We start from the raw sequence: 113284 nt of genomic DNA on the forward strand, positions 1-113284 counted from the left end.
TCCCAGCGTTCGCGCGTTCCTCGCCACGCCTCGCCAGCTGTTCATCGGCGGCACCTGGCAGGAGGCCGCCAGCGGGCGCCGCTTCAGCGTCGAGAACCCGGCCGATGAGTCGCCGATCGCCGAAGTGGCCCAGGGCGCGGCGGCGGATGTGGACGCCGCCGTCGCCGCCGCCCGTGCCGCCTTCGAAGGCCCCTGGCGGCGCGAGACCCCCGCCCGGCGCGGCCTGTTGCTGTGGCGCCTGGCCGAGCTGATCGAGGCCCACCAGGAGGAGCTGGCGCAGCTGATCACCCTGGAGAACGGCAAGCCCATCGCCAATGCCCGGGGCGAGGCCGCCAGCGCGGCCAACATCATCCGCTACTTCGCCGGCTGGCCCACCAAGATCGAGGGCGGCACGCTGCCGGTGTCGCCGGCCAGCGGGCCGATGCTCAACTACACCCTGCGCGAACCGGTGGGCGTCTGCGCGCTGATCGTGCCGTGGAACTTCCCACTGACCATGTGCGTGTGGAAGCTCGGCCCGGCCCTGGCCACCGGCTGCACTGCGGTGCTCAAACCGGCCGAGCAGACCCCGCTGGTGGCGGTGCGCCTGGTGCAACTGATCGAGGCGGCGGGCTTCCCCGCCGGCGTGGTCAACCTGGTGACCGGCTTCGGCGTGGACACCGGCGCGCCGCTGGCGCAGCACCCGGACGTGGACAAGATCGCCTTCACCGGCTCGACCCAGATCGGTCGGCTGATCGCTCAGGCGGCCACCGGCAACATGAAGAAGGTGTCCCTGGAGCTGGGCGGCAAGTCGCCGAACATCATCCTGCCGGATGCCGACATCGCCCGCGCCGCCAAGGGTGCTGCCGACGGCATCTTCTACAACCAGGGCCAGGTATGCACCGCCGGCTCCCGGCTCTATGTCCACGACAGCGTGCTGGAACCGGTGCTCGACGAGCTGCGCCGGCACGCCGCCGCCCATGTGCTGGGCGCGGGCCTGGTGCCTTCCACCACCCTCGGGCCGCTGGTCTCCGGCCGCCAGTGGGGCACCGTCAGCGGCTACCTGCAGCGTGGCCTGGCCGAGGGTGCCGAGCTGGTGTGCGGCGGGGCTCGCCCCGGGCATCTGGAACGCGGCCACTTCATCGAGCCGACGGTGTTCCTCGACCGCGCCGAGCGCGCCTGCATCGCCCGGGAAGAGATCTTCGGCCCGGTGCTCACGGTGATGCGCTGGTCCGACCTGGACGACCTGGTGCTGCGCGCCAACGACTCGCCCTACGGACTGGCCGCCGGGGTCTGGACCCGCGACCTGCGCTCGGCGCACCGCATCGCCGCCGCGCTCAAGGCCGGCTCGGTGTGGATCAACTGCTGGAACGTGGTCGACCCGGCCTCGCCCTTCGGCGGCTACAAGCAATCCGGCTGGGGCCGGGAAATGAGCAAGCACGTGATCGACGCGTACACCGAGACCAAGAGCGTGTACGTCGATCTCGCCTGACGCACCCACGACAAGAGGAACGAACATGGATCTGGAACTGAACGGCCGCGTGGCCATCGTCACCGGCGGCGGCATGGGCATCGGCAAGGAGGTCGCCCGCTTCCTGTCCCAGGAGGGCTGCAAGGTGGTGGTCTGTGCGCGGCGCATGGAATACCTGAAGCAGGCCGCCGAGGAGATCAGCGCCGAAACCGGCAACGAGGTGCTGCCGCTGTTCTGCGACACCAACGACATGTCCGCCGTGGCCGACATGGTCAGCGAGACCCAGCGCCACTTCGGCCGCATCGACATCCTGGTCAATGGCGCCGCCGCGCCCTCGGGCGTGGTGCGCAACGACATCGAGCACGCCGGCGACGATGAGTTGCTGGCGGACCTGAACACCAAGGTCATCGGCTACTTCCGCTGTGCCAAGGCCGTGACCCCGCACATGAAGGCCGCCGGGTTCGGCCGCATCATCAACATCGGTGGCCTCACCGGGCGCGGCAGCAAGGTGCTGTCGGGCATGCGCAACCTGGCCATCGCCCACATGACCAAGACGCTCTCCGACCAGCTCGGCCCCTTCGGCATCACCGTCAACCTGATCCACCCCGGCGTGGTGGACACCCCGCACATCCAGGAGCTGTACGAGCGTGAAGGCCTCAAGCAGGGCAAGACGCCGCAGCAGGTGGAGCAGGGCTACATCGACGCCACGCCCATCCGCCGCACCCTGCAACCCATCGAAATGGGCTGGCTGATCGGCTTCCTGGCATCACCCAAGGCCGGCGCGGTCACGGGCGAATCCATCGGCATCGATGGCGGCCTGACCCGCGGCATCTTCATCTGAGGAGGACCTGACATGAGTAACGGAACGCTGCTCGTCGCCACCGTCGGCCAGGCCGTGATCCGCAGTGCCGACCAGGGCCGCAGCTGGCACCGCCTGGGGCTCGGCCAGCCGCTGGAGTTCGACGCCATCACCCGCTCGCTGAGCCTCAGCCCGCAGGCGCCGGAGGTGATCTACGCCGGCGCCGACGTGGGCCTGATCGTCAGCCGCGACGTGGGCAACAGCTGGACGCGGGTGGAGTCGCCGTTCAACGGCCAGACCGTGTGGAAGGTCGCCGTGGACCCGCAGGACCCGCAGCGGATCTTCGTCGGCACCGGCGCCCCATCCCGCGCGGTGCTCTGGCGCAGCCTGGATGCCGGCGCCAGCTGGTACCGGGTGCCGGTGGAGATCCCGGAGTTCTGCGGCGGGGTGAACCGCCCCCGGCTGCTGGCCTTCGCCTACGACCCGACCGACCGCCAGCAGGTCTGGTTCGGCCTGGAGGAGGGCGGCCTGTTCCACAGCCGCGACGGCGGCGACACCTTCACCCGCGTCGATGACCGCCTGCTGTGGGACTACCACTCGGACATCCACAACATCCAGGTGCTGCCCAACCACGGGCGCAAGGTGATCGTGGTCGCCTGTGTCAACGCCGTCTACCGCAGTGTCGACGAGGGCCTGACCTGGGAGGGCACCCTGGCCCGCGAAGCCTTCGGGCTCTACTACGTGCGCGCGCTGAACGCCCCGCTGGGCAGCCAGGACACGCTCTACCTGAGCATCTCCGACGGCACGCCGGGCACCACCAGCAAGATCCTGGTCTCCCGCGATTGCGCGGCGAGCTGGGAGGTCCTGCCCCTGCCGCAGCAGCCCAACTCCTGCGTCTGGGCCATCGCCTTCGACCCGTCCAACCCGCGTCGCATTGTGGCTGGGACCAAGTACGGCCACCTGTTCACCTCGGAGAACGGCGGAGATGGCTGGCAGAAGCAGTGGCGCGACTTCAGCGAGATCGCCGACGTGCTCTGGACTCCGGCGGTGGCCGACATCCGTCCGGCGCACCAGTCCATCGTCACCCCGACCATCGCCACCCAGCCCTGAGGAGACCGCCATGAAAGTCGAGGTCGTACGGACCCACCTGTCGCTCTTCGTGCGCGACCCGGCGCACTCCGCGCGCTGGTACGCGGACATCCTCGGGATGCACGAGAGCGCCCGGGGCGAGCGCTGGATCATGATGGCGTTCGGCAGCAAGCACCACGACATCGCCCTGATCGAGGCCGAGCCCGGCGCCCAGCAGGGCGGCCTGGGGTTGCAGCACTACGGGCTGGAGATCGCCGGCGACATGGACACGCTGCGGGGCCTCTACGGCATGTTGCTGGCCAAGGGCGTGGAGGTGGTGAAGATCACCGACCACGAGATCGGCCACGGGGTGTACTTCAACGACCCGGACGGCAACCGCCTCGAATTCTTCCTCGAAACCGACCACGACGACGCACGGGCCAAGGCGCGCTTCAAGGCCGCCGGCGCACCGAGCCGTCATTTCCATCTCGACCCCCTCTGAGGAGCCACTGATGAAACCGAACACCTTCGCCCACTACCACATCCGCAAGTGGTACAGCTTCGTCGAGGAAACCCTGGCCAACGAGAGCGGCCAGCTGGCCGACGGCGAGCCACTGTTCAAGTACGTGGTCGCGGCGGCGATCCACAACCCCTATGCCGGTCGCTTCAGCCAGGACCTCGCCGAGCTGGTGGAGGGCTCGCCGGAACTGGGCCGCGAGTTCGGTCGGCGCATCCGGGAGCTGGCCGGCGAGCGCGCCATCGAGAGCTACGGCAAGGCCTGCCTGGTGGGCACCCAGTGCGAGTACGAGCACGGCAACGCCTTCCTCACCAACCCGGCGGCCGACCCGGTGCGCGTGGCGCTCGGGGGCGGCAAGTCCTGGGTGCCGTCCACCGGCAAGCGGGGCGCGCCGGGGGCGACCATCGACGTGCCGCTGGCCCACAAGGACGCGCTCTACGTGCGCTCCCACTACGACACGGTTTCCGTGTCCTTCGGCGACGGCCCCGCGCCGGACGAGGTGATCATCATCTGGGCCTTCGCCACCCGTGGCCGCCTGCATGCGCGCCTGGGCGGCCTGGCAGCCAAGGACATCCAGGGCGACAACGGCCTGGTCTGAGTAGCGCCTTGGCGCCGGGGGAACGTGATGGTTGCGCACAGCCTGTTCTTCAACAACCGCAGCGGCCTGCGGCTGCACCACCTGCGCTGGGGCGAGCCCGGCGGTATTCCGGTGCTGCTGCTGCACGGCTTGCGCGCCTATGCCCAGACCTGGGAGGCGCTGGCCGGCGCCCTGGGGCCGGGCTACTGCTGCCATGCCTTGGACCAGCGCGGCCGGGGCCTGAGCGACTGGGCCGACTGGCCCAGCTACCGCACCGAGGTCTACGTGGACGACCTGGAGGATTGGGTGGCGCACCTGGGGCTCGGGCGCTTCGTGCTGGTGGGGCACTCCCTGGGCGGCGCCAACGCGCTGGAGTATGCGCGGCGCAATCCGGGGCGGCTGCGGGCGCTGGTGATCGAGGACATCGGCCCCGGCTCCTCCAGCAGCGGCCAGGGCGCCGAGCGCATCCGCCGGGAGATGCGCGAGACGCCCCTGCGCTTCGCCGACTGGGCCGAGGCGGAGGCCTTCTGGCGCAGGGCGCGCAGCGGGCTCTCGGCGCAGGGGCTGGCCGCGCGCCTGGCCCATTCGATGAAAGCCGATGGCCAGGGCGTCACCTGGCGGCATGACCAGCAGGGCATCGCCGAGGCCCGCCTGAGCATTGAGCCGACGGACCTCTGGCCGGCGGTGCGGGCGCTCGACTGCCCGGCGCTGTTCATCCGCGGCGGCCGCTCGGACTTCCTGCCACCGGCGATGCTGGCGGCCCTGCGCGAGGCCAATCCGAACATTGCGACGGCGGAAATCGCCAATGCCAGCCACTATGTGCACGACGAGCAGGGCACGGCGTTCAACCGCCTGGTGGCCCTGTACCTCGACGAGCAGCTGGCACGACAACAACAAGAAGCGGGTGAGAGAGCATGAGACGCGAACGCACGGAGGTGGTGATCGTCGGCGCGGGGCCGAACGGCATCACGGCGGCCCACTACATGGGCCTGTACGGCATCGATTGCGTGGTGCTGGAGCTGGCCGAGGAGATCCTGCCCTATCCGCGCGCGGTGGGCATGGACGACGAGGCGCTGCGGGTGCTGCAGACCGTCGGCGTGGCCGACCTGGCCCACCGCGACATGATCAGCAACGTCCCGCTGCGCTACTACAACGCCCGGGGCGTGTGCTTCGCCGAGGTAAAGCCGAGCACCGCCCAGTACGGCTGGCCGATGCGCAACATCTTCATGCAGCAGTTGCTCGAACGCACCCTGCGGGACGAACTGGCCGGGCGCGAGCACGTGGATGTCCGCCTGGGCCATGAAATGCTGGCGCTGGAGCAGGACGACGACGGCGTGACGCTCCAGGTCAAGGATCGCCAGGGCGAGGTCTACGCGCTCCAGGCCCGCTACGTGATCGCGGCGGACGGCGGTCGTTCGGCGGTGCGCAAGCAGCTGGGCATCGAGCTGGTGGGGCTGACCCACCCGCGCAAGTGGGTGGTGGTGGACGCCACCAACGATTCCCTGGATGCGCCCTACACGGCCCTGCACGCCGACCCGCAGCGGCCCTTCGTGTGCATCTACCTGCCGTACCGCCAGCGCCGCTGGGAATTCATGCTGATGGAGCATGAGGACGAGGCGAAGATGTGCGAGGAGGCCAACATCCGCCGGCTCATCCGTGGCCACATCGGCGAGGCCGTGGACCAGCTGGAGATCGTCCGCATCCGCGCCTACACCCACAACTCGCGGGTGGCCGAGCGCTTCGTGGAAGGGCGGGTGGCGCTGATCGGCGATGCCGCGCACATCTCCCCGCCCTGGGCCGGGCAGGGGCTCAACTCCGGCCTGCGCGACGTGGCCAACCTGTGCTGGAAGATCGCCGCCGTGCTCAAGGGCCGTGCGCGCCCGGCGCTGCTGCAGACCTACGACACCGAGCGCCGTGGGCACGCGCTGGACCTCATCTCGCTGGCCGACAACATGGGCGCTGTGCTGGGCCTGACCAACCCGCTGATGGCCGGGGTGCGGGACTGGATGTTCCAGGCGGTGAACACCGTCGACAGCCTGCGTTCGCACCTGCTGGAGTTCAAGTTCAAGCCCAAGGCGACCATCTCCAAGGGCTTCGTCCACCATGAGCGCCCCGACCTGCGCGAAGGCGACCTGGAGGGGCAGCTGTTCATCCAGCCCTTCGTCGAGGACGGCCAGGGCCGCCGCCAGCGCCTGGACGAGGTGCTGGGCCCCTGGTTCGCGGTGATCGGCTACCGGGTCAACCCCGCAGCGGGGCTGTCGGCACAGACCCGTGCCTTCTGGGACGGGCTGGAGACGCGCTTCATCCAGGTCAACCGTTCGCGCAGCGGCCCTGGGCGTCACCAACCCTTGTTGGCCGAGGGCGCCATCAGCGTGGAGGACGTCGATAACCAGCTGGGTGACTGGTTCGCCAGCGCCCGCGACAGCATCGTGGTGGTGCGGCCGGATCGCTTCATCGCCGCCATCACCACCCCCGAGCGCCTGGACGAGGTGCTGGGCAAGCTGGCGAGGCAGCTGGCGTGAGCCGGGGTGCCGGGCTGGCGGCCGCCCTGTTGCAGGCCCAGGCCAGCGCGACGCCTCTGGCGCCCGCCTGCGGCGAGGGGCTGACGCTGGACGACGGGTTGCAGGTGCAGCACCAGGCGCTGGCCCGGCGCCTGGCAGCAGGTGAACGCCTGACGGGGTGGAAGGTGGCCTTCGCCGGTGCTGCTGCCCAGCGCCGCTTCGGCCTGAGCGAGCCGGTGTACGGCGCGCTGACCGACGCCATGTGCGTGCCGCCGGGTGCCACGCTGGCGCTGGGCGGGCTGGTCCAGCCGAAGCTGGAGGTGGAGCTGGCGCTGATCCTCGGTGCGCCGCCGCTGCCGGGCACCTGGGACGACGCGGCACTGCTCGGTGCGGTGGCGGCGGTGGCGCCGGCGTTCGAGGTGGCGGATTGCCGCTGGTCGGGATGGCGGTTCGGCGCGGGAGCGTTCCTTGCGGACAACGCGGCGGCGGCCCTCTACTGCCTGGGCGAACCCCAGGCATTCGGCCCGGCGCATCACGCCGGGCTGGACTGGCAACTGGAAGCCGAGGGCGCCGTGCTGGGTGCGGGCAGCAGCCCGGGAGAGGGCGATGCGCCGTTGCCCAATGCCTGCTGGGCCTTGCGCCGCCTGCTGGCCGACGGCGCCTCGTTGCAGCCCGGCCAGGTGATTCTCAGCGGGGCGCTGCTGCCGCCGCTGGACATCCGGCCGGTGGAGTACCGCTTGCGGATGCTGGGCACGGAACTTGCACTGAGGTTCGTCCAGGACGATTCCTGAGCCAGGGAGGCGTGCTCAATGGCTGGCGCCGCTCGGCGCCGGAGGAGAGACCCAGATGTTGGCTGAAGTGCGTTCCTTCGATGATTCCCAGCAACACGCCGGCTCGATCCTGGGCTGGAACCAGGTCTACGACCAGCTGGGGCGGGGCCACCTGTCCAGCGAGCTGCAGCAGGTGGCCGCCGAGCGCTTCCAGATCTTCCAGGAAACCCTGGACAAGCGGGTGGTGCAGCACGGCTGCGCGCCCCGTGGGCGGCTGTGCATCGCCATGTCACTGGGGGCGGGGCGCTTCCCGGTGGTGCAGGGCTACGAGGCCGGCCCGCAGAGCGTGCCGTTGCTGCGCGACGGCGAGGAGTTCCTGCTGCACGCGCCGGAGGGCATGAGCTTCTTCGCCATCAACATCGACGCCGAGCGGTTCGCCCGCCTGGCGGAGGTCGAGCTGTCCCGCGAGCAGCTCGGTGCCCTGCGCACGCAGCCACAGATGGCCGTTTCCCGTGCGGTGCTGGAGCGGGTGCGGAGCCGGGTCCAGCCGGTGTTCAGCGCGCTGGTCAAGGGTGACATCGCCCTGGACCGGGCCTGCGAGGCGCGTCTGGAAGAGCAGTTGCTGGAGACCTTCCTCGACCTGTTCATCCATGCGCGGGACACCCCCCGGGGCCGCCGTGGCAATGTCGCCGTGTCGGCCTACCTGGTGCGCAAGTGCCAGGAGATCGCCCTGGCCAATACCGACGAGTTGCCGAGCATCCTCGCGCTCTGCGAGCAACTGCGGGTCAGCCGTCGCACCCTGCAGAGCAGCTTCCAGCTGGTGGCCGGCATGCGTCCGGTGGAATACCTGCGCACCCTGCGCCTGAATGCGGTGCGCCGCCGCCTGACCAGCACGCCCGCGAGCGTGCTGAACGTCGGTGAGGCGGCGGCGGAGCAGGGCTTCTATCACCTCAGCCATTTCTCGGCGCGCTACCGCGAGCTGTTTGGCGAATGCCCCTCGGAAACGCGGCGGCCCTGAACGGGCGCCCTCAACGGGCGGCGAAGCGCTGGGCGCCCAGGGCGGCCATCTGCTCGGGGTTGCTCGAGCGGGTGATGCTGCAGGCGTTCCAGAGGTCTTCCAGGCTGTGCCGTTGTGCGGCGTCGAGGGCGGCCTGGAGGTAGCCGGGGTAGTGCAGGGTGCCGCCGCCCAGGACGATGCGCTGGGGGTTGAGCAGGTTGACCAGGGTGGCGATGCCCAGGCCCAGGCAGTGGCCGGCCCGGTGGACGAGGGCCTGGCTGGCCGGATCGCCGGCGGCCAGCCGAGCGTTCAGGGTGGCGGCATCCACCCCGGCCCGGGCCAGGAGGCTGGCGCCGCTGGCCAACTGGTCCAGCGTGCGCGGGCCGTCGTCGGTGGCGAGGGGGATGCTGCCCAGTTCGCCCGCCCAGCCACGGCTGCCCTCCAGCACCCGGCCGCCTTGCTGGATGGCCGCGCCAATGCCGGTGCCGATCATGACGACGGCGGTGTCGACATCCGGTTCGGCGGCGGTTTCGTGGTGCAGGGCGGCCCTGACGTCATTGATCAGTCGCACCCGGCCGGCGAGGGGGGCGAGGTCGTCGGCCTTCAGGCCCTGCAAGGCCGGCAGCACGTCTGACAGCCGCAGTTCGTGGTCGCCGATCACCAGCCCCGGCAGGGCGATGCCGATGCGCTCCACCGGTTCGCCCAGGTCCTGGATGAACGCCGCGAGGGCCTGTTTCAGTTGTGCCGGGGTGAAGTCCGGGCCGGTGGCCACCTTGCGGCTCCGGGGGTTGCCGGGCTCGCCGGCAAGCATGAGCAGCTTGGTTCCGCCGACATCGACGCCGAGTACGGCCATGGTGAGGCTCCTGGTCAGGGGGAGGGGCCTTATGAGACCACAGGCGAGGGAAAACGATGCAGGCCGTCAGGGGAGCGCGACCAGGCCTCGCTGGAGGTGCTCGATGGCCCGTTCGGCCCGGCTGGACAGGGGCCACTCGGCGCGGTGGATCAGCCAGAGCCTGTCCACCACCTGCGCCTCCAGCTCGGCGACCTGGATTGCGGCCTGGTTGGCGAAGGCCTGGCGGGCGTAGCGCGGCAGCACGGCGAAGCCGAGGCCACGGGCGACGGGTTCGAGGATCAGGCCGACCTGGTTGCTGAAGCCGCGCAGCGGCAGGCTGTGCAGGCCCGGATGGCCGGGGAAGCAGCGGCTCAGCAGGCGGCCGGCCATGGCCTGGCCGTCGGGGTGGTCGATCATGCCCAGGCGCTGCAGGTCGCCCCAGTCGCGGGCCTGTTCGCCCGCCGGCAGGACCAGCTCCAGGGGCTCTTCGGCGAACAACCGGGCCTCCAGGCGGGCGTCGTCCGGCCTGAGGCTGACCAGCCCCAGCTCGAAGCGGTTGTCCAGCACGGCGGCGAGCACTTCGCTGTCCGGTGCGAAACGGTGGCGCACCACCAGGCCCGGATGGGCCTGCTGCAGGTCCAGCAGCAGGGGATAGAGCACCAGGCCGATGCTGCCGGGGCTGATGAGGCTGATGTCGCCCTCGTCGGCCCGGGTCTCGTCCAGCCGCTGCCGCAGGCGTTGGTCGGCGCGCTGCAGTTCGCCGCAGTAGTCCAGCAGGGCGTGGCCGGCGGGTGTCAGTTCGATCTGCCGGGGCCGGCGGATCAGCAGCGGGCCGAGGCGTTCTTCCAGGTGGCGGATGTGCTGGCTGACTGCAGCCTGGGTGAGGTCGAGGCGTTCGGCCGTGCGGGTGAAGTTGCCCAGCTCGGCCAGGTGTTCGAAGGTCAACAGCCATTGGGGATTGAGCATAACGATAACTTATCAATTCAATAATCGTGGCGTGGTTCTAATTATAGCGATGCCTCCTTAGGCTGCTCCCATCATCAACGACAGGAGCATTCGCTATGACCGCGACCTATCCCCGCAGCTTTTCCCACATTGGCCTTTCGGTGACCGACCTCGATGCGGCGGTGACCTTCTACACCGAGGTGCTCGGCTGGTACCTGATCATGCCGCCCACCACCATCACCGAGGACGACTCGGCCATCGGCGTGATGTGCACCGACGTGTTCGGTGCGGGGTGGGGCTCGTTCCGCATCGCCCACCTGTCCACCGGTGATCGCATCGGCGTGGAGATCTTCCAGTTCCCCAATGCCGAGCGTCCGTCCGGTGAGTTCCAGTACTGGAAGGGCGGGGTGTTCCACTTCTGCGTGCAGGACCCGGACGTGGAGGGCCTGGCGGCCCGGATCGTCGCCGCCGGCGGCAAGCAGCGCATGCCGATCCGTGAGTACTTCCCCGGTGAGAAGCCGTACCGGATGGTCTACATGGAAGACCCCTTCGGCAACATCCTGGAGATCTACAGCCACAGCTATGAGCTGACCTACGCCGCCGGCGCCTACCAGTGACCGGCTGCGCCGGCCGCCCTAGCCGTTCTCGGCGGGGCGGTCGTTGGCCTGGCGGAAGGCGTTGGGCGACTGGCCGATGAGGCGGCGGAAGAAGCGCGAGAAGTAGGTGGGATCGCTGAAGCCCAGGCTGTCGGAAACCTGGGCGATGGTCATGTTGGTGTAGATGAGGCTGCGCCGGGCCTCCAGCAACAGGCGCTGATGGATGATCTGCAGCGCGCTCTGGCCCGCCAGCCGGCGGCACAGGGTATTGAGGTGGACGCTGGAGAGGTCCAGCCGGTGGGCGAGGGTCTCCACCGTGAGGTGTTCGCGGTAGTGCTGCTCCACCAGCTTGATGTAGCGGCCCAGCAACTGGCGGTTGCGCTCGTCTCGGCCGCTGGGCGGGGTGTTCTGCTGGCGCTGGCGGGTGATCCATACCACCAGCACGTTGACCAGGGACGCCAGCACCAGGTCGCGGGAGGCGGCGCTGCCTTCGTACTCCTGCAACAGGGCGGCGAACAGCGTGCTGATGTAGCGGCGGTCGCGGCCCACCGGGTAGCAGCCCGAGGAGGCCAGCACCGCCAGCGGCGCGCCCAGCTGCTGTTCCAGACGTTCCACCAGCGGCGCGCCGAGGCTGAGCACGTAGCCTTCGATGTTCTCGGAGAACTGGAAGCCGTGGACGCACAGCGGCGGCGTCACCTGGATGGAGGGTTCGTCGACCGGGCTGCGCCGGCCTTCCACCTCCACCACCGCCTGGCCGCGCTGCACGTAGAGCAGCTGGAACAGGTCGGCATGGCGGTGCGGCTTGATCTCCCAGTGGTGCAGGCTGCTGCGCTTGGGAATGGACTCGCAATGCAGCAGGTCGGGGGTCGGCCAGGCCTGGTTCTCGCCGTAGAGCTTGAACACGGGCACGCCGGGGATGCGGTCGGTCATGGAGGGCCTGGCACGGATCAGCGGTGGATGGCTGCCCGATAATCGGACGCTGTTTTCAAAAGTGCAATTCCTGGTACGGAAAACACCCTTCTTTTCCCATTCTTGTCAGCAAAAATGCAGGGGCATCCAAGCCACTCGTTTGCGGTCGCTGCCAGCCATCGGGCCGCAACGCCTCACTGAGAGACAAGAACAATGAAAACCCAGGTTGCCATCATCGGTGCCGGTCCTTCGGGCCTGCTGCTCGGCCAGTTGCTGCACAAGGCCGGTATCGACACCCTCATCATCGAACGCCAGACCCCCGACTACGTTCTCGGCCGCATCCGTGCCGGCGTGCTGGAGCAGGGCACGGTGGACATGCTCCGCGAGGCCGGCGTGAGTGCCCGGATGGACGCCGAGGGGCTGGTGCACGAGGGCGTCGAGCTGGTGTTCGACGGCAAGCGGGTGCCCATCCACCTGAGCGAACTCACCGGCGGCAAGAGCGTGATGGTCTACGGCCAGACCGAGGTCACCCGCGACCTGATGGAGGCCCGCGCCGCCAGCGGTGCGCCGACCCTCTACGGTGCCAGCAACGTGGCGCTGCACGAGCTGAAGGGAGAGCGCCCCTACGTCACCTTCGAGCACGCTGGCGAGCAGGTCCGGGTCGACTGCGACTACATCGCCGGCTGCGACGGCTTCCACGGCGTGTCGCGCCAGAGCATCCCGGCCGGGGTGCTCACCGAGTACGAGCGCGTGTACCCCTTCGGCTGGCTGGGCCTGCTGTCCGACACCCCGCCGGTCCACGAGGAACTCATCTACGCCCAGCACCCGCGTGGTTTCTCCCTGTGCAGCCAGCGTTCCCTGACCCGCAGCCGCTACTACCTGCAGGTGCCGCTGACGGACAAGGTGGAGGACTGGTCCGACGAGCGCTTCTGGACCGAGCTGAAGGCGCGCCTGCCGGAGGAGGTGGCCGGGCGCCTGGTGACCGGGCCGTCCCTGGAGAAGAGCATCGCCCCGCTGCGCAGTTTCGTGGTGGAGCCCATGCAGTACGGCCACCTGTTCCTGGTGGGGGATGCCGCCCACATCGTCCCGCCCACCGGCGCCAAGGGCCTGAACCTGGCCGCGTCCGACGTCTGCTACCTCTACCGCATCCTGGTCAAGGTCTACCGCGAAGGGCGCACCGACCTGCTGGAGAAGTACTCCGAACTGGCCCTGCGCCGGGTCTGGAAGGGTGAACGCTTCAGCTGGTTCATGACCAACCTGCTGCACGACTTCAACGGCCACCAGGACGCCTGGGACCAGAAGATGCAGCAGGCCGACCGCGAGTACTTCCTCAGCTCCCGGGCGGGGCTGGTGAACATCGCCGAGAACTATGTGGGCCTGCCTTACGAGCGGGTGGAGTGAGGCCTGTCCGGTGATTGTGGAAGGCCCCCGGTGACCCAGGTTGCCGGGGGCTTTTTCATGAGTCGAGTGCTGTCGCTGCGGCGTTCGCCGGCCTAACGCGGCAGTTCGATCCGCTCCTGTTCCCCCGGCACCACCGGCCAGTCGGCTGCTGCCCAGCGCTGGCGGGCCGCGTCGATCAGGGCCGGGTCGCTGGCGACGAAGTTCCAGTTCATCCGCCTCGGGCCGTCCAGGGGGGCGCCGCCGATCATCACCAGGTGCGCTTCGCTGCAGGCGCTGAGGCTGAAGGTCTCGCCCTCGGGGAGCACGGTGAGGCTGTGGCGTTCCAGGGGCTGGTCGTCGAGCAGGGCTTCGCCGTCCAGCAGGTAGAGGGCGCGCTGCGGGTGTTCGTCGGGCAGCAGCAGGGTGGCGCCGGTCTGCAGGCGCAGCTCGGCGTAGAGGGTGGGGCTGGTGACCGGCACGGGGGATTCCAGGCAGAAGCCGTGGCCGGCGATGAGGCGGATGCTCACCCCCAGGCTGTCCTGCTGCGGCAGGCTGGTGGCGGGGTGGTGGCTGTAGCGGGGGGCGCCTTGCTCCTGCTCGCGGGGCAGGGCGAGCCACACCTGCAGGCCGTGCAGGCGCGAGCCGCTGGCGAGCAGCTCGGCCGGGGTGCGCTCGACATGGGCGACGCCGGCGCCGGCGGTCATCCAGCTGACGTCGCCGGGGCCCACGCGTTGGTCGGAGCCGAGGCTGTCCTTGTGCTGCAGCGTGCCCTCGAACAGGTAGGTGAGGGTGGAGAGGCCGATGTGCGGATGCTGGCGCACGTTCATGCCCTGCCCAGGGGCGAAGGCGGTGGCGAGCATATGGTCGAAGAACACGAAGGGGCCGACGCTGCGGCACTGGGCCGAGGGGATCGGCCGGAGGATGGGCAGCCCCGCCACGTCTTCGGGGCGGGGGTGGATCACGAGGGGGCTGGTCATGGGCGGCTCCGGCGGGCTGAGCGGCAAGCATAGCGCCGCGCCGGAGCCGGTGGCGTCACTGGCTGAAGTTGCCTTCGGCCAGGCGCGTTTCGATCTTCACCTCGGTGGTGGTCATCAGCTTGTGGATCGGGCACTTGTCGGCGATGCGCAGCAGGGTGGCGCGCTGCTCGTCGGTGAGGGCGCCGCGCAGGGTCAGCTTCACGCTCACGCCGTAGTGGCCCTCCTTCTCGCGGCTGCTGTCGTGGACCACTTCTACGCCCACGCCGGTCAGCGGGATGTCGTGCTGGCGGGCGTAGTAGGTGACGGTCAGCGCCTTGCAGGCGCCGAGGGCGGTGTCGAAGTAGTCATGGGGTTCGGGCGCGCTGCCGTCGCCGCCCAGGGTCTTGGGCATGTCGGTGAACAGCTCGTGGGTTTCGTCGACGCGGATGGCGTGGCGGTAGCCGTCGGCGGATTCGGTGGTGACGGTGATGGTCATCGGCAGTCCTCGGGTCGTGGGTTCATGGGGCTCCCGGCGTGTGCACGGGGGCCGTGGTGTTTGGAGCCTGCAAGCGGGCCGGGTGTTCCCGGGATTTTCCATCCGCCATGGCGTTGCGGGCGCTGGCCGGGCGCGCCAGCGGGTCGTACCAGAGCTCCGCGCGGCCGAGGGGCGCCGTGTCGGGCAGGTCGGGGTTCTGCAGTTCGATCACCCGGCGCTGGTCCAGGCGGGCGCGGCGGATGCTCTCGCCGTGGCGGCGCTGGAACAGCCTTTCGAAGCTGCCATCGGCAATGGCCCGCTCCAGCCCGCGCTCGAGGGCAGCCGTGAGGTCGGGGCGCGCCTTCGAGGTGAAGAAATAGAGGGCGGTGGGGTAGTGCAGCACCAGGTGCTCGTCGACGACAAGGTCGAGCCCCTGCTCGCGGGCCCGCTGCTCCTCGTCCCAGGCCACCACCACCTCGCGCGGGAACAGCTCGAAACGCTTGGCCTGGAGCATGCGGAACAGGCCTTCGTAGCTCGGCGAGGTGAGCACGGTCAGGCCGTTGGCACGCAGGATGGCGGTGTCGGGCCAGTCATGGCGCTGGCCGATGCGCAGCGCCTTGAGGTCGTCCAGGCTGTTGATGCTGGCCAGGCGCTGGGCCTGGTCTGCCCGTACCAGCGGGACGCGCCAGCCGATCAGGCCCTTGTAGATGGGGATGCGGATGGGCGCGAGCACCGCTTCGCGCTCCCGCGTGGTCATGGCCCACATCACCTGGAAGTTGCCGTCGTTCTGCTCCAGGGAGTACTGGGCGCGGGACTGCGGCACCGGTTCGAGGCTGGGTTCCAGGCGGTAGTCGCCGCCGCTGTGGTCCAGGGCCAGCCGCAGCAGCTCGACCACGTACGCCTCCGGGTCGGCACCGTGGGAATGCATCGGGTAGACCAGGCGCTCGGCAGCGCCGACGGTGCAGGCAACACAGGCGAGAAGCAGCGGGAGGCAGCGTTTCATGGCGAAGGCTCTCGTGGCAGCTGGGCAAGCATAATCCGTAAATCCGGTCAGATCATTCTCTGAACCCGGCAAGCGAAGCGCGGGTCTACCTCGGCAAGCACCCTGGAGGACCTTGCCTTGCCCCTGACCCGAACCTGCCTGGCCACACTGCTGGCGTTCTGCGCGCTGGCGGCGCAGGCGCGTGACTACCACTACAGCGACGCGCACCTGCATTACGTGGACTTCTTCCAGGAAAGCGACGGCATGCGCCCGCTGCTTGAGGCCATGGACAAGGGCGCCATCGACCACGTGATGATTGCCGGCGTGCCGGTGGCCAAGAAGTGGCACGAGGACGAGCCCAAGCGCCCGCGCTACTACGCTGGCGACGATGCCGGCGCCTACTGGTACAGCGCCACCGACGTGCTGGTGGCCGATGCGGTGAAGCGCCTGCCGGAGGCGCAACGCGGGCGCTTCCACCCCTTCCTCAGCGGCTTCAACCCCAACGACAAGAACGCCGATGCCCACATCCGCCGGATGCTGGAGCTGGACCCGGGGCTGTGGCAGGGGATCGGCGAGGTGTTCACCCGCCACGACGACCTCACCGCCCTGATCGACGGCGACACGCCACGGGCCAACAACGAGGCCATGGCCCGCGTCTACCACCTGGCCGCCGAATACGACCTGCCGGTGATGCTGCACTCCAACATCACCTCCAAGCGCGAGCGCAACCCGCTGTACCTGGCGGAGCTGGAAGAGCCGCTGCGCAACCACCCCCACGTGCGCTTCATCTGGGCTCACGCCGGCACCAGCAAGGAGATCCACCGCCACCAGACGAAGCTGGACTTCCTCCTGCCGACCCTGGAGCGCCTGCTGGAGAGCTACCCGAACCTCTATGTCGACCTGTCCTGGACGGTGCTGCAGCCCTACCTGCTGGACCGGGACGGCCGCGCCGACCCGCAGTGGGTGGCGCTGGTGAAGCGCTACCCCGAGCGCTTCATGCTCGGCTCCGACGTGGTCGGCCGCTTCGACGGCCTGGGCGAGTACCTGAGCGCCTACGACCCCTTCCTTGATGCCTTGCCCGAGGCGGTGGCGCGCCAGGTGGCACGGGACAACTTCCTCGCCGTGCTGCCGCGCCACGTGCGCCCGGCCAAGGGCGCGGCCGACTGAGCCGGCCCGGCCCAGGGCGCCTGGGCCGGGCGGGGGCTCACAGGGTGAGCTGCAGGTGCTTGACCAGGGCGCCGGGGAGCAGGGAGGAGAGGGTCTGGCGTTCGCCGTAGGTGCTGGCGGAGAGGCGCAGCTGGCGTTCGGCGGTGAGGGCTTCGAGCTGCTCGCCGAAGAGGTCGAAGAGGCTGTCGTCGAAGCGCATGGTGCTGACCGGCGCCTGGATGTGGCCGTCCTCCACCCAGAAGGTGGCGAAGCGGGTCATGCCGGTGATGCGGGCGGCGGGCAGGTCGGACCAGTTGAGGTACCAGAGGTTGCCGATGTAGAGGCCGGTGCCGAGGGCGGCGAGGGCGTCCGCCTCGGGCAGGGTGCCGGCGTCCATCACCAGGGCCTGGGGGCTCTCGTCGCCGCTGGCGCCGTTGCCGGCCAAGCCGTATTCCCGGGCGCTGCGCGAACCCACCAGGCGACCGGTGAGGCGCCCTTGTTCGATGAGGGTGACATCGCTGCGCGGCGAGCCTTCGGCGGTGAAGGCCGGGGACAGGGCGCCGGCCACCTGCTCGTGCAGGCCCAGCAGCGGGCTGAAGCGGGCGCCGTCGCCGTCGAGGCGTTGCAGCGGGCTTTCCTTGGTCGCCAGGGCGCGGGCGGAGAAGCCGCCCCAGCAGAGCATGCCGGTGATCTCCTCCAGCGCCGCCGGGGCGATGTAGGCGCGGTAACCGCCGGGTGCCAGCACGCGCAGCGGCTTGCCCAGGTGCTCCAGCTGGGCGCGGGCGGCGGCGAAGCGGCGGAGGAATTCCTCGTCGTTCCAGCCCTGGCCGGCGTAGTCGGCCTTCACCGCCTGGCCGTTGGCGTGGAACAGGCTGAAGTCGAAGTTGAAGCAGTGGGCGCTGTGCCAGCCGAAGGCGCCCCAGCTGTTGGCGAAGCCCCGGTAGAGCGGGCCGGCGGCGTAGATGCCGACCAGGTCCAGGCCTTCGGCGGCGGCGCTGATGCAGGGCAGCACAGCGGCCGGGTCGGGCAGCGGCTGGGTGTCGACGTGGCGCCGCTGCCAGGGCGTGCGGTCGGGCATCAGGTAGGGATCGGGCGGCAACTGGCCGATCACCGCGCGCAGGCGTTCGAGGCCGTCGGCCAGGCGCTGGCGGTCTTCGTCCGGCTGGCCGGAGAGGGTGACGGCCATCTGCGCCTGGCGCTCGGCGGCGATCAGCTGCAGGGTGGCCCCGGCCTGGGACACGTGGCCGGCCTGGCGCACCCGGGCGTGGTTGAAGCGGATGAAGTCGGAGGCCTCGGCGCTGTACCACAGGGTGAAGTCCTCGCCGGGGCGCATGGCCTGGCGCAGGGCGTCGGCGAGGGCGGCGAAGCCGGCTTCGCGGGCGTCGATCTGGATGCTCATCAGGCGGCACCTCCGAATACGTCGACCTGGCTGAATACGCAGGCGGGGGAGGCATGGCCCACCCGCACCACCTGGTTGGGCTCGCCCTTGCCGCAGAAGGGCGTGCCGAGCACTTCGAAGGTGCTGGCATCGCCCACCGCCGCGAGGCTGCGCCAGAAACTGGCTGAGATGCCCCGGTAGTTGGGGTTCTTCACCACGCCCTTGAGCTCGCCGTTCTCGATGAGCTGGCCCCATTCGCAGCCGAACTGGAACTTGTTGCGCGCGTCGTCGATGGACCAGGAGCGGTTGGTGGTCATCAGGATGCCGCGCTCGATGCCGCCGATCAGCTGCTCCAGGCGCTGGTCGCCGGGCTCGATGTTGAGGTTGGCCATGCGGTCGATGGGCGCGCGGTTCCAGCTGCAGGCGCGGCTGTTGGCGACGCCCGGCAGGCCGCTGCGTTGCTGCGAGAGGGCGCCGCCGAGGGGGCGCAGGAGCAGGCCCTTCTCGATCAGCAGGGTCTTCCGGGCGGCGCTGCCGTCGTCGTCGTGGCCGTAGCTGGCCAGTTCCTCGGGGATGCCCGGGTCGAAGCTGACGTTGAGCAGCGCCGAGCCGTACTGGTAGTGGCCGAAGTCTTCCTGGCGGATGAAGCTGGTGCCGGCGTAGTTGCGCTCGTCGCCGAGGATGCGGTCCAGCTCCAGCGGGTGGCCGATGGATTCGTGGATCTGCAGCATCATCTGCTCAGGCATCAGCAGCAGGTCGCGCGGACCTTCCGGGGTGTTGGGCGCCAGCAGCAGCTGCAGCGCCTCGTCGGCCACGCGCGGGGCCGCGCCGCGCAGCCCCAGGCGCCGGATGACCTCGGCGCCGCCCTGCTGGCCGCCGTGGTAGCCGCCGAAGCTGCGGGTCTGGCTGTCGTGGCCGTCGAAGGCGGTGACGCTGGCGCCGGGGTAGACGAATTGCAGCTCCTGCCAGTGCTCGGCGCCGGCGCTGTTGAGGTAGAGCTGCTCGTGGCGGTCGACGCTGAGCAGCAGGGTCCAGTTGACCAGGCGCGGGTCGGCGGGCACCGCGGCGGATTCCTCGCGCAGCAGTTCGATGCGCTCGGCGATGCCGAGCAGCGGCTGGTCGAGGCCGGGGGAGCGGTAGTCGGCGCGGCCCAGGGGCGGCGCGACGCGGGCGTCGACCAGGTTGTACGGGGTGATCAGCCGGGCGCGCGCTTCGGCCAGGTCGAGGGCGCGCTGCAGGCCGGCGGTGCTGAGGTCGCTGGTGGCGGCATAGGCTTCGACGCCGCCGATGCGCACGCTGAGCATGGCGCCCAGGTCGCTGGAGAAGAACGGCGGCTCGGCGACGTTGCGCCGTACCTGGCAGTGCTCACCGCTCTGGCGGACGATGCGCAGGGCGTGGAAATCGGCGCGGCTGCGCAGGGTGGAGAACTGCTGCTTGAGTCGTTCGAACACGGGGCACTCCCAGGAAGCGGAAAAGCAAGCGCGCATGGTCGCGCGGTACGCGCGGATGGACAAGAACGGGGGCGGAAAGGTGTTGTGACAGTTGCGCAGCGGGCCGCCAAGGGCCGCCACCGCTCAAGGCCGCGCCCTCGTAGGGGTAAGGAATGGGTAAATAGGCGGTAAAGAGGCTTTGCCTGGCCACGCCGAGTGCTTATCGTTCACGCTCTCGCACGAACCGACCGCAGAATCATGCCCTCGATCCAAGACCCGCACGCTCGTCCCGCCCGGCGCTGGCCGCTCATCCTCGTCTGTCTGTTCGCCCTGGTGGCGCTGATCTGGTGGCTGTGGCCCGCCGCCTCCGGCCACAAGGCCGAGGAGCCCCGCACCCGTCCGGGAGCGGCCGGCATGGCGCGCCCGGGCTTCGGCCCGTTCAGCGGCCCGGTGCCGGTGCGCGTGGCCGCCGCCACCCAGGGTGACTTCCCCGTCTACTACAAGGCCCTCGGCACGGTCACCGCGCTGAACACAGTGAACGTCAAGGCCCGCGTCAGCGGCGAGGTGGTCAAGCTGGCCTTCGAGGAAGGGCAGCAGGTCAAGGCCGGCGACCTGCTGGCGGTGATCGACCCGCGCCCCTACCAGGTCGCCCTGCAGCAGGCCGAAGGCACGCTCTTGCAGAGCCAGGCGCAGCTGAAGAACGCCGAGATCGACCTGGCCCGCTACCGTGGCCTGTACGCCGAGGACAGCATCGCCAAGCAGACCCTGGACACCCAGGAAGCGCTGGTGGGCCAGTACAAGGGTACGGTCAAGGCCAACCAGGCCGCCGTCGCCGAGGCCAAGCTGAACCTCAGCTTCACCCAGGTGCGCGCGCCGGTGGCCGGCCGCGTCGGCCTGCGCCAGGTGGACCTGGGCAACCAGGTCGGCACCGGCGACACCACGCCGCTGGTGGTGATCACCCAGAACCGCCCCATCAGCGTCACCTTCACCCTGCCGGAGAACCAGTTGCCCGGCGTGGTCAGCCGCTTCCGCAGCGGCCAGGCGATGCCGGTGGAGGCCTGGGACCGGGGCGACACCCTGAAGCAGGCCGAGGGCGTGCTGCAGAGCCTGGACAACCAGATCGACACCACCACCGGCACGCTGAAGTTCAAGGCGCGCTTCGCCAACGACAGCGAGACCCTGTTCCCCAACCAGTTCGTCAACGTGCGCCTGCTGGCCGACACCCTGGCCCAGGCCGTGCTGGTGCCCTCGGCTGCGGTGCAGTTCGGCAGCCAGGGCACCTTCGCCTACGTGCTGGACGGCGAGAAGAAGGTGCGGGTGCAGAAGCTCGAAACCGGCCCCAGCGACGGTGAGCGCACGGTGATCCGCAGTGGCCTCAAGGCCGGCGAGCGGGTGGTGCTGGAAGGCACCGACCGCCTGCGCGACGGCAGCGACGTGGAAGTGGTGCACGACAGCGATGCCGTGCCGGCCGCGCCGAGCGAGCAATTGCAGGGCGCCGACAAGAGCGAGCAGGGCGGCAAGGCTGAACAAGGCGTATGAACATCTCCCGCCTGTTCATCCTGCGGCCGGTCGCCACCACGCTGAGCATGCTGGCGATCCTGCTGGCCGGCCTGATCGCCTACCGCCTGCTGCCGGTGTCGGCTCTGCCGGAGGTGGACTACCCGACCATCCGCGTGATGACGCTCTACCCGGGTGCCAGCCCGGACGTGATGACCAGCGCCGTGACCGCGCCGCTGGAGCGCCAGTTCGGGCAGATGCCGGGGCTGGACCAGATGTCCTCCACCAGCTCCGGCGGCGCCTCGGTGATCACCCTGCGCTTCAACCTGGACGTGCAGCTGGACGTGGCCGAGCAGGAAGTGCAGGCGGCCATCAACGCCGCCACCAACCTGCTGCCCAATGACCTGCCGGCGCCGCCGGTCTACAACAAGGTCAACCCCGCCGACACCCCGGTGCTGACCGTGGCGGTGATGTCGCGCACCTTGCCGCTGCCGCAGCTGCACACCCTGGTGGACACGCGCATGGCACAGAAGCTGTCGCAGATCAGTGGCGTCGGCATGGTCAGCATCGCCGGTGGCCAGCGCCAGGCGGTGCGCATCAAGGTCAACCCGGAGGCGCTCGCGGCCAACGGCCTGAACCTCTCCAGCGTGCGTGCGCTGATCACCGCGTCCAACGTCAACCAGCCCAAGGGCAACTTCGACGGCCCCACCCGCACCTCCATGCTGGATGCCAACGACCAGCTGAAGTCGGCGGACGAGTACGCCAACCTGATCCTCGCCTACAAGAACGGTGCGGCGCTGCGCCTGAAGGACGTGGCCACCATCGTCGAAGGCGCCGAGAACGAGCGCCTGGCCGCCTGGGCCAACCAGAACCAGGCGGTGCTGCTGAACATCCAGCGCCAGCCCGGCGCCAACGTCATTGAGGTGGTGGACCGCATCCAGGAGTTGCTGCCGAAGATGACCGCCAACCTGCCGGCGGGCCTGGACGTGATGGTGCTGACCGACCGCACCCAGACCATCCGCGCCTCGGTGCGCGACGTGCAGCATGAGCTGATGCTGGCCATCGCCCTGGTGGTGATGGTGACCTTCCTGTTCCTGCGCCGCTTCAGCGCCACGCTGATCCCCTCCATCGCCGTGCCGCTGTCCCTGGTGGGCACCTTCGGGGTGATGTACCTGGCCGGCTTCTCGGTGAACAACCTGACGCTGATGGCCCTGACCATCGCCACCGGCTTCGTGGTGGACGACGCCATCGTCATGCTGGAGAACATCGCCCGCCACCTGGAGGAGGGCGCCACGCCGCTGGAGGCCGCGCTCAAGGGCGCCCGGCAGATCGGCTTCACGCTGATCTCCCTGACCTTCTCGCTGATCGCGGTGCTGATCCCGCTGCTGTTCATGGCCGACGTGGTGGGACGGCTGTTCCGCGAGTTCGCCATCACCCTGGCGGTGGCCATCCTGATCTCCCTGGTGGTGTCGCTGACCCTGACGCCGATGATGTGCGCGCGGCTGCTCAAGCCCGAGCCGGAGGAGAAGGAGCAGGGCCGTTTCTACCGCGCCAGCGGCGCCTTCATCGACGGCATGATCGAGCGCTATTCCCATGGCCTGCGCTGGGTGCTGCGCCACCAGGTGCTGACCCTGCTGGTGGCCCTCGGCACCCTGGCGCTGACCGTGGTGCTGTACCTGGCGGTGCCCAAGGGCTTCTTCCCGGTGCAGGACACCGGCGTCATCCAGGGCATCACCGAGGCGCCGCAGTCGGTGTCGTTCCGCGCCATGGGCGAGCGCCAGCAGCAGGCGGCCGAGGTGATCCTCAAGGACCCGGCGGTGGCCAGCCTGACCTCCTACATCGGCGTCGACGGCGACAACGTCACCCTCAACAGCGGGCGCATGCTGATCAACCTCAAGCCCCACGGCGAGCGCGACGTCACCGCCAGCGAAGTGATCCAGCGCCTGCAGCCGCAGCTGGAGCGCCTGGTGGGCATCCGCCTGTACCTGCAGCCGGTGCAGGACCTGACCATCGAGGACCGGGTCAGCCGTACCCAGTTCCAGTTCAGCATGGAGTCCCCGGACGCCGAGCTGCTGCGCGAGTGGACCGGCAAGCTGGTGGACGCCTTGCGCCAGCAGCCGGAGCTGTCCGACGTGGCCAGCGACCTGCAGGACAAGGGCCTGCAGGTGTACCTGGACATCGACCGCGACATGGCTGGGCGCCTGGGTGTGGAGGTCTCGGCCATCACCGACGCGCTCTACGACGCCTTCGGCCAGCGGCAGATCTCCACCATCTTCACCCAGGCCAGCCAGTACCGCGTGGTGCTGGAGTCTGCCACCGGTGATCGCATCGGGCCCAAGGCCCTGGAGCAGCTGCGGGTGGCCGGCACCGACGGCGTGCAGGTACCGCTCGCGGCCCTGGCGCGCATCCAGGAGCGACAGTCGTCCCTGGTGGTGAACCACATCAGCCAGTTCCCGGCGGTGAACCTCTCCTTCAACCTGGCGCCGGGCGTGGCCCTGGGCGAGGCGGTGCAGGTGATCGAACGGGTGCAGCAGGAAATCGGCCTGCCGGAAGGCATCCAGACCCGCTTCCAGGGTGCGGCGGCGGCCTTCGAGGCGTCGCTGTCGAGCACCCTGCTGCTGATCCTGGCGGCGGTGGTGACCATGTACATCGTCCTCGGCGTGCTCTACGAGAGCTACATCCACCCGATCACCATCCTTTCCACGCTGCCCTCGGCCGGGGTCGGCGCCCTGGCGGCGCTGCTGCTGTCGGGCAATGACCTGGGGCTGATCGCCATCATCGGCATCATCCTGCTGATCGGCATCGTCAAGAAGAACGCGATCATGATGATCGACTTCGCCCTGGAGGCCGAGCGCCACCAGGGCATGGCGCCGGAGGAGGCCATCTACCAGGCGGCGCTGCTGCGCTTCCGGCCGATCCTGATGACCACCCTGGCCGCGCTGTTCGGCGCCGTGCCGCTGATGCTCGCCAGCGGCTCCGGCGCGGAGCTGCGCCAGCCCCTGGGCCTGGTGATGGTGGGCGGCCTGCTGGTGAGCCAGGTGCTGACGTTGTTCACCACGCCGGTCATCTACCTGTTCTTCGACCGCCTCTCGCGGCGCTTCACCGGCCGCAGTGCGGCAGGGGTGGCGGCATGATGCGCCACGTGCCGGCTGCCCCGGCCGGAGCGGCGTTGTGAACCTGTCCGCTCCCTTCATCCGCCGGCCGGTGGCGACCCTGCTGCTGAGCCTGGCGATCATGCTGCTGGGCGGGGTGAGCTTCGGCCTGTTGCCCGTCTCGCCGTTGCCGCAGATGGACTTCCCGGTGATCACCGTGCAGGCCAGCCTGCCCGGTGCCAGCCCGGAGATCATGGCCTCCAGCGTCACCACGCCGCTGGAGCGCTCCCTGGGCACGCTTTCGGGCATCACCCAGATGACCAGCCGCACCAGCCAGGGCTCGACGCGGATCATCATCCAGTTCGACCTGGACCGGGACATCAACGGCGCCGCCCGCGACGTGCAGGCGGCCATAAACGCCTCGCGCAACCTGCTGCCCAGCGGCATGCGCAGCATGCCCACCTACAAGAAGGTCAACCCCTCCCAGGCGCCGATCATGGTGCTGTCGCTGACCTCCGACGTGCTGGAGAAGGGCCAGCTGTACGACCTGGCCTCGACCATCCTGGCGCAGAGCCTGTCCCAGGTTAAGGGCGTGGGCGAGGTGCAGATCGGCGGCAGTTCGCTGCCGGCGGTGCGGGTGGAGCTGGAGCCGCAGTTGCTCAACCAGTACGGCATCGCCCTGGATGACGTGCGCAAGACCATCGCCGCCGCCAACCAGCGCCGCCCCAAGGGCGCGGTGGAAGACGCCGAGCGCCACTGGCAGGTGGGCGCCAGCGACCAGCTGGAGAAGGCCGCCGACTATGCGCCGCTGATCCTCCGCTACCAGGACGGCGCGGCCCTGCGCCTGGGCGATGTGGCCAAGGTGCGCGACGCCGTGGAGGACCGTTACAACAGCGGCTTCTTCAATGACCAGGACGCGGTGCTGCTGGTGATCAACCGCCAGGCCGGCGCCAACATCATCGAGACCATCGAAAGCATCAAAGCGCAGTTGCCGAGTCTGCAGGCGGTGCTGCCGGCCAGCGTCAAGCTGAACCTGGCGATGGACCGCTCACCGGTGATCCGCGCGACCCTGCACGAGGCCGAGCGCACCCTGCTGATCGCCGTGGCGCTGGTGATACTGGTGGTCTACCTGTTCCTCGGCAGCCTGCGCGCCTCACTGATCCCGGCGCTGGCGGTGCCGGTGTCACTGGTGGGCACCTTCGCGGTGATGTACCTGTGCGGCTTCTCCCTCAACGTGCTGTCGCTGATGGCGCTGATCCTCGCCGCCGGGCTGGTGGTGGACGACGCCATCGTGGTGCTGGAGAACATCGCCCGGCACATCAACGAGGGCATGCCGCCGTTCAAGGCCGCGCTGCAGGGCACCCGCGAGGTGGGCTTCACCCTGCTGTCGATGAACCTGTCGCTGGTGGTGGTGTTCGTCTCCATCCTGTTCATGGGCGGCATCATCGACCGCATGTTCCGCGAGTTCTCCCTGACCCTGACGGCGGCCATCCTAGTGTCGCTGCTGGTGTCGCTGACGCTCACGCCGATGCTCTGCGCGCGCTGGCTCAAGCCCCACGTGCCGAATGCCGACAGCCGCATGCAACGCTGGAGCGAGGCCATCCACCAGCGCATGACGCGGCTCTATGACGTGAGCCTCGGCTGGGCCCTGCGCCACCCACGCCTGACCCTGGCCAGCCTGCTGGTGACCATCGGCCTCAACGTCGCGCTCTACGTGATCGTGCCCAAGACCTTCCTGCCGCAGCAGGACACCGGCCAGTTGATCGGCTTCATACGGGGTGATGACGGCCTGTCGTTCAGCGTGATGCAGCCGAAGATGGAAACCTTCCGCCGCGCGGTGCTCAAGGACCCGGCGGTGGAGAGCGTGGCCGGTTTCATCGGTGGCAGCGGCGGCATCAACAACGCCTTCATGATCGTGCGGCTGAAGCCGATCAAGGAGCGCCAGCTTTCTGCCCAGAAGGTGATCGAGCGGCTGCGCAAGGAAATGCCCCAGGTGCCCGGCGGCCGGCTGATGCTGATGGCCGACCAGGACATCATGACCGGCGGCTCCCGCGAGCAGCGCAGCTCCCAGTACGAGTACGTGCTGCAGGCCGGCGAGCTGGCCGACCTGCGCACCTGGCTGCCCAAGGTGACCGACGCGTTGAAATCCCTGCCTGAGCTGACCGCCATTGACGCGCGGGAAGGCGAGGGCGCCCAGCAGGTGACCCTGAAGGTGGACCGGGACGCGGCCAAGCGCCTGGGCATCGACATGGCGATGGTCACCACGGTGCTCAACAACGCCTACAGCCAGCGGCAGATCTCCACCATCTACGACACCCTCAACCAGTACCAGGTGGTGATGGAGGTGAACCCGAAGTACGCCCAGGACCCGTCGACCCTGGAGCAGGTACAGGTGATCACCGCCGACGGCCAGCGCGTGCCGCTCTCGGCCATCGCCCGCTACGAGCGCAGCCTGGAGAACGACCGGGTCAACCACGAGGGCCAGTTCGCCTCGGAGAGCATCTCCTTCGACCTGGCGCCGGGGGTGAGCCTGGACCAGGCCACCGTGGCCATCGAACGGGCGGTGGCGGCCATCGGCATGCCCAGCAGCGTGATCGCGCGCCTGGGCGGCACCGCCGACGCCTTCGCCAGCAGCCAGCAGAACCAGCCGTGGATGATCCTCGCTGCGCTGCTGCTGGTGTACCTGGTGCTGGGCATTCTCTACGAGAGCTACATCCACCCGCTGACCATCCTCTCGACGCTGCCGTCGGCGGGGGTGGGCGCGCTGCTGACCATCCAGCTGCTGGGCGGCGAGTTCAGCCTGATCTCGCTGCTGGGGCTGTTCCTGCTCATCGGCATCGTCAAGAAGAACGCCATCCTGATGATCGACCTGGCGCTGCAACTGGAGCGCAACGACGGCCTGTCGCCGGCAGAGTCCATCCACCGCGCCTGCCTGCTGCGCCTGCGGCCGATCCTGATGACCACCCTGGCGGCCATCCTCGGTGCCGTGCCGTTGCTGATCGGCGGCGCCGAGGGCGCGGAGATGCGCCAGCCGCTGGGCGTGACCATCATCGGCGGCCTGGTGCTGAGCCAGATCCTCACCCTCTACACCACCCCCGTGGTCTACCTGTACCTCGACCGCCTGCGCCATCGCTTCAACCGCTGGCGCGGCGTGCGCACCGACGCTTCGCTGGAGACACCGCTATGAACCCCCATGCCCGCCTTCTGTTCCCGGCCCTGGCCCTTGCGGTCGCCCTGGCCGGCTGCGCCGTGGGCCCCGACTACCAGCGCCCGGACGCAGCCAGCGCTGCCCAGTTCAAGCACGTGGAGGGCTGGAAAGCCGCCGCACCAGCCGACACCCTGGCCCGTGGCGCCTGGTGGGAGCTGTACAACGACCCGGTGCTGAACGACCTGCAGCAGCGCCTGGAGCGTTCCAACCAGACCCTCGCCCAGTCCGTCGCCCAGTACCGCCAGGCCCAGGCGCTGGCCCGTGGCGCGAGTGCCTCGTTCTTCCCCTCGGTGAACGCCAACGCCAGCAAGACCCGCTCTGGCCAGGGCGGCGGCAGCAGCACCGTGCGCCTGTCCGACGGCTCCACCGTCAGCAGCGGCGGGGGCAGCGGCGCCATCTCCAACAGCTACAGCGCCACCCTGGGCGTGAGCTGGGAGCTGGACCTGTGGGGCAAGCTGCGCCGCCAGCTGGAGGCGGACGACGCCAGCCTCCAGGCCAGCGCCGCCGACCTGGCGGCCGTGCGTCTCAGCCAGCAGTCGCAGCTGGCGCAGAGCTACCTGCAGTTGCGCGTGCTCGACGCCCAGAAGCGCCTGCTGGACGCCACCGTCGAGGCCTACAAGCGGGCCCTGAAGCTCACCGAGAACCAGTTCCGCGCCGGCATCGTCACCCGTGCCGACGTAGCCCAGGCCACCACCCAGCTGAGAAGCACCGAGGCCCAGGCCATCGACCTGAAATACCAGCGCGCGCAGCTGGAGAACGCCATCGCGGTGCTGATCGGCGAGCCGCCGTCGGCCTTCAGCCTGGCGGAGGTGGAGGGCATCCCCAGCCTGCCGGCGGTTCCGGCCCTGGTGCCGAGCCAGTTGCTGGAGCGCCGCCCCGACGTGGCCTCGGCCGAGCGCAAGGTCATGGCTGCCAACGCGCAGATCGGCGTGGCCAAGGCCGCGTACTACCCGAGCCTCAACCTCACCGCCAGCGGCGGCTACCGCACCAGCAGCCTGCACGACTGGATCACCACGCCCAACCGCTTCTGGTCCATCGGCCCCGAGTTCGCCCTCAACCTGTTCGACGGCGGCCGCATCCGCTCCCAGGTGGAGCAGGCCGAGTCCAGCTATGACCAGACCGTCGCCACCTACCGGCAGACCGTGCTCACCAGCTTCCGCGAGGTGGAGGACTACCTGGTGCAACTGGCCGTGCTGGAAGAGGAGAGCGGGGTGCAGCAGCAGGCGCTGGACGCCGCCCGCGAGGCCCTGCGCCTGGTCAGCAACCAGTACAAGGCCGGCACGCAGGACTACAGCAGCGTGGTCAGCAGCCAGGCCACGGCGCTGTCCAATGAGCGCAGCGTGCTCACCCTCACCGGCAGTCGCCTCACTGCCAGCGTGCAGCTCATCGCCGCCATGGGTGGCGGCTGGGATCGGGCCGGGTTGGAGCAGGTGGATGCGGATGATAAGGACCTGCCGACCCGCTAGGCTTTGTACGACAAGTGCCTGCGCATCGGTGATGCTGCGTTGAAAACGCTCTCAGAATGCTCATTTACAGCACGTAAACTGCGCTTCTTCGAGCGTTTTCGCCTTGCCTGACCTTCGCTCGACGACTTTTCGTACAGAGCCTACGGCCTGCGTGCTGTCTGGTGGGTGACGGGGGCGGATCGAGCGCTGCCGAGGGTTGGGCAGCAGCGGGGGAAGCCCGGCGCGGCGAGCGCCGGCCGGGCGAGGGGATCAGCGGGACTTGCGGTTGACCACCTGGGCGGCTTTGACGATGTCTTCGCCGATGTCGGGGGTGTACTGGTCCCAGACCGGCTTCATGGCGGCACGCCAGGCCGCGCGCTCCTCGGGGGTGAGGGTGATGATCTGGGCCTTGCCGGCTGCCTGGATGCGCTGGCGGTCCGCCTGGTTCTGCTGGGCGGCGGCGTTGTTCACGGCGAAGGTGACCTCGTCGATGATGGCTTCCAGCTCGGTGCGGGTCTGGTGCGGAATGGCGAACCAGAAGCGCGAGTTGCTCACCAGCATGTAGTCCAGGGCGCCGTGGTTGGTCTCGATGATGTAGGGCTGCACGGTGTCGAGGTTCTGGCTGGCGAAGTTCGACCAAGTGTTCTCGGTGCCCTGCACCTGGCCACCCTTGAGCGCGTCGAAGGTCTGGGCGAAGGGCATGGGCACGGCCTTGGCGCCGATCTGGGCGAACTGCGACTCCAGCACGTTGGATGCCTGGATGCGGAAGGCCAGGCCCTTGGCATCCGCCGGGGTGTGCAGCGGGCGGTTGGCGGAAAGCTGCTTCATGCCGTTGTGCCAGAAAGCCAGGCCGATGATGTTCTTGTCCTCCATGGCGCGCAGCAGCTGGCGGCCCTTGGCACGCTTCTGGAAGCGGTTGACCGCGTCCTGGTCATCGAACAGGAACGGCAGGTCGAACAGCTGCAGCTGCTTGGTGTACTGGTCGAACTTGGCCAGGGAGGGGGCGAGCATGTCCACCTTGCCGTCCTGCAGGGCCTGCAGCTCGTCGGCATCGCCGAAAAGCGTGGAGTTGGGGTAGACCTCGACCTTCACCAGGCCGGGCAGGCGTTTCTCCACCAACTGCTTGAACAGCAAGGCGCCCTGGCCCTTCGGGGTGTCGTCGGCGACGACATGGGAGAAGCGGATGGTGATGGGGCCGGTTTCCGCCGCGAGGGCGTGGCCGCTGGCGAGGGTAAGCGCGCAGGTCAGGGCAGCGATGTACTTCTTGATCATGGTGTGTGCCTTTTTTGTTCTGGGCAGACAGTAGGTGGCCGCGACATGCGGACAGTGCCGGCTGGACGGTACCGCTCGTGGCAGCACCGACAGGCGCGGTTCTCATGGTATCGCCCCGCCCGGTACATGGCCGGTAGGTGACGGTTCGGCAGGGTGTGGCAGGGCCAGGCAGTCCTTCGCCGACCGGCGATTATCCCAGAGTAGACGCTGCTACGAGGGGTAGCACTGCTCAGTTCTGCGATGCGGTCGTGGTTGTGACGGGGAAGTCCATCTGGAAGCGCGTCCAGCCGTCCGCGCTCACGCAGCGGACTTCGCCGCCGTGGGCGCGGACGATGGAGCGGGTGATGGCCAGGCCGAGCCCGGCATGCTCGGCCTGGCCTTCGCGGCGGGCCGGGTCGGCGCGGAAGAAGCGGTCGAACAGGCGTGGTTGCAGTTCGGCGGGGATGGCCGGGCCCTGGTTGGCCACCTCCAGGCGCAGCGCATGGCCGGCGGGGTGGGCGCTGAGTTCGATGGTGCCGCCGGCCGGGGTGAAGCGCAGGGCGTTGTCCAGCAGGTTGGAGAGGGCGCGGCGCAGCATGGCGCGGTCGCCCTCCAGCTGGCCGCTGCCGGAGCAGGTGAGGCGGATGCCGCCTTCCTCGGCCAGGGGGGCGAAGAACTCGGCCAGTGCCTCCAGCTCGTCGGCCAGTACCAGGGGCTCGCGGCGGGTGGTGAGCAGGCCGTGCTCGGCCTTGGCCAGGAACAGCATGTCGTTGACCATCTGCGCCAGGTGCTGCAGCTCCTCCAGGTTGGAGTGCAGGGCTTCGCGGTAGGTGGCCAGGTCGCGGGGCTGGGCGAGGGTGACCTGGGTCTGGGTCAGCAGGTTGGACAGCGGGGTGCGCAGCTCGTGGGCGATGTCGCCGGAGAAGGCGGAGAGCCGCTGGAAGGCGTCTTCCAGGCGCGCCAGCATGGCGTTGAAGGCGCTCACCAGGTCGCTCAGCTCGGCCGGCACGCTGGCCGGGTCGAGGCGGGTGGTGAGGGAGTGGGCGGAGATGCCGGCGGCCACCTCGGCCATCTGCCGCAGGGGGCGCAGGCCGCTGCGTACGGCCCAGGCACCGAGCAATGCGGTGGCCAGGGCGCTGAGGCCGACGGTGAGCCAGATCAGCCGCTGCATGCGTTCGAGGAAGTGCTGGTGGTGGGTGATGTCCAGCCGCAGGTCCAGGCGCGGGCTGTCGGCTTGGCCGGGGAGCAGTTCGGTGCCGTAGGCGCGCCAGGCGGTCTCGCCGTGCTGGGCGTGGGCGGCAACGGCCTGGCTGTCGAACCACAGCTCGCCCTGGGGGCCGAGGATGCGCAGGGCGAGGTCGGGCTGGCGTTGCAGCTCGGCGTGCAGGTCGTCTTCCCGCGCGGCGAGGGCTTCGGCGCTGCCCACCGGGCCGAGCAGGCTGCGCAGGGCTTCGGCGCGGCTGGCCAGCAACTGGTTGTCCAGTTCGAGGAAGTGCGCTTCGCTGGCCCGGTCGAACAGGGCGCCGGCGATGAGCGAGACGCTGGCGGTGGCTGCGGCGAACAGCAGGCTGAGGCGGGCGCCGAGGGACAGGCGCATCAGGCGTCCCGCGCCTCGAGCACGTAGCCCATGCCGCGCACGGTGTGGATCAGGCGGGTGGGCCAGGCGTCGTCCACCTTGGCCCGCAGGCGGCGGATGGCGACTTCGATGACGTTGGTGTCGCTGTCGAAGTTCATGTCCCAGACCTGGGAGGCGATCAGCGACTTGGGCAGCACTTCGCCCTGGCGCCGCAGCAGCAGCTCCAGCAGGGCGAACTCCTTGGCGGTGAGGTCGATGCGCTGGCCGCCACGCTCCACCCGGCGGCGCAGCAGGTCGAGGCGCAGGTCCGCCAGTTGCAGGCTGGTGTCCTGCTGGCCGGTGGTGCCCCGGCGCAACAGGGTGCGCACCCGCGCCAGCAGTTCGGCGAAGGCGAAGGGCTTGACCAGGTAGTCGTCGGCGCCCAGTTCCAGGCCGCGCACGCGGTCCTCGACGGCATCGCGGGCGGTGAGGAACAGCACGGGCGTCTCCAGGCCGGCTTCGCGCAGGGTGCGCAGCACCTGCCAGCCGTCGCGGCCGGGGAGCATCACGTCGAGGATGATCAGGTCGTGGTCGCCGGTCAGCGCCAGGTGCTGGCCGGCGATGCCGTCGCTGGCCAGGTCGACCAGGAAACCGGCTTCGCCCAGCCCCTGGCGCAGGTACTGTCCGGTCTTGGGTTCGTCTTCGACGATGAGCAGTTTCATGGCGGGCCTGTGTCGTGGGGGTTCCTTTATACCGTGCCGGGCCGGCGCGGTGGTCCTGGCTGACAAAGTTGTAATGTGCCGGTAAGCCAGGCGCCAGTGGCAGGGCGGCAGGATGGGGGCCTGTCCATCAGGAGGCCCTGTCATGAAACGATCCGCCCTTGTTCTCGCCTGCGGCCTGTTCTTCAGCCTGCCCGTGCTGGCCGACGGTGCCGCCACCTTCGCGTTCGGCCACCCGGCCAAGGCGGCCGATGCCGGCCGTACCGTGGAGATCACCCTGGGTGACATGTACTACGAGCCCGCCAGCCTGCAGGTGAAGACCGGCGAGACGGTGCGCTTCGTGCTGAAGAACACCGGCAGCCTGCTCCACGAGTTCAACCTCGGCGATGCGGCCATGCATGCCCGCCACCAGCAGGAAATGCTGAAGATGCAGCAGATGGGGATGCTCACCCCCACCGGCATGAACATGAAGCACGACATGGGCGCCATGGATCACAGCCAGATGGGGCACGACATGGCCGGCATGGACATGGCTGGCATGGATCACGGGGCGATGATGAAGCACGACGACCCCAACAGCGTGCTGGTGGAGCCGGGCAAGACGGCCGAGCTGACCTGGACCTTCACCCAGGCCACCGGGCTGGAGTTCGCCTGCAACATTCCCGGCCACTACCAGGCCGGCATGGTCGGCAAGGTCGAGGTCAAGCCCTGATGCGCGCGCTGATGGGCGCCGGCTTGCTGGCCCTGGCGGCAGACGCCGGGGCCGGCACCTATGAGCTGGTGATCGATGAGGGGCGCGTGGCCTTGAGCGATGGCAGCCGGCCGGCGTTGACCATCAACGGCCAGTCGCCCGCGCCGGAGCTGCGTTTCAAGGAAGGCGAGGAGGTGCAGATCCGCGTGACCAACCGCCTGGACCGCGACACTTCGCTGCACTGGCACGGGCTGATCGTGCCCTACGACCAGGACGGCGTGCCGGGCATCAGCTTCCCGGGCATCAAGCCCGGGCAGACCTTCACCTACCGCTTCCGCGTGCAGCAGTCGGGCACCTACTGGTACCACGCCCACAGTGACTTCCAGGAGCAGGAGGGGCTGTACGGGCCGCTGGTGATCGAACCGCGCGGGCGCGAGCCGTACCGCTACGACCGCGAGTACACGGTGATGCTGTTCGACTGGCAGGACGAAAAGCCCGAGCGCACCCTCGCCAACCTGAAGAAGGACGCCGAGTACTACAACGACCACAAGCGCACCCTGGGGGATTTCTTCACCGATGCCGCCCGCGATGGCGTCTGGGTGACCCTCAAGGATCGCTGGGGCTGGGGCGACATGCGCATGTCGCCGACGGACATCGCCGATGTCAGCGGGTTTCGCTTCCTGGTCAACGGCCGCGACGCGGAGCAGAACTGGACGGCGCTGTTCAAGCCGGGCGAGCGGGTGCGCCTGCGCATCATCAACGCCTCGGGCATGAGCTACTACGACCTGCGCATCCCCGGCCTGCCGATGACGGTGGTGCAGGCGGATGGCAACGACGTGCTGCCGGTGACGGTGGACCAGGTGCGACTGGCGGTGGCCGAGACCTATGACGTGATCGTGCAGCCCCGGGAGGATCGGGCCTATACGCTGTTCGCCGCTTCCATGGACCGCCGTGGCTACGCCCGCGCCACCCTGGCGCCCCGGCCGGGCATGGTGGCCGAGGTGCCGACCCTGGGGCCGCCGCGCCTGCTGAGCATGGCCGACATGGGCATGGATCACGCCATGCCGGGGATGGACCACGGTGCGATGGCGGGCATGGGCGATGCAGAAATGGCCGGGATGGACCATGCCGCCATGGGCCACGGGATGCCGGCCGCCGGTGGCAACCCGGACTACGCGCCGGGCAGCGGCATCGCCCCGGAGCCGGTGGAGGGCGGGCGGGTGCTGGTCTACGGCGATCTCAAGGCGATGCGCCCGGATGCCCGCTACCGCGCGCCGGACCGCACCATCGAGCTGAAGCTCACCGGCAACATGGAGCGCTACTTCTGGTCCTTCGACGGGGTGAAGTACTCCGAGGCCGAGCCCATCCGCCTGCGCTACGGGGAGCGGGTGCGCTTCCGCTTCGTCAACCAGACGATGATGAACCACCCGATGCACCTGCACGGCATGTGGATGCAGCTGGACAAGGGCAACGGCCGGCTCAACCCGCTCAAGCACGTGGTCAACGTGGCGCCTGGCAGCACGCTGGTAGTGGACGTGCCGGCCGATGCCATCGGCCAGTGGGCGTTTCACTGCCACCTGATCTACCACATGGCCAGCGGCATGTTCCGCAAGGTGATCGTCGAGGCGCCCGATGGCAGCAGCCGCTCCCTGGGTGAGGCCATGCAACCGATGGAGGAGGCTGCTCATGCGGGTCATTGAATGGGGGTTGCTGGCGGCATTGGCCAGCCCGTTGTCCTGGGCGATGGAGATGGACGCCATGCCGGTCGGCTACCTGGGGTTCGATCGCCTGGAGCAGCGCTTCCACGGCAACGACACCCAGCTGGCCTGGGCGCTGGAGGGCTGGTACGGCACCGACACCCACAAGCTGGTGCTGAAGAACGAAGGCGCCCGGGATGCCGGTGGGCCGACCACGTCGAGCCACACCGAGCTGCTGTACCGGCGGATGTTCAGCGACTTCTTCGACTGGCAGGCGGGCGTGGCCCATGACGACCAGCCGGGGCCGGCGCGCAGCCATGCGCTGGTGGGGATCAAGGGACTGGCACCGCAGTGGTTCGAGGTGGAGGGCAACCTGCTGGTGAGCGAACGGGGCGATCCGTCGCTGCGCCTGGAGGCGGAATACCAGGTGCTGCTGACCCAGCGGCTGGTGCTGGAGCCCCGGCTGGAATACGACCTGGCCCTGGCGGACGACCGCGACCTGGATCGCGGCGCCGGCAGCGGCACGCTGGAGGCGGGGTTGCGCCTGCACTGGCGGGTGACGCCGGCGTTCTCGCCTTACCTGGGCTATGAGTGGGAGCGCACCCACGGCCGCAGCGGGGACTGGCTCCGCGCAGCCGGCGAGCCGGACGAGGAGGGCGCCTGGGTGCTGGGGCTGCGCTTCTGGCTGTAAGGGGCCGGGCGTGTCGCCGAGGTTTTGCGGCAGGCCCGGGCTGTATACAATTGCGCGGTTTTCTCCCCCGCCAGGTCGCCTCTCATGCAGCATCCCGCCGAACATTCGCCGCTGGGCAAGTCCAGTGAGTACATCAGCACCTACAGCCCGCAGCTGCTGTTCCCCATTTCCCGCGTGGCGAAGTGGAACGAGCTGGGGCTGACGGCGGAGACCCTTCCTTATAAGGGCGTGGATTTCTGGAACTGCTACGAGCTGTCGTGGCTGACCCCGTCGGGCAAGCCGGTGGTGGCCATCGGCGAGTTCGCCATCCCGGCCGATTCGCCGAACATCATCGAGTCGAAGTCCTTCAAGCTGTACCTCAACTCCCTCAACCAGAGCGCCTTTGCCACGGCGGCGGAACTGGTGGCGGTGCTGGAGAAGGACCTGTCGGCCGCTGCAGGGGCCGAGGTGAAGGTGCGCGTGCGCAGCCTGGCGGAGGTGGAGGCCGAGGGTGTGGCCCGCGCCGCCGGGACCTGCATCGATGACCTGGATGTGAGCATTGCCCACTACGACCATCCGCAACCGGAGCTGCTGCGCGCCGATGCCGCCGAGGTGGTGGAGGAGGCGCTGCACAGCCACCTGCTGAAATCCAACTGCCCGGTCACCGGGCAGCCGGACTGGGGCACGCTGGTGGTGCAGTACAAGGGGGCTCGCCTGGATCACGCCAGCTTCCTGGCCTACCTGGTGAGCTTCCGCCAGCATTGCGACTTCCATGAGCAGTGCGTCGAGCGGGTCTTCCTCGACCTGCTTCGCCTGCTCGAGCCCGAGCACCTGACGGTGCAGGCACGCTATGTGCGCCGCGGCGGGCTGGACATCAACCCCTACCGCAGCACGCACCCCATCAGCCCGGACAACGGCCGGCTGGTGCGGCAGTAGCTGATTCCGGGTTGTGCCCGGCGGCAAGCTGAAACGAAGAACCCCGGCACCTGGCCGGGGTTCCTGCATTCGGGGTGGGGGTCAGATGCCCATGCTGACCAGGCTCTGCATGATGTTGCGCAACGTGCCGGCCAGGGTCGGGTGGCTCAGCTCGAAGCGCTCGACGGCCAGGTTGACGCCGTCCACCAGGCTGTCCTCCGGGGTGTGGGCTTCGTTCGCCAGCTTCAGTTCGATGTCGCGGATCAGGCCGTTGAGGTGGGCGCGCTCTTCCGCATCCATCGGGGTGTCTTGGGCCAGTTGGTCGCGCAGTTCGTTCAGTTGCTGCTGCAGGCGTTCGGACATGGTGTTCTCCCTTTTGACATGACTCAGGAGTGGACCGCCGTCTGACGGCAAAAGGTCCCGGTGCCTGTGAGATTAATCCAGGCGGGGCGGCGCTGCCTGATCGTGATCAATGCCGTTACAAAACGGGGTCAGGGCTTCTCGCCCTTCTGCCGGCGGCTCGCCAGGTCGTCGAGGCAGTCGGGCAGCTCGCCGAGGTGGTCGATCACCGAGTGGGCGCCGAGGCGATACAGCTCCAGGGTGGCGCGGGCGCGCCGGGCGTCGCGCTCGTTGGCTGGCAGTGCCTGCCAGTCCCCCAGGGCGTGGCCGCAGAGTCGGCCACTGGCGGCGAGGCCGACGGTCCAGAGCCCGGCGTTGAGGCCGGCCTGGAGCAGGCGGGGTTCGCCGCTGACCAGCACGCAGCCTTCCAGGCGTTCGACGCCGAGGCCGGTGAGGGCGTTCCAGCAGCTGTCCGGGGCTGGCCAGGGGCGCCCGGTGCCGGCCTGGGCCGGTGGGAGCGAGTCGGGCAGCGACTGGGCCAGCACCGTGGTGACGTGTTCGGGCAGTTCGTCCAGCCAGGCTGCGGGGATGTTCTGACTGGCCAGGCGGTCGAGGAGGGCGTCCAGGCCCGGTGCCGGTTCGGCACGCTCGTGGGCGGCCTCGACCAGGGCATCCTGCAGGCGGGCCCGCTCGGCTGGGCGGGGGCGACGCTTCAGCAGCGCTTCCAACTGGTCGGTCGGGGCAAGGGTGGCGACCTCATCCAGCTGCCCGTCGGTGTGGCGCGCAACGGTGCGCTGCAGGGCCAGGGGCAGGGTCCGGGCGCCGAAGTCCACCAGGCAGCCGGTCAGGCCGAGGAGCAGGGCGGTGAAAGGGGGCGGCGGGGTGCTGGGCATGGGCGGGTCATCCTGACGTGGGCGCTTCCAGCCTAGCTGCCCGGGATGACGCGCAGGTTACGGTTCCGTGACGGCCGGCAGGCCCTGGAAGATGCGCCGCAGGGCTTCCGGTACGGGGACCGGGCGGTTGCTGGCGTGGTCGACCCAGACCAGTTTGCAGTGGCCTTCGCCATGGATCACGCCAGGTGCCTCCAGGGTGCCCAGGCGGTGCTCGACCACCAGGCTGGAGTTGCCCAGCGTGCCGGCGTAGAGCTCCACCACCACGGTGGCCGGGTGCACGACGGGGCGCAGGTAGGTGTGCAGGGTCTGCAGCACCACCGGGCCCTGGGCCACGTGGTTCATGGCGATGCCGTGGCGCTCGAACCAGGCGACGCGGGCTTCTTCCAGGTACTGGATATAGAGGGTGTTGTTGACGTGGCCGTAGCTGTCCATATCGCCCCAGCGTACGGGGATGTGAGCTACATGGAGTAAATTCTTTTCCGCCATTGGTCGCGTTACCTATGCTGCCTATTGGCCATCCAATGGCCGTATACTGCGCGCCTTGTCGGGCGGCCCGCTGGGGGCGCCACACTACTTTTCCCTAGGAGAGACTGCAATGCGAATGATCGGTGCGGGTTGGCTCGATCGAATGGGCCGCCTGCTGGCGGTCGCCGGCCTGGTGGCGCTGCCGCTGGTGGCCCAGGCTGCGGATGAAGACCCGTGGGAGGGCGTCAACCGCGCTGTGTTCAGCTTCAACGACACGGTCGACACCTACGCCCTGAAGCCGATCGCCCAGGGCTACCAGTACGTGACGCCGCAGTTCGTGGAAGACGGCGTGCACAACGTCTTCCGCAACGTCGGTGACGTCGGCAACCTGGCCAACGACCTGCTGCAGGGCAAGCTGCACGCGGCGGGCGTGGACACCAGCCGGCTGATCTTCAACACCACCTTCGGCGTGCTTGGCGTATTCGACGTGGCGACCCGCATGGGGCTGCAGCGCAGCGACGAGGATTTCGGCCAGACCCTGGGCGCCTGGGGCGTGGGCAGCGGCCCATACGTGGTGCTGCCGCTGTTGGGCCCGAGCACCCTGCGCGATGCGCCGGCGCGCTTCGTGGACAGCTACACCACCCCCTATCCCTACATCGACCACGTGCCGACCCGTAACGTGATCCTCGGGGTGAACACAGTGGACACCCGTGCCAGCCTGCTGTCGGCCGAGAAGATGATCACCGGCGACAAGTACGTGTTCATCCGCAACGCCTACCTGCAGAACCGCGAGTTCAAGGTGCGCGACGGCGAGGTCGAGGACGATTTCTGATCGCCTCCCTCGTTTTGCGGGTATGAAAAAGGCGGCCAATGGGCCGCCTTCTTTCTATGTGCGCCATCAGCTCATCGAGGTGATGGCGAGGCCGATGGACATGCGCCCATCGTCGCCGGCCGATATGCGTACCACCTCGGCTTCGGCGTCCAGGCCCTTGAGCTCGGCGTGGTCGGACGGGATGTGGACGCGCACCTTGTCACCTATCGACAGGTGGGCATCGGCCTCCAGTTGCATGCCGGTGCTCGACAGGTCGCGGCACAGGGCCGGGTACTCGCGGCCTCCGTGGTGCAGAACGACCTGCGCCTCGACCTGCATGCGGATGAAGTCGCGCTTCTCGCTGTAAGAACGATGATCGTTCTGACTCATTATCTGCTGTCCTCTGGTATTGGATGGACTGACCCCCGGCCTCTTATAACTCCCGCTCTTTTCATGTGTAAAGGCAGGTTTCGACAATCGGCGCACGCTTGAATCGCCCTGCGGATGGGAGTACCGTCTGCGCCTTGAAGCGAACCCCTTACCCGCATCCGGCCTAGGTCGGTGCCTCAACCAGCCCACCCCCGGCGCCGTTTGCCTGGATACTCCATGCACAATACCAGTGCCAAGCTGCTGATCATCGACGACGACGAGGTTGTCCGCACCAGCCTCGCAGCCTATCTGGAAGACAGTGGTTTCAACGTCCTGCAGGCAGGTAATGGTCTGCAGGGGTTGCAGGTCTTCGAGCAGGAACATCCCGATCTGATCATCTGCGACCTGCGCATGCCCCAGGTCGACGGGCTGGAACTCATCCGCCGCATCAACCAACTGGAAACCGACACGCCGGTGATCGTCGTGTCCGGGGCCGGTGTGATGAGCGACGCCGTCGAAGCCCTGCGCCTCGGAGCGGCGGACTACCTGATCAAGCCCCTGGAAGACCTGGCGGTGCTGGAGCACTCCGTGCGCCGCGCGCTGGATCGCCATGCCTTGCGGCTGGAGAACCAGCGCTACCGCGAGGAACTGGAAGCCGCCAACCGCGAACTCCAGGCCAGCCTGCACCTGCTGCAGGAAGACCAGAACGCCGGGCGCCAGGTGCAGATGAACATGCTGCCGGTCACGCCCTGGACGGTGGACGGGCTGCACTTCGCCCACCAGATCATCCCGTCCCTCTACCTGTCGGGGGACTTCGTCGACTACTTCCGGGTCGACGAGCGGCGCATCGCCTTCTACCTGGCGGATGTTTCCGGCCATGGTGCCTCGTCCGCCTTCGTCACCGTCCTGCTCAAGTTCATGACCACCCGGTTGCTCTATGAGTCGCGACGTGGCGGTACCTTGCCGGAGTTCAAGCCCTCCGAGGTGCTCGGCCACATCAACCGTGGCCTGATCAACTGCAAGCTGGGCAAGCACGTGACCATGCTGGGTGGGGTGATCGACGAGGAGAGCGGCAAGCTGACCTACAGCGTCGGCGGGCACCTGCCCCTGCCTGTGCTGTACAGCGAAGGCCAGGCGCATTACCTCACCGGGCGCGGCCTGCCCGTTGGCCTGTTCGAGGAAGCGACCTACGAGGACCAGGTGATGGACCTGCCGGCCTCGTTCAGCCTGACGCTGATGTCCGATGGCATCCTGGACCTTTTGCCGGGCGACACGCTCAAAGAGAAAGAAGCTGCGCTGCCGGAAATCGTGCAGGCAGCCGGTGGATCCCTGGATGGCCTCAAGAAGGCCTTTGGCCTGGCCAACCTGGGGGATATGCCAGATGATATCGCCTTGCTGGTGTTGAGCAGGAACCTTGCATGAGTACCGGTAAAATCCAGTTTGCCGAGCAGGACGGCACCTTTGTCCTGAAGTTCGTCGGTGAAATCCGCCTGACCCTGTGTTCGGCCCTGGACGCCACTATCGAGAAGATATTCTCCGCGCTTAACTTTTCGGCGATCGTCATCGACCTGACCGAAACGCGCAGCATCGACAGCACCACCCTGGGCCTGCTGGCCAAGCTGTCGATCCTCTCCCGGCAGAAGGTCGGGCTCTTGCCCACCGTCGTCACCACCCACCCGGACATCACCCGGCTGTTGCAGTCGATGGGCTTCGATCAGGTGTTCAACATCGTCGACAAGCCGCTGCCGTGCCCTGAGTGCCTGGAGGACCTGCCGCCCCAGGACCAGACCGAGGACGTGGTGCGCACCAAGGTGCTCGAAGCACACCGCATCCTGATGGGGCTGAACGAGTCGAACCGCGAAGCCTTCCATGACCTGGTCAGCGCGCTCGAGCGCAGCTGACCTTTCAACCTTCCCCGCTTGAACCTGATGCGCCTGGCCGTTGCAGCCAGGCGCTTTCGTATCAGGCGCGTGCCTTGAGCAGGGCTTCGAGCTTTTCCTGATCCCGGGCGAACAGGCGGATGCCCTCGGCCAGCTTCTCGGTGGCCATCGCGTCTTCGTTGAACTGCCAGCGGAAGGCCGGCTGATCCAGTGTCTGGCGCGGTTCTGCCGCGCCCTCGCTCAGCTGGCGAACCAGCTGGCCGTCATCCTCGGCCAGCTTCTGCAGCAGGTCCGGGCTGATGGTCAGGCGGTCGCAGCCAGCCAGGGCCTCGATCTGCCCCAGGTTGCGGAAGCTGGCACCCATCACCACCGTCTCGTAGCCGTGGGCCTTGTAGTAGCGGTAGATGCGCGAGACCGACTGCACGCCCGGGTCCTCGGCGCCCGCGTAGTCGCGGCCTTCGGCCTTCTTGTACCAGTCGTAGATGCGCCCGACGAAGGGAGAGATCAGGAACACCCCGGCCTCGGCGCAGGCGACCGCCTGGGCGAAGTTGAACAGCAGGGTCAAGTTGGTCAGGATGCCGCTGCGCTCCAGGCGTTCTGCGGCGCGAATGCCTTCCCAGGTGGAGGCGATCTTGATCAGCACGCGCTCGCGGCCGATGCCGGCCTTGTCATACAGCTCCACCAGGCGCTCGGCACGGCGCAGGGTCGCCTCGGTATCGAAGGACAGGCGCGCGTCCACTTCGGTGGAGATACGCCCCGGAATAACCTTGAGGATCTCCTGGCCCACGGCCACCCCGAAACGGTCGCACGCCAGCCCCAGATCGCCGGCGCTGCCCGCCACGGCCTGGTCCAGCAGATCGGCGTAGCGGGGCAGGGCTGCTGCCTTGAGCAGCAGCGAGGGGTTGGTGGTGGCATCCACCGGCTTGAGGCGGGCGATGGCATCCAGGTCGCCGGTGTCGGCCACCACGGTGGTGAACTGCTTCAGTTGGTCCAGCTTGGAAGTCATGACGAGGCCTTGTCGTTGCAGGTTGCGTGACCTTACCCGAGCAGCCCGGGCGGGCTCAACGGGCGGCCAGGGGAATTTCATGGCGGTGTGGCCGCCACGTTCGTCAGACCATGGCCGCGAAAAAAATTCCGTATTTCCTTGCGGGTTTTCCGTGCTGGTTCGTCTTTATTGATGAGGGCCCGCTGAGCGGGTGGGGTGGCGCAGGAAGGCCGCCTCGGTGCCGACACGCCACAGGCAACAGACCAGAAGGAGCTTCGCCATGCCCCACAGCGACCATTCCCGATTGCGCCAGATGCTGCAGGACGCCGGCCTGAAGGCCAGCCTGCCGCGCCTGAAGGTGCTGGAGATACTCTGCGACGCGCAGAACGAAGACGGCGGCATCTCCACCCGCCTGCTGCACCAGCGGCTGAACGCCGCCGGCGAGCCGCTCTCCCTGGTCAGCGTGCGGCAGGTGCTGGGGCGGATGCTGGAAAGCGGCCTGGTGGTGCCGGAGGGGCACAAGGGCTATGCCCTGGCCCCGCAGAACGCGGCTCAGTGGCCGCGCAGCAGGTCGATGGCCTGATCGAGCAGTTCCAGCGGCGCCTGGGTCTTGTGCACGTCCACCGAGAGCAGTTGGCGGAAGCGTCGTGCCCCCGGGAATCCCTGGGCCAGGCCCAGCACGTGGCGGGTGATGTGATGCATCTGCCCGCCCTCGGCGATGTGCCGCTCGATGTAGGGGCGCATGGCCTCCAGTGCGGCGGCGCGGGTGATCGGCTGGGCCTCCGAGCCGAACAGGCGCCCATCCATCGATGCCAGCAGGTAGGGATTGTGGTAGGCCTCGCGGCCCAGCATCACGCCATCGAAGGTAGTCAGGTGCGCCTCGCACTCATCGAGGGTCTTGATGCCGCCGTTGAGGATGATCTCCAGGTCCGGGAAGTCCCGCTTCAGCTGGGCGGCCACGTCATAGCGCAGCGGCGGGATCTCGCGGTTCTCCTTCGGTGAGAGTCCTTCGAGGATGGCAATGCGTGCATGCACGGTGAAGCTCCGGCAGCCGGCCTCCCGCACCTGCCCGACAAAATCGCAGAGCGCCTCGTAGCTGTCGCGGCCATTGATGCCGATGCGGTGCTTGACCGTCACCGGGATCTCCACCGCATCGCGCATGGCCTTCACGCAGTCGGCCACCAGCGTCGGGTGCCCCATCAGACATGCGCCGATCATGTTGTTCTGCACCCGGTCGCTGGGGCAGCCGACGTTGAGGTTTACCTCGTCGTAACCCGCTTCCTGCGCCAGCCGCGCGCAGGCTGCCAGGTCGGCCGGCACGCTACCGCCCAGCTGCAGCGCCAGCGGATGCTCCTGCTCGTCATGACGGAGGAAGCGAGCGCGATCCCCGTGCAGGATCGCACCGGTGGTCACCATCTCCGTGTACAGCAGCGCGTGCTGGGACAGTTGGCGGAGGAAGAAGCGGCAATGCCGGTCGGTCCAGTCCATCATCGGCGCCACGGAGAAGCGGCGAGACAGTGCAGGGCGCGTGGTTACTGGCGTAGAGCTTGATTCTAGAGGCATTTGGGGACGTCTGATTTCTGCCCGTTTTACCCCGTTTCCGCTGGTTCTCGGGCCGCGCTCGCTACAGGTAGCAAGTCAAATTCGCCGTGTAGCAAATAGGGCAATGGGCACGATCACCTCACGGAAACGGAAAGACGGCAGTGTGGGTTGCACCGCTCAGATCCGTATCTGGCGCGAAGGGCACGCAGTTTATCAAGAATCCCGCGTCATCGATTGAAAGCGGCTTCTTGGAGCAAGCCTCTTGTCGTGAGAGTGCCTTCATGAGGGTGACTCGCGCTTTATCTCGTTAGGCAGCATCTGCATGGGCGGCGCTCTACTACAGTCATTGCTCCAGACCATGGAGGGGTGATCGATGCGTATTGTGCTCTTGGCGGTTGCTGCGGCGGCTCTGATTCCTGTCGCTGCGTCTGCAGAGGAACTGATTGGCGGCGGGCTGAAGGTGGTCTCGGTCGAGCTGCTGGCGGAGTCCCAGGCGGTGATAGAACTCGACAATGGAAGCAGCGGCACGGAGGTCTTGTGGGTCGATTGCGCGTTGGGCGAGTGGGGATACAACGGGGAGGAGGCCGGATTTCCGGTCAAGCCTGACGAAAAATCCCAGGCCATTGCTTACCGCGCCTGCAAGGATGCGTCCAATACTTCGCCGTTGGTCCAGCAGCCTGGCAGTTGGCGCTGATGCAAAGCCCGCTCAATGGCGGGCTTTTCGGTGTGTCCCTGGGCTCGACGCCGGGCCCAGGGAGGGTTTACGTGCCGGGCGCTGGTCAGATAAGCACGGGCGGTGCCGGTTCTGGCCGGTGTTTCTTGTGGTCGTCGGAGTTGGACCAGCCGCCGCCCAGCCCGAAGTCCACGGTCTGTTTCTCCAGCGAGTAACCCACGTTGGCATCGCCGTAATAGCCTTCCCCCTGGTAGCCGACGCCGATGTTCGGGCGGATCGACTGACTGGAGAACACGTAGTCGAGGCCTACCGAGACAACGGCTTCGTTGTCCTCGTCGTTCGAGAAGGCCTTGATCCCCAGGGCAGGGCCTTCGCCAAACACGTAGCTGATGCCGATCCCGAAGCCGACATCACTGGCCGATGCGCCGGCGCTCATCAGGATCAGTGCGGTTCCGGCCAGCGCCTGCATTGTCTTTTTCATCGTTCCATCTCCTCGTTGTCCTGCGGATTACCTCGTCGGCAAGCATAGTCGCAGGCTGGGCAATCGATCTGTGGAGGATGGGGATGGTGGTGAGTCGGAAGGAGCGAGCCGCTTCGCCAAGCCTCTTGAGGAGGTGCTCAGCCCCGCCAGCCTGGCGTGATGACTTCCGACTCCCAAGGCTCCTTGGGGTCGTACTTGAGTTTCATCCGGGTCCCAGGTTTGTACAGCTTTAGATAGGTCTGCAGGCTGGCAAGGCTGATGTCGGTGCTGCTGCGGTCGGTGTAGTGGGTGCCTTTTACTTCATAGGCCACATCGATAAAGACGGTGTAGTAGCCGCCACCCAGGCGCTTCGAGTCGGAGTGGCGCGAGTAGGAAATGGTCGTGACCGTTGCACTGGTTTCAGTCCAGCTTTGCAAGGTCAGGATTTCCTTCACGCCGAAGAACAGGGCTGCTGTCCAAGCCCCGGCTTTGATAAACGTTCCGATTTTCATGCATTCGTCCCTGAATCTCTCCGGATAACGCAACAGGCATTGCGCGCGGCGGGCGATCCTAGCACGGAGATTTCCGACCACGCGATGCCGCGCCGGCAAGTCCGTCACAGCCCTGCCATGTCACCCGCGACAACACCCCGTAAGCCGTGCTATCAAGCCGTCCGTCGGCAGGTGCTGCGCGTAAAGGCCAAATGCCATTAATCTCCGCGCGCCCGGCCCAGGCCTTGCCCTGCAACCCACTGGCGGCGGGGTGAATCCAGGAGTTGTCGCAGTCGCAGGACATCGGATGTCGTCGTTTTTCACACCTTTCCCCGTCATTGATCGCACCCTCGTTGGCGCGTCCTGCCCGATGAGCCGGCTGCGGCCGCTCCCCCTCATTATTTCGGCCTTCGCCCGGTCTGCCGGTGGCGAAGGCCTTGGCTTTTAAAACAAGGAGAGTCTCCATGAGCATCGTCTCGAAGCGTGCCCTGCTGCCGGTCCTGGCAGCCATGGCCCTGGCCGGCCTGTCCGGCTGCGCCACCGAAACCTCCACCGCCGTCGCGGTGCAGCAGGTCGAGAGCGTCAACCGTCCCTACAGCGGCCCGCGTGCACCCATCGCCGTCGGCAAGTTCGACAACCGCTCCAGCTACATGCGCGGCATCTTCTCCGACGGCGTCGACCGCCTCGGTGGCCAGGCCAAGACCATCCTTATCACCCACCTGCAGCAGACCAACCGCTTCAACGTGCTGGACCGCGACAACATGAGCGAGATCCAGCAGGAAGCCGCCATCAAGGGCCAGGTCCAGCGCCTGAAGGGTGCCGACTACGTGGTGACCGGTGATGTCACCGAGTTCGGCCGCAAGGAAGTGGGCGACCACCAGCTGTTCGGCATCCTCGGCCGTGGCAAGACCCAGATCGCCTACGCCAAGGTGGCGCTGAACATCGTCAACATCTCCACCTCCGAAGTCGTCTATTCCACCCAGGGTGCGGGCGAATACGCCCTGTCCAACCGTGAAGTGATCGGCTTCGGCGGCACCGCCAGCTACGACTCCACCCTCAACGGCAAGGTGCTCGACCTGGCCATGCGCGAAGCCGTCAACAAGCTGGTCGCGGCCGTCGACAGCGGCGCCTGGAAACCGCAGAACTGAAACAAGGACGTCATGCAATGAAACCGATGAACACCTCGCTCGCCGCGCTGCTGCTGCTGGCGAGCGTCATGCTGGCCGGCTGCAGCGGGCCCAAGACCCTCTACCAGTGGGAGGGTTACCAGACCCAGGTCAACCAGTACTTCAAGGGCGAGTCCAAGGAAGCCCAGGTGGAGGCGCTGGAAGCCGACCTGCAGAAGATCAAGGCCAAGAACGGCGCCGTACCGCCGGGCTACCACGCCCAGCTCGGCCTGCTGTATTCCAGCATCGGCAAGGATGACCAGATGGTGCGTGAGTTCGAAACCGAGAAGGCGCTGTTCCCCGAGTCCGCCACCTACATGGACATGCTGCTGAAGAACGCCAAGGGAGGTGCGCAATGAGCCTTCGCCACCTGTCCCGACTGCTGGCCTGCTGCGTCCTCGGCGCCCTGGTCACTGGCTGCGCCTCGACCCAGAAGAGCGTCGACTACTCCGCCTACAAGGAGGCCCGCCCGCGCTCGATCCTGGTGCTGCCGCCGCTGAACGAGTCGCCGGACGTCAAGGCCACCTACGGCATGATGTCCCAGGTCACCTACCCGCTGGCCGAGGCCGGTTACTACGTGCTGCCAGTGGCCCTGGTGGACGAGACCTTCCGCCAGAACGGTCTGACTTCCCCGGGCGACATCCACCAGCTGCCGCCGGCCAAGCTGCATGAGGTCTACGGGGCCGATGCGGCGCTGTACATCACCGTCACCCAGTACGGTACCCAGTACATGGTGTTCAGCAGCGCCGCCATCGTCACCGCCAGCGCCCGCCTGGTGGACCTGAAGACCGGCACCACCCTGTGGACCGGCTCGGCCAGCGCCTCCAGCGAGGAGGGCAACAACAACAACGGGGGCGGCCTGGTCGGCATGCTGGTCACCGCAGCCGTCAAGCAGATCATCAACAGCTCCGTCGAGGATGCCGCCTATCCCATTGCCGGCATCACCAGTGCCCGGCTGCTTTCCACCGGTTACAACGGTGGCCTGCTCTACGGTCCGCGTTCGCCGAAGTACGGCACCGACTGATCCGTTCGGCGCCCCTTCACGAGGCGCCATCGCTCCAGCCGGGCTTCTGCTCAGTGGAAGTCCCGGCTGCGCACATCCAGCCCGGTCAGCAGTTCTGACAGGTCCCGCAGGCGTCCGGCGATCACGTGGCGCACCCCGTCCGCACACTCGAAGTGACCGTCCACCCGCATCAGCTGCGAGCGCAGCAAGGCCTGGCGCTGGCGTTCGGCCAGGTCGCGCCAGACCACCACGTTGATCATGCCGAACTCGTCTTCCAGGGTGACGAAGGTCACTCCGCTGGCGGTTTGCGGGCGCTGCCGGCCGACCACCAGGCCCGCGACGCTGATGGGCCGCCCCGATTCCACCTCGGCCAGCTCCCGCGAACTGCGGCAGCGCTGGGCCCGCAGGGCGCCGCGCAGCAGCGTCAGCGGGTGGGGTCCCAGGGTGGTGCCGAGAGTGGCGTAGTCGGCCATCAGGTTCTCGCCGACGCTGGGTAGCGGCAGGGCTACCGGCGCTTCGACCGGAGCGGGCAGGGCGGCGAACAGCGGCAGTTGCGGCTCCACGGCGGCGATGGCCCAGCGCGCGCGGTGACGGTGCCCGGCCAGGGCCCGCAGGGCGCCGGCATCGGCCAGCCGCTCACGGGCGCGGGCATCCAGGCGGGCGCGCAGGCACAGGTCGGTCACGTCCTGGAAGGGGGCTTGCCGGCGTGCCTGTCCGATGGCCTCGGCGTCGTCCTGGCGGAAGCCTTTCACCAGGCGCAGGCCGAGACGGATGGCCGGCTGCGGCTCGCCTTCGTCCTCCAGGCTGCAATCCCAGTCGCTGTAGCGCACGTCCACCGGGCGCACGCGGATGCTGTGGCGGCGCGCGTCCTGCAGCACCTGGTCGGGGCTGTAGAAGCCCATCGGCCAGCTGTTCACCAGGGCGCAGGCGTAGGCTGCCGGCTCGTGGCACTTGAGCCAGCAGCTGGCGTAGGTGAGCAGGGCGAAGCTGGCCGCGTGGGACTCGGGAAAGCCATAGCTGCCGAAGCCCTTGATCTGCTCGAAGATGCGCGCGGTGAACTCGGGGGTGTAGCCCTTCTTCAGCATCCGCTCGGTCAGCCGGATGCGGTGCGGCTCCAGCCCGCCATGACGTTTCCAGGCAGCCATGGCCCGGCGCAACTGGTCCGCTTCCCCGGGGGTGTATTCCGCCGCCACCACCGCCAGCTCCATGACCTGCTCCTGGAACAGCGGCACCCCCAGGGTTCGCTCGAAGACCGGGATCAGCTCCTTGGAGGGGTACTCCACCTTTTCCTCGCCGTTACGCCGGCGCAGGTAAGGGTGGACCATGTCGCCCTGGATCGGGCCGGGGCGGACGATGGCCACCTGGATCACCAGGTCGTAGAAGGTCTGCGGCCGCAGGCGCGGCAACATGGCCATCTGCGCACGCGACTCGATCTGGAACACCCCGACGGTGTCGGCCTTGCTGATCATCGCGTAGGTGGCCGCGTCTTCCCGGGGCAGGCTGGCCAGGGTCCAGCGCTGGCCCCGGTAGGCGGCCAGCAGGTCGAAGCAGCGGCGCAGGGCGCTGAGCATGCCCAGGGCCAGTACGTCCACCTTGAGCAGGCCGACGGCATCGAGGTCGTCCTTGTCCCACTGGATCACCGTGCGCTCGGCCATGCTGGCGTTCTCCACCGGCACCAGCGTCGGCAGCGGGTGCTCGGAGATGACGAAGCCTCCCGGGTGCTGGGACAGGTGGCGGGGGAAGCCGATCAGCTCGCCGCACAGCACCAGGATGCGGTGCAGCAGCGGGCTGCCCGGGTCGAAGCCCGCCTCGCGCAGGCGTGCCTCGGTGGGCAGGTGGTCGCTCCAGCGGCCACAGCAGATGGCCAGGGCGTTGATGGCATCGGCCGGCAGCCCGAGGGCCTTGGCCACGTCACGCACCGCACCGGCGGCGTGGTAGGTGTTGACCACGGCGGTCAGCGCGGCCCGATCACGGCCGTAGCGGCGGAACACGTACTGGATGACCTCTTCCCGGCGCTCGTGCTCGAAGTCGACGTCGATGTCCGGCGGCTCCTTGCGCTCGCGGGAGAGAAAGCGCTCGAACAGCAGGCGACTGTGGGCCGGGTCCAGTTCGGTGATGCCGAGCACGAAGCACACCACCGAGTTGGCCGCCGAGCCTCGGCCCTGGCAGAGGATGGCCTGCTCCCGGGCGAAGCGGACGATGTCGTGGACGGTGAGGAAGTAGCTTTCGTAGCCCAGCTCGGTGATCAGGGCCAGCTCATGCTCGACCTGGGTGCGGACCTTCTCGCTGGCACCGCCTGGCCAGCGCCAGCGCGCGCCGTCTTCCACCAGCTGGCGCAGCCAGGTGGCGGGTGTATGGCCCTCCGGCACCAGCTCGCGGGGGTAGTGGTACTTCAGTTGGCCCAGGTCGAAGCGGCAGCGTTCGGCGATGCGCAGGGTCTCGGCCAGCAGCTCGGGCGGGTAGAGCGCGGCCAGCTCCTCGCGGCGGCGCAGGTGCCGCTCCCCGTTGGGAAACAGGCGTGCCCCGGCCTCGGCGACAGGCAGGTGATGGCGGATGGCAGTCATGCAGTCCTGCAGGGCGCGCCGGCCCCGGGCATGCATGTGCACGTCGCCACAGGCCACCGCCGGTATCGCCAGCTGGCGGGCCAGGTGAAGGTGGCGCTGCAGCCGGACGTCGTCGTCCGCCCCCCGGTGCAGCTCGACGCCCAGCCACAGCCGGCCGGGGAAGCGCGCCAGCCAGCGCTGGCCGGCCTCGGGGCAGCTGGTCGGCGTGGGCAACCAGATCGCCAGCAACCCCTCCAGGGGCACTTCGAAGTCCGCATCCAGCAGGAGGTAGTCGCCTTTCTGCGCCCGTCGGCGGGCGCGGGTGATCAACTGGCACAGCGCCTGGTAGCCGGTGATGTCCTCCACCAGCAGCACCAGGCGCTCGCCGCCAGGCCCTTGCAGCTCGCTGCCGAGGATCAGCGCCACGTCCGTGGCCTTGGCGGCCTGCCAGGCCCGCACGGCACCGGCCAGGGTGCATTCGTCGGTGATCGCCAGGGCGCGGTAGCCCAGTTGCCGGGCGCGCTCGAAGAGTTCCGCTGCGCTGGAGGCACCGCGCTGGAAGCTGAAGTTGGACAGGCAGTGCAGCTCGGCGTAGTCCGGCGCGCTCATGCGAACCAGCCCTGCAACTGCAGCGGGCCTGTTTCACCCAGCGGACGAAAGGCCCAGCCCTGCTGGCCCCGGTGGGTCAGCACGCGGTAGTAGTCGCGGCGGATGTCGTCACCGTCCCACCAGCCGGACTCGATGCGCTCGGGCCCGCCCAGCAGGCGCACCGAGCCCTCCGGCAGGGGCTGGGGCGCGGCCAGCAGCCAGGCCGGGCGTGGCCCCGTGGCCGGCAGCGGGGTCGCCAGGGGCACGAAGCCCGGGCGCCAGGCCCGTTCGGGGCGGTGGTCGGCCTGGGTCATCAGGCCCTGCACGGCGTCGTCGCCCAGGCGCGCGCGCAGGCGTTCGCGCAGTTGCTCCCAGCCGAGGCTCTGCTGGGGGCGGTCATCGAACAGGCTGTAACGGTCCGGCACGAAGGCCGGCAGGTCTTCCGCGTCCAGGCGCAGGGCGATGACCGGGCTGGGTAGCTGCAGGGCCTCCAGGCGGCCGCGGGCGAATTCCAGCAGCAGGGCCGCCTCGCGTTCGGCATTCAGCAGGCCCACCTCGACGAGGGTCGGCGCGCCCGTGCGGTGTTCCAGGTACAGGCTGAAGCGCTGCACACCCTGGTCGCGGCTGGCCAGGTAGGCAGCCAGGTCGGCGGTCATGCGGCGCAGGGGGAAGAGCAGAGCCTGGGCGGACTCCACCTCGAAGTTCAGCTCGATGCGGGTGCTGAAGCGATCCGCCGGGCGGTAGAAGGCCAGCGCCTGGGGCTGTCGGCCGAGCAGGGTGTCGAGGTGCTGCAGCACCCCGGCCGGGAAGCGCCGTGCCAGTTCGTTGCGCGGCAGGGCCAGCACCTGCGCCACCTGGCGCAGGCCCATGCGGGCCAGGGCGGTGGACTGCGACGGCTCCAGGCCGATGCGGGCAAGCGGCAGCGCGCCGATGGCCGAGGGCAGGGCCGGGTCGTCCACGGCCAGGCCGTCGTGCACGTTGGCCAGGGCGCGTGCAGCCGCCGGGTTGGGTGCCAGGGTGATGCGATGGCGAAAGCCCAGGGCTTGCAGCTCGGCCCGCAGGCGGGCCTCGAAGCGTGGCCAGGGGCCGAACAGACCCAGGCTGCTGTGCACCTCCAGCAGCAGGCAGCGTGGGTAGTGCAGGCTGACCTGGGAGCTGAAGCCGTAGGCCCAGGCGGCGAGGAACAAGCGCCAGCGCTCGATGGCCTCGGTGTCGTACTCGGCCTGTTCGAAGCCTGAGGTCAGGGCCTGGGCGGCGCTCAGGGCCATCCCCGGGAGCAGTCCCAGGGCCCGCGCCGGCTCGCTGACCGCCTGCAGGATGCGCCGCTGGGCGGGACCGGTGAGCAGCACCAGCGGCACCTGGCGGTCATCCCGGCCGCGCAGCACGCCGTCCAGCGCCAACTGGGGCAAGAGGATGCAGGCCCAGCGCACGGTCAGGGTCCCACCCGCGCATCCAGCGGGATCGGTCGGGCACTGGGCTGGCCGCCCCGGCACTTGATCACCCGCAGGCGCGCCGGGTTGGCTTCGATGGCCAGGCGCAGGGCGGCGGGCGAGGGGTTCTGGGCTTCCCCCAGGGAGCGGTAAGCGAAGGCCAGGGTCTGGCCGCTTTCGGCGGCCACCTGCAGGCGACGCAGGGCGCGGTCGTCGGCCCGGTCCGGCCAGGCCAGCACGGCGCCGCAGCTGCCGGAGCGCAGGCACTGCTCGGCGGCCCACAGGGCATCCCGACCCTGGGCCTGGACCAGGCTGAGCTGACCCAGGTCCACCCCGGCGGCCTGCCAGGCGGGCGGGTAGGGCAGGTGGGGCGGCCCCACCAGCACGATGCGCTCACCGGCCTGGCTGAGGCGGGCAAGGGTGGGCAGCAGCAGGCTCAGTTCGCCGACACCGGGCAGGCCCACCAGCAGCTCGCTCAGGGCCGCTTCCGGCCAGCCGCCGCCAGGCAGTACGGCGTCCAGCGCGGCGTGCCCGCTGGGGTAGCGGCTGGCAGGTGCAGCGGGCGTGGCCTGGCCGCGCCAGAGGCGGCGCTCGTTGAACAGGCGGTCGAGGGCGACGACGGTGGACATGGGAGGGTGTGTCGGAAATTACTGTATATAAATACAGTAATTTCACTCCCTGAATGCGGTCAAGCTGCCGTGTGGCGTCCGGACGGATGGTGCGTCAGTGCACCTCGATGCGGTTGCGGCCTTCCGCCTTGGCCCGGTACAGGGCCATGTCGCTGCGGGACAGGGCGCCGGCGGCGGTGATGTCGTCGGCGCCCAGGGTGGTGATGCCGATGCTCACCGTCAGGGGGATGCGCTCGCCCTGGTACAGCAGTGGCACGTCTTCCAGGCGCTGCTGCAGGCGCTGGGCGAAGACCATGGCGCTGCGGTGGTCGGCGTCGTTGAGCACCACGGCGAACTCTTCGCCGCCCATGCGCCCGGCGAAGTCGACCCGGCGCATCTGCTCGCTGAGCAGGGCGGCGAAGTGGCGCAGGGCCTCGTCGCCGGCGCTGTGCCCCCAGCGGTCGTTGATGCCCTTGAAGTGGTCCAGGTCGAACATCAGCAGTGCTGCGCCGCTGTTGCCGGGCCGTTGCAGGCGGGCCAGCTGCTCTTCCAGGCGGGTCATGAAGTGCCGGCGGTTGGGCAGTTGGGTGAGGAAGTCGGTGATGGCCAGGGCCTGCAGCTCGGCCTCGATGCGCTTCTGCTCGCTGATGTCGGTGATGAAGCCGTGCCAGAGCACGCTGCCATCGCCCAGGCGCTTGGGGTGGGCATTGCCCAGGCGCCAGCCCACTTCGCCGCTGGCCAGGCACACGCGGTATTCCCGGTGCCAGGGGGTGAGGGCCATGGCGGAGGTTTCCAGGGCGTTGAGGTAGCCCGGCAGGTCGTCGGGGTGGATCAGCGCGAGGATGCGTTCGCGCCCGACCTTCACCTGTTCGGGAGAGAGGCCGTAGATGTCCAGGCTGCCGGCGCTGACGTAGCGGTATTCGCCGCTGCCGTCGGGGTGGCGCAGGTACTGGAAGACCATGCCGGGGATCTCGTTGGTGAGGTCCGTCAGCAGTTCGATGTTCTGTTCCAGCCGGCGGGCCATGCGCTTCATCTCGGTGATGTCGGTGGTGGTGCCGATCATCCGCAGGGCACGGCCCTGTTCGTCGCGCTCGACCACCTTGCCGCGGCTGCTGACCCAGATGTAGCTGCCGTCCTTGCGTTGCAGGCGGTGTTCCACCTGGTAGTCGGGGGTGCGCTGCTCGAAGTGGTCGAGCATGGTGCGACGCACGTAGTCCAGGTCATCAGGATGGATGCGGCCGTAGCTGTCCTCGATGCGGTCGCTGATTTCCCCGACGGCGTAGCCGAGCATGGACTTCCAGCCCGGCGAGTAGTGGATGCGTCCGTTGACCACGTCGCGGTCCCAGATGCCGGTGCCGCTGCCGGCCACGGCCAGGGCCAGGCGTTGCTCGTTTTCCTTGAGGGCGGTGGTCTCGTCCTGCATGCGTTGCAGGCGCTGCTGCTGGTCCAGCAACTCGGCCGCCAGGCGGGCGAAGTCGGCCAGGGCCGTGGTGTCGAGGTCGTCTGCCAGGGGGGCGGTATCGAGCAGGATGAGGCGGGCGTCGGTGCCGGGCAGGGGCTGGTGATGAAGGGCGCGCAGCTCGGGCGATTGCCCATGGCAGGCGGCCACGACCTGTTCCGCAGGTAATCCGTCACAGGCGAGCAGGCCCTCGGCGCTCAGCAGGGCTGCCGCACGCACACGGAAAAACCGCCGCACCAGGTGCAGCAGGGGGGTGAAGCTCGTCGCCGGGGGTGTCACGTAGGACCTCTGGGGCTGTATCGGTGGGTGCCATGGTTTCAGGGCGCCTGTCCATGGCGTGCCCGGCGAGCCGGGCCGGGTCGTGCAACCGGGAGCGACGTGACTGCTGTCGTCCCTTGGATGCTAGATCAATGCAGGCCACTGGCCAGTGGCCAGGACCGGTCATTCATCGGCTGCCCGCGTGCCGTCCGTCCGGGGGCGCGCCGTGGCGAGGGGGCCACGGCGCGTACCGGTCAGGCGCCGCAGTCGCTCTGCAGGCTGGCCTGGGTGATGTTGCTGTCGGCCGGCACGCTGCGGGTCAGCCAGACGTTGCCGCCGATGACTGAACCCTTGCCGATGGTGATGCGCCCGAGGATGGTGGCGCCGGCGTAGATCACCACGTCGTCCTCGACGATGGGGTGGCGGGGCTGGCCCTTCTGCAGGTTGCCCGACTCGTCCGCGGGGAAGCGCTTGGCGCCCAGGGTCACCGCCTGGTAGATGCGCACGCGCTCGCCGATGATCGCCGTTTCGCCGATCACCACGCCGGTGCCGTGGTCGATGAAGAAGCTCTTGCCGATGGTGGCGCCGGGGTGGATGTCGATGCCGGTGGCCGAGTGGGCGATCTCGGCGATGATGCGTGCCACCAGCGGCAGGCCGTTTTTGTAGAAGTAGTGCGCCAGGCGGTGGTGGATGACCGCGTGGATGCCGGGGTAGCACAGCAGCACTTCGTCGACGCTGCGGGCGGCCGGGTCGCCCTGGAAGGCGGCCAGCACGTCGCTGTCCAGCAGGCGGCGCAGTTGCGGCAGGGCGGCGGCGAAACCCTGGACGATGGTGATGGCCTCGCACTCGATGTCGGCGGCGCTGGTGCTGTTCTGCCGGGCGGTGTAGCCCAGCTCGCGGCGTACCTCGCCGGCCAGGGCGTTTAGCGCCACGTCCAGGGTGTGGCCGACGTAGAAGTCTTCGCTTTCCTCGCGCAGGTCCGCCGGGCCGAGGCGCATGGGGAAGAGCGCGCCGCTGATGGCTTCGATGATCTGGCCGATGGTGGTGCGCGAGGGCAGCTCGCGTCCGCCGCGATCCTGGCCGCGACCGTTGCGGCTGCGCCACTCTTCGCGGGCGCTGCGCAACTCGCTGACGATCTGGTCCAGCTGCCAGTTGACCGGGCGGCAGCCGGTGGAAACGTAGGGGAACTTGTTCATGGACGATCCTGTGGGGGCGCAAGGCAGGGCGATAGCCTTGCGCAGGAGGGCTTCGCTCGGCAAGGGGTTTGCGCTCAGTCGGCGGGAATCAGTCCCTGCACTTCTTCCTTGCGCTTCATGCTCGCGGTGGTGCCCACCGAGGCGAGAATGATGGCGCCGATGGCGGCCCACTGCAGCAGCGTCAGCTTTTCACCGAGGAACAGCAGCCCGGAGAGCGCCCCCAGGGCCGGCTCGATGCTCATCAGGGTGCCGAATGTCCGCGCCGGCATGCGTTGCAGGGCGTACATCTCCAGGGTGTAGGGGATGGCCGTGGAGAGCAGCGCCACCCCCAGCGCGGTGGGGATCAGGGCCAGGTTGAGCAGGTCGGTGCCGGCATGGACCACGCCGAAGGGGGCGGCGGCGAAGGCGGCAACGATCACCCCCAGGCAGGCGCTCTGCATGCCGTGGTCCGCCCCGGCGCGCTGGCCGAAGATGATGTACAGCCCCCAGCACACGCCGGCGCCGAGCGCGTAGGCAGCGCCCAGCGGGTCGATGCCGCTGGCGTTGGCGCCCACCGGCAGGAGCAGCAACAGGCCGGCCACCGCCAGGGCGATCCAGACGAAGTCCAGCAGGCGCCGCGAGGAGAAGATCGCCACCGCCAGCGGTCCGGTGAACTCCAGTGCCACTGCCACGCCCAGGGGCACCGTGCGCAGGGACATGTAGAACAGCAGGTTCATGAAGCCCAGGGCCACGCCATAGGCCACCACGCTGCCCAGGGCGCCGGTGTTGATGCGGGCGCGCCACGGGCGCAGCACCAGGATCAGGAAGATCGCGGCGAACACCAGGCGCAGGGTGGTGGTGCCTTCGGCGCCGATGAGGGGGAACAGGCTCTTGGCCAGGGACGCGCCGCTCTGCACGGAGGTCATGGCGATGATCAGCACGCCGACGGGCAGGAGCGTCGCGGCCAGGTTGCGGGACTGGGTCATGGTTTTCCGGATCAGGCAGGGAAGGGCGCGTGCTTGTGGTGCGCCGGGATGTGCAACATAATGCGCAAATTCATCTCAATGAGCAATATATTGCCCAAGGCCATGGACCGTCCCAACGTACTGGAACACGTCTCCGAGAACGTTCGCCGCCTGCGCAAGGCGCTGGGCATGAGCCAGGATGCGCTCGCTTCGGAGTCCGGGGTGAGCCGGCGGATGATCGTCGGCATTGAGGCCGGGGACGTGAACGTCAGCCTGGCGACCCTGGACCGCATTGCCGAGGCCCTGGGGGTGCTGTTCCCCGACCTGGTGCAGGCGCCGAGCCGCCCGGATCGCTCGCGCATCGAAGCGGTGGCCTGGGTCGGCCAGGACCCGCGCAGCCGCGCCGTGCTGCTGGCCAGCGCCCCGGCGCGGCGCGAGGTGGAGCTGTGGTCCTGGGCCCTGGAGCCGGGCGAGCGCTACGCCTCGGAGGCGGATGCCGAGGGCTGGCGGGAGATGGTCTACGTCATCGAGGGGGAGCTGACGCTGGAACTGCCGGAGGGGCCGGTGACGGTCCGCGCCGGGGACTTCCATGTGTTCGCCAGCAGCCAGCCCTATGCCTACTCGAACCTGGGCACAGCGCCCCTGCGCTACCTGCGCAACGTGGTGAGCTGAGCCTGTTCAGGCCTGCTCGGGCGCCTCGTCCTCGTCTTCTTCATCGTCGTCATTGCTGCCGCTGAAGGCCTCCATGCACACCAGGTGGTGCTCGCCCTGGTCGCTGTCGATCCGCCAGCTGCCATCGGCTTCGGCGCGGGCCTGCTGCACCTGCTCGGCACTGAATTGCCAGACGCGACGGTCGCGGCCGTCGATGCATTCGATGCGCAGGGCCCCGTCGACCAGGTCGAATTGCCAGGCATGCAGGCCGTCGATCTCCAGCATGTCGCTGTTGCCGAGGGTGTCGAGGAGGGTGGTCGGTTCGCTCATGGTGCGGCTCGGGTGCTGTGAAAAGGCCGCGATGATAGAGCACGCCCGTCGCCAGGGCGACCCTGGGCTCAGGGCGTGCCGCTGCCCACCAGGCGATCGGCTTCGCTGATGTAGGCGTTGCCGGTCTTGCGGGCGTACAGGCACAGCTCGTTGCCGCTACGCCCTTTCATGTGCGGCTGGGGGTAGCGCCCGGTGATCATCAGCGCGGTGAGGCCGAGGCGGTCGTCGAACACCACGGGCTGGCCGGCGGGCTTTGCATCCTTGAGTTTGCTGACGGCGGTGCAGGCCGCCAGGACGCGGCGGTCGTGCTGTTTCCAGGCATCGTCGCTGGACGCCAGGGCATTGCCGGCGCACCACAGCAGGGTGATCAGAAGGCAGGGGATGCGGCTCACGGAGGTTCTCCAGGGTGAAGGCCAGGCACCGCCCATTCCGCGACAGGCCGCTTGCCGGCCTGCCGCGTCGGGAATGGAGGGTGCGTACAGCTCCTAGACCACGGCCGTCTGGATTGGTTTGGGCCGGATCACGCCGTTCAGCGGCCCCCGAGCATGCTGCCGAGCACGCCGTCGCGACGGACCAGGCCGTGGAACAGCGCGGCGCCCAGGTGCGCCAGGACGCAGGCCAGCAACAGGTAGGCGAGCCAGCGGTGGGCGCTGCGCAGCACCGCGTAGAGCTGGGCGTCGTGCGGTGCGATGGCCGGCAACTGCAGGGCGCTGCCCAGCTGCACCGGGTAGCCGCCGGCGGAGAGCATGCCCCAGCCCACCAGGGGCATGGCCAGCATCAGGCCGTAGAGCAGTACATGGGAGGCGTGGGCCAGGCGTTGCTGCCAGGCCGGCATGTCGGTCGGCAGTGGCGGTACCGGCCGACGCAGGCGTACGCCCAGCCTCAGCACGGCGAGCACCAGCAGGGCGACACCCAGCGGTTTGTGCACGGCCACCAGGGTGGTGTGCCAGGGGCTGAGCTCCACCACCATGCCGGCACCGATGAACAGCATGGCCAGGATCAGGATCGCCATCAGCCAGTGCAGCAGGCGGGCGAGCGGGGTGAAGACGGGGCGGGTGGAATTCATGGCTGGGCTCCGGGGCGAGGGGCGGGGGCGCCTTCGTGGGTGCGGCGGTTGAAGGACACGGCGTAGGCGGCCGAGCGGGCGGCGAGGATCGGGTCGGCCGAGGGCTCGATGCCGTCGGGCAGCACCAGCGGGTCGAAGTTGATGTCGCGGCAGTCTCCTTGGTTCTCGGGCTGGGCGCGGTCGATCACTAGGGTGCCGGCCTCCACCTGCTGGCGCTCGGCGGGCCAGGCGCGGGACGGGTCGTCCACCGGGTCGCCGTCCTCGGCCAGGGTCAGCACCAGGTGCCAGCGCAGCGGGCCCTGGGCCAGGCGGCGGTGGAGGTCGTGGGCGAGGAAGTCCGGGTCGTCCACCTGGGCGTCCAGGGGTTCGTAGGGCGCTTCCGGCACCATCGCCCAGCGCACGTAGCGGGCCTGGCCCTCGGCGTTCACCAGGCGGAAGGCATTGAGGCCGTGGTAGCGGGCGTTGGCGAAGCTGTTGGACGGCTTGTTGGCCTGGGCCCACTGGCGGAAGGCCGCGCTCTCCGGGTGGGCGTCGAAGAAGGCCTGCACCTTCGCCGGGTTGGGCTTGCCGGTGGCCGGATCGGGGGCCGAGGCGAGTACCTGCTCGAAGAAGGCCTCCACCGTGCCCACCGCCAGCACCGCTGGGGTGTTCATGCCGGTGCGCCACTCCTGGCCGTCGGCGCTGCGCAGGCGCAGGGCCAGGCTGCGCACCGGCACGCTGGCATCGGCGGCGAAGGGGTTGCTGCCGCCGATGGCCAGGCGCCCGGTCACCGGGATGTCGCCCGGGGCGAAGACCTGGGCACGGGAATAGGCGGCGGCCGCGCCGCTGGACTGGAACTGGCCGCTGATGCACAGGCCCTTCGCGTGGTTCTTGCGGTAGCCGGGGTAGTGGCCGGCGTTGGCTTCGAAGGTGTCGATGATGCGTTGCGGCGTCAGGCGCTGCGGGCCGATCCAGCCGGCGGTCCAGGCGAAGGCGCCGGCCAGCCCGGCGACCGCCAGGCCGATCAGCGAGAGCCGGCCGGCGAGCTGGGCGCGGCTGAGGGGGGAAGGGGTCATGGATGGCTCCTCTGGCCAGGTCATTGAGCCGGTGGGACGTACGAGCGGAGGATTTATTCCCGCCGGCTGGAATAAAGTTGCGGCTGGGGCGTCTTCCTCCACAGCATCCTTGCCCCGAGCCCCGTTCCCCATGCATGACATCGATGACGACGAACTTCGCGAACTGCTGCAGCGCCTGCGCCGTTTTGCCCTCTGGCTGACCCGCGAGCCCGCCAGTGCCGATGACCTGGTGCAGGCCACGGTGGAGCGTGCCCTGGGCGATCGCCAGGGGCCGCGCCAGGCCGAGAGCCTGCGGGCCTGGCTGTTCGCCATCCTCTACCGCAAGTTCCTCGACGGGCAGCGGCGCGCTCGGCGCTACGCCAAGGTGCTGGGCTTCTTCGGCCTGGCCGGTGCCGACGAGACCCCGTCGCTGGAGGCGCAGGTGGAGGCACGCTCGACCCTCGATGCCTTCGCCCGCCTGCCGGCCGAGCAGCGCGCGCTGCTGGTGCTGGTGGGGGTGGAGGGGCTCAGCTACAAGGAGGCCGCCGAGGCCCTGGACCTGCCCATCGGCACCGTCATGTCCCGCCTCTCCCGCGCGCGCAAGGCCCTGCGCGCGCTGGCCGAGGGCGAAATCGCATCCCCTTCGTTGCGGATACTCAAATGACTTCCTTCGAACCCAGCGAACACGATCTCCACGCCTACCTGGACGGCCAGCTCGACCCCGCACAGGCCCGCCTGGTGGAGGCCTGGCTGGCCCGCCACCCCGAGACTGCCGCCCAGGTGGAGGGCTGGCGCCAGGATATGCAGCACCTGCGTGCCGGCCTCGCCGACCTGCAGGGGCTGCCGCCCAACCCGGCGCTGGACCCGCGTGCCATCCGCCGTGCGCGGCTGGCCCGCCAACGGCGCCAGTGGGCGACGGCGGCCGCCTTGCTGCTGGCCTTGGGGCTGGGGGGCGTGGGTGGCTGGCAGGCCCGTGAGCAGACCCTGCTGGCGGACATCCCGCCCATGCAGGACGCCCTGGAGGCACACCGCCTGTTCGCCCTGGGCAGCGTCGCGGTGGATGTGCAGGGCGATGCCGGCAACCTCCAGGCCTGGCTGGACCGGCGTTTCACCCACGCGTCGCGCATTCCCGACCTGTCGCCCTACGGCTTGCGCCCGGTGGGTGGGCGGCTGCTGACCAACGAGCAGGGGGCGGCGGCGATCCTGCTGTTCGAGGATGCCAACGGCCAGCGGGTCAGCCTGTACCTGCGCTCGCCCGGCGCGCTCTATGCCGAGATGCCCAGCGGCAGCCGCCAGGACGGTGACCTGGAGGCGCGCTACTGGTCGCGCAATGGCTACAACTACGCGCTGGTGGGCCCCAGCGGTGATCCGCGTGGTGCGGTGGTGCAGCGGGCGCTTTCGCTGTAAGGGGCGGGCGCTGTGAGGGACGGCCCCGCGCAGTGTGGCGGGGCCGGCGCGCTTACATGCCGTTGGTAAAGGCGGGGTTGCTGAAGTCGATGCTGGCACGCACCGGCTGCAGGGCGGTGGCGTACTTGGCGAGGATGTCCAGGTCGTAGTCCAGGCGGTCGCGGATGCGCTGGTCGTCTTCGCTGGCCACCTCGGCGCCGTTGAGCACCTTCTCCACGCCGCGGACGATCAGGTGTTCGGGCAGGTAGCAGAGGCGGCAGTTCTTGTAGCTGGAGGCGCGCAGCTCGCTGATCGGGTAGCCGCCGCCGATGCCGGAGGAGACGCCCACTAGCAGCCCCGGCTTGTGGGCCAGTTCGGCCTTGCTGGCATAGATGAAGAAGTTCTTGATGGCCGGGCAGGCCATGCCGTTCCACTCGGGGGCAATGATCACCACCGCGTCGGCGGCCTTCAGCTGTTGCTGGAAGCCGACCCAGGGGCCGGTGTCTTCGGCGGGCCACAGTGGCAGCGGCTGCTGGCCGAGGTCGATGACCGAGGTGCCGGCCTCATCGGCCAGCTTCAGGTCGACCAGGCGTTGGCGGATGAAGCGGGCGACCTTGCCGGACTGGCTGTTGGCGCGGCTGGAGCCGGCCACGATGGCGTAGTTGAGCATTGTGTTGTCCTTGCAGGAACGAGGAAGGGGAGAGGCAGGCTAGCGAGCGGCACGCCGGCGAACAAGCGCCGGCGTGCCAGGGCATGGAGCCGATGGCGTCAGACCTTGAACTGGTCCATCAAGCCCTGCTGGTGGTTGGCCAGGCGGTTGAGGTTCTGGCTGACCTCGGCCGACTCCCGAGCCCGCACCGAGAGGGATTCGGTGACATCGCGGATGGCGGCGACGTTGCGGTTGATCTCCTCGGCCACGGCGCTTTGCTCCTCGGCAGCGCTGGCGATCTGCAGGTTCATGTCGGTGATCACGGTGACGGCATCGCCGATCTTGCGCAGCGAGGTCACCGTCTGGCCGACCTGCTGGACGCTGTTCTGGGCCTGGCGGTGGCTGCTGTGCATGGAGCCGACCACTTCGCGGGTGCCGTGTTGCAGGCCCTCGATGACCTGGCGGATCTCTTCCACCGAGTCCTGGGTGCGCTTGGCCAGGCTGCGCACCTCGTCGGCGACCACGGCGAAGCCTCGGCCGGCTTCACCTGCGCGGGCGGCTTCGATGGCGGCGTTGAGGGCCAGCAGGTTGGTCTGCTCGGCGATGGCGCGGATCACTTCCAGCACCGAGCCGATCTGCTCGCTGCTGCTGGAGAGGCCTTGCACCTCTTCCATGGCGGCGCTCATCTCGCTGGCCAGCTGCTCGATGGCGCTGGTGGTGCGGTCGATCATCGCCAGGCCTTCCTGGGTGGCCAGGTCGGCGCCCCGTGCGGCTTCGGCGGCCTGGGCGGCACTGTGGGCCACGTCGTGGGCAGTGGCGCTCATCTCGTTGGAGGCGGTGGCCACTTGGTCGACTTCCTTGTACTGCTGCTGCATGCCGGCGCTGGTCTGCTCGGCGATGGAGGAGGCCTGGTCGGCAGTGCCCCGGGCATCCTGAACCGAGCGCTTCACGTCGGCGATGATCGGCTGCAGCTTGTCGAGGAAGCGGTTGAACCAGCCGGCCAGCTCGCCCAGTTCATCCTGGCGGGCGTACTCCAGGCGGCGGGTGAGGTCGCCTTCGCCGCTGGCGATGTTCTTCAGCATGGCGGCCACGCCGAGGATCGGCCGGGTGACGCCGAGGGCGGTGAGCCACATCAGGCCGAGGCCGAGTACGGCGGCGGCGAGGCCGATCAGGGCCGAAACCAGGCTGCTGGCGTCGCGCTGGGCGTCCAGCTCCTTCTGCAGCTTGATGGCGGGGGCGAGCAGCACCTTGTCCGGCACTTCCAGCAGCACGCTCCAGGGCGAGGCGGTGGGGATCGGCTTGAAGGGCTCCATCACCCGCAGCATGCCGTCCTTGTCGACGTTGCTGGGCTTGCCGCTCTGGAGGGCAGTGGTGAGGGCGGCGGCGTCGGTACCGAAGACGGCGTCGAGCTTCTGGCTGAGCTTGCCTATGTCCTGGCTGTGGCCGGCGAGCAGGCCGGCGGGGCTGAGGATGCTGATGTGGGCCTTGCCGTCGTACAGCTCCTGGCTGCCTTGCTGGCTGAGCTGCTGGAGGCTGTCGAGGCTGATGTCCAGGCCCATGACGCCGATGACTTTGTCGTTCTGGATCAGCGGGAAGGCGATGCTGGTCATGAGGATCTTGCGGTCGCCGACCTCGTCGAAATAAGGCTCCAGCACGCAGGAGTCGCGGGTCTGGATGGGGCAGGTGTACCAGGCGTTGTAGGGCGAGCCGCTGGGGCCGGTGCTGTTGTCCGCGAGCATCTTCTCGTCCATGGTTTCCGACAGCAGCTTGCCGGGCGTGGCCTGGGACCAGTAGAGGGCGAAGCGGCCCTTTTCGTTGCTGCCCAGCTCGCCCTGTTCGGTGAACAGTTCGTCCTTGCCGTCCAGGGCGTTGGGCTCGAAGACCACGTAGAGGCCCAGCAGGCTGGGGTTGGCCTCCAGGCTGGTGCGCACCTGGCGGGTCAGGTCCTCGCGCAGGTCGAAGGCGTCGAGGAAGCGCTTCTCGGCCTGTTCCTTGAGGAACAGTATCTGGCGGGAAAAACCCTTGCCGTACTGGTAGGCGTCCATGAAGTAGCGCTGGATGCGGATGGCCTGCAGTTCGCCACGCGCCTGCATCCGTTGTCGGGCGCTCTGGTCGAGCATCTGGGAGCTGGAGGCCTTCACCAGTTCGGCGCTGCGTTTGGACTGGTAGAGGGAGGCGCCTACCAGGAGGGTCACGATGGCCAGCAGGCAGAGGCCGGCGAGCAGGGTGATCTTCCACTGGATGGAAAGGCGACTGAACGGCATGGTCTTTTCCTTCTTCTCGTCAGACTACAAGGCGGCTATCGGCCAGTTGGCCACATACTTGATCAGGCCGGTCCTGGCGATGGGGCTTCCAACTCGAAACGACTGCTGCGGGCGCAGCATGCAAGGATTATGCACGCATCGTTCAGCATTCTGAACATGTATCCGTTTTGACAGTATCGTTCGCTTTCGGCAGAGTACGCCGCTTTTTTTGCCGCTCTCCTTGAACAGGGCGGCCTTCGGGAGAGTGGAATGAATGCGGTGATCGTGGCAGTCGGCGTGATGCTGGTGCTGAGCCTGCTGCGCGTGCACGTGGTGCTGGCGCTGATCCTGGGTGCGCTGGTGGGCGGCCTGCTGGGTGGGCTTGGCGTGGACGGCACGCTGGAGGCTTTCAACAAGGGGCTGGGCGGTGGTGCAACCGTTGCGCTGTCCTACGCGATGCTGGGGGCCTTTGCCGTGGCGATCTCCCGCTCCGGGCTAGCCCATGCGCTGGCCGACCGGGTGCTGGCGCTGGTGGGGCGCCAGGATGGCAACGGCGGCGGTGCCCTGAAATGGGGCCTGGTGGCGCTGTTGCTGGGCGTTGCGATCGCCTCGCAGAACATCCTGCCGATTCACATCGCCTTCATCCCGCTGCTGGTGCCGCCGCTGCTGTACGTGCTGACCCGTCTGCAGATCGACCGCCGGCTGGTGGCCTGCGTGATCACCTTCGGTCTGATCACGCCGTACATGTTCCTGCCGGTGGGCTTCGGCAACATCTTCCTCAACGAGATCCTGCTGGCCAACGTGGCCCGCAGCGGGGCGGACATCAGTGGCGTCAGCGTCACCCAGGCGATGGCCATCCCGGCGCTGGGCATGGTCGCGGGCCTGCTGATCGCGGTGCTGTTCAGCTACCGGCGCAAGCGCGTCTACGACCTGGAGCGCATCGCCGCCGCCGAGCAGGTGGAGGTGGCCTACGACCGCCGCAGCCTGCTGGCGGCCGGGGCGGCCATTGTCGCCGCCTTCGTGGTGCAGCTGTGGCTGGACTCGATGATCGTCGGCGCACTGGTGGGCTTCCTGCTGTTCTCCGCCAGCGGCGTGGTGCGCTGGCGCCAGGTGGACGACCTGTTCACCGAGGGCATGAAGATGATGGCGATGATCGGCTTCATCATGATCGCCGCCGCCGGCTTCGCCGAGGTGATGCGTGCCACCGGCCAAGTGGCCACCCTGGTGGAGGCCTCCGCCGGGCTGATCGGCAACAGCAAGGCGCTTGGCGCACTGCTGATGCTGCTGGTGGGGCTGCTGGTGACCATGGGCATCGGCTCGTCGTTCTCCACGGTGCCGATCATCGCGGCGATCTTCGTGCCGCTGTGCCTGCAGCTGGGCTTCAGCCCGCTGGCCATCGTCTCCATCGTCGGCACGGCCGGCGCACTGGGAGACGCCGGTTCGCCGGCCTCCGACTCGACGCTGGGCCCTACCTCCGGCCTGAACGTGGACGGCCAGCACAACCACATCTGGGACACCGTGGTGCCCACCTTCCTGCATTACAACCTGCCCCTGCTGGCCTTCGGCTGGCTGGCGGCCATGGTGTTGTGACGGAGCGCTCGTTCCGCCGCGTTTTCCCCACGATTCGCTATAGCTAATGAAGGGACAGCCGATACCTCGGCTGTCCCCTTTCGTTTTCCCGGTCTGCCGCCCTGAGGAATGGATACATGCGCTTGACACTCAAAACCAAGGTCCTGCTACTGGCGCTCGCGCCGGTGATACTGTTCGCCGTCGTGCTCAGCGGCGCAGCAGCCAAGGTCCTGCTGAGCCTCGCCGAGGGTGAGGTGAAGGAAACCCGCGAGCGTCTGATCGATGAGAACCGCCGTGAACTGCAGCATTACATGCAGATCGCCCTGGGCTCGGTGCAGATGCTGTATGACGCGTCGGCCGCCAGTGACATGGCGAGCCGCGAAAAAGCCATCGAGATCCTGAAGAAGATCAAGTACGGCAAGGACAGCTACTTCTTCGCCTACGACTCCCAGGTGATCCGCCTGTTCCGTGGCGACAGCCCGGTGGACGTGGGCAAGAGCTTCTCCGGCCGCAAGGACGTCAACGGCGTGGCTGTGAACGACGAACTGGTCCGGGTCGCCAAGGATGACAGCCGCTACGTCTTCTACAGCTCGCCCTTGCCGGGCAACGAGAGCGTGCAGGTGCCCAAGCTCGGCTACAGCTATTACCTGCCCAAGTGGGACATGGCCCTGGGCACGGCGGTGAACCTGGACGGCGTCGAGGCCCAGGTGGCCGAGGTGCAGGAGGCGATCGACGCGCGCATCAGCACCATCCTCACCAGCATCGTGGTGATTGCGGCGATTTTGCTGGTGGTGTTCGGCATCGTCGGCACGACCCTGGCCAACGCCTTCCTGCGTCCGTTGCAGCAGATCAAGGCCAACCTTGACGACATCGCCGCCGGTGACGGTGACCTGACCCACCGCCTGCCGATCAACAGCCAGGACGAGCTGGGCGAGCTGGCCGGCTCCTTCAACCGCTTCGTCGAGAAGATCCACGGCCTGGTGCGCCAGATCGTCGAGATGACCGTGCAGCTCACCGGCCTGGTGGACCAGGTGTCCGCCCAGGCCCACCGCTCCGAGCAGGCCATGGAGCGCCAGCGCCACGAGACCGACCAGGTGGCCACCGCCATCAACGAGATGAGCGCCGCTGCCCATGAGGTGGCCCAGAGCGCCCAGGGGGCTGCCGAGGCCGCACAGAAGACCGACCAGGAAGGCCAGGCCGCCAAGCGCGTGGTGGACGGCAGCATCACCCGTATCCATTCGCTGGTGGGCGATATCCGCGAGAGCGGCGTGTCCCTGGACAGCCTGCAGCAGGACGTGCAGTCCATCGTCAGCGTGCTGGGGGTGATCCGCTCCATTGCCGAACAGACCAACCTGCTGGCCCTCAACGCCGCCATCGAGGCCGCCCGTGCGGGCGAGGCCGGTCGTGGCTTTGCCGTGGTGGCCGACGAGGTGCGCGCCCTGGCCAGCCGCACCCAGCAGAGCACCCAGGAAATCCAGGGCATGATCGACCGCCTGCAACAGGGCACCCAGGACGCGGTGACCGCCATGCGCCGCTCCAGCGATGCCGGCGAGGTCACCAGCGAGCAGGCCAACCAGGCCGGCGCCTCGCTGGACGCCATTGCCGGTCTGATCGGCACCATCAACGCCATGAACGCGCAGATCGCCAGCGCCGCCGAGGAGCAGACGGCGGTGGCCGAGGAGATCAACCGCAGCGTGCACCAGATCGCCGTTGCCGTGGACAGCGTCGCCGACGACACCCGCCAGGGTGCCGAGACCGCCCGCTCCCTGGCCGCCCTGGGCGAACGCCTGGGTGCGCTGGTGCGTCAGTTCCGCATCTGATTGCCGGCTTGTTCGGCTCGGGGCGCGAGGCTATTCGCGTTCCGGGCTGAAGCCCGGGCCAAGGCGACTCCACCCCTGGCGCTTTCGGGCGCTGCACCTGCAAAGTCTTCGCACTTTGTGCCGACACTGGCGGACTAAACCGGTAACCCCACTGGATACCGCCCGCCCATGTCCGCCTCTCGCTATCCCCTCGAACTTCGCTCGCTGATCCTGCTGCTGGTACTGGTCTCCCTGGCCTTCATCTGGATCCTGCTGCCGTTCTATGGCGCCGCCTTCTGGGCGGTGGTGCTGGCGGTGGTGTTCGCACCACTGCAACGCCGCCTGGCCCTGCGCCTGGGTGGGCGCGGCAACCTGTCGGCGCTGCTGACCCTGGGGGTATGCCTGCTGGTGGCGATCATCCCGGTGTGCCTGATCGGCCTGCTGCTGGTGCAGCAGGGGGCCGATCTGTACAGCCGACTGGAGTCCGGCGAGCTGGACCTGGGCATGTACCTGGAACGCTTCATCGACCTGCTCCCGCAGGCGCTACAGCATCAGCTGGGGCGCTTCGGCCTGGACAACCTGAACGGCCTGCGTGACCGCCTGGTGGGCGCTGCCACCCAGGGCAGCCAGTTCCTTGCGACCCAGGCATTCTCCATCGGGCAGGACACCTTCCAGGTGGTGATCGGCTTCTTCCTGATGCTCTACCTGCTGTTCTTCTTCCTCCGCGACGGCCCGGAAATCGTGCGGCACATCCGCATGGCGGTGCCCCTGGCGGATCACCACAAGCGTCGCCTGCAGCTGAAGTTCACCCGTGTGGTGCGGGCGACGGTCAAGGGCAACGTGGTGGTGGCGGTGATCCAGGGCGGGTTGGGTGGCGTGGTGTTCTGGCTGCTGGACATCCCCAGCGCATTGCTCTGGGGCGTGCTGATGGCCTTCCTGTCCCTGCTGCCGGCGGTGGGCTCGGGGCTGATCTGGGCGCCGGTGGCGGCCTGGCTGATGCTCAGCGGTGACCTCTGGCAGGGCGTGGTGCTGGTGCTGGTGGGCGTGCTGGTGATCGGCATGGTGGACAACCTGCTGCGGCCGATCCTGGTGGGCAAGGACACGCGCATGCCGGACTACCTGGTGTTGCTCTCCACCCTGGGCGGGATTTCGCTGTTCGGCCTCAATGGCTTCGTCATCGGCCCGCTGGTGGCGGCGCTGTTCATGGCCAGTTGGGGGTTGTTCGTCAGCACCCGTCGGCGGGTCCGCCTGCCTTAAGGCGCTGCCCGCAGGCGGCGGAAGGTGAGGCTGATACGCGGGCCGGCGGCTTCGGTCCGGGGAATGGCGTGCAGCCAGTGGACCTGGACGGCCTGGTCCATGTAGAGCAGCGAGCCGGACGGTAGCGTCCAGGCCACTTCGTGCTCGCGGTCGGCCTTGCTGCGAAAGCGGATCTCGCGGGAGTCCCCGAGGGAGAGGATGGCCACCCCGGTGCCGGGCTCCAGCACCTCGCACTCATCGGAATGAAAGCCCATGGATGACTGGCCGTCTTCGTAGAGGTTGAGCAGGCAGTTGTTGGCAGAGAAGCCAATGACCGGCTGCAGGTGATCGCCAAGCCGTTGGGCCCAGGCCGGTAGTGGCGTGGCGGGGTAGTGGATCTGCGAGTAGTTGTAGGCGACCCCGTAGCTGGCGGTGCGTCGCGCGCGCATGCGGGTGTCCCAGGTGACCGTTTCGAGCAGTTGGCGCAAGTGCCTGTCCGGCTCGTCGAGGTAATCGGGGATGAACAGCAGGTCGGGTCTTGGGTGCACGGCTTCGTCCTTGATGGGGTGCGGCGGCGGGTCGCCCGCTGGAGCAGGCTGCCGATGATGCCGGTACTTGCCGGCTGGCGCCATGGTCTTGCTGGTTTCACCTGCCTGGAGGCGGAAGGGGAGGGGACCCCGAAGCGAACGGCCATGAAAAAGCCCGGCATTCGCCGGGCTTTTTCGTTGCTGCCGTGGGGCACTCAGTGGCCGAGTGCGACCAGGCTGGAGTGCTGGACCAGGTCCAGCAGCGGCTGCGGGTAGACGCCGAGCACGAAGGTGAGCAGGGCGACGATCAGCAGCATGATGCCGCCGGCGCGCTGGGCCCAGTGCAGGTCGGCGTCGTGACGACGCAGGTTCGGCTCCACCAGGAACAGCGTGACCATGACCCGCAGGTAATAGAACACGCCGATGGCGCTGCCCAGGATCATCACGCCCAGCAGCAGCCAGAGGTGGGATTCGACACCGGCGGCGATGACGAAGAACTTGCCGATGAAGCCCGCAGTGAGCGGAATGCCGGCGAGCGACAGCATCATCACGGTGAGTACGGCGGTCAGGTACGGACGGCGCCAGAACAGGCCGCGGTATTCGTACAGGGCGTCGCAGTCACGGCCGTTGTAGGGCGTGGACATCAGGGTCACCACACCGAACGCACCCAGGCTGGTCAGCACGTAGGTGGCCAGGTAGACGCCGATGGCCTCCACGGCCATGCCCTTGGTGGCGATCAGGGCGATCAGCAGGTAGCCGAAGTGGGCGATGGAGGAGTAGCCCAGCAGGCGCTTGATGTTGCTTTGCAGCAGGGCCAGCAGGTTGCCGAACAGGATCGAGGCGACGGCGATGGCGGCCAGCAGGTCGTTCAGCCAGCCACCGGCAGTGGCCGGGGAGATCTGGTACAGGCGAACCAGCACGGCGAACACGGCGACCTTGCTGGCGGTGGCCAGGAAGGCCGACACCGGGGCCGGGGAGCCTTCGTAGACGTCCGGCGTCCAGAGGTGGAAGGGCACCAGGGACAGCTTGAACGCCAGGCCGACCAGCATCATGCCGATGCCCAGTTGCACCAGGCCACCGGGCACGCCCTGGCCGGAGAACTTGGCGCCGATGCCGGCGAAGCTCAGGGTGCCTGCGTCGGCATAGAGCAGGGCCATGCCGAACAGCAGGAAGGCGGAACCGGCGGCCGAAAGCACCATGTACTTGATGCCGGCTTCCAGCGAACGCTTGTTGAAGAAGGCGTACGCCACCATGCCGTAGACCGGCACCGACAGCAGTTCCAGCCCGATGAACAGGCCGGCCATGTGCTGCGCGGTGACCAGCACCAGGCCACCGCAGGCGGACAGGAGGATCAGCAGGTACATCTCCTCGCGGTTGCCCGGGTAGCCCTGGCCGGTGTTGCCGCCCAGGTAGGCGTGGATCAGGGTGACGCACGCCAGGGTGGAGGCCAGTACCAGCGCCATGTAGTAGCAGCCGAAGGTGTCGACCTTCAGCAGCGGGGTCACCTCGATGGGGGTGACGCCCAGCGCCGGGATGATAGCCAGCAGGGCGGCGTTGAGGCCGACCACCGACAGGCCGAAGGTGAGGGTGTGGTTACGCTTCCAGGCCACGGCCAGCATCACTGCGACGACAGTGGCGCAGGCAACCAGCAGCGGCAGCAGGGCGATCAGGTGTTGAGTCGTGAATTCCACAGCGTGATGTTCCATGACAGCTACCGGGCCGAGGCGAGTTGGGTGAAGGCTGCATCCAGCCACTGATGCACGCCGTGCATGCTGGCAGCGGAGGTGTCCAGCACCGGTTGCGGGTAGACGCCCAGGAGGATCAGCAGCGCGGCGAGGCCGAGCACCATGATCAGTTCGCGGGGCTTGAGGCCCTGCAGCGGAGCGTCGGACTTGGCGGCACCGAAGTGGGCGCGGTGGATCATGATCAGCGAGTAGACCGAGCCGAACACCAGGCCGGTGGCGGCGATGATGGTCACCCACATGGCCTTCTCGAAGGAGCCCAGGAGGATCAGGAACTCACCCACGAAGTTGCCGGTGCCGGGCAGGCCGAGGGCTGCGGCGGCGAAGAACAGGCTGATGGCCGGCAGGTAGGGCATGCGGCTCCAGATGCCACCCATCTGGCGCATGTCACGGGTGTGCAGGCGCTCGTACAGCTGGCCACAGAGGATGAACAGCGCTGCGGCCGACAGGCCGTGGGCCATCATCTGTACCACTGCACCCTGCAGCGCGATCTGGCTGCCGGAGTAGATGGCGATCAGCACGAAGCCCATGTGCGAGACGCTGGAGAAGGCCACCAGGCGCTTGATGTCGGTCTGCGCGAAGGAGAGCAGGGCGCCGTAGACGATGGCGAACACGCCAAGCCAGTGGGCGATGGGCGCGAACTCGGCCGAGGCGTTGGGGAACAGCGGCAGGGCGAAACGCATCAGGCCGTAGGCAGCGGTCTTCAGCAGGATGCCGGCCAGGTCCACGGAGCCTGCGGTGGGCGCCTGGGCGTGGGCGTCCGGCAGCCAGGAGTGGAACGGCACCACCGGGAACTTCACCGCGAAGGCGATGAAGAAGCCCAGCATCAGCAGGTACTCGGCGGTGGGCGTGAGCGGCGTCTTCAGCAGGTCGGCGTAGTTGAAGGTCAGCACGCCGGTGGCGTTGTAGTGCACCAGCACCAGGCCGAGGATCGCCACCAGCATCACCAGGCCGCTGGCCTGGGTGAAAATGAAGAACTTGGTGGCGGCGTAGATGCGGGTCTTGCCCTTGCTGCCGCTGTGACCCCAGAGCGCGATGAGGAAGTACATCGGCACCAGCATCATTTCCCAGAAGAAGAAGAACAGGAACAGGTCGACGGCCAGGAACACGCCGACCACGCCGCCGAGGATCCACATCAGGTTGAGGTGGAAGAAGCCGACGCGGTTCTGGATCTCGTTCCAGGAGCACAGCACGGACAGCACGCCGAGCAGGCCGGTGAGGGTCACCATCAGCACCGACAGGCCATCCATCGCGAGGTGGATGGTGATGCCGAAGCGCTCGATCCAGTTGACCTTGAATTCGTGCGCCCAGACCGGATCGGCACCTGGGGCAGGGGCCAGGGTGAAGTTGCCGGTGGCCCACAGCCAGAGGCCGAGGCCGAACAGCAGGGACATGGTCAGCAGCGCAATCCAGCGAGGCAGGGTGGCGCCGAAGCGCTCACCTTGCCAGCACAGCAGGCCGCCGATGAAGGGAATCAGGATTAGCCAGGGCAGAATCATGACGGGCTCAATTCCTTAAGAAGATTCAGGTCAGCAGCACGGCGCCGAGCACCAGCACGGCACCACCCACCAGGGAGACCGCGTACCAGCGCAGCTGGCCGGTCTGGCTGCTGCTCAGCATGCCGTTGCCGCCACGAACGAGGCGCGGGATCAGGCCGATGCCGGAGTCGATCGGGTCGTTGCCCAGCAGGCGGGTGGCCAGCAGGTAGGGCTTGACGAACAGCTTGTCGTAGAGCCAGTCGAAGCCCCAGGCGGCGTACCACCAGGCCCCGAGGAAGCGGCCAGGTGCACTCTGGGCGACGGCGCTGACGAAGCGACGCTTGCCGAGGAAGAGCAGGGCGGCCAGCAGGATGCCCGCCAGGGCGATGGCGCCCGAGGCGATTTCCAGGCTGTGCTTGGCTTCGCCACCAGCATGGCCGACGCTCTGCGGCAGCACGCCGGCCAGCGGCGGGGTGATCAGCGCACCGATGAAGGTGGACAGCACGATCAGCACCGACAGCGGCAGCCAGTGGGCCACACCGTGGCCGGCATGGGCCTCGGTCTTCGCTTCGCCGTGGAAGGCGATGAAGATCAGGCGGAAGGTGTAGATCGAGGTCAGGAAGGCACCCGCCAGGCCTGCGTAGAGCAGCCACTGGTGACCGCTGGCGAAGGCTTCCCAGAGGATCTCGTCCTTGGAGTAGAAGCCCGCGGTGACCAGGGGCAGTGCCGCCAGGGCCGCGCCGCCGACGATGAAGCTGGCGTAGGCGAGGGGGAGCTTCTTCCACAGGCCGCCCATCTTGAAGATGTTCTGCTCGTGGTGGCAGGCGTTGATCACCGCACCGGAGGCGAGGAACAGCAGGGCCTTGAAGAAGGCGTGGGTCATCAGGTGGAAGATCGCCGCGTCCCATGCCCCCACGCCCAGGGCGAGGAACATGTAGCCGATCTGGCTCATGGTGGAGTAGGCGAGGATGCGCTTGATGTCGGTCTGCACCAGCGCGGCGAAGCCGGCCAGCACCAGGGTGACGCCACCGACGATGCCCACCAGTTCGAGGATCTCGGGGGTGAGCAGGAACAGGCCGTGGGTCCGGGCGATCAGGTAGACGCCCGCGGTGACCATGGTGGCCGCGTGGATCAGTGCGGAAACCGGGGTCGGGCCGGCCATGGCGTCGGCCAGCCAGGTCTGCAGCGGCAGCTGGGCGGATTTGCCCACTGCGCCACCCAGCAGCATCAGGGTGGCGAACCACAGCCAGCTGTCACCGGCCACGTACTTCTCGGGTGCCAGCTTCATCAGCTCCTGGATGTTCAGGGTGCCGAGGTGCATGAACAGGATGAACAGGCCGATGGCCATGAACACGTCGCCGATGCGGGTGACGATGAAGGCCTTGAGCGCGGCGTTACCGTTGTTCGGGTTGCTGTAGTAGAAGCCGATCAGCAGGTAGGAGCAGAGGCCCACGCCTTCCCAGCCGAAGTACAGGAACAGCAGGTTATCGCCCAGCACCAGGAACAGCATGCTGGTGATGAACAGGTTGGTGTACGAGAAGAAGCGCGAGTAGCCCTCTTCACCGCGCATGTACCAGGAGGCGAACAGGTGGATCAGGAAGCCGACGCCGGTGACCACGCCGAGCATGGTGACCGAGAGGCCGTCCAGGTAGAGCGTGAAGCTGGGCGCGAAGTTGTTCACGCTCATCCACTGCCAGAGCACCTGGGTGTAGACACCGCCTTCCGGCGGCGACACGTGGAACTGCCAGATGACCCAGGCCGCCGTGAGGGCAGAGAGGCCGACGGAGCCGACACCGATCACGGCGGAGGCGTTTTCGGAGAGACGCCCGCGGGAGAACGACAGGACGAACCAGCCGAGCAGCGGGAACAGGAAGGTCAGGAATAGAAGGTTCATCCGCGCATCTCGCTGGCAGCGTCGATATCGAGGGTGTGGAAGCGGCGATACAGCTGCAGCAGGATCGCCAGGCCGATGCTGGCCTCGGCGGCTGCGAGGGTGATCACCAGAATGAACATGATCTGGCCGTCGGCCTGGGCCCAGCGGGCACCGGCGACCACGAAGGCCAGGGCGGCCGAGTTCATCATGACTTCCAGGCTCATGAGGACGAAGAGGATGTTACGGCGCACCATCAGGCCGGCGAGCCCGAGGGCGAAGAGGATGCCGGCGACGGCGAGCCCGTGTTCCAGTGGGATTGCACTCATGGCATTACTCCTTCGCTTCGTAGCGGCCGAGGTGGTAGGCCGCGACCAGTGCCGCCAGCAGCAGCATGGAGGCGAGCTCCACGGCCAGCAGGTAGGGGCCGAACAGGCTGATGCCGACGGCCTTCGCGTCCACGGTGGTGTGGCCGATGGCAGCGCCGCTCTGCTGGCTGAACAGCACGTACAGCAGTTCGGCGAGCAGGGCGAAGGAGAGGGCGGCAGGGCTGACCCAGATCCCGGGCTTGAGCCACTTGCGCTCCTGCTCCACCACGGCCGGGCCGAGGTTGAGCATCATCACCACGAAGACGAACAGCACCATGATGGCGCCCGCGTAGACGATGATCTCCAGGGCGCCGGCGAAGGGCGCACCCAGGGCGAAGAAGCACATCGACACCGACAGCAGCGAGACGATGAGGTAGAGCAGGGCATGCACCGGATTGGTGTTGGTGATCACCCGCAGGGTGGACACCACGGCGACGCCGGCAGCGAAATAGAAAGCGAATTCCACGCAACGTCTCCTTAGGGCAGCAGGCTCTTCACGTTGATCGGCTCGGCCTCGTTCTGCGCGGCACCTTTCGGTTTGCCGGCAATGGCCATGCCTGCCACGCGATAGAAGTTGTAGTCCGGATTCTTGCCGGGGCCGGAGATCAGCAGGTCTTCCTTCTCGTAGACCAGGTCCTGGCGCTTGTACTCGCCCATTTCGAAATCCGGCGTCAGCTGGATCGCGGTGGTGGGGCAGGCTTCTTCGCACAGGCCGCAGAAGATGCAGCGGGAGAAGTTGATGCGGAAGAACTCGGGGTACCAGCGGCCGTCTTCGGTCTCGGCCTTCTGCAGCGAGATGCAGCCTACCGGGCAGGCCACGGCGCACAGGTTGCAGGCCACGCAGCGTTCCTCGCCGTCGGGGTCGCGGGTCAGCACGATGCGGCCACGGTAGCGCGGCGGCAGGTACACGGGTTCTTCGGGGTATTGCAGGGTGTCACGCTTGCGGAAGCCGTGGGAGAACACCATCACCAGGCTGCGAAGCTGGGTGAAGGTGCCGGCTACCACGTCATAGATGTACTTGATCATGGGCTTCTCCTTACTGGGCCGCGAGCACGACGGCGCCGGTCACCAGCAGGTTGATCAGGGTCAGCGGGAGGCAGAACTTCCAGCTGAAGGCCATCACCTGGTCATAGCGCGGACGCGGGATCGACGCGCGGAGCAGGATGAACAGCATGATGAAGAAGGCGGTCTTCAGGGCGAACCAGATGAACGGGATCTGCGGCAGGATGCCGAACGGACCGTGCCAGCCGCCGAAGAACAGGGTCACCAGCAGCGCGGACACCAGCACGATGCCGATGTACTCGCCGACGAAGAACATGCCCCATTTCATGCCGGCATACTCGATGTGGTAGCCGTCGGCCAGTTCCTGCTCCGCTTCCGGCTGGTCGAAGGGGTGACGGTGGGTCACGGCGACGCCGGCGATGAAGAAGGTACAGAAGCCGAAGAACTGCGGAATGATGAACCACAGGTGCTGGGCCTGGTATTCGACGATGTCGCGCAGGTTGAACGAGCCGACCTGGGCGACGATGCCCATCAGCGACAGCGCCAGGAACACCTCGTAGGAGACGGTCTGGGCCGAGGCGCGCAGGCTGCCGAGCAGGGCGAACTTGTTGTTGCTCGACCAGCCGGCGAAGAGCACCGCGTAGACGGTGATGCCGGCCATGGCGAAGAAGAACAGGATGCCGATGTTCAGGTCGGCGACGCCCCAGGTGGGGGTGATCGGGACCACGGCGAAGGCGATGAGCAGGGCGCTCATGGCGATCACCGGGGCGAGGGTGAAGATCATCTTGTCGGCGAACGGCGGGGTCCAGTCTTCCTTGAAGAACATCTTCAGCATGTCGGCGGCGATCTGGAACATGCCGAACGGGCCGACGCGGTTGGGACCGTAGCGGTCCTGCCACCAGCCCAGCAGGCGCCGCTCGATGAAGCTGAGCAGGGCGCCGCAGATGACCACGGCGAGCAGGATCACCACGGCCTTGATCACCGCGATGACGATGTCGATCAGCTCGGGAGTGAGCCAGCTCATTGCGCGGCCTCCTGCAGCAGGGTGACGGTGGCACCAGCCAGCGCGGCCGGCATGCCCGGCAGGCCGGCGGGCAGGCCCACCAGGCCGACGGCCAGCTCTTCGCGTACTTGCAGCGGCAGGCGCAGGGCCTGGCCGTTGACCCGTACGGTCAGTTGCGCGCCATCGTTCACGCCGAGGCGGTCCGCCTCATCCTTGGCCAGGGCCACGTAGGCCTCGGGAATGCGTGCCTGGATCGGCGCGGCGCGGGAGGAGTTCTCCTCGCTGCCGAACAGGTGATGCAGCGGGACGACCTGCCAGGTGCCCTGCGCCGGGTTGAACGGCGCGGCGACGGCGAACCAGGGCAGGGCATTGCCCTTGGCTTCGATCAGGCGTACGCCCGGATCACCAGCACGCAGGTGGCCGCCCACTTCGTCCTGGAACTTGTTCCAGGCCTGGGGCGAGTTCCAGCCCGGGGACCAGGCGAACGGGATCTGCTGACGGGGCTCGGCGCTGCCGGCGTAGCCTTCCATGGAGAAGGCGAACGGGGAGTCCTGGTCCTGCGGTTGGCGGGGCTCGTGCACGCTGATGTTGGCGCGCATGGCGGTACGACCGCTGTAACGGTGCGGTTCGCGTGCGAGCTTGAGGCCCTTGATGCGGAACGAGGCGCTCGGGGCGGCATCACGGATGCCGGCGAGCAGCGGGGAGGTCTCGGCGCAGGCGCTGGTGACCTGGTCCAGCTGGGTCCAGTCGACCGGCTTGCCTTGCAGGGTGCTGTGCAGGGCGTGCAGCCAGCGCCAGCCCTCGCGAACGAGGATGTTGGCGTCGTAGTAGCTCGGCTCGAACACCTGGAAGAAGCGCTGGGCACGACCTTCCTGGCTGACCAGGGTGCCGTCGCCTTCGGCGAAGGAGGCGGCCGGCAGCACGAGGTGGGCGCGCTCGGTGGTGGCGGTCTGCTGGTGATCGGCGACGATCACGGCCTTGGCTGCGGCCAGGGCGGCGTCCACCTTGGCGGTTTCGGCGCGGCGGTAGAGGTCGTTCTCGAGGATGACGACCGCGTCGGCCTGGCCGGAGGTCAGGGCTTCCAGGGCGGCGTCCACGGATTTCCCACCGAGCTCTTCACCCAGGAGCATGGCCAGGCCCATGCTGTTGGCTTCCGGTACAACCAGGCTGATGGAGCCATTCTTCTCGCGGTTCTTCAGGGCGCTGGCGATGTTCGCGGCGGCTTCGATGAGGGTTTTTTCGCCCAGGGAAGCACCGGAGACGATCAGCGGGCGCTTGGCGGCCAGCAGGGCGTCGGCAATGCGCTGGACCAGCTCGCGGGCCTCGGCCTCCAGCCCGTCCACGGCGGGTGCGCTCGGGTCGATGGCGTGGGCCACGGCGAAGCCGATACGGGCCAGGTCAGCCGGGGCGGCATGCACGCTTTCGGTGGCTACGTCGTCGAGGCGGGTCTCGGTGACGCTGGCGATGAACAGCGGGTTCAGGGCGTGCTGGGCGACGTTCTGCACGGCTGCCATGTGCCAGTCCTGGATCTTCATCGAGGCGGCGATTTCGGTGGCCTTGCCCTTCACTGCCTGGCGCAGGGCCAGTGCCACGCGTGCTGCGGTCTGGGTGAGGTCTTCGCCGAGGACGAAGACGGCGTCGTGGTCTTCGATCTCGCGCAGGGTCGGCACCGGCAGCGGGCCGTTCTGCAGCACGTCGCGGATCAGGCGGAGGTTGGCCAGCTCACCGGCGGCGATGCCGGAGTAGTAGTTGGCCTCGCCCACCAGCTCACGCAGGGCGAAGTTGCTTTCCAGGCTGGCACGGGGCGAGCCGATGCCGATGACGCGCTTGCCCTTGAGCAGTTCGGCAGCCTTGTCCAGCGCTGCGTCGATGCTCAGCGGAGCACCTGCCAGCAGCGGCTGGCGAGGACGGTCTTCGCGGTTGACGTAGCCGTAGCCGAAGCGGCCGCGGTCGCAGAGGAAGTAGTGGTTCACCGAGCCGTTGAAGCGGTTCTCGATGCGGCGGATCTCGCCGTAGCGCTCACCGGGGCTGATGTTGCAGCCGCTGGAGCAGCCGTGGCAGATGCTCGGGGCGAACTGCATGTCCCACTTGCGGTTGTAGCGCTCGGAGTGGGTCTTGTCGGTGAATACACCGGTGGGGCAGACCTCGACGAGGTTGCCGGAGAATTCGCTCTCCAGCGTGCCGTTCTCGACGCGTCCGAAGTAGACGTTGTCGTGGGCGCCGTAGACGCCCAGGTCGGTGCCGCCGGCGTAGTCCTTGTAGTAGCGCACGCAGCGGTAGCAGGCGATGCAGCGGTTCATCTCGTGGGCGATGAACGGGCCGAGCTCCTGGTTCTGGTGGGTGCGCTTGGTGAAGCGGTAGCGACGGGCGTTGTGGCCGGTCATCACCGTCATGTCCTGCAGGTGGCAGTGACCGCCTTCCTCACACACGGGGCAGTCGTGCGGGTGGTTGGTCATCAGCCATTCGACGACGCTGGCGCGGAACTGCTTCGCCTCTTCGTCTTCGATGGAGATCCAGGTGTTGTCAGTGGCAGGGGTCATGCAGGACATGACGAGGCGACCGCGTTTGTCGTTCTCGTCGGTGTACTGCTTGACCGCGCACTGGCGGCAGGCGCCGACGCTACCGAGCGCCGGGTGCCAGCAGAAGTAGGGGATGTCGAGTCCGAGTGACAGACAGGCCTGCAGGAGGTTGTCTGCACCATCGACTTCGAGCGTCTTGCCGTCTACGTGGATAGTGGCCATGGTTCAGTCTTCATCTGCCCGTTACCGGGCTTGGCTAATGGAATCTGGTTGCGATCGGGGCCGCTTGTGGCGGCCGCCAACCGTCGGAACTGGCTCTTATGCGCCGACCACTTCGGGTCGGTTCGCCGGTGCGTTGCGGGCAATGCCTGCCTCGAACTCCGGTCGGAAATACTTCAGTGCGCTACCCAGCGGCTCGACGGCACCCGGTGCGTGGGCGCAGAAGGTCTTGCCTGGGCCGAGGAAGTTCACCAGGCCCTCGAGGGTCTCGAGGTCGCCGGCCTGTCCTTCGCCACGCTCGAGGGCGCGCAGGACCTTGACGCTCCAGGGCAGGCCATCCCGGCAAGGGGTGCACCAGCCGCAGGACTCGCGGGCGAAGAACTCTTCCATGTTGCGCAGCAGCGAGACCATGTTGATGCTGTCGTCCACGGCGAGTGCCAGGCCGGTGCCCATGCGGGTGCCGACCTTGGCGATGCCGGCGGCGTACATGGAGGCATCCAGGTGCTCGGGCAGCAGGAAACCGGTGCCGGCACCGCCGGGCTGCCAGGCTTTCAGCTTGAAGCCGTCGCGCATGCCGCCAGCGTAGTCCTCGAACAGCTCGCGGGCGCTGACGCCGAATGGCAGCTCCCAGAGGCCGGGGTTCTTCACCTTGCCGGAGAAGCCCATGAGCTTGGTGCCCATGTCTTCGCTGCCCGGACGGGCGAGGGATTTGTACCAGTCCACGCCGTTGGCAACGATCGCCGGGACGTTGCACAGGGTCTCGACGTTGTTGACGCAGGTGGGCTTGCCCCAGACGCCGACGGCGGCGGGGAAGGGCGGCTTGGCACGCGGGTTGGCGCGGCGCCCTTCGAGGGAGTTGATCAGCGCGGTTTCTTCACCGCAGATGTAGCGGCCGGCGCCCGTGTGGACGAACAGCTCGAAGTCGAAGCCCGACCCGAGGATGTTCTTGCCCAGCAGGCCGGCGGCCTTGGCTTCGTCGATGGCGCGGTTGAGGTTGCGGGCGGCGTCGACGTACTCGCCACGCAGGAAGATGTAGCCGCGGTAGGCCTTGAGCGCGCGGGCGCTGATCAGCATGCCTTCCACCAGCAGGTGGGGCAGTTGCTCCATCAGCAGGCGGTCCTTCCAGGTGTTGGGCTCCATTTCATCCGCGTTGCACAGCAGGTAGCGGATGTTCATGGATTCGTCGGCGGGCATCAGGCCCCACTTCACGCCGGTGGGGAAGCCTGCGCCGCCACGGCCCTTGAGGCCGGAGTCCTTGACCTGCTGGACGATGTCGGCCTGGGCCATCTCGCCCAGTGCCTTGCGCGCGGCGGCATAGCCGTTCTTCTGCTGGTACTCCTCCAGCCAGACGGGCTGGGCGTCGTCACGCAGGCGCCAGGTCAGCGGGTGGGTTTCCGCGCTGCGCTGGATGCGGTTCGACGGACCGATGGAGGTGAGGGTCTTCATTGATAGGCCTCCAGCAGTTGCGAGACGCCGTCGGCGCTGACGTCGCCGTAGGTGTCGTCATCGATCATCAGGGCCGGTGCCTTGTCGCAGTTGCCGAGGCAGCACACCGGCAGCAGGGTGAAGCGGTTGTCGGCGGTGGTCTGGCCAAGGCCGATGCCGAGCTGTTCCTGGATACGGCCCAGCACGGATTCATGGCCACCGATGAAGCAGGTCATGCTGTCGCACACACGGATCACGTGGCGGCCGACCGGCTGGCGGAAGATCTGGCTGTAGAAGGTGGCAACGCCTTCGACGTCGCTGGCAGGGATGCCGAGGATCTCGCCGATGGCGTCGGCAGCGCCGTCCGGCACCCAGCCGCGCTCCTTCTGGACGATCTTGAGGGCTTCGATGGACGCCGCGCGCGGGTCCTCGTAGTGGTGCATCTCGTGCTCGATGGCCGAGCGTTCGGTTTCGCTGAGGACGAAACGGTCGGTCTGGATAATGCTCATGTCAGCGGTCCACGTCAGCCATAACGAAGTCGATACTGCCCAGGTAGGCGATCAGGTCGGCCACCATGCTGCCGCGGATCACCGAGGGGATCTGCTGCAGGTGGGCGAAGCTGGGCGTCCGGATCCGGGTGCGGTAGCTCATGGTGCTGCCATCGCTCGTCAGGTAGTAGCTGTTGATGCCCTTGGTCGCCTCGATCATCTGGAAGGCTTCGTTGGCCGGCATGACCGGGCCCCAGGAAACCTGCAGGAAGTGGGTGATCAGGGTTTCGATGTGCTGCAGCGTGCGCTCTTTCGGTGGCGGCGTGGTCAGCGGGTGGTCGGCCTTGTACGGGCCTTCCGGCATGTTCTTCAGGCACTGGTCGATGATGCGGATGCTCTGGCGCATCTCTTCCACGCGGACCATGCAGCGGTCGTAGGCGTCACCGTTGTGGGCCAGCGGGACTTCGAACTCGAAGTTCTCGTAGCCAGAGTAGGGGCGGGCCTTGCGCAGGTCGAAGTCACAGCCGGTGGCGCGCAGGCCGGCACCGGTGGTGCCCCATTCCAGGGCTTCCTTGGTGTTGTACTGCGCAACGCCGATGGTGCGGCCTTTGAGGATGCTGTTCTGCAGGGCAGCCTTGGTGTATTCGTCCAGGCGCTTGGGCAGCCAATCGACGAACTCCTTGACCAGCTTGTCCCAGCCGCGCGGCAGGTCATGGGCGACACCGCCGATGCGGTACCAAGCCGGGTGCAGGCGGAAGCCGGTGATGGCTTCGATGACCTTGTAGGCGCGTTGGCGGTCGGTGAAGGTGAAGAACACCGGGGTCATGGCGCCCACGTCCTGGATGTAGGTGCCCAGGAACAGCAGGTGGCTGGTGATGCGGAAGAACTCCGCCAGCATGATGCGGATGGTGTCGACCTTCTGCGGTACCTGAATGCCGGCGAGCTTCTCGACGGCCAGTACGTACGGCAGGTTGTTCATCACCCCGCCGAGGTAGTCGATGCGGTCGGTGTAGGGGATGAAGCTGTGCCAGGACTGGCGCTCGGCCATCTTCTCGGCGCCACGGTGGTGGTAGCCGATGTCCGGGACGCAGTCGACGATCTCTTCACCGTCCAGCTGCAGCACGATGCGGAAGGCACCGTGGGCGGAGGGGTGGTTGGGGCCGAGGTTGAGGAACATGTAGTCCTCGTTCTCGCCCTGGCGCTTCATGCCCCAGTCCTCGGGGTTGAAGCGGGCGGCTTCTTCCTCGAGCTGCTGCTTGGCCAGCGTGAGGCTGAAGGGGTCGAATTCGGTGGCGCGCGCCGGGTAGTCCTTGCGCAGCGGGTGACCCTGCCAGGTCGGCGGCATCATGATGCGGGTCAGGTGCGGGTGCCCGGTGAAGGTGATGCCGTAGAGGTCCCAGACTTCGCGTTCGTACCAGTTGGCATTGGGCCAGATCCTGGTGACGCTGGGCAGGTTGAGGTCGCCCTCGGACAAGGCGACCTTGATCATCACGTCACTATTACGTTCCAGCGAGATCAGGTGGTAGAACACCGTGAAGTCGGCGCCCGGCAGGCCGCGGCGCTGGGTGCGCAGACGCTCGTCGACGCCATGCAGGTCGTACAGCATGACGAAGGGGCGGGGGGCGTTGCGCAGGAAGGACAGTACTTCGACGAGTTTTTCGCGGGGGACCCAGATCACCGGCATGCCGGTGCGGGTTGCCTGGATGGTGAAGCTCTCGGCGCCGAAGCGGGAGTTCAGCTCAACGACGACATCTTGGTCGTCAGCCTTGTAAGGCGGAATAGACAGAACGGTGTCTGCAGTCATGGTCTCGGTCGCTTTCGGTCAACGTACAGAGTGAAACGGGCCTTCTCGTGGAAAGACCCGTATCAGACTTCGTCGGGGCTGCGCAGGTTGGTGACCTGAATACGCTGTTCGCGGCGCTGTTCCTTCTGCGACGGCATTTCGGCACGGTAGATGCCTTGGTCGCCGACGACCCAGGAAAGCGGGCGGCGCTCCTGGCCGATGGATTCCTGCAGCAGCATGAGGCCTTGCAGGAATGCCTCCGGGCGGGGAGGGCAGCCAGGGATGTACACGTCCACGGGGAGAAACTTGTCCACACCCTGGACCACCGAGTAGATGTCGTACATGCCACCGGAATTGGCGCACGAGCCCATCGAGATCACCCACTTGGGCTCCAGCATCTGCTCGTAGAGGCGCTGGATGATCGGCGCCATCTTGATGAAGCAGGTGCCGGCGATGACCATGAAGTCAGCCTGGCGGGGTGATGCACGAATGACTTCGGCACCGAAGCGGGCGATGTCGTGGGGCGCGGTGAAGGCGGTGGTCATCTCCACGTAGCAGCACGACAGACCGAAGTTGTACGGCCACAGGGAGTTCTTGCGACCCCAGTTGACCGCGTTGCTCAGAACATCCTCGAGCTTGCCCATGAAGATGTTCTTGTGGACCTGATCTTCTAGCAGAGGGTCAGTGACGACCTCCCGCTCGCCGATCGGGTACTGCTCGTTGGGAGCAGTCGGATCGATCCGAGTAAGTTTGTATTGCATTGCCAAAGCCTCATTGTTTTAGCTTCGCCTGCCGATTACGACGACCTTCGGGGGCCCAGTCGAGGGCTCCGATGCGCCAGAGATAGGCAAGACCTGCCAACAGAATTGCTATGAAAATGGTGGCCTCGATGAGCCCGGCCCATCCGCTTTCGCGAACAGATACGGCCCATGCGAAGAGAAAGAGGGCTTCGACGTCGAAGATCACGAAGAGCATCGCGACCAGATAGAACTTGGCGGAGAGGCGGAGGCGGGCGCTGCCGGTGGGGAGCATCCCGGATTCGAAAGGGTCGTTCTTGGCGCGGCCGAAGGCGCGGCTACCGAGGAGGGCTGAGACGCCGAGCATGAATGCGATCAGGCCGAACACGCCCAGCAGGAAAACAGCGAAACCCCAGTTATGGGACAGGATGGCAGTGGCTTCCGACATGCCCGAACTCCTTCTACAAGGAACGGCGTTCACTCGTGTTATTAGGGTTATGCCGGAGCAGAAGCACCCGGCAATCTATTCGAACAATTTTATGCCCGTAAGGGGGAACAAGTAAATTTTTCAGGTCGAAAAATTAACTCCGAGGGCAGTAAAAGGACCTTGTACTGCTATGAAAGCCATATGGGCCGCGGGTTTCAGTTTTTTGTTAGGCCTTGGTCGGATTGCGTCGCTATGCCGCAGCGGCAAGTTAGATGGCCTGTAGTTGATATTCATTCTCGTTTGACTGGAGAATATTTAATCACTACCTAATTAATCCTACAGAGGCGACTAAAAGTTACCGGTGCATTAGCGCCAACTACTACAAAGGTAGCGGTTTCTATCCCGAATAATTCTGGCAGCGGCTTATTGAGGCACTCTGAATGCTGTACTAGCGTACCAGCTGCGCTTTTTCAGAGCGTTTCCCCTGTTTCCCGGCGGTACTCAGGGGGTCAATCGGACCCCCATGTCCTCGGCCTTTCCGGGCTTGGTGGTCTCATCAAAACATCAAGAAAAGAGGGAACTGCCCATGAGGCTCGCTACGCGCCTGCGCTGCAGCATCATCTTGTTGTCCTGCCTGTTGCCAACCTTCCAAGCCCACGCCGAACTCGGTGACTACGGTGCCTGGAAGACACTTCTCAACCTGACCTCTCCGCCCAAGGCTGATAACCCCGTGCGGGCCGAGCAGCGCGTTGGCCCCTACCCGATGCTGGCCAACCCGGCCGGTTTCAGGTCCGGCTTCACGCCGACGGCCTACTTCGCCTGGCAGACCGTCCAGCTTGCACCGGAGACCGGGGCGGTATGCGGTGACGGCTCACCCTACAAGTTCTTCGTCAACCGGATGCCGAACACCAGCAACACCCTGATCTACATGGAAGGCGGCGGCGCCTGCTGGGACTACGCCAGCTGTTCCGGCCAGGCCGGCATCCGCGGCGCGCGCAACCCCAATGGCATTCCGGATGACTACATGAAGCTGGCGAACCCCCAAGCCAGTCTGGTCAGCCCCTTCGTCGTGCGCCTCCACCCGTACTCCCGGGTGAAGACCCAGGGCTGGAACATCGTCTACATCCCCTATTGCACCGGTGACCTGTATGCCGGCGACAAGGTAGCGGTCTATGACGATCCGAGTGGGAAGAAGCCTCCCCTGGTCTGGCACCACAACGGCTTGCGCAACGGCCGGGCAGTGCTCGGCTGGCTGAAGGACAACCTGGAGCGCCCCGGTCAGATGCTCTCCACCGGCTGCAGTGCCGGCGGTGCGGGCAGCCTGATCAGCCACTCGGTGCTTCGCCAGGACCTCGCGCCGGATCGCGGCTTCCTGATCGACGACTCCGGGCCGGTCTTCAGTGCTGCCGTGGGCGGCGACAGCCAGACTTACCCCTCGCTGCCGCTGCAGAACCTCATCCGCAGCGCCTGGGGGCTTGACCAGGGGCCACTGCAGTTCCTGCAGTCGCGCCTGCCGGGCGTGAGTCTCTCCAACCTGGGCAGCCTCTACCCGGCCCTGGCGGCCAACTTCCCGGGGGACCGCCTGGGTCACACGCACTTCTGGCAGGACCTGAACTACTCGTCCTATTCCTATGAGCGGTTCTACCCGGAAATCGCCAATGCCCCGGACAAAGCCACCAAGGAGGCGCTGATCAAGGCCAAGTGGCAGGTGGACACTGCGCGCCTGCGCGACACCCTGGCCAACCTGCCGAACTTCGGGGGCTACTTCCCGCAGTACCGGGCCCTTAACGAGAGCCACTGCACCACCATCGTCGACTTCGCCAACGGCGATATCCAGGAGCAGGGTCTGGAACTCAGCCACTTCATCGACAACGTGCTCAATGGCCAAGGTCCGGTGCTGGACGCCTCCGAGCTCAGCGATGAGGCGGACCGAGCCAAGCCCAACAACCTGATCTACGATGCCATCAACAAACTGCTCTGAACCCGCCGGGGCGCCTTGCGCGCCCCGGTCACCTCACCGATAGGCCTGCTCCCGGGCCTCCTGCAGCCGCTGGCGCAGGTACTCGTTGCGAGACAGGCCATCCGGTATCGCCTCCAACGCCATCACTTCCTCGACGATGCGTTTCTCATCCTGCTTGTAGCGCTGGAACTGCGGTGAAGGCTGCTGCGCCAGTGCTTTCTCGCGGGCCTCGCTGGCCTCCTGGTAGCGGCGGAGCAGGGCGTTTGCACGGCTCTTCTGCTCCTCCGGATCGCTCTCGGTCGCCTGGATCAGCGCGATCTGCAGCATCAGCGATTCGCTCGCCGCCAGCTCGCCTCGTGCCTCGCGCTCCTCCAGCCCCTTGCGCAACCGCTCGGCTTCCGCTTCCCGTTCCGCCTCCGGCAACTGGGAGGCCTTGTCGAAGAAGCCCCGGTACTCGCTGTCGAACGCCAGGCGTTTGGAGTAGGCATCCACCCGCGTCGGATCCACGGCTGGCTTGGTCTCTGTCTCTGCTTTTGGTGGTTGCTCGCCAGGCTGTTCGGCGCGGGCTGTTGCGGGGGCGCTGGCGGTTGGTGCCGCTGCAACGGGAGCAACTGCTTCGGTATCCGCTTGCAGGCGCCAATAGAGGGTGGCGCTGGCCGTCGTAATCGCGAGCGCGATGGCGCTCAGCAGCAGTGTCTTGTTGGGCATCGTGCCTCCTGCATGGTGTGAAATGCCGGGAAGCTTAGTCGACGCGATCCTTCCTACGCGGCACCCAGGCCCAGACCATCTGGCAGCGGATCGGCTCGGCACCGCTCTCGTCGGTCACGCGCACCTCCACGGTCACCTCGCCCTTTTCCTCGTCTTCGATCTGGCGCAATTGCTCGGGTGAAAGCCGCGCCTCGGCCCTGAGGCCGCCACTCGCCCGCCGCAGGTAGTCCACGTGCAGGGTGCGGATCAGCGGAATGCGGGTGTCCGGCACGCTCATGCCCACCAGGATGCCCGTCGCCGACTCCGCCAGCAGCGCCATGGCAGCGGCGTGCACCCCGCCGATGTGGTTCTGCACGCGCTTGCGATTGGCCAGGCTCATCACCGCCCGGTCGCGGCCCAGGTGGTGGACGCGGATGCGCCCGGTGCCGGCGAACTTCACCTGGCTGCCGATCAGCAGGCTCAGCAAGGGTGTGTGCAGTGCAGCAGGGAGGCGGGTGATCAGCCAGGTGGCTTTGGCGAGGCGGTTGGTCGGCATGGCGAGGCTCGTGGTGAGTGAGCCGCCAGTCTCCCAGTGTCAAAAGGGACCGGCCATTGCTGGCCGGTCGGAGTGCCCTGGCAGTTCGGCCAGTGGCGGAGGGGTCAGAGGATGCGCCGACGGTCTTCTCGGGTGATCACCACCGTCGCCGAGCGCGGCCGGCGGCCCGGGCCGTCCGGCCAGGTGCTGGTCAGGTTGGTCGGGGTCGAGCCCTCGCCCGGGTGCTGGATGTTGACGAACAGCGTGCGGAAGTCCGGCGTCGCCGTGATCCCGGTGATCTCCGCGCCCAGCGGTCCCACCAGGAAGCGTTTCATCTCCCCGGTGCGCGGGTCCGCCACCAGCATCTGGTTGTTGCCGAACGGGCCGGATGCCAGCTGGCTGCCGCTCATGTCGGTCTGGATCCACAGGCGGCCGTCCTCGTCGAACCACAACCCGTCCGGGCTGGCGAGGATGGTGCCGGCGTCCAGCGGCTGGCCGTTCGGGCCACTGCTGTCGCTCTGCGGGCCGGCCAGCAGGAACAGGTTCCAGTTGAAACGTGCGCCCGCGTAGTCACGGCTCTGCTCGCGCCAGCGGATGATGTGGCCGTAGGCATTGTTCGGGCGCGGGTTGGGTGCGTCCGGCGTGGTGCGCGCGGTGTTGTTGGTCAGGGTGAAGTACACCTCGCCGTTGTCCGGGTTCACCGCGCCCCATTCCGGGCGGTCCATCTTGGTCGCGCCCACGGTGTCGGCAGCCAGGCGGGTGTTCACCAGTACATCGCCCTGGTCGGCGAAGGTCACGCCGGCCTTCTGGCAGGCCTGCTGGAAGGCCGGGTCGTTGATGTCCAGGGCCAGCCACTGGCCGCTGCCATCGGCGTTGAAGCGCGCCACGTAGAGCGTGCCGTCGTCCAGCAGGCGATGGTTGCGCTTGCCCGGGCGGAAGGTGTCGCGGCTCACATACTTGTAGATGTACTCGTTCTGCGAGTCGTCGCCGGAGTAGCAGACCACCCGGCGCCCTGGTTTCACCGGCGCGAAGATCAGGCCCTCGTGGGCGAAGCGGCCCAGGGCCGTGCGCTTGATCGGCGTGGAAGTGGGGTCGAACGGGTCGATCTCCACGATCCAGCCGAACTGGTTCGGCTCGTTGCGGTAGTCGCCCTTGGCATCGGCGGCCTTGCGGGTCGCGTCGAAGCGCTCGAACTCATCGCCCGCCAGTGTTTCCCAGCCGAAGCGGCTGGTGTTGCGCAGGCCATAGCGCTTCAGTTCGCGGGGCAGGTCGGCGTCGCGGGTGGCGAAGTAGCCGGCCCAGTTCTCCTCGCAGGTCAGGTAGGTGCCCCAGGGGGTGAAACCGTTGGAGCAGTTGTTCTGGGTACCGCGCGACTGGGTGCCGTCCGGGCTGTAGCGGGTCTGCATCAGCGCGTGCCCGCGTGCCGGGCCGCTGATGCGCATCGGTGTCGCCGCGGTGATGCGACGGTTGCGCGGGCTGGGCACTACATTCCACTCGCCACGCACGTCACGGCGGATCTCCACCACCGACACGCCATGGGCGTTGATCTCCTTGCGGACCTCCTCGGCGCTGGTGCGCTTGCCGTTCACCACGGTCGGGCCGTTCGGGTGCAGCAGCGGCGCGTCGATGTACTCGTGGTTCAGCACCAGCAGGCCGTGGTCCGAACGTATCCCGAAGCCATGGCGGGCATCGATGGGGAAGAAGTGCATGCCGTCGTGGTGCATGCCGGTCTGCTCGGCCTGGTCCTGGGCGCTGTTGCTGGCGTCATCGGCGAAGGCCGGGTAGCGGCCGGTGATGGGCGTACCCCAGGGAATGAACGCGGTGGCCTTGTAGCCCGGCGGCACCGTCACGGTGTCGGCGCGGCCGGTGGGAATGCCCTCGAAGCCCAGGCGCTTGCGCGGGCGGAAGGGGAAGCCCAGGCCGCGTGCCTCGGCCTCGATCTCGGTGGCCTGGGCCTGGCCGGGCAGGCTCACGCCAAGGAAGGCGAGGGCGCCCAGGGTGGCGCCACCGGCCAGCACCTCACGGCGCTTCAGACCGGCGATCAGGTCATTGATGTGCAGGTTGTCCGAGCCGTTGCTGGGCAGCTCGTCGCCGTTGCCGAACAGCACGGCGGTGTCGTTGTTTTCGTGGTTCAAGGCATGTCTCCATACGGGCGAATCGACGGAGACCTGACGCTAAAGCCCAAAAGCGACCGGAAAATGACAGCGCAATCCAGCAGCGTGAGCCGGTACGCAGAATCGTCAGTGCGGACCGATGGCGAAGATCAGCGCACCGCCCTGCAACTGGCGGATCACCCGGTCACGGTCGGCGCTGGCCAGCACCAGGCAGCCGTTGCTACGGCCCGCCACACCGTGGGCCTCGATGAAGTCGCGTTCCATGTAGTCCCGCGCATGCACCACGATGGCCCGGGCCATCGCATTGCGGTTGCTGCGGCTCAGCCCCTCCAGGCGCATGGAGAGGCCGTGGCCCGGGGCCTCGCTCTGGAACACCTCGGTCGTGCGGAACACCCCGAGTGAAGACGCCAGGCTGCCCGGCCGATCGGAAAAACGCTCCGCGTAGCCATCGTGGTCCGCGTCCGAGCCGCGCCCGTGGGCCACGCGAAACCGCCCCAGCAGCGCGTGGCTGCGCCGCTCGAACAGCAGGAAGCGTGGCTCGCTGGAGCGCTGGCCGTAATCGACGACGGCGAAGTGCGGGTGGTGATCGCGGCGAAGCCGCTCTAGGATTCCAGGCAGTTCGCGCGCCGGCACCCACTGGCGCAAGTCGTCGGCCAGGGCGGCAACAGGCAAGAGCAACAGCAGGAGGACGGCGAGGGATCGGCGCATGGGGCGGTCTCGTTGGAGCAGCCGCCACTAAACCCCGGAGTCACGGAGGACGCAAGATGAGGGACAGGTATCGACGCGGTCAGCCAGGGATCGAAGGCCGCATCCAGGCGACCCGCAAGGGGTCGCCGGTGGGGCACGGAGTGTCAGCGCTTGCCCATGGAGCGGCGCGAGCCGCGCGGCGGCATGCCGGGGCGCTGGCCACGGTCGTGGCCTTTCAGGGTCTGGTACCAGGGCAGGTTCTGCTTCGGCTTTTTCTCCGTCGCCTCGGTGCTGGTCTCGGGGGCGGCCGGGGCGTCGGTGTCTTGAAGGGTGTCGTTCATACAAGGTCCATGGCGCCTTGGCGCCGGTCACTGGAAAGTCTGGCCGATCAGGCCGGGCGCCATCATATCGCAAGTCGCTGGAAGCGCCCTCATCCTCGACGGAGGCACCCTGACCTGTATCAAGGTGATTTCCGTGGAGTTATCGGATGATCCCCACCATCACAAGGAAATGGACTGAAAAATGAAGCAGCCAAGCAAACAGGTTCGAGGCTGGATCGTCACCGCGCTCGTGGTCGCCGCGCTCGGCGCCGGCGCCTGGTGGGTGCTGCGCCCGGTCGGCCTGGGAGAGGGCTTCGCCAGCGGCAATGGCCGCATCGAGGCCACCGAAGTGGACGTGGCCACCAAACTGGCCGGCCGCGTGGCCGAAATCCTCGTGGACGAGGGCGACTTCGTGAAGACCGGCCAGGTGGTCGCGCGCATGGACACCCAGGTGCTCCAGGCCCAGCTCGCCCAGGCCGAAGCCCAGGTGCGCCAGACCGAGAACGCCCGCCTCACCGCTCAGGCCCTGGTGGCCCAGCGGCAGAGCGAGCAGGCCACCGCCGAAGCCGTGGTCGGCCAGCGCGAGGCCGAGCTGACCGCCGCCAGCAAGCGCTTCACCCGTACCGAGGCTCTGGTCAAGCGCAATGCCTTGCCCCAACAGCAACTGGACGATGACCGCGCCGTGATGCAGAGCGCCCAGGCCGCCCTGGCCGCCTCGCGCTCCCAGGTGGTCTCGGCCAAGGCCGGCATCGAAGCCGCCCGTTCCCAGGTGATCGAGGCCGAATCCGCCATCGAAGCCGCCCGCGCCTCCGTCACCCGCCTGGCGGCCGACATCGAGGACAGCCTGCTCAAGGCCCCGCGCGACGGCCGCGTGCAGTACCGCGTCGCCCAGCCCGGCGAAGTGCTGGGGGCCGGTGGCAAGCTGCTCAACCTGGTGGACCTGGGCGACGTCTACATGACCTTCTTCCTCCCCGCGCCCCAGGCCGGCCGCGTCACCCTCGGCTCCGAAGCGCGACTGGTGATCGACGCCGTGCCGCAGTACGTCATCCCCGCCAAGGTCTCCTACGTCGCCAGCGTCGCCCAGTTCACCCCCAAGACCGTGGAAACCGCCAGCGAGCGTGAAAAACTGGTGTTCCGCGTCAAGGCCCGCATCGACCCGGCGCTGCTCAAGCAGCACATCACTGCCGTGAAGACCGGCGTACCCGGCATGGCCTACCTCAAGCTGGATGAAGCGGCCACCTGGCCCGAGCACCTCGAAATCAAGGTGCCCTGATGGAGGCCGTCAGCCACGTGGCGCAGCTGAGCGGGGTCTCGCTGCGCTACGGCGACACCTTCGCCCTGAACGATGTCGACCTGGCCATCCCCGCCAACTGCATGGTCGGGCTGATCGGCCCCGACGGCGTCGGCAAGTCCAGCCTCCTGGCGCTGCTCTCCGGCGCCCGGCGCATGCAGGACGGCAGCATCCGCGTGCTCGACGGCGACATGCGCTCGGCCCGTCATCGCCGCGCCATCTGCCAGCGGGTCGCCTACATGCCCCAGGGGCTGGGCAAGAACCTCTACCCGACGCTCACCGTGTTCGAGAACGTCGACTTCTTCGGACGCCTGTTCGGCCATGACCGCGCCGAACGCGAACGGCGCATCGACGACCTGCTGCGCAGCACCGGGCTCGACCCCTTCCGCGAACGGCCCGCCGGCAAGCTCTCCGGCGGCATGAAGCAGAAGCTCGGCCTGTGCTGCGCGCTGATCCACGACCCCGACCTGCTGATCCTCGACGAGCCCACCACCGGCGTCGACCCGCTGTCGCGCAACCAGTTCTGGGAACTGATCGGGCGCATCCGCCAGGGCCGCGAAGGCATGAGCGTGCTGGTGGCCACCGCCTACATGGAAGAGGCGGACCGCTTCGACAGCCTGGTGGCCATGGACGCCGGCCGGGTACTCGCCACCGGCACCCCGGCCGAGATCCGCCAGCGCACCGGCTGCGACACCCTCGAAGAAGCCTTCATCGCCCTGCTGCCCGAAGAGAAGCGCAGCGGCCACCACCGCCTGAGCATCCCGCCCCGCGAGCGCGGCAACGGCGAGATCGCCATCGAAGCCGAAGGGCTCACCTGCCGCTTCGGTGATTTCGTCGCCGTGGACCGCGTGAGCTTCCGCATCGAGCGCGGCGAGATCTTCGGCTTCCTCGGCTCCAACGGCTGCGGCAAGTCCACCACCATGAAGATGCTCACCGGCCTGCTGCCGGCCAGCGAAGGGCGCTGCGCCCTGTTCGGGCAGGATGTCGACGCCAGCGACCTGGCCACCCGCCGGCGGGTCGGCTACATGTCCCAGGCCTTCTCTCTCTACGGCGAACTGACGGTGCGGCAGAACCTCGAACTGCACGCCCGGCTGTTCCACCTCCCGCCCGAGCGCATCGGCCCGCGGGTGGACGAAATGCTCCAGCGCTTCGACCTCGACGGCGTGCAGGACGAGCTGCCCGAAGGCCTGCCACTGGGCATCCGCCAGCGCCTGTCGCTGGCCGTGGCGGTGATCCACGGTCCCGAGCTGCTGATCCTCGACGAACCCACCTCCGGCGTGGACCCGGTGGCCCGCGACGGCTTCTGGGAGCTGATGATCGACCTCTCGCGCAACGACGGCGTCACCATCTTCATCTCCACCCACTTCATGAACGAAGCCGAGCGCTGCGACCGCATCTCCCTCATGCACGCCGGGCGCGTGCTGGACAGCGACACCCCCGCCGGCCTCATGGCCAAGCGCAACCTGCTCACCCTCGAAGCCACCTTCATCGCCTACCTCGAAGAGGCCGCCGGCATCAGCGGCCAGCCGCCCCAGGCCGCACCGGTGCTGGCAAAGGGCGGGGAGAGCGCGAGCAAGGACCGGGGTTTCAGCTTCGCCCGCCTGTTCAGCTACGCCCGGCGCGAAAGCATGGAGCTGCGCCGTGACCCGATCCGCCTGACCCTCGCGCTGCTGGGCACCGTGCTGCTGATGTTCATCATCGGCTACGGCATCAGCATGGATGTCGAAGACCTCTCCTATGCCGTGCTCGACCGCGACCAGACCACCACCAGCGAGGCCTATGCCCTCAACCTGGCCGGCTCGCGCTACTTCATCGAGCGCGCACCGATCCACGACTACGCCGAACTGGACCGGCGCATGCGCAGTGGCGAGCTGAGCCTGGCGGTGGAGATCCCGCCGGGCTTCGGCCGAGACCTCAAGCGCGGCGCCCGGCCCACCGTCGGCGTGTGGATCGACGGTGCCATGCCCACCCGTGCCAACACCGTCAAGGGCTACGTGCAGGGCCTGCACCTGGAGTACCTCGCCGAGCTGGCGCGGCGCTCGCCCTCCGGCGGCTACACCACGGCAGTCACCACCGAAGTGCGCTACCGCTACAACCCCGACGTGGAGAGCCTGGAAGCCATGGTGCCGGCGGTGATCCCGCTGCTGCTGATCATGATCCCGGCCATGCTCACCGCCCTCGGCGTGGTACGCGAGAAGGAGCTGGGTTCCATCACCAACCTCTACGTCACGCCGGTCACCCGCCTGGAGTTCCTCCTTGGCAAGCAGCTGCCCTACGTCGCCATGGGCATGATCAACTTCCTGCTCATGGTGGCCCTGGCCGTGGTGGTGTTCGGGGTGTCCCTCAAGGGCAGCTTCGTCACCCTGGTGCTGGCCGCACTGTGCTACGTCATCACCGCCACCGGGCTCGGCCTGCTGCTGTCCACCTTCATGCGCAGCCAGATCGCCGCCGTGTTCGGCGTGGCCATCGCCACCATGGTCCCGGCGATCCAGTTCTCCGGGCTGATCCACCCGGTGTCGTCCCTGGAGGGGGCAGCCGCCCTGGTCGGGCAGGCCTACCCGGCCACCCATTTCCTCATCATCAGCCGCGGGGTGTTTTCCAAGGCCCTGGGGTTCAGCGACCTGGCCGGTTACTTCGTGCCCCTGCTGATCACCATCCCCGTGCTGCTCGGCCTCAGCGTCCTGTCGCTGAAGAAACAGGAGGTCTGACATGGGCAGCCTGAGCAACATCCTGCAACTGGGGCTCAAGGAGTTCCGCAGCCTGCAGCGTGACTACGCCATGCTGGCGCTGATCCTCTGGGCCTTCAGCATGGGCGTCTACAGCTCCGCCACCGGCCTGCCGGAAACCCTCCACCACGCGCCCATCGCCGTGGTCGACGAGGACCGCTCGCAGCTCTCCAACCGCCTGGTCAATGCCTTCCAGCCGCCGTACTTCCGCACGCCCGAGCTGATCGACCAGGCCGGCATGGACCGCGGCATGGACACCGGCCGCTACACCTTCACCCTCGACATCCCGCCGGACTTCCAGCGCGACGTGCTCGCCGGGCGCAACCCGGTGGTGCAGCTCAATGTCGATGCCACGCAGATCGGCCAGGCCTTCAGCGGCGCCGGCTACGTGCAGAACATCATCTTCACCGAGGTCAACGAATTCGTCGCCCGGCACCGGGGCCAGCAGGCCATGCCGGTGGAACTGGAGATGCGCACCCTGTTCAACCCCAACCTCACCCAGGCCTGGTTCGGCGGGGTTATGGAGGTGATCAACCAGATCACCATGCTCTCCATCATCCTCACCGGCGCCGCGCTGATCCGCGAGCGCGAACACGGCACCGTCGAGCACCTGCTGGTGATGCCGCTCACCGCCTTCGAGATCATGCTGGCCAAGGTCTGGTCCATGGGGCTGGTGGTGCTGGTGGCCACCGCGCTGAGCCTGGTGTTCGTGGTACGCGGCTGGCTGGCCGTGCCCATCAGCGGCTCGCTGTCGCTGTTCCTGGTAGGGGCCGCGCTGCACCTGTTCGCCACTACTTCCATGGGGATCTTCCTCGGCACCGTTGCCCGCTCCATGCCGCAGCTCGGGTTGCTCACCATCCTGGTGCTGATGCCGCTGCAGATCCTCTCCGGTGCCACCACCCCGCGCGAGAGCATGCCGGAGCTGGTGCAGCACGTGATGCTGATCGCCCCCACCACCCACTTCGTCGCCCTGGCCCAGGGCATCCTCTACCGTGGCGCCGGCCTCGACATCGTCTGGCCGCAGTTCCTCGCCATCCTCGCCATCGGCAGCGCCTTCTTCCTCGCCGCCCTGCGGCGCTTCCGCGCCACCATCACGCAGATGGCCTGAGTCTCTCTCTTCGCATTGGTGTCAGGCAATCGCCCTACCACCGCTGATAGAGGTGAGGGCGGTTGCTTTCAGGTTATGGGCGCGCTGGGGTCAACTGGTGTTCCCAATCGCGCAGGTGCAGCAGGACGTCGGCCAGGGCCTGGGCGGCGGTGGAGAGTTGGTGGCTGGCGAGGCGCAGCAGGCCGACGCGGCGTTCCACTTGCGGGGTGTCGAGGGGGACGCAGCGGGCGCCCAGTTCTTCCATCTGCTGGATGCACAGGCTGGGGACGGCGCTGACGCCCAGGCCCTGGGCGACCATGCGGCCGACGGTGACCAGTTGGTGGCTTTCGAAGGCGACGGGCAGGTGGCCGTGGCGGGCGGCGACGCTGTCTTCCAGCAGCAGGCGCACGGCCGAGGGGCGTTGCAGGGTGATGAAGGGCTCGCCCAGCAGCTCCGCCCAGCTCACCGTGTCGCGTTCGGCCAGCGCGCAGCCGGCCGGCACCACGGCGACGAAGCGGTCGCTGTAGAAGGGGGTGAAGGCCAGGCCTTCCAGGCTCGACGGCTCGAAGGCGATGCCCAGTTCCACGCGGTGGCTGCGCACCATTTCCAGTACCTGTTCGTTGATCACGTCGTGCACGGCGACGTTCACCTTCGGGTGGCGGTCGCGGAACGCCTTCAGCGCCACCGGCAGCAGGTTGCTGGCGAAGGAGGGCATGGCGGCGATGGCGACCTTGCCCAGTTGCAGGGTGAAGTGCTGGTGCAGCAGCTCTTCGGCGTCGTCCCAGTCGGCCAGCAGGCGCCGGGCGATGGGCAGCAGGGTCTCGCCCTCGGGTGTGAGGGCGACGCTGCGGGTGGTGCGCACCAGCAACTGCCCGCCGAGGGATTCCTCCAGGGTCTTGATCGCCAGGGAGAGGGCCGGCTGGGACAGGTGCAGGCGTTCGCAGGCCTGGGCGAAGCTCAGGCTCTGGGCGACGGCAAGGAAGGCACGCAGTTGCTTGACGGTCATTTATCAGAATTTCGGATCAATGCTGAGGAAAAACAAAATTAACAAATGAGTTCGTGCGGGTGAAGCTGCATCCCACTCACCGGCCGGCAGGCCAGGCAGAACAACAACAGAGGATCAGCGATGAGCGGACTCGACAAGCGTGTAGGCAGTTACGCGGAAGCCCTCGACGGGCTCACCGATGGCATGACCGTCCTGGCCGGGGGCTTCGGTCTCTGCGGCATTCCGGAGAACCTGATCGCCGAGATCCGGCGGCGCGGGGTGCGTGACCTCACCGTGGTCTCCAACAACTGCGGCGTCGATGGCTTCGGCCTGGGCGTGCTGCTGGAGGACCGGCAGATCCGCAAGATGATCGCCTCCTACGTGGGCGAGAACGCGCTGTTCGAGCAGCAGCTGCTCTCCGGTGAGCTGGAGGTGGAACTCACGCCCCAGGGCACCCTGGCCGAGAAGCTGCGCGCAGGCGGCGCCGGCATCCCGGCCTTCTACACCGCCACCGGCTACGGCACCCCGGTGGCCGAGGGCAAGGAAGCGCGCCAGTTCAACGGCCGTCACTACATCCTCGAACCGTCCATCACCGGTGACTTCGCCATCGTCAAGGGCTGGAAGGCCGACCATTACGGCAACGTGATCTACCGCCACACCGCGCGCAACTTCAACCCGGTGGTGGCCACCGCCGGGCGCATCACGGTGGTGGAGGTGGAGGAGATCGTCGAGCCGGGCGAGCTGGACCCGGCGCAGATCCACACCCCGGGCATCTATGTCGACCGCATCATCCAGGGCTCCTTCGAGAAGCGCATCGAAAAGCGCACCACTCGCTGACCACGACACGACGAATCCGAGGAAACCGACATGGCACTGACCCGCGAACAGATGGCCCAGCGCGTGGCCCGCGAACTGAAGGACGGCTACTACGTGAACCTGGGGATCGGCATCCCCACCCTGGTGGCCAACTACGTGCCCGAGGGCATGGAAGTGATGCTGCAGTCCGAGAACGGCCTGCTGGGCATGGGCGCCTTCCCCACCGAGGCGGAAGTGGACGCCGACATGATCAACGCCGGCAAGCAGACCGTCACGGCGGTCAAGGGTGCGGCGATCTTCGACTCCTCCGAGTCCTTCGCGATGATCCGCGGCGGGCACGTGGACCTCACTGTGCTGGGGGCGTTCGAGGTGGACGTCAACGGCAACATCGCCTCCTGGATGATCCCCGGCAAGCTGGTCAAGGGCATGGGCGGCGCGATGGACCTGGTGGCCGGTGCCGACAACATCATCGTCACCATGACCCATGCCTCGAAGGACGGCGAATCCAAGCTGCTGCGCCATTGCAGCCTGCCGCTGACCGGGTGCGGCTGCATCCGCAAGGTGCTCACCGACCTGGCCTACCTGGAGATCGAGAACGGCACCTTCATCCTCCGCGAGCGCGCCCCCGGGGTGAGCGTGGAGGAGATCGTCGCCAAGACCGCCGGCCCGCTGGTGGTGCCGGACGATGTGATCGAAATGAGCTTCTGATTACCCTGCCGCCCCGACGCGCCGCCACCACGCATGGCGGTTCCCGGGGCGGTTTTTTATTGACCGGCCAGGCCCGTCGTGGCGTGGCCGAGAGGAGGAATCGACATGCAAGACGTCGTCATCGTTGCCGCCACCCGTACCGCCGTCGGCAGCTTCCAGGGCTCGCTGGCCAACATCCCCGCGCCGGAGCTGGGCGCCGCTGTGATCCGCCAGTTGCTGGCCCAGACCGGCCTCGACGGGGCCCAGGTAGACGAGGTCATCCTCGGCCAGGTGCTCACCGCAGGCTCCGGCCAGAACCCCGCCCGCCAGGCCGCCATCCTCGCCGGGCTGCCCCACGCGGTGCCGGCCCTGACCCTGAACAAGGTCTGCGGCTCCGGCCTCAAGGCCCTGCACCTCGCCGCCCAGGCCATCCGCTGTGGCGATGCCGAGGTGGTGATAGCCGGCGGCCAGGAGAACATGAGCCTCGCCCCCTACGTGATGCCCGGTGCCCGCACCGGCCTGCGCATGGGCCACGCCAAGCTGGTGGACACCATGATCCAGGACGGCCTGTGGGACGCCTTCAACGACTACCACATGGGCATCACCGCCGAGAACCTGGTGGAGAAGTACGGCATCAGCCGCGAAGCCCAGGACGCCTTCGCCGCCGCCTCCCAGCAGAAGGCCTGCGCGGCCATCGAAGGTGGGCGTTTCAAGGATGAGATCACCCCCATCCTGATCCCGCAGAAGAAGGGCGAGCCCATCGCCTTCGCCACCGACGAGCAGCCCCGCGCCGGCACCACCGCCGAATCCCTGGCCAAGCTCAAGCCGGCCTTCAAGAAGGACGGCAGCGTCACCGCCGGCAACGCCTCCAGCCTCAACGACGGCGCCGCCGCCGTGCTGCTGATGAGCGCCGACAAGGCCAAGGTCCTCGGCCTGCCGGTGCTGGCGCGCATCGCCAGCTACGCCAGCGCCGGTGTCGACCCGGCGATCATGGGCATCGGCCCGGTCTCCGCAACCCGCCGCTGCCTGGAGAAAGCCGGCTGGAACCTCGGCGAGCTGGACCTGATCGAAGCCAACGAAGCCTTCGCCGCCCAGGCCCTGTCCGTGGGCCAGGAGCTGGGCTGGGATGCGAGCAAGGTCAACGTCAACGGCGGCGCCATCGCCCTCGGCCACCCCATCGGCGCCTCCGGCTGCCGCGTGCTGGTGACCCTGCTGCACGAGATGATCAAGCGCGATGCGAAGAAGGGCCTGGCAACCCTGTGCATCGGCGGCGGGCAGGGCGTGGCCCTGGCCATCGAGCGCTGATCCCCTGCCGGGCCGACGCCCCGGTCGGCCTGGCCACACGCTTGTTCACGCAACGCTCCGCGCACCTGCGCGGGGCGGGACGTACCACGCCCTGGCGTGGTGTCGTCGTTTCAGACCTACAGGGCATCTCTAGAAACGTAGGCGAGGCCGTCAGCGCAAGGCGCAACGACCAACGGGAGTAACAGCCGAAGGCTGGCCCGAAGGGCGCGTATCAGCGCGTCAAACAGGCGAAAAAGCGCAGTTTACGTGCGGTAAATGAGCATTTTGATCGGACTCGCGCACGAGGCTGTTTTTAACGCCGCGATGACAACGCAGGTAGTTTTTAGAGGTGCCCAACAGGGGGCGAAGACCCCGAGCCGCTCCACCCCTATCCAGTGCCGGTGCCCTCCATGCCTGGCCGACAAGAACAACAGTGAGGTAGACCGATGGTCACGCAACTCCAAGAAAGCCGCTCCGCCCGTTTTGCCATGCGGTGCTCCGCCTGGGCCGAGCGCTGGTTCCCCGATTCCTGGGTCTTCGCCGCCGCGGCCGTGATGCTGGTGACCCTGGCCGTGCTGGCCATGGGCGCGCCTGCCAGCCAGGCGGCCAAGGCCTTCGGCGACGGGTTCTGGAGCCTGATTCCCTTCACCATGCAGATGGCCTTCGTGGTCATCGGCGGCTATGTGGTCGCCAGCTCCGGGCCGGCGTCGAAACTCATCGACTGCCTGGCGCGGGTGCCGAAGAACGGCCGCTCGGCGGTGGCCTGGGTGGCGCTGGTGTCCATGCTCGCGTCGCTGCTCAACTGGGGCCTGTCCCTGGTGTTCGGCGGCCTGCTGGTGCGGGCCCTGGCACGCCGGGAGGAGCTGAAGATGGACTACCGCGCCGCCGGTGCGGCGGCCTACCTGGGCCTGGGCGCCGTGTGGGCGCTGGGCCTGTCTTCGTCGGCGGCGCAGTTGCAGGCCAACCCGGCCAGCCTGCCGCCGTCGATCCTGGCGATCACCGGGGTGATTCCGTTCACCGAGACGATCTTCCTCTGGCAATCCGGGGTCATGCTGCTGGCGCTCATCGTGGTGTCCCTGGTGGTGGCCTACATGACCGCGCCGAGTGCCGCCAATGCCCGTGACGCCAAGGCCTGCGGGGTGGACCCGAGCTTCACCGCGCCGCGCCAGGCCAAGCCGACCCGTCCGGGGGAGTGGCTGGAACACAGCCCGCTGCTGATCATCCTGCTGGTGGCCCTGGCCGGCGGCTGGCTGGCCCAGGAGTTCGCCAGCAAGCCGGCGATCACCGCCATCTCCGGCCTCAACACCTACAACCTGCTGTTCATCATGGCCGGCGCGCTGCTGCACTGGCGCCCGCGCAGCTTCCTCGACGCCGTGGCCCGGGCGGTGCCGACCACCACCGGGGTGCTGATCCAGTTCCCGCTGTACGGCTCCATCGCCGCGTTGATGACCACCGTGAACGGCAGCGACGGCCAGACCCTGGCGCACCACATCTCCACCTTCTTCGTGCAGATCGCCAGCCACGACACCTACGCGCTGCTGATGGGCGTGTACTCGGCGGTGCTGGGCTTCTTCATCCCCTCCGGCGGCGGCAAGTGGATCATCGAGGCGCCCTACGTGATGCAGGTGGCCAACGACCTGCAGTACCACCTGGGCTGGGCGGTGCAGATCTACAACGCCGCCGAGGCGCTGCCGAACCTGATCAACCCCTTCTACATGCTGCCGCTGCTGGGCGTGCTGGGGCTGAAGGCGCGTGACCTGATCGGCTTCTCCTTCGTGCAGTTGTTGGTGCATGCGCCCCTGGTGCTGGTGATGCTCTGGGCGCTGGGGCGGACCCTGGCCTACATCCCGCCGGTGATGCCCTGAGGGGGGCGGCGGCGCGGGCCTTACGCCCGTGTCGTCGCCGACTGGTGCTGGGGAGGAGGGCGGTCGGCAAGCTGTCATCAGTCGGTCATGAACGTGTCATAGCCTGCCGCCATCCCAACCAAGGAGCGCGACATGAAAGCAACCCGACTGAGTGCACTGATCGCCCTCGGCCTGGCGTCCGGAGCGGCCTGGGCCGATGTCCGGGTGGACGGGCCGGTGGAATACGGCGTGTTCGAGAGCCACTACCAGGACTTCAAGCCCGGCGAGCGCGTGCTGACCAGCAGCGACCAGAGCATCCAGCAGACCGAGGTGGTGCCCGCCCGGCTCGGCACCAAGTTCGGCCTGCGCTACACCCTGGTCGGCAAGCGCGAGAACGACACGCCGCTGACCCTGCTGTACCTCACCCCGGGCGTGACCACCCCCGACGGCCAGCGCCACGACAAGTTCGAGGTGATCCAGAAGATGGCCCCGGGCGCCCCCCAGGACGTGATGGCCTACGAGTTCACCGAGACCCACGAAGTGGTGCCCGGTGCCTGGCACTTCATGGTGTTCCAGGGTGACCGGCTGCTCGCCGAGAAGCGTTTCGAGGTCCGCTGACCGCCTTCGCCGCCCGGTTCCGCCGGGCGGTCTCTCCCCACGGGCCAGGCCCGTCGCGCCCGAGGCGCCTGTGATTTCCCTCCCCGAATGACGACTGCCCGGCTGTTGGTTGGGTGGATGGCTGGCGTATTGGCAGGTTCGGACATACTTTGTTACCGTACTTGCACTTTCGTACCAGATTCGCTCCCCGCTCCAACAACAAGAACAGCGTGACCGTCGCCGGCGTGCACCCCCCGCGACGAGGATGGACACCTGCGAGAGCGATGCCGAGGCCTGCCCATGTGCCCGGACGCCGTTCCGCAGCCGAGAGAAGAACAACAGGACCGGACGCAGAGCCGGCCCGAAATCTTGGCCGTCAAGGGAGGTACGTCGCTATGAAGAGGTTCATCCGCAATCCTGTCGCACCCCATCGATCAGGGCCCGCTGGAGTCGCCTGGGGGCTGCTGCCCCTGCTGGTGGCGGGCTCGGCCCAGGCGGTGGAGTTCAGCCTGCTGGACAACCAGCTCACCGGCTCCATCGACACCACGCTGTCCTACGGCGCCATGTGGCGGGTGCAGGGGCGGGACAAGGACAACATCAGCGACATCAACGCCGACGACGGCAATCGCAATTTCGATACCGGGCTGGTCTCCGAGGTGTACAAGGCCACGTCAGACCTCTCGCTGAAGTACGACAACTACGGCGCCTTCGTGCGCGGCACGGCGTACTACGACAGCCAGATCATGGACAAGCGCAACGACTATTACGGCACCACCGGTGGCGTGGAGCGGCCCAGCCAGTCCTTCCCTGATGACGACCGCTTCACCCAGGACACCCGCCACGTGGCCGGGCGCAAGGCCGAGGTGCTGGATGCCTACGTGTTCGGCAACTGGGACGTGGGCGACATGCCCCTGGGCGCCAAGGTGGGACGCCAGGTCATCAACTGGGGTGAGGGGGTGTTCTACCGGGGTGGGGTGAACACCGTGAACCCGGTGGATGCGGCGCGCTTCCACCTGCCGGGCTCGGAGCTGAAGGAAGTGCTGGTGCCGATGGAGGCGCTGAGCTTCAACCTGGGGCTGACCGACAACCTGTCCATGGAGGCCTTCTACCAGTGGAAGTGGAAGGAGACCCGGCTGGACCCGGTGGGCACCTACTTCTCCGACACCGACCTGTTCGCCGATGGCGGGCATACGGCGTACACCACCACGGCCAACCCCGACCTTCTGGCGATCATGGGGCTGCACCCCCTGGCGGTAGCGGCGGGTGCCATCGGCAATGGCGCCTACGGGCCCAATGCCTACGTCAACGCGGAGAACGGGACCTTCAAGGTCGCCAATATCGGCAAGGACCTGCAGGCGGACGACAGTGGCCAGTTCGGCGTCGCCTTCCGCTACATGGCGGAGGAGCTGAACTCCACCGAGTTCGGTTTCTACTTCGTCAACTACCACGCCAAGGAGCCGCAGATCGCCATCGACCTGACCGGCTACAACGGTGTGGACATGGCTGGCCTGGCAGGCTTCGGGCCGGCCGGCCCAGGGCTGGCAACGCTGGACATGGCCAGCAATGCCCAGGCCCGGCGGCGCTATGTCGAAGACATCCGCATGTACGGCTTCAGCTTCAACACCACGGTGGGGGATGCCTCGGTGTCCGGCGAGATCGCTTATCGCCCCAACGCGCCGATCGCCATCGCCGCCACCGACGACCTCCTCAGCGACCTGCTGGGGCAGGGTGTCAACGGGTTGACCAACATCTATGACGCCAGCGTTGCAGGCAATGCCGCCTGCGCCCAGGTATCCGGCAAGCAGCTCTGCCGCAGTTCGATCTTCGACAACTACGAGCGTGCCGAGACCTACAACACCTCCCTGTCCACCCTCTACAACTTCGGCCCGGCGCTGAGCTTCGACTCGGTGATCGGCGTTGCCGAGCTGGCCTCCCAGCACATCCGTGGCAGCAGCCTAAAGTACACCGCCTTCGACGGCTCGGTGCGCAGGTTCACCAGCGCCACCGACAAGGCCTACGAGGATGAGCGCACCACCGACAGCGACCAGATCAGCCGCGACAGCTACGGCTACACGCTGCTGCTGTCCGGTAGCTGGAACGACGTCTACGCCGGGGTGAAGCTCTCGCCCTACGTGGTGTTCCAGCACGACTTCAAGGGCAACTCGGACCGCACCGGCAACTTCATCGAAGGGCGCAAGGCACACACCATCGGCGTGGACGCCAGCTACCTGAACAGCTTCGAAGTGGGCCTGCAGTACACCGAGTACTACGGCGCCGGGCGCAACAACAGCACCCGCGACCGCGACAACGTCTCGCTCACCGCCAAGTACTCGTTCTGACCACGCGCCCGGCCGTGGCCGGGCTGTCACCTGACAGGGAGACCCCCATGCTGAGCAAACCTTCGCTGCTGCTGGCCGCCTGCGTGCTGGCAACCATCACCTCCGAGGCCGGCGCCGCCGTGACGGCCGACCAGGCCGCCGCGCTCGACAACCGGCTGACCCCCTTCGGCGCCGAGAAGGCCGGCAACGCCGCCGGCACCATTCCCGCCTGGGCCGGCGGGCTGACCCAGGCCCCGGTCGGCTACAAGGGGCCCGGCCAGCACCATGTCGACCCCTTCGCCGGCGATACCCCGCAGTTCACCATCACCAAGGCCAACCTGGAGCAGTACAAGGCGCACCTGACGCCGGGCCAGGTGGCGCTGTTCAACGCCTACCCGGAGACCTTCCAGATGCCGGTCTACGCCACCCGGCGCTCCGGCTCGGCGCCGCAGTGGGTCTACGACAACATCCGCCGCAACGCCACCAGCGCCAAGCTGCTCAACGGCGGCAACGGCTTTGCCGACGCCTACGGCGGCGTGCCGTTCCCGATCCCGCAGAACGGCCTGGAGGCGGTGTGGAACCACATCACCCGTTATCGCGGCACCTACATCGTGCGGCGCTCGGCGGAGGCGGGCGTGCAGCGCAATGGCGCCTACTCCCTGGTCACCTCCGAGGACGAGGCGCTGTTCCGCTTCTACGACCCCAAGGGCAGCTACGCGGGCCTGCAGAACACCCTGTTCTACTACCTCAGCTTCACCACCGCCCCGGCGCGCCTGGCCGGCAACGGCGCGCTGGTGCAGGAGATGCTCGACCAGGTCAAGGAGCCACGCCAGGCCTGGGGCTACAACCCCGGCCAGCGCCGGGTGCGGCGGGCGCCGACCCTGGCCTACGACACGCCCATCGAGTCCACCGACGGCCTGCGCACCGCCGATGACACCGATATGTACAACGGCGCGCCGGATCGCTACGACTGGACCCTGGTGGGCAAGCAGGAGATCTACATCCCCTACAACAACTACAAGGTCACCAGCCCCGAGGTGAAGTACAAGGACCTGCTGCAGCCCGGCCACATCAACCCCAAGTACACCCGCTACGAGCTGCACCGGGTGTGGGTGGTGGATGGCAAGCTCAAGCCCGGCGCCCGGCACATCTACTCGCGGCGCACGCTGTTCCTCGACGAGGACAGCTGGGGCGCGGCAGTGGTGGACCAGTACGACGGCCGCGGCGACCTCTGGCGGGTGTCGATGGCCTACCTGAAGAACTTCTACGAAGTGCCCACGGTGTGGACCGCGCTGGACACCTTCCACGACCTCCAGGCCCGCCGCTACGGCGTGCAGTGGCTGGACAACGAAGAGCCCGGCACCGTCGACTTCAGCCAGCCGTCCCCCGGTGACGCGGCCTTCACCCCGGCCGCCCTGAGGCGCAAGGCCTCGCGCTGACCGCAGTCCCGCCCCACGGCGGGACTGCTCGCCGACCCGGCGCCGCGTTATAGTCGCGCGATTCCAACCAAAGGGATGAGCGAGGACCATGGTGGCGCCGGTGAGGATTCTGGTGGTGGACGACGATGCCGAGGTGCGCGAGCTGCTGCAGGACTACCTGGGCGGCCACGCCTACCAGGTGGAGACGGCCTGTGACAGCGGCAGCATGCGCGCGGCCCTGGCAGCCGGCTTGCCGGACCTGGTGCTGCTGGACGTCGGCCTGCCTGGCGAGGACGGCCTGAGCCTCGCCCGCTACCTGCGCGAGCACCACGACCTGCCGGTGATCATGGTCTCCGGCGCCGGCAGCGCCGTGGACCGCACCATCGGCCTGGAAGTGGGCGCCGACGACTACGTGGCCAAGCCCTTCGACCCCCGCGAACTGCTGGCCCGGATCAAGACCGTGCTGCGCCGCTACCAGCGCGCCCCGGCGTCCGCTGCCGTGGCGGAGGCCGTTGCCCCCGTCGAACCCGATACCCGCCTGCAACTGGGCGCCTGCCGCCTGGACCTGGAGCGCCGCCAGCTGTTCGACGCCTCGGGCGGGGAAATTCCCCTCACGGCCATGGAGTTCGACCTGCTCCAGGCCTTCGCCCAGCGGCCGAACCGGCCGTTGTCCCGCGACCAGTTGCTCAACCTCACCCAGAACCGCGACTGGAACCCTTTCGACCGCTCCATCGACATCCGCATCGCCCGCCTGCGCCGCAAGCTCGAGACCGACCCCGACAAACCCCAGGTGATCCGCACCCTGCGCGGGGTGGGGTACATGTTCGTGCCGGGCTGACCCCGCGCCTGGCTCCTCTGCTCGGCGCCAGGCCGCCGTTTGTTTCAATTGTTTCAACCGCGTTGTACCCCCTGAACTCCCTCGGGGCGGCTCTCTATACTCCGTTCACCCAAGAGGCTCCTGGAGGCCTTCCGATGAGCCAGACGGCCCACCGCCCGCTGTTCGACGGCGCCGCCGAACACCAGTTGCGCCAGATCGTCGACAACAGCAGCGCGGTCATCTACGTGAAAGACCTGGAAGGGCGCCTGCGTCTGGTGAACCGGGCGTTCGAGCAGGTGTTCAAGGTCACTGCCGAGCAGGTCATCGGGCATGTCGACCATGAGTTCTTCCCGGCCGAGCTGGCCGATGTGCTGCGGGCCAATGACCAGAAGGTGGTGGAGCTGGGGCGCGAGCAGGAGTTCGAGGAGCGCCTGCCGTTCAACGGCGTGGTGCGCACCTACCTGTCGAGCAAGTTCCCGCTGTTCGATGCGGAGGGGCGGGTCACGGCGGTGTGCGGCATCTCCACCGACATCAGTTCGCGCAAGAGCGTCGAGGAGGTGCTGCGCTACGTGGCCCTGGGGATTTCGGCGGCCACCGGCAACGAGGTGTTCGAGGCGATCGCCCGCTACATGGTGCGCTCGCTCCGGGCCGACTTTGCCTTCGTCAGCCGCATCAGCGACGAGGGACCGCACAAGCTCACCACCCTGGCGATGTATTACAACGGCTCGCTGCAGGCCAACTCGACCTACCCCTTGAGCGGTTCACCCTGCGGCGACGTGCAGGGACGGGCCTTTCATTTCGTCGGCACCGGGCTGCAGGCGCTGTACCCGAATGACGCCGTATTCCGTGCCTATGGGGTCGACAGCTACGCCGGCTACCCGCTGTTCGCCACCGACGGCCGGCCGCTAGGGTTGATCGCCGCTGGCCGCCTGGGCCCGATGAAGGAGCGCGAGCGCGCCGAGTCGGTGCTGCGCATCTTCTCGGTGCGGGCGGCGGCGGAGATCGAGCGCCTGGAGGCGGAGGCCAGCTACCGGGCGATCTTCGCCGGCTCCGAGGACGCCATCCTGGTGCTGGATGTGGAGACCGGGGCGCTGGTGGATGCCAACCCGCGTGCCTGCGCGACGGTCGGCTACAGCTACGAGGAAATGATCGGGCTGGACATTGATGCCTTCAGCGCCGGCTACGAGCCCTACACCGGGCGCCAGGCCGCGGGCTTCCTGGCCCGCGCGGCGGCGGGCGAGCCGCAGCGGTTCGAGTGGCACCGGCGCAACCGCGACGGCAGCCTGCATTGGGACGATGTGACCCTGAAGCGGGTGACCCTTTCGGGGGTGGACCGCATCCTGGTGTTCTGCCGCGAGATCACCCAGCGCAAGGAGGCGGAGCAGGCGCTGCGGGCCAGCGAACTGCAGCACCGCACCATCACCGACACGGCGCTGGATTGCTTCATCAGCATGGACGGCGCCGGGCGCATCCTGGCCTTCAACCCGGCTGCCGAGCGCTGCTTCGGCATCGCCCGGGACCAGGCGCTGGGGCGCGGGTTGCTGAAGCTGATCATCCCCGAGCGGTTCCACGTGATGTACGAACAGGACCTGGAGCGCTACGCGCAGACCGGCAACGGCAGCTTCCTCGGCAAGCGCCTGGAAGTGGTGGCGCGCCGTGCCTCCGGCGAGGAGTTCCCGGCGGAACTGGCCCTGACCCATGTGAATGGTGACGAAGGCCCCCGTTACATCTGCTACCTGCGCGACATCACCGAGCGGCGCCAGGCCGAGGAGGAGAAGACCCGCCTGGAGCAGCAGTTGCGCCAGGCCCAGCGCATGGAAGCCATCGGGCACCTGACCGGGGGCATTGCCCACGACTTCAACAACCTGCTGACCAGCATGCTGGGCTACACGGTGATGGCGCAGGAGCATGCCGAGTCCCTGCGCGACGAGCGCCTGGGCAAGTACCTGACCCGAGTGCAGCGGTCGGCGGAGAAGGCCCGCGACCTGATCCAGCAGATGCTGACCTTCAGCCGTGGCAGCCGGGGTACGCCCCAGGTGACGGCGCTGGACCGGTTGCTGGGCAGCTTCATCCGCCTGCTGGAGTCCACCCTGCCGGCCACCGTCGAGCTGGAGACCCACCTGGCGGCCGATCTGCCGCCGGTGCTGGCGGACCCGGTGCAGCTGGAGCAGGTGCTGATGAACCTCTCTATCAACGCCCGGGACGCCATGGGCGGTGTCGGGCGCTTGCGCATCGAGCTGCAGCGGCAGCACCTGGGCGATGGCGTGTGCGCGTCCTGCCAGCAGCGGGTGGCGGGGCCCTTCGTCAGCCTGACGGTGAGCGACAGCGGCCCGGGCATCGATGCGGGCCTGCGTTCGCAGGTGTTCGAGCCGTTCTTCTCCACCAAGGCCAGCGGCCAGGGCAGTGGCATGGGCTTGTCCATGGTCCACGGCATCGTCCACGAGTACGGCGGGCACATCCTGCTGGAGGGTGGCGCGGGGCAGGGGGCGGTGTTCCGCGTGCTGCTACCGGCCCACGAGGACGGGCAGCTTCCGGAGGGGATGGCCTGCTGCCCGGCGGAGCATGTTCCGGTTCGCGCGACCTTGCAGGGGCGGGTGGCGGTGGTGGACGACGACCCGCTGGTGGGCGAATTCATGAGTGACCTGCTGGCCACCTGGGGGCTGGAGGTGCAGCTGTTCAGCGACCCGGAGCAGGCCAGCCTGCACCTGGGGGCCGCCCCTTACGCGCGGGACCTGGTGATTCTTGACCAGAGCATGCCGAGGTTGACCGGCATGCAGTTGGCGCGGCGCCTGCTGGCGGCCCGTGCGGATCTGCCGATTCTGCTCTACACCGGCTTCAGCGACAGCCTGGTGGAGGAGGACGTGCGCGCCCAGGGCGTGCGGGCGATGCTGACCAAGCCGCTGGACCAGGCCCGCTTGCATGCGCTGCTGGGCGAACTGCTGGAGGCGGGCAGTTACCGTACTGAAACAAACTGAGCGGCGGCAGCCACAGTACGGATACAGGGGCGGTGCAGGCTGTAACCATCAGCCACCGGCCATCAAGGACCGCCATCATGGACACCCTCTTCGGACGCATCGCCGCCGTTTCCCTCGGCCTGACCAGCTGGCTGGTCGCCCTGGCCACCTTCATCGTCGCCATCGGTTTTCTCGCCGGCCTGCCGCTGGCGCCTTTCCACCTGGAGGGGCCGCTGGCGGTGCCGCCTTGGCACGCCCTGGCACTGGACGGGCTGCTGCTGGTGGGGCTGGTGGCGGCCGTGCTGCTGGCCGCTGGCCGCAGCCACCGCGCGCGGCTGCTGATGGTGAGCGCGATGGCGCTGCTGGTCATGGCGTTCTGGCAGCCCCTTGGGGGTGAGACCTGGCAGTTCGAAAACCCGTCCCTGCGGCTGGTGCTCTCCGCGGCCTTCGGCCTGGGGGCGGCGTTGCTGGCCTACGCGCTGGTGCTGGCGGATCTGCTGTCCGGATCGGGGCTGGTGGCGGCCTGGCGCCGGTTGCCGGGCGGCTCGGTTCGGGCGATCCCCGCCCTGGCCCGTGGCCTGCGCGGTGAGGCACGGCTGGCGTCCGGGCTCGGTGTGCTGCTGTGTGCCTGGGGCAGCCCGGCCATGGGCGTTGCGCACCTGGGGCTGGCGCTGCTGGCGAGCCTGGTGGTGGGGTGGGCGATGGTGCGGGGCCGCGCCCGGTCATCCGGGCGGGTGCTGAGGCTGGAGCGTGCGCCGCGTGACGGGGTGCGCCACGCAGCCTGAGGCCAGGCGGACTAGACGGTGAAGCGCGCCACCATGGCGTTGAGTTCCAGGGCCAGGCGCGAGAGCTGGTAGCTGGCGGTGGAGGTTTCGTTGGCGCCGGTGGCGGTCTGGGTGGACAGGTCGCGGATGTTGACCAGGTTGCGGTCTACCTCGCGGGCGACCTGGGCCTGCTCTTCGGCGGCGCTGGCGATCACCAGGGTGCGCTCGTTGATGTGGCTGACCTGCTCGGCGATCTCCACCAGGGCGGTGCCGGCGGCTTCGGCGATCTCCAGCATCTGGCGGGCACGCTGGTCGTTCTGGCTCATGGCGCTGACCGCCTCGCCGGTGCCGCTCTGGATGTTGCCGATCATCTGTTCGATTTCACGGGTGGATTCCTGGGTGCGGTGGGCGAGGGCGCGTACCTCGTCGGCGACCACGGCGAAGCCGCGCCCCTGCTCGCCGGCGCGGGCGGCCTCGATGGCTGCGTTGAGGGCCAGCAGGTTGGTCTGCTCGGCGATGGCGCGGATCACGTCGAGCACCTTGCTGATGTTCTGCGCCCGTTCGGCCAGGCCTTCCACCAACTCACTGGTCTGGGCGACGTCGTCGCTCATGTGGCGGATCGCCTGGACGGTCTGCTCGACCCGGCTGCGTCCGGCATGGGCCGATTGCTCGGAGGCCCGGGAGGCTTCTGAAGTGCCGGCGGCGTTGCGGGCCACTTCCTCGACGGCGGCAGTCATCTCGTTCACCGCCGTGGCGGCCATCTGGATTTCGTCGTGCTGCTGGCTGAGGGTGCGGTTGCTTTCCTCGGTGATGGCGCTCATTTCCTCGGCCGCCGAGGCGAGCTGGGTGGCGGAATGGCTGATCTGCTCGATGGTGCCGCGCAGTTGCTGCTGCATCTTCTTCAGGGCAGCGAGCAGTTGGGCGGGTTCGTCCCGGCCGGTGGTGTCGATGGGGCCGGTGAGGTCGCCGCCTGCCACCACGTCGGCGGCGCGCACGGCGATGTGCAGCGGCTGGGTGATGCTACGGGTCAGCAGCCAGGCCAGCAGCACGGTGGCCAGCACGGCCAGGGCCAGCACGCTGAGCACGGCAGTCTTGGCGCTGGCGTAGTCCTGGTCGGCTTTTACGTTGGCCTGCTCGGCGCCTTCGGTGTTGTAGTCCAGCAGCGCCTGCAAGGTCCTGATGGTGGCGCGGTAGTTCTCCAGCAGCGAACCTTGGGCGAGGCGGTTGGCGCCGGCACTGTCACCACTGCGGGAGAGGCCCAGGAGTTGTGAGGACTCGTCTTGGAAGCGTTTGTACTGCTGCTGGAAGGCGCGGAACAGTTCGGTGTCCCGGCCGGCATCCATGTCCTTTTCGTAGGCCTGGCTGGTCTTCGCCAGGTTGGCCTCCAGCTCCTGAAGGCGCTGTTCAAGAGCGGGCTTGGCGGCCGCTTCGGCGAGCACGTGGCCCAGCTGCACCTGGCGTATTTCGGTGACCAGCAGTTCCAGCTTGGCCAGGTTCCTGAGGCTCGGGATCCAGCTCTGGCTCATTTCGGTGGAGGCGTCGTTGATCACCGCCATGCGGTTCAGCGAGAACAGGCCAGTGAAGATCAGCAGCAGGGTGATGAGGGCAAAGCTCGAGGCGGCGCGCGGGGCGATGGGGAACTGGCGCAGGAACATGGGCACTTCTCCGTGGGGGCCAGGCGGGGGGACGCGGAGGAGTATAGGTTTTCTTGTTGGCCTGCGGAGCCCGATCTGTGGGCTTTTCAGGGGAAGCGAGGGCCTGCCGCTGGGCAGGCCCGGATGGCATCAGACGGTGAAGCGGGCGACCACGGCACTGAGGTCGGCGGCCAGGCGGGACAGTTCCTGGCTGGCGCTGGAGGTCTGGTTGGAGCCGGTGGCGGTCTGGGCGGAGAGGTCGCGGATGTTGACCAGGTTGCGATCCACCTCGCGGGCGACCTGGGCCTGCTCTTCGGCGGCGCTGGCGATCACCAAGGTGCGTTCGTTGATGGCGCTGACCTGGGCGGCGATCACATCCAGGGCCTGGCCGGCGGCTTCGGCGATCTTGAGAATCTCCCGGGCGCGTTCGTCGTTCTGGCTCATGGCGCTGACGGCGTTGCCGGTGCCGGTCTGGATGCTGGCGATCATCTGTTCGATTTCGCGGGTGGATTCCTGGGTGCGGTGGGCGAGGGCGCGGACTTCGTCGGCGACCACGGCGAACCCCCGGCCTGCTTCGCCGGCGCGGGCGGCCTCGATGGCGGCGTTGAGGGCCAGCAGGTTGGTCTGCTCGGCGATGGCGCGGATCACGTCGAGCACCTTGCTGATGCCCTGGGCCTGGTCGGCCAGGCCGCCGACGATGCTGCTGGTCTGGCTGACTTCGCTGCTCATGGCGCGGATGGCCTGGACGGTCTGGGCGACCTGGTGGCGGCCGCCTTCGGCGGACTCTTCCGAGAGGCGCGAGGCTTCGGAGGTGGAGGCAGCATTGCGTGCGACCTCTTCGACGGCGGCGGTCATCTGGTTGACGGCGGTGGCGGCCATCTCCGTTTCGTCGTGCTGGCGGTTCATGGCCTGGTTGGTTTCGTCGGTCACCACGCTGAGCTGGTGGGCGGCGGCGGCCAATTGGCTGGAGGAGTCGGTGATGTGGCGGATGGTCTGGTGCAGGCTGCTGCGCATCTCGGCGAGGGCCTGCATCAGCCGCGCGGGCTCGTCCCGGCCCTGGGTGTCGATGGTGCCGGTGAGGTCGCCGTTGGCGACGGTGCGGGCGGCTTCCACGGCATTGCGGATCGGCACGACGATGCTGCGGGTGAGCAGCCAGGCCGTGGCGACGGCGAGCAGCGCGGCGAGTACCAACACGAGGCTGACGGCGGTGCGGGCGCCTTCATAGGTGCTGGCGCTGGCGTCGCCGGAGCGGTCGGCTTCGAGGTTGCTCAGCTTGATCAGCTCGGTGAGGGTGGCGTGTACGCCTTCGTAGGCTTCTCGCAGGGGGCCGCGCATCAGTTCGTAGGCGTCGTCGGCATGGTTGCTGCGGGAGAGTTGCAGCAGTTGGTCGTGGCCCTGGAGGTACGCTTCCTTGCGCTGGCGGTATTCGGCGAACAGGCGCTTCTCGTCCGGCAGCAGGAACAGGGGCTGGTAGATGCGCTCGATCTCGTCCAGCTCCTCGCGGATCTTGGCCATGCGCACTTCCTGGCGGCTCATCTGCTCGGCCTCGCGGCTGAGGATGTGGTTCATCTCGCTGAGGCGGTATTCGGCCATCAGGTAGCCGAGCTGGCTGGAGTACTCGACGCTGGGGAGCCAGATCTTGGATACCTGATAGGTGGCT

At 67.9% G+C, this 113284-nt stretch carries 101 protein-coding genes (2 of these 101 running past the window's edge); 48 read left to right on the plus strand and 53 right to left on the minus strand.

Going from position 1 to position 113284, the window contains the following annotated elements; genetic code table 11:
- The 9 genes in view from PotMrB4_RS10530 to PotMrB4_RS10570 are tightly spaced (at most 55 nt apart) and all read left to right on the plus strand, a layout consistent with a single transcriptional unit that may run on beyond the window.
- On the plus strand, positions 1-1468 hold the 3' portion of the coding sequence (locus tag PotMrB4_RS10530) for an aldehyde dehydrogenase family protein (RefSeq protein ID WP_074969444.1). It extends 20 nt beyond the left edge of the window; only the last 1468 of its 1488 coding nucleotides appear in the window; the start codon falls outside the window, past its left edge; the stop codon is at positions 1466-1468.
- Between the two features lie 25 nt (positions 1469-1493).
- Positions 1494-2288, plus strand: a complete 795-nt coding sequence (locus tag PotMrB4_RS10535) for an SDR family NAD(P)-dependent oxidoreductase (RefSeq protein ID WP_107331051.1) — start codon at positions 1494-1496, stop codon at positions 2286-2288.
- A 12-nt stretch (positions 2289-2300) separates the two neighbouring features.
- Complete coding sequence (locus PotMrB4_RS10540) at positions 2301-3356, plus strand: WD40/YVTN/BNR-like repeat-containing protein (protein ID WP_107331052.1); 1056 nt, start codon at positions 2301-2303, stop codon at positions 3354-3356.
- Positions 3357-3366: 10 nt separating this feature from the next.
- On the plus strand, positions 3367-3816 hold the full coding sequence (locus PotMrB4_RS10545) for a VOC family protein (protein ID WP_074969451.1): 450 nt from the start codon (positions 3367-3369) through the stop codon (positions 3814-3816).
- A gap of 10 nt (positions 3817-3826) precedes the next feature.
- Positions 3827-4429, plus strand: coding sequence for an amino acid synthesis family protein (locus tag PotMrB4_RS10550; RefSeq protein WP_160481259.1), 603 nt, complete (start codon positions 3827-3829; stop codon positions 4427-4429).
- A gap of 27 nt (positions 4430-4456) precedes the next feature.
- Positions 4457-5326, plus strand: coding sequence for an alpha/beta fold hydrolase (locus PotMrB4_RS10555; protein ID WP_172433204.1), 870 nt, complete (start codon positions 4457-4459; stop codon positions 5324-5326).
- The gene (locus PotMrB4_RS10560; RefSeq protein WP_172433205.1) at positions 5323-6930 is read left to right on the plus strand and encodes a bifunctional 3-(3-hydroxy-phenyl)propionate/3-hydroxycinnamic acid hydroxylase; all 1608 of its coding nucleotides are present in this window, start codon (positions 5323-5325) and stop codon (positions 6928-6930) included. Before PotMrB4_RS10555 ends, PotMrB4_RS10560 begins: the two co-directional genes overlap by 4 nt.
- Positions 6927-7700 carry a 2-keto-4-pentenoate hydratase gene (locus PotMrB4_RS10565; RefSeq protein WP_172433206.1) on the plus strand — a complete coding sequence of 258 codons (774 nt, stop codon included), beginning with the start codon at positions 6927-6929 and terminating at the stop codon, positions 7698-7700. Before PotMrB4_RS10560 ends, PotMrB4_RS10565 begins: the two co-directional genes overlap by 4 nt.
- A 55-nt stretch (positions 7701-7755) precedes the next feature.
- Positions 7756-8697, plus strand: coding sequence for a helix-turn-helix domain-containing protein (locus tag PotMrB4_RS10570; RefSeq protein WP_160481263.1), 942 nt, complete (start codon positions 7756-7758; stop codon positions 8695-8697).
- Positions 8698-8707: 10 nt separating this feature from the next.
- Here PotMrB4_RS10570 and PotMrB4_RS10575 read toward each other — a convergent pair whose 3' ends face one another.
- Both PotMrB4_RS10575 and PotMrB4_RS10580 read right to left on the minus strand, forming a co-directional pair.
- Positions 8708-9529, minus strand: coding sequence for an ROK family protein (locus tag PotMrB4_RS10575; protein ID WP_172433207.1), 822 nt, complete (start codon positions 9527-9529; stop codon positions 8708-8710).
- Between the two features lie 66 nt (positions 9530-9595).
- Positions 9596-10474 (minus strand): LysR family transcriptional regulator, encoded by an 879-nt coding sequence (locus tag PotMrB4_RS10580; RefSeq protein WP_172433208.1) that lies wholly within the window; start codon positions 10472-10474, stop codon positions 9596-9598.
- Between the two features lie 95 nt (positions 10475-10569).
- Between PotMrB4_RS10580 and PotMrB4_RS10585 the strand changes: the two genes are divergently transcribed.
- Positions 10570-11070 (plus strand): lactoylglutathione lyase family protein, encoded by a 501-nt coding sequence (locus tag PotMrB4_RS10585; protein WP_044407880.1) that lies wholly within the window; start codon positions 10570-10572, stop codon positions 11068-11070.
- Positions 11071-11088: 18 nt separating this feature from the next.
- Here PotMrB4_RS10585 and PotMrB4_RS10590 read toward each other — a convergent pair whose 3' ends face one another.
- Positions 11089-11979: a helix-turn-helix domain-containing protein gene (locus PotMrB4_RS10590; protein ID WP_172433209.1), complete on the minus strand. Its 891-nt coding sequence runs from the start codon at positions 11977-11979 to the stop codon at positions 11089-11091.
- Positions 11980-12171: 192 nt separating this feature from the next.
- Here PotMrB4_RS10590 and pobA point away from each other — a divergent pair, with 192 nt between their 5' ends.
- Positions 12172-13359, plus strand: a complete 1188-nt coding sequence (pobA, locus tag PotMrB4_RS10595; protein WP_172433210.1) for a 4-hydroxybenzoate 3-monooxygenase — start codon at positions 12172-12174, stop codon at positions 13357-13359.
- 92 nt (positions 13360-13451) lie between these two features.
- Here the strand turns inward: pobA and PotMrB4_RS10600 are convergent, their stop codons facing one another.
- From PotMrB4_RS10600 to PotMrB4_RS10610, 3 genes are read right to left on the minus strand one after another with little or no spacing between them, the layout of a single operon-like run.
- Positions 13452-14315, minus strand: a complete 864-nt coding sequence (locus PotMrB4_RS10600; RefSeq protein WP_172433211.1) for a pirin family protein — start codon at positions 14313-14315, stop codon at positions 13452-13454.
- Between the two features lie 55 nt (positions 14316-14370).
- Positions 14371-14790: an OsmC family protein gene (locus PotMrB4_RS10605; protein ID WP_074969475.1), complete on the minus strand. Its 420-nt coding sequence runs from the start codon at positions 14788-14790 to the stop codon at positions 14371-14373.
- 22 nt (positions 14791-14812) lie between these two features.
- The gene (locus PotMrB4_RS10610) at positions 14813-15772 is read right to left on the minus strand and encodes a substrate-binding periplasmic protein (RefSeq protein ID WP_172433212.1); all 960 of its coding nucleotides are present in this window, start codon (positions 15770-15772) and stop codon (positions 14813-14815) included.
- A 102-nt stretch (positions 15773-15874) separates the two neighbouring features.
- Here PotMrB4_RS10610 and PotMrB4_RS10615 point away from each other — a divergent pair, with 102 nt between their 5' ends.
- The gene (locus PotMrB4_RS10615) at positions 15875-16918 is read left to right on the plus strand and encodes an amidohydrolase family protein (protein ID WP_172435071.1); all 1044 of its coding nucleotides are present in this window, start codon (positions 15875-15877) and stop codon (positions 16916-16918) included.
- A 37-nt stretch (positions 16919-16955) separates the two neighbouring features.
- Here PotMrB4_RS10615 and PotMrB4_RS10620 read toward each other — a convergent pair whose 3' ends face one another.
- Both PotMrB4_RS10620 and PotMrB4_RS10625 read right to left on the minus strand, forming a co-directional pair.
- A complete protein-coding gene (locus PotMrB4_RS10620; protein WP_172433213.1) occupies positions 16956-18296 on the minus strand; it encodes a TldD/PmbA family protein in 1341 nt (446 codons plus the stop codon).
- Complete coding sequence (locus PotMrB4_RS10625) at positions 18296-19726, minus strand: TldD/PmbA family protein (RefSeq protein WP_172433214.1); 1431 nt, start codon at positions 19724-19726, stop codon at positions 18296-18298. The genes PotMrB4_RS10620 and PotMrB4_RS10625 overlap by 1 nt, the downstream gene beginning before the upstream one ends.
- A 237-nt stretch (positions 19727-19963) precedes the next feature.
- On the opposite strand from PotMrB4_RS10625, the gene PotMrB4_RS10630 reads away from it, so the two are divergent.
- From PotMrB4_RS10630 to PotMrB4_RS10645, 4 genes are read left to right on the plus strand one after another with little or no spacing between them, the layout of a single operon-like run.
- Positions 19964-21244, plus strand: a complete 1281-nt coding sequence (locus tag PotMrB4_RS10630) for an MdtA/MuxA family multidrug efflux RND transporter periplasmic adaptor subunit (protein ID WP_172433215.1) — start codon at positions 19964-19966, stop codon at positions 21242-21244.
- Positions 21241-24336, plus strand: coding sequence for an MdtB/MuxB family multidrug efflux RND transporter permease subunit (locus PotMrB4_RS10635; RefSeq protein WP_172433216.1), 3096 nt, complete (start codon positions 21241-21243; stop codon positions 24334-24336). The genes PotMrB4_RS10630 and PotMrB4_RS10635 overlap by 4 nt, the downstream gene beginning before the upstream one ends.
- 37 nt (positions 24337-24373) lie before the next feature.
- Positions 24374-27481: an efflux RND transporter permease subunit gene (locus tag PotMrB4_RS10640; protein ID WP_172433217.1), complete on the plus strand. Its 3108-nt coding sequence runs from the start codon at positions 24374-24376 to the stop codon at positions 27479-27481.
- Positions 27478-28968: an efflux transporter outer membrane subunit gene (locus tag PotMrB4_RS10645; RefSeq protein WP_172433218.1), complete on the plus strand. Its 1491-nt coding sequence runs from the start codon at positions 27478-27480 to the stop codon at positions 28966-28968. Before PotMrB4_RS10640 ends, PotMrB4_RS10645 begins: the two co-directional genes overlap by 4 nt.
- 249 nt (positions 28969-29217) lie before the next feature.
- Here the strand turns inward: PotMrB4_RS10645 and PotMrB4_RS10650 are convergent, their stop codons facing one another.
- From PotMrB4_RS10650 to PotMrB4_RS10660, 3 genes are all read right to left on the minus strand, one after another.
- A complete protein-coding gene (locus tag PotMrB4_RS10650) occupies positions 29218-30219 on the minus strand; it encodes a DctP family TRAP transporter solute-binding subunit (RefSeq protein ID WP_052807561.1) in 1002 nt (333 codons plus the stop codon).
- 229 nt (positions 30220-30448) lie between these two features.
- Entirely contained in the window at positions 30449-31798 is a 1350-nt protein-coding gene (locus tag PotMrB4_RS10655; RefSeq protein WP_172435072.1) for a heavy metal sensor histidine kinase, read from the minus strand.
- On the minus strand, positions 31795-32475 hold the full coding sequence (locus PotMrB4_RS10660; protein ID WP_044404171.1) for a heavy metal response regulator transcription factor: 681 nt from the start codon (positions 32473-32475) through the stop codon (positions 31795-31797). Before PotMrB4_RS10660 ends, PotMrB4_RS10655 begins: the two co-directional genes overlap by 4 nt.
- Before the next feature lie 142 nt (positions 32476-32617).
- On the opposite strand from PotMrB4_RS10660, the gene copI reads away from it, so the two are divergent.
- From copI to queF, 4 genes are all read left to right on the plus strand, one after another.
- A complete protein-coding gene (gene copI, locus PotMrB4_RS10665; protein ID WP_232060819.1) occupies positions 32618-33184 on the plus strand; it encodes a copper-resistant cuproprotein CopI in 567 nt (188 codons plus the stop codon).
- Positions 33184-34863, plus strand: a complete 1680-nt coding sequence (locus PotMrB4_RS10670; RefSeq protein WP_172433220.1) for a copper resistance system multicopper oxidase — start codon at positions 33184-33186, stop codon at positions 34861-34863. The genes copI and PotMrB4_RS10670 overlap by 1 nt, the downstream gene beginning before the upstream one ends.
- Positions 34850-35551 carry a copper resistance protein B gene (locus tag PotMrB4_RS10675; protein ID WP_172433221.1) on the plus strand — a complete coding sequence of 234 codons (702 nt, stop codon included), beginning with the start codon at positions 34850-34852 and terminating at the stop codon, positions 35549-35551. The genes PotMrB4_RS10670 and PotMrB4_RS10675 overlap by 14 nt, the downstream gene beginning before the upstream one ends.
- A gap of 84 nt (positions 35552-35635) precedes the next feature.
- Positions 35636-36466: an NADPH-dependent 7-cyano-7-deazaguanine reductase QueF gene (gene queF / locus PotMrB4_RS10680; protein ID WP_172433222.1), complete on the plus strand. Its 831-nt coding sequence runs from the start codon at positions 35636-35638 to the stop codon at positions 36464-36466.
- 81 nt (positions 36467-36547) lie between these two features.
- Here queF and PotMrB4_RS10685 read toward each other — a convergent pair whose 3' ends face one another.
- The 3 genes from PotMrB4_RS10685 to PotMrB4_RS10695 all read right to left on the minus strand — a co-directional run bounded on the left by PotMrB4_RS10685 (position 36548) and on the right by PotMrB4_RS10695 (position 38163).
- A complete protein-coding gene (locus PotMrB4_RS10685) occupies positions 36548-36808 on the minus strand; it encodes a DUF4404 family protein (protein ID WP_142010559.1) in 261 nt (86 codons plus the stop codon).
- 128 nt (positions 36809-36936) lie between these two features.
- Entirely contained in the window at positions 36937-37677 is a 741-nt protein-coding gene (locus PotMrB4_RS10690) for an HAD family phosphatase (RefSeq protein WP_172433223.1), read from the minus strand.
- Between the two features lie 57 nt (positions 37678-37734).
- Complete coding sequence (locus PotMrB4_RS10695; RefSeq protein ID WP_172433224.1) at positions 37735-38163, minus strand: acyl-CoA thioesterase; 429 nt, start codon at positions 38161-38163, stop codon at positions 37735-37737.
- Between the two features lie 109 nt (positions 38164-38272).
- Here PotMrB4_RS10695 and PotMrB4_RS10700 point away from each other — a divergent pair, with 109 nt between their 5' ends.
- Positions 38273-38974 (plus strand): MlaA family lipoprotein, encoded by a 702-nt coding sequence (locus PotMrB4_RS10700; RefSeq protein WP_107330776.1) that lies wholly within the window; start codon positions 38273-38275, stop codon positions 38972-38974.
- A gap of 66 nt (positions 38975-39040) precedes the next feature.
- On the opposite strand, the gene PotMrB4_RS10705 is transcribed toward PotMrB4_RS10700, so the two are convergent.
- Entirely contained in the window at positions 39041-39343 is a 303-nt protein-coding gene (locus PotMrB4_RS10705) for a PilZ domain-containing protein (protein WP_044404188.1), read from the minus strand.
- A 216-nt stretch (positions 39344-39559) separates the two neighbouring features.
- Between PotMrB4_RS10705 and rssB the strand changes: the two genes are divergently transcribed.
- Both rssB and rssC read left to right on the plus strand, forming a co-directional pair.
- The gene (rssB, locus tag PotMrB4_RS10710; RefSeq protein WP_172433225.1) at positions 39560-40744 is read left to right on the plus strand and encodes a two-component system response regulator RssB; all 1185 of its coding nucleotides are present in this window, start codon (positions 39560-39562) and stop codon (positions 40742-40744) included.
- A complete protein-coding gene (gene rssC, locus PotMrB4_RS10715; protein ID WP_044404192.1) occupies positions 40741-41223 on the plus strand; it encodes an anti-sigma factor antagonist RssC in 483 nt (160 codons plus the stop codon). The genes rssB and rssC overlap by 4 nt, the downstream gene beginning before the upstream one ends.
- A 61-nt stretch (positions 41224-41284) precedes the next feature.
- Here the strand turns inward: rssC and tal are convergent, their stop codons facing one another.
- Positions 41285-42208, minus strand: a complete 924-nt coding sequence (gene tal, locus PotMrB4_RS10720) for a transaldolase (protein WP_172433226.1) — start codon at positions 42206-42208, stop codon at positions 41285-41287.
- Positions 42209-42467: 259 nt separating this feature from the next.
- Here tal and PotMrB4_RS10725 point away from each other — a divergent pair, with 259 nt between their 5' ends.
- Complete coding sequence (locus PotMrB4_RS10725) at positions 42468-42770, plus strand: hypothetical protein (RefSeq protein ID WP_044404196.1); 303 nt, start codon at positions 42468-42470, stop codon at positions 42768-42770.
- On the opposite strand, the gene dusA is transcribed toward PotMrB4_RS10725, so the two are convergent.
- The gene (gene dusA / locus PotMrB4_RS10730; protein ID WP_172433227.1) at positions 42740-43750 is read right to left on the minus strand and encodes a tRNA dihydrouridine(20/20a) synthase DusA; all 1011 of its coding nucleotides are present in this window, start codon (positions 43748-43750) and stop codon (positions 42740-42742) included. The two genes, PotMrB4_RS10725 and dusA, sit on opposite strands and share 31 nt — an antisense overlap.
- Before the next feature lie 352 nt (positions 43751-44102).
- On the opposite strand from dusA, the gene PotMrB4_RS10735 reads away from it, so the two are divergent.
- Entirely contained in the window at positions 44103-44423 is a 321-nt protein-coding gene (locus tag PotMrB4_RS10735) for a hypothetical protein (protein WP_172433228.1), read from the plus strand.
- Positions 44424-44508: 85 nt separating this feature from the next.
- Here PotMrB4_RS10735 and PotMrB4_RS10740 read toward each other — a convergent pair whose 3' ends face one another.
- Together PotMrB4_RS10740 and PotMrB4_RS10745 are read right to left on the minus strand one after the other, a co-directional pair.
- Positions 44509-44883 carry a hypothetical protein gene (locus PotMrB4_RS10740; RefSeq protein WP_172433229.1) on the minus strand — a complete coding sequence of 125 codons (375 nt, stop codon included), beginning with the start codon at positions 44881-44883 and terminating at the stop codon, positions 44509-44511.
- A 137-nt stretch (positions 44884-45020) separates the two neighbouring features.
- Positions 45021-45374: a DUF3592 domain-containing protein gene (locus PotMrB4_RS10745; RefSeq protein WP_172433230.1), complete on the minus strand. Its 354-nt coding sequence runs from the start codon at positions 45372-45374 to the stop codon at positions 45021-45023.
- A gap of 443 nt (positions 45375-45817) precedes the next feature.
- Between PotMrB4_RS10745 and PotMrB4_RS10750 the strand changes: the two genes are divergently transcribed.
- Genes PotMrB4_RS10750 through PotMrB4_RS10760 form a run of 3 tightly spaced genes read left to right on the plus strand, consistent with a single transcriptional unit; the run spans position 45818 to position 47543 of the window.
- The gene (locus tag PotMrB4_RS10750) at positions 45818-46501 is read left to right on the plus strand and encodes a CsgG/HfaB family protein (RefSeq protein WP_172433231.1); all 684 of its coding nucleotides are present in this window, start codon (positions 45818-45820) and stop codon (positions 46499-46501) included.
- Between the two features lie 26 nt (positions 46502-46527).
- Entirely contained in the window at positions 46528-46878 is a 351-nt protein-coding gene (locus PotMrB4_RS10755; RefSeq protein ID WP_394354036.1) for a DUF4810 domain-containing protein, read from the plus strand.
- On the plus strand, positions 46875-47543 hold the full coding sequence (locus PotMrB4_RS10760) for a DUF799 domain-containing protein (RefSeq protein WP_172433233.1): 669 nt from the start codon (positions 46875-46877) through the stop codon (positions 47541-47543). Before PotMrB4_RS10755 ends, PotMrB4_RS10760 begins: the two co-directional genes overlap by 4 nt.
- A 50-nt stretch (positions 47544-47593) precedes the next feature.
- Here PotMrB4_RS10760 and PotMrB4_RS10765 read toward each other — a convergent pair whose 3' ends face one another.
- The 6 genes from PotMrB4_RS10765 to rhtA form a co-directional block, all read right to left on the minus strand.
- Entirely contained in the window at positions 47594-50674 is a 3081-nt protein-coding gene (locus tag PotMrB4_RS10765; protein WP_172433234.1) for an error-prone DNA polymerase, read from the minus strand.
- Positions 50671-52083, minus strand: a complete 1413-nt coding sequence (locus PotMrB4_RS10770; RefSeq protein WP_172433235.1) for a Y-family DNA polymerase — start codon at positions 52081-52083, stop codon at positions 50671-50673. The genes PotMrB4_RS10765 and PotMrB4_RS10770 overlap by 4 nt, the downstream gene beginning before the upstream one ends.
- 2 nt (positions 52084-52085) lie before the next feature.
- Entirely contained in the window at positions 52086-52712 is a 627-nt protein-coding gene (gene imuA / locus PotMrB4_RS10775; RefSeq protein ID WP_074969537.1) for a translesion DNA synthesis-associated protein ImuA, read from the minus strand.
- Positions 52713-52806: 94 nt separating this feature from the next.
- Positions 52807-54300: a sensor domain-containing diguanylate cyclase gene (locus PotMrB4_RS10780; protein WP_232060820.1), complete on the minus strand. Its 1494-nt coding sequence runs from the start codon at positions 54298-54300 to the stop codon at positions 52807-52809.
- A 362-nt stretch (positions 54301-54662) separates the two neighbouring features.
- Positions 54663-55604 (minus strand): serine O-acetyltransferase EpsC, encoded by a 942-nt coding sequence (gene epsC / locus PotMrB4_RS10785; RefSeq protein WP_074969541.1) that lies wholly within the window; start codon positions 55602-55604, stop codon positions 54663-54665.
- Positions 55605-55678: 74 nt separating this feature from the next.
- The gene (gene rhtA / locus PotMrB4_RS10790; RefSeq protein WP_044404225.1) at positions 55679-56569 is read right to left on the minus strand and encodes a threonine/homoserine exporter RhtA; all 891 of its coding nucleotides are present in this window, start codon (positions 56567-56569) and stop codon (positions 55679-55681) included.
- 60 nt (positions 56570-56629) lie between these two features.
- Here rhtA and PotMrB4_RS10795 point away from each other — a divergent pair, with 60 nt between their 5' ends.
- Positions 56630-57220, plus strand: a complete 591-nt coding sequence (locus tag PotMrB4_RS10795) for a helix-turn-helix domain-containing protein (protein ID WP_172433236.1) — start codon at positions 56630-56632, stop codon at positions 57218-57220.
- Between the two features lie 6 nt (positions 57221-57226).
- Here the strand turns inward: PotMrB4_RS10795 and PotMrB4_RS10800 are convergent, their stop codons facing one another.
- From PotMrB4_RS10800 to PotMrB4_RS10815, 4 genes are all read right to left on the minus strand, one after another.
- Positions 57227-57529, minus strand: a complete 303-nt coding sequence (locus PotMrB4_RS10800) for a DUF5629 family protein (protein ID WP_074969545.1) — start codon at positions 57527-57529, stop codon at positions 57227-57229.
- A gap of 68 nt (positions 57530-57597) precedes the next feature.
- Complete coding sequence (locus PotMrB4_RS10805; RefSeq protein WP_172433237.1) at positions 57598-57921, minus strand: hypothetical protein; 324 nt, start codon at positions 57919-57921, stop codon at positions 57598-57600.
- A 137-nt stretch (positions 57922-58058) separates the two neighbouring features.
- A complete protein-coding gene (locus PotMrB4_RS10810) occupies positions 58059-58595 on the minus strand; it encodes a cytochrome b (protein WP_172433238.1) in 537 nt (178 codons plus the stop codon).
- Positions 58592-59650 (minus strand): catalase family peroxidase, encoded by a 1059-nt coding sequence (locus tag PotMrB4_RS10815; RefSeq protein WP_172433239.1) that lies wholly within the window; start codon positions 59648-59650, stop codon positions 58592-58594. Before PotMrB4_RS10815 ends, PotMrB4_RS10810 begins: the two co-directional genes overlap by 4 nt.
- 130 nt (positions 59651-59780) lie before the next feature.
- Here PotMrB4_RS10815 and PotMrB4_RS10820 point away from each other — a divergent pair, with 130 nt between their 5' ends.
- Complete coding sequence (locus tag PotMrB4_RS10820; RefSeq protein ID WP_074969551.1) at positions 59781-60293, plus strand: sigma-70 family RNA polymerase sigma factor; 513 nt, start codon at positions 59781-59783, stop codon at positions 60291-60293.
- A complete protein-coding gene (locus PotMrB4_RS10825) occupies positions 60290-61036 on the plus strand; it encodes an anti-sigma factor family protein (RefSeq protein WP_172433240.1) in 747 nt (248 codons plus the stop codon). Before PotMrB4_RS10820 ends, PotMrB4_RS10825 begins: the two co-directional genes overlap by 4 nt.
- Positions 61037-61088: 52 nt before the next feature.
- On the opposite strand, the gene PotMrB4_RS10830 is transcribed toward PotMrB4_RS10825, so the two are convergent.
- Together PotMrB4_RS10830 and PotMrB4_RS10835 are read right to left on the minus strand one after the other, a co-directional pair.
- Positions 61089-61685, minus strand: coding sequence for an NADPH-dependent FMN reductase (locus PotMrB4_RS10830; RefSeq protein WP_172433241.1), 597 nt, complete (start codon positions 61683-61685; stop codon positions 61089-61091).
- 98 nt (positions 61686-61783) lie between these two features.
- The gene (locus PotMrB4_RS10835; protein ID WP_172433242.1) at positions 61784-63928 is read right to left on the minus strand and encodes a methyl-accepting chemotaxis protein; all 2145 of its coding nucleotides are present in this window, start codon (positions 63926-63928) and stop codon (positions 61784-61786) included.
- Positions 63929-64177: 249 nt separating this feature from the next.
- Between PotMrB4_RS10835 and PotMrB4_RS10840 the strand changes: the two genes are divergently transcribed.
- The 3 genes from PotMrB4_RS10840 to PotMrB4_RS10850 all read left to right on the plus strand — a co-directional run bounded on the left by PotMrB4_RS10840 (position 64178) and on the right by PotMrB4_RS10850 (position 68532).
- A complete protein-coding gene (locus PotMrB4_RS10840) occupies positions 64178-65497 on the plus strand; it encodes a Na+/H+ antiporter family protein (RefSeq protein ID WP_074969559.1) in 1320 nt (439 codons plus the stop codon).
- A gap of 116 nt (positions 65498-65613) precedes the next feature.
- A complete protein-coding gene (locus PotMrB4_RS10845; RefSeq protein WP_172433243.1) occupies positions 65614-67296 on the plus strand; it encodes a methyl-accepting chemotaxis protein in 1683 nt (560 codons plus the stop codon).
- A 168-nt stretch (positions 67297-67464) separates the two neighbouring features.
- On the plus strand, positions 67465-68532 hold the full coding sequence (locus tag PotMrB4_RS10850; protein ID WP_172433244.1) for an AI-2E family transporter: 1068 nt from the start codon (positions 67465-67467) through the stop codon (positions 68530-68532).
- Here PotMrB4_RS10850 and PotMrB4_RS10855 read toward each other — a convergent pair.
- The 14 genes from PotMrB4_RS10855 to PotMrB4_RS10920 all read right to left on the minus strand — a co-directional run bounded on the left by PotMrB4_RS10855 (position 68529) and on the right by PotMrB4_RS10920 (position 84120).
- The gene (locus PotMrB4_RS10855; RefSeq protein ID WP_232060821.1) at positions 68529-69059 is read right to left on the minus strand and encodes an alpha-ketoglutarate-dependent dioxygenase AlkB; all 531 of its coding nucleotides are present in this window, start codon (positions 69057-69059) and stop codon (positions 68529-68531) included. The genes PotMrB4_RS10850 and PotMrB4_RS10855 overlap by 4 nt on opposite strands.
- Positions 69060-69253: 194 nt before the next feature.
- Complete coding sequence (nuoN, locus tag PotMrB4_RS10860) at positions 69254-70729, minus strand: NADH-quinone oxidoreductase subunit NuoN (protein ID WP_107329202.1); 1476 nt, start codon at positions 70727-70729, stop codon at positions 69254-69256.
- Between the two features lie 20 nt (positions 70730-70749).
- Positions 70750-72279, minus strand: a complete 1530-nt coding sequence (nuoM, locus tag PotMrB4_RS10865; RefSeq protein WP_172433246.1) for an NADH-quinone oxidoreductase subunit M — start codon at positions 72277-72279, stop codon at positions 70750-70752.
- 25 nt (positions 72280-72304) lie between these two features.
- Complete coding sequence (nuoL, locus tag PotMrB4_RS10870) at positions 72305-74152, minus strand: NADH-quinone oxidoreductase subunit L (protein ID WP_044405827.1); 1848 nt, start codon at positions 74150-74152, stop codon at positions 72305-72307.
- A complete protein-coding gene (gene nuoK, locus PotMrB4_RS10875; protein WP_044405825.1) occupies positions 74149-74457 on the minus strand; it encodes an NADH-quinone oxidoreductase subunit NuoK in 309 nt (102 codons plus the stop codon). The genes nuoL and nuoK overlap by 4 nt, the downstream gene beginning before the upstream one ends.
- 4 nt (positions 74458-74461) lie before the next feature.
- Positions 74462-74962: an NADH-quinone oxidoreductase subunit J gene (gene nuoJ / locus PotMrB4_RS10880; RefSeq protein WP_172433247.1), complete on the minus strand. Its 501-nt coding sequence runs from the start codon at positions 74960-74962 to the stop codon at positions 74462-74464.
- 11 nt (positions 74963-74973) lie between these two features.
- Positions 74974-75522: an NADH-quinone oxidoreductase subunit NuoI gene (nuoI, locus tag PotMrB4_RS10885; protein WP_044405822.1), complete on the minus strand. Its 549-nt coding sequence runs from the start codon at positions 75520-75522 to the stop codon at positions 74974-74976.
- Positions 75523-75532: 10 nt separating this feature from the next.
- Positions 75533-76522 carry an NADH-quinone oxidoreductase subunit NuoH gene (gene nuoH, locus PotMrB4_RS10890; RefSeq protein ID WP_107329200.1) on the minus strand — a complete coding sequence of 330 codons (990 nt, stop codon included), beginning with the start codon at positions 76520-76522 and terminating at the stop codon, positions 75533-75535.
- A complete protein-coding gene (gene nuoG / locus PotMrB4_RS10895) occupies positions 76519-79242 on the minus strand; it encodes an NADH-quinone oxidoreductase subunit NuoG (protein WP_172433248.1) in 2724 nt (907 codons plus the stop codon). The genes nuoH and nuoG overlap by 4 nt, the downstream gene beginning before the upstream one ends.
- Before the next feature lie 96 nt (positions 79243-79338).
- Positions 79339-80685: an NADH-quinone oxidoreductase subunit NuoF gene (nuoF, locus tag PotMrB4_RS10900; RefSeq protein ID WP_044405816.1), complete on the minus strand. Its 1347-nt coding sequence runs from the start codon at positions 80683-80685 to the stop codon at positions 79339-79341.
- The gene (nuoE, locus tag PotMrB4_RS10905; RefSeq protein ID WP_172433249.1) at positions 80682-81173 is read right to left on the minus strand and encodes an NADH-quinone oxidoreductase subunit NuoE; all 492 of its coding nucleotides are present in this window, start codon (positions 81171-81173) and stop codon (positions 80682-80684) included. The genes nuoF and nuoE overlap by 4 nt, the downstream gene beginning before the upstream one ends.
- Position 81174: 1 nt before the next feature.
- Positions 81175-82956 (minus strand): NADH-quinone oxidoreductase subunit C/D, encoded by a 1782-nt coding sequence (nuoC, locus tag PotMrB4_RS10910; protein WP_172433250.1) that lies wholly within the window; start codon positions 82954-82956, stop codon positions 81175-81177.
- 62 nt (positions 82957-83018) lie between these two features.
- Positions 83019-83696 (minus strand): NuoB/complex I 20 kDa subunit family protein, encoded by a 678-nt coding sequence (locus PotMrB4_RS10915; RefSeq protein WP_044405811.1) that lies wholly within the window; start codon positions 83694-83696, stop codon positions 83019-83021.
- Positions 83697-83706: 10 nt separating this feature from the next.
- Positions 83707-84120, minus strand: a complete 414-nt coding sequence (locus PotMrB4_RS10920; RefSeq protein ID WP_044405810.1) for an NADH-quinone oxidoreductase subunit A — start codon at positions 84118-84120, stop codon at positions 83707-83709.
- A 565-nt stretch (positions 84121-84685) separates the two neighbouring features.
- Here PotMrB4_RS10920 and PotMrB4_RS10925 point away from each other — a divergent pair.
- Positions 84686-86080, plus strand: coding sequence for a pectin acetylesterase-family hydrolase (locus PotMrB4_RS10925; protein WP_172433251.1), 1395 nt, complete (start codon positions 84686-84688; stop codon positions 86078-86080).
- A 33-nt stretch (positions 86081-86113) separates the two neighbouring features.
- Here the strand turns inward: PotMrB4_RS10925 and PotMrB4_RS10930 are convergent, their stop codons facing one another.
- From PotMrB4_RS10930 to PotMrB4_RS10950, 5 genes are all read right to left on the minus strand, one after another.
- Positions 86114-86767 carry a hypothetical protein gene (locus tag PotMrB4_RS10930; RefSeq protein ID WP_172433252.1) on the minus strand — a complete coding sequence of 218 codons (654 nt, stop codon included), beginning with the start codon at positions 86765-86767 and terminating at the stop codon, positions 86114-86116.
- A 34-nt stretch (positions 86768-86801) separates the two neighbouring features.
- Positions 86802-87302: a DUF4442 domain-containing protein gene (locus PotMrB4_RS10935; RefSeq protein ID WP_044405807.1), complete on the minus strand. Its 501-nt coding sequence runs from the start codon at positions 87300-87302 to the stop codon at positions 86802-86804.
- 104 nt (positions 87303-87406) lie between these two features.
- Complete coding sequence (locus PotMrB4_RS10940; RefSeq protein WP_172433253.1) at positions 87407-89416, minus strand: PhoX family protein; 2010 nt, start codon at positions 89414-89416, stop codon at positions 87407-87409.
- Positions 89417-89521: 105 nt separating this feature from the next.
- Positions 89522-90103: a murein L,D-transpeptidase catalytic domain-containing protein gene (locus PotMrB4_RS10945; protein ID WP_172433254.1), complete on the minus strand. Its 582-nt coding sequence runs from the start codon at positions 90101-90103 to the stop codon at positions 89522-89524.
- A 143-nt stretch (positions 90104-90246) separates the two neighbouring features.
- Positions 90247-90423 carry a hypothetical protein gene (locus PotMrB4_RS10950; protein ID WP_164707328.1) on the minus strand — a complete coding sequence of 59 codons (177 nt, stop codon included), beginning with the start codon at positions 90421-90423 and terminating at the stop codon, positions 90247-90249.
- Between the two features lie 181 nt (positions 90424-90604).
- On the opposite strand from PotMrB4_RS10950, the gene PotMrB4_RS10955 reads away from it, so the two are divergent.
- The 3 genes from PotMrB4_RS10955 to PotMrB4_RS10965 are packed head-to-tail and all read left to right on the plus strand — an operon-like array spanning position 90605 to position 95527.
- Complete coding sequence (locus PotMrB4_RS10955) at positions 90605-91675, plus strand: HlyD family secretion protein (RefSeq protein ID WP_107329192.1); 1071 nt, start codon at positions 90605-90607, stop codon at positions 91673-91675.
- Positions 91675-94401: a ribosome-associated ATPase/putative transporter RbbA gene (rbbA, locus tag PotMrB4_RS10960; protein ID WP_172433255.1), complete on the plus strand. Its 2727-nt coding sequence runs from the start codon at positions 91675-91677 to the stop codon at positions 94399-94401. Before PotMrB4_RS10955 ends, rbbA begins: the two co-directional genes overlap by 1 nt.
- A gap of 1 nt (position 94402) precedes the next feature.
- Positions 94403-95527 (plus strand): ABC transporter permease, encoded by a 1125-nt coding sequence (locus tag PotMrB4_RS10965; protein ID WP_172433256.1) that lies wholly within the window; start codon positions 94403-94405, stop codon positions 95525-95527.
- A gap of 73 nt (positions 95528-95600) precedes the next feature.
- Here PotMrB4_RS10965 and PotMrB4_RS10970 read toward each other — a convergent pair whose 3' ends face one another.
- Positions 95601-96512: a LysR family transcriptional regulator gene (locus PotMrB4_RS10970; protein WP_172433257.1), complete on the minus strand. Its 912-nt coding sequence runs from the start codon at positions 96510-96512 to the stop codon at positions 95601-95603.
- A gap of 120 nt (positions 96513-96632) precedes the next feature.
- Between PotMrB4_RS10970 and PotMrB4_RS10975 the strand changes: the two genes are divergently transcribed.
- The 10 genes from PotMrB4_RS10975 (at position 96633) to PotMrB4_RS11020 (ending at position 110011) form a co-directional block, all read left to right on the plus strand.
- Positions 96633-97328: a CoA transferase subunit A gene (locus PotMrB4_RS10975; RefSeq protein ID WP_069560239.1), complete on the plus strand. Its 696-nt coding sequence runs from the start codon at positions 96633-96635 to the stop codon at positions 97326-97328.
- Positions 97329-97358: 30 nt separating this feature from the next.
- Positions 97359-98015: a CoA transferase subunit B gene (locus PotMrB4_RS10980; RefSeq protein WP_044405779.1), complete on the plus strand. Its 657-nt coding sequence runs from the start codon at positions 97359-97361 to the stop codon at positions 98013-98015.
- A 105-nt stretch (positions 98016-98120) separates the two neighbouring features.
- Positions 98121-99299 (plus strand): acetyl-CoA C-acetyltransferase, encoded by a 1179-nt coding sequence (locus PotMrB4_RS10985; protein WP_172433258.1) that lies wholly within the window; start codon positions 98121-98123, stop codon positions 99297-99299.
- A gap of 425 nt (positions 99300-99724) precedes the next feature.
- Complete coding sequence (locus PotMrB4_RS10990; protein ID WP_172433259.1) at positions 99725-101143, plus strand: short-chain fatty acid transporter; 1419 nt, start codon at positions 99725-99727, stop codon at positions 101141-101143.
- Positions 101144-101275: 132 nt separating this feature from the next.
- Complete coding sequence (locus PotMrB4_RS10995) at positions 101276-101740, plus strand: DUF3859 domain-containing protein (protein ID WP_172433260.1); 465 nt, start codon at positions 101276-101278, stop codon at positions 101738-101740.
- A 374-nt stretch (positions 101741-102114) separates the two neighbouring features.
- Positions 102115-104058, plus strand: coding sequence for a DUF1302 domain-containing protein (locus tag PotMrB4_RS11000; protein ID WP_172433261.1), 1944 nt, complete (start codon positions 102115-102117; stop codon positions 104056-104058).
- 47 nt (positions 104059-104105) lie between these two features.
- Positions 104106-105476: a DUF1329 domain-containing protein gene (locus PotMrB4_RS11005; RefSeq protein ID WP_172433262.1), complete on the plus strand. Its 1371-nt coding sequence runs from the start codon at positions 104106-104108 to the stop codon at positions 105474-105476.
- Between the two features lie 100 nt (positions 105477-105576).
- Positions 105577-106293, plus strand: coding sequence for a response regulator (locus tag PotMrB4_RS11010; RefSeq protein ID WP_330592374.1), 717 nt, complete (start codon positions 105577-105579; stop codon positions 106291-106293).
- Between the two features lie 134 nt (positions 106294-106427).
- Positions 106428-109247 carry a PAS domain S-box protein gene (locus tag PotMrB4_RS11015; RefSeq protein ID WP_172433264.1) on the plus strand — a complete coding sequence of 940 codons (2820 nt, stop codon included), beginning with the start codon at positions 106428-106430 and terminating at the stop codon, positions 109245-109247.
- A 77-nt stretch (positions 109248-109324) separates the two neighbouring features.
- Positions 109325-110011, plus strand: coding sequence for a hypothetical protein (locus PotMrB4_RS11020; RefSeq protein WP_172433265.1), 687 nt, complete (start codon positions 109325-109327; stop codon positions 110009-110011).
- Between the two features lie 11 nt (positions 110012-110022).
- Here the strand turns inward: PotMrB4_RS11020 and PotMrB4_RS11025 are convergent, their stop codons facing one another.
- Together PotMrB4_RS11025 and PotMrB4_RS11030 are read right to left on the minus strand one after the other, a co-directional pair.
- Positions 110023-111645 carry a methyl-accepting chemotaxis protein gene (locus PotMrB4_RS11025; RefSeq protein ID WP_172433266.1) on the minus strand — a complete coding sequence of 541 codons (1623 nt, stop codon included), beginning with the start codon at positions 111643-111645 and terminating at the stop codon, positions 110023-110025.
- Positions 111646-111774: 129 nt separating this feature from the next.
- Positions 111775-113284 carry the 3' portion of a methyl-accepting chemotaxis protein gene (locus PotMrB4_RS11030; protein WP_172433267.1) on the minus strand. The gene runs 116 nt beyond the window's last position, so the window shows 1510 of its 1626 coding nt (coding positions 117-1626); the start codon falls outside the window, past its right edge; its stop codon occupies positions 111775-111777.

Source organism: Metapseudomonas otitidis (assembly GCF_011397855.1).
Lineage (GTDB): Bacteria > Pseudomonadota > Gammaproteobacteria > Pseudomonadales > Pseudomonadaceae > Metapseudomonas > Metapseudomonas otitidis.

Bases quoted from the DNA above. Each gene is read 5' to 3' on its own strand.
- PotMrB4_RS10535 (WP_107331051.1), top strand. From the start codon at position 1,494: ATGGATCTGGAACTGAACGGCCGCGTGGCCATCGTCACCGGCGGCGGC.
- PotMrB4_RS10540 (WP_107331052.1), top strand. From the start codon at position 2,301: ATGAGTAACGGAACGCTGCTCGTCGCCACCGTCGGCCAGGCCGTGATC.
- PotMrB4_RS10545 (WP_074969451.1), top strand. From the start codon at position 3,367: ATGAAAGTCGAGGTCGTACGGACCCACCTGTCGCTCTTCGTGCGCGAC.
- PotMrB4_RS10550 (WP_160481259.1), top strand. From the start codon at position 3,827: ATGAAACCGAACACCTTCGCCCACTACCACATCCGCAAGTGGTACAGC.
- PotMrB4_RS10555 (WP_172433204.1), top strand. From the start codon at position 4,457: ATGGTTGCGCACAGCCTGTTCTTCAACAACCGCAGCGGCCTGCGGCTG.
- PotMrB4_RS10560 (WP_172433205.1), top strand. From the start codon at position 5,323: ATGAGACGCGAACGCACGGAGGTGGTGATCGTCGGCGCGGGGCCGAAC.
- PotMrB4_RS10570 (WP_160481263.1), top strand. From the start codon at position 7,756: ATGTTGGCTGAAGTGCGTTCCTTCGATGATTCCCAGCAACACGCCGGC.
- PotMrB4_RS10575 (WP_172433207.1), bottom strand. From the start codon at position 9,529: ATGGCCGTACTCGGCGTCGATGTCGGCGGAACCAAGCTGCTCATGCTT.
- PotMrB4_RS10580 (WP_172433208.1), bottom strand. From the start codon at position 10,474: ATGCTCAATCCCCAATGGCTGTTGACCTTCGAACACCTGGCCGAGCTG.
- PotMrB4_RS10585 (WP_044407880.1), top strand. From the start codon at position 10,570: ATGACCGCGACCTATCCCCGCAGCTTTTCCCACATTGGCCTTTCGGTG.
- PotMrB4_RS10590 (WP_172433209.1), bottom strand. From the start codon at position 11,979: ATGACCGACCGCATCCCCGGCGTGCCCGTGTTCAAGCTCTACGGCGAG.
- pobA (WP_172433210.1), top strand. From the start codon at position 12,172: ATGAAAACCCAGGTTGCCATCATCGGTGCCGGTCCTTCGGGCCTGCTG.
- PotMrB4_RS10600 (WP_172433211.1), bottom strand. From the start codon at position 14,315: ATGACCAGCCCCCTCGTGATCCACCCCCGCCCCGAAGACGTGGCGGGG.
- PotMrB4_RS10605 (WP_074969475.1), bottom strand. From the start codon at position 14,790: ATGACCATCACCGTCACCACCGAATCCGCCGACGGCTACCGCCACGCC.
- PotMrB4_RS10610 (WP_172433212.1), bottom strand. From the start codon at position 15,772: ATGAAACGCTGCCTCCCGCTGCTTCTCGCCTGTGTTGCCTGCACCGTC.
- PotMrB4_RS10620 (WP_172433213.1), bottom strand. From the start codon at position 18,296: ATGAGCATCCAGATCGACGCCCGCGAAGCCGGCTTCGCCGCCCTCGCC.
- PotMrB4_RS10630 (WP_172433215.1), top strand. From the start codon at position 19,964: ATGCCCTCGATCCAAGACCCGCACGCTCGTCCCGCCCGGCGCTGGCCG.
- PotMrB4_RS10635 (WP_172433216.1), top strand. From the start codon at position 21,241: ATGAACATCTCCCGCCTGTTCATCCTGCGGCCGGTCGCCACCACGCTG.
- PotMrB4_RS10645 (WP_172433218.1), top strand. From the start codon at position 27,478: ATGAACCCCCATGCCCGCCTTCTGTTCCCGGCCCTGGCCCTTGCGGTC.
- PotMrB4_RS10650 (WP_052807561.1), bottom strand. From the start codon at position 30,219: ATGATCAAGAAGTACATCGCTGCCCTGACCTGCGCGCTTACCCTCGCC.
- PotMrB4_RS10660 (WP_044404171.1), bottom strand. From the start codon at position 32,475: ATGAAACTGCTCATCGTCGAAGACGAACCCAAGACCGGACAGTACCTG.
- copI (WP_232060819.1), top strand. From the start codon at position 32,618: ATGAAACGATCCGCCCTTGTTCTCGCCTGCGGCCTGTTCTTCAGCCTG.
- PotMrB4_RS10670 (WP_172433220.1), top strand. From the start codon at position 33,184: ATGCGCGCGCTGATGGGCGCCGGCTTGCTGGCCCTGGCGGCAGACGCC.
- PotMrB4_RS10675 (WP_172433221.1), top strand. From the start codon at position 34,850: ATGCGGGTCATTGAATGGGGGTTGCTGGCGGCATTGGCCAGCCCGTTG.
- queF (WP_172433222.1), top strand. From the start codon at position 35,636: ATGCAGCATCCCGCCGAACATTCGCCGCTGGGCAAGTCCAGTGAGTAC.
- PotMrB4_RS10685 (WP_142010559.1), bottom strand. From the start codon at position 36,808: ATGTCCGAACGCCTGCAGCAGCAACTGAACGAACTGCGCGACCAACTG.
- PotMrB4_RS10690 (WP_172433223.1), bottom strand. From the start codon at position 37,677: ATGCCCAGCACCCCGCCGCCCCCTTTCACCGCCCTGCTCCTCGGCCTG.
- PotMrB4_RS10695 (WP_172433224.1), bottom strand. From the start codon at position 38,163: ATGGCGGAAAAGAATTTACTCCATGTAGCTCACATCCCCGTACGCTGG.
- PotMrB4_RS10700 (WP_107330776.1), top strand. From the start codon at position 38,273: ATGCGAATGATCGGTGCGGGTTGGCTCGATCGAATGGGCCGCCTGCTG.
- PotMrB4_RS10705 (WP_044404188.1), bottom strand. From the start codon at position 39,343: ATGAGTCAGAACGATCATCGTTCTTACAGCGAGAAGCGCGACTTCATC.
- rssB (WP_172433225.1), top strand. From the start codon at position 39,560: ATGCACAATACCAGTGCCAAGCTGCTGATCATCGACGACGACGAGGTT.
- rssC (WP_044404192.1), top strand. From the start codon at position 40,741: ATGAGTACCGGTAAAATCCAGTTTGCCGAGCAGGACGGCACCTTTGTC.
- tal (WP_172433226.1), bottom strand. From the start codon at position 42,208: ATGACTTCCAAGCTGGACCAACTGAAGCAGTTCACCACCGTGGTGGCC.
- PotMrB4_RS10725 (WP_044404196.1), top strand. From the start codon at position 42,468: ATGCCCCACAGCGACCATTCCCGATTGCGCCAGATGCTGCAGGACGCC.
- dusA (WP_172433227.1), bottom strand. From the start codon at position 43,750: ATGCCTCTAGAATCAAGCTCTACGCCAGTAACCACGCGCCCTGCACTG.
- PotMrB4_RS10735 (WP_172433228.1), top strand. From the start codon at position 44,103: ATGCGTATTGTGCTCTTGGCGGTTGCTGCGGCGGCTCTGATTCCTGTC.
- PotMrB4_RS10740 (WP_172433229.1), bottom strand. From the start codon at position 44,883: ATGAAAAAGACAATGCAGGCGCTGGCCGGAACCGCACTGATCCTGATG.
- PotMrB4_RS10745 (WP_172433230.1), bottom strand. From the start codon at position 45,374: ATGAAAATCGGAACGTTTATCAAAGCCGGGGCTTGGACAGCAGCCCTG.
- PotMrB4_RS10750 (WP_172433231.1), top strand. From the start codon at position 45,818: ATGAGCATCGTCTCGAAGCGTGCCCTGCTGCCGGTCCTGGCAGCCATG.
- PotMrB4_RS10755 (WP_394354036.1), top strand. From the start codon at position 46,528: ATGAACACCTCGCTCGCCGCGCTGCTGCTGCTGGCGAGCGTCATGCTG.
- PotMrB4_RS10760 (WP_172433233.1), top strand. From the start codon at position 46,875: ATGAGCCTTCGCCACCTGTCCCGACTGCTGGCCTGCTGCGTCCTCGGC.
- PotMrB4_RS10765 (WP_172433234.1), bottom strand. From the start codon at position 50,674: ATGAGCGCGCCGGACTACGCCGAGCTGCACTGCCTGTCCAACTTCAGC.
- imuA (WP_074969537.1), bottom strand. From the start codon at position 52,712: ATGTCCACCGTCGTCGCCCTCGACCGCCTGTTCAACGAGCGCCGCCTC.
- epsC (WP_074969541.1), bottom strand. From the start codon at position 55,604: ATGAACAAGTTCCCCTACGTTTCCACCGGCTGCCGCCCGGTCAACTGG.
- rhtA (WP_044404225.1), bottom strand. From the start codon at position 56,569: ATGACCCAGTCCCGCAACCTGGCCGCGACGCTCCTGCCCGTCGGCGTG.
- PotMrB4_RS10795 (WP_172433236.1), top strand. From the start codon at position 56,630: ATGCGCAAATTCATCTCAATGAGCAATATATTGCCCAAGGCCATGGAC.
- PotMrB4_RS10800 (WP_074969545.1), bottom strand. From the start codon at position 57,529: ATGAGCGAACCGACCACCCTCCTCGACACCCTCGGCAACAGCGACATG.
- PotMrB4_RS10810 (WP_172433238.1), bottom strand. From the start codon at position 58,595: ATGAATTCCACCCGCCCCGTCTTCACCCCGCTCGCCCGCCTGCTGCAC.
- PotMrB4_RS10815 (WP_172433239.1), bottom strand. From the start codon at position 59,650: ATGACCCCTTCCCCCCTCAGCCGCGCCCAGCTCGCCGGCCGGCTCTCG.
- PotMrB4_RS10820 (WP_074969551.1), top strand. From the start codon at position 59,781: ATGCATGACATCGATGACGACGAACTTCGCGAACTGCTGCAGCGCCTG.
- PotMrB4_RS10825 (WP_172433240.1), top strand. From the start codon at position 60,290: ATGACTTCCTTCGAACCCAGCGAACACGATCTCCACGCCTACCTGGAC.
- PotMrB4_RS10830 (WP_172433241.1), bottom strand. From the start codon at position 61,685: ATGCTCAACTACGCCATCGTGGCCGGCTCCAGCCGCGCCAACAGCCAG.
- PotMrB4_RS10835 (WP_172433242.1), bottom strand. From the start codon at position 63,928: ATGCCGTTCAGTCGCCTTTCCATCCAGTGGAAGATCACCCTGCTCGCC.
- PotMrB4_RS10840 (WP_074969559.1), top strand. From the start codon at position 64,178: ATGAATGCGGTGATCGTGGCAGTCGGCGTGATGCTGGTGCTGAGCCTG.
- PotMrB4_RS10845 (WP_172433243.1), top strand. From the start codon at position 65,614: ATGCGCTTGACACTCAAAACCAAGGTCCTGCTACTGGCGCTCGCGCCG.
- PotMrB4_RS10850 (WP_172433244.1), top strand. From the start codon at position 67,465: ATGTCCGCCTCTCGCTATCCCCTCGAACTTCGCTCGCTGATCCTGCTG.
- nuoM (WP_172433246.1), bottom strand. From the start codon at position 72,279: ATGATTCTGCCCTGGCTAATCCTGATTCCCTTCATCGGCGGCCTGCTG.
- nuoL (WP_044405827.1), bottom strand. From the start codon at position 74,152: ATGAACCTTCTATTCCTGACCTTCCTGTTCCCGCTGCTCGGCTGGTTC.
- nuoK (WP_044405825.1), bottom strand. From the start codon at position 74,457: ATGAGTGCAATCCCACTGGAACACGGGCTCGCCGTCGCCGGCATCCTC.
- nuoI (WP_044405822.1), bottom strand. From the start codon at position 75,522: ATGATCAAGTACATCTATGACGTGGTAGCCGGCACCTTCACCCAGCTT.
- nuoH (WP_107329200.1), bottom strand. From the start codon at position 76,522: ATGAGCTGGCTCACTCCCGAGCTGATCGACATCGTCATCGCGGTGATC.
- nuoG (WP_172433248.1), bottom strand. From the start codon at position 79,242: ATGGCCACTATCCACGTAGACGGCAAGACGCTCGAAGTCGATGGTGCA.
- nuoF (WP_044405816.1), bottom strand. From the start codon at position 80,685: ATGAAGACCCTCACCTCCATCGGTCCGTCGAACCGCATCCAGCGCAGC.
- nuoE (WP_172433249.1), bottom strand. From the start codon at position 81,173: ATGAGCATTATCCAGACCGACCGTTTCGTCCTCAGCGAAACCGAACGC.
- nuoC (WP_172433250.1), bottom strand. From the start codon at position 82,956: ATGACTGCAGACACCGTTCTGTCTATTCCGCCTTACAAGGCTGACGAC.
- PotMrB4_RS10915 (WP_044405811.1), bottom strand. From the start codon at position 83,696: ATGCAATACAAACTTACTCGGATCGATCCGACTGCTCCCAACGAGCAG.
- PotMrB4_RS10920 (WP_044405810.1), bottom strand. From the start codon at position 84,120: ATGTCGGAAGCCACTGCCATCCTGTCCCATAACTGGGGTTTCGCTGTT.
- PotMrB4_RS10925 (WP_172433251.1), top strand. From the start codon at position 84,686: ATGAGGCTCGCTACGCGCCTGCGCTGCAGCATCATCTTGTTGTCCTGC.
- PotMrB4_RS10930 (WP_172433252.1), bottom strand. From the start codon at position 86,767: ATGCCCAACAAGACACTGCTGCTGAGCGCCATCGCGCTCGCGATTACG.
- PotMrB4_RS10935 (WP_044405807.1), bottom strand. From the start codon at position 87,302: ATGCCGACCAACCGCCTCGCCAAAGCCACCTGGCTGATCACCCGCCTC.
- PotMrB4_RS10945 (WP_172433254.1), bottom strand. From the start codon at position 90,103: ATGCGCCGATCCCTCGCCGTCCTCCTGCTGTTGCTCTTGCCTGTTGCC.
- PotMrB4_RS10950 (WP_164707328.1), bottom strand. From the start codon at position 90,423: ATGAACGACACCCTTCAAGACACCGACGCCCCGGCCGCCCCCGAGACC.
- PotMrB4_RS10955 (WP_107329192.1), top strand. From the start codon at position 90,605: ATGAAGCAGCCAAGCAAACAGGTTCGAGGCTGGATCGTCACCGCGCTC.
- rbbA (WP_172433255.1), top strand. From the start codon at position 91,675: ATGGAGGCCGTCAGCCACGTGGCGCAGCTGAGCGGGGTCTCGCTGCGC.
- PotMrB4_RS10965 (WP_172433256.1), top strand. From the start codon at position 94,403: ATGGGCAGCCTGAGCAACATCCTGCAACTGGGGCTCAAGGAGTTCCGC.
- PotMrB4_RS10970 (WP_172433257.1), bottom strand. From the start codon at position 96,512: ATGACCGTCAAGCAACTGCGTGCCTTCCTTGCCGTCGCCCAGAGCCTG.
- PotMrB4_RS10975 (WP_069560239.1), top strand. From the start codon at position 96,633: ATGAGCGGACTCGACAAGCGTGTAGGCAGTTACGCGGAAGCCCTCGAC.
- PotMrB4_RS10980 (WP_044405779.1), top strand. From the start codon at position 97,359: ATGGCACTGACCCGCGAACAGATGGCCCAGCGCGTGGCCCGCGAACTG.
- PotMrB4_RS10985 (WP_172433258.1), top strand. From the start codon at position 98,121: ATGCAAGACGTCGTCATCGTTGCCGCCACCCGTACCGCCGTCGGCAGC.
- PotMrB4_RS10990 (WP_172433259.1), top strand. From the start codon at position 99,725: ATGGTCACGCAACTCCAAGAAAGCCGCTCCGCCCGTTTTGCCATGCGG.
- PotMrB4_RS10995 (WP_172433260.1), top strand. From the start codon at position 101,276: ATGAAAGCAACCCGACTGAGTGCACTGATCGCCCTCGGCCTGGCGTCC.
- PotMrB4_RS11000 (WP_172433261.1), top strand. From the start codon at position 102,115: ATGAAGAGGTTCATCCGCAATCCTGTCGCACCCCATCGATCAGGGCCC.
- PotMrB4_RS11005 (WP_172433262.1), top strand. From the start codon at position 104,106: ATGCTGAGCAAACCTTCGCTGCTGCTGGCCGCCTGCGTGCTGGCAACC.
- PotMrB4_RS11015 (WP_172433264.1), top strand. From the start codon at position 106,428: ATGAGCCAGACGGCCCACCGCCCGCTGTTCGACGGCGCCGCCGAACAC.
- PotMrB4_RS11020 (WP_172433265.1), top strand. From the start codon at position 109,325: ATGGACACCCTCTTCGGACGCATCGCCGCCGTTTCCCTCGGCCTGACC.
- PotMrB4_RS11025 (WP_172433266.1), bottom strand. From the start codon at position 111,645: ATGTTCCTGCGCCAGTTCCCCATCGCCCCGCGCGCCGCCTCGAGCTTT.